Genomic DNA, 115,343 nt, shown 5'->3' with positions numbered 1-115,343 from the left:
CGCCCACCAATTCGTCGAGCACGGCCAACGCCTGCGGGCCACCCTCACCCGCCTTCAGGACATCGGAGAATCGCAGCTCGGCCGCCCGGCCGATCAGCTCGCACAGCGCCTCGGCCTCGGGGAGCAGCGCCGCCACGGTGCGCACCGGCGCCACATCGGCGGGCAGTGGGTGAATACCATAGGTGGACAACGCCATCCGCACACACATGGCGATCGTCCGGTGCGCCGCGATATCGGCGACGTCCCCCTGACGGGCCTTCACCGCACCCATCAAATCCTCACGCGCGTTCTCCAGCACCACATTCGACCAGACCACCTCCATGGCACACGCGATGAATCGCTGTGCCGGCAGCGGTGACAGGGTCGCGATGGCCCGGTCGGCGCCACCGCCCGCCAGGCCGAGCGCGGGAACCCGCGCGGACGGCGTCGGCGTATAGGGCCGCAGCGGTTTGCACATCGCCAGCGCCGGTTCGAGCGATTCACCACCGCGCAGCGCCAATCCGACGAATCCGAGCCGGACGAATTCGGCGAGTTCGGCGCCGATCTCGGCCCGGCCGAGGATATCGGCCACCGACTTGCGTGCCACCACCGTCCGCCAGGCCGCGGCAGCACGGTCGGACAGCGCGAAGACGTCCCGATCGTCGCGGACGACGTGCAGCCGTGCACCGACCGGCCAGGTCGTCACCGCATCCCTGCGTGTCAGCAGCACCCGGTCCGGATCGTCGGCCACCCCGACGACACCGAATCGCCCGGCGAGCGCGATGACCTCGCCCAGCTCGGTGGCCGTCGACACCGACCGATAGGCGGCGATGAGCGCCGCGGCGTCGTCACCGGTCCCGATCCGATCCAGCTGTGACGGTGTCCATTTCGTCTCCAGGTACGTCTCGCCTCGAGTGGCGGCCCAGGACTTCACCGCTTGCAGCAGGCCGTCGCGAGCCCATCCGCCCGACTCCTCCGTCGCCCCCATCGCGTGCAGCGCGACCGCGAACCACAGGGCGTGCCGGCTGCGCTCGGCCCACCAGCGCGCCACGATCGCCGCGAGATCCGCGACCGGCAGCACGGCTCGCAACCCGTCCAGATCCACTCCGGATCCGGCTCGCACCACCGTCGCGTTGGCGAAGCGCTGACAGCGGTTGAGCACATCCTCGTCGAGCTCACCGACACGTTGCGCGCCCGCCACCCGCTCCAGCTGGGCCCGCAACTGCGCCTCCGACCGAGTGCGCACCTCGATGCGGCGACCGTCGGCGAAGACGACCGTCGGCAGCGTCGGCATGTCCTCGGCGCCCGGCGCCACGATCAGGAAATCGATATCGGAACCCTCGTTGCCGAATCCCTCCGCCAGCGACCCCTCGAACAAGGCGGCGGAATTCGGGGGCACCGACACCGTTTCCAGTGCGGACTCCAGCAGGTGCTCGACCCGGTCGAGCGGCAGCGCGGGCGCCGCCGCCGGACTCGGCGTCGTCGTGTCGGTGGCGGGATGTTCGGTGGCGCCGTCGAGCCGGCCCTCGGTGTACAGAGCCCACATGTGCCGGCGCCGCGGCTTCCCGCTCGAGGTGCGGCGAATGAAACCGCGCGGCCCGGTGACCACGCCGATCGTGCCCGCCGGCCCGAGTTCGCCGCGAACAACGGTGCGCGCTCGGGCGATCCAGTCCCCGGGGGTGGTTTCGGCGAACAGCACGATGCCCGGCGACGCGGTGCCCGACAGCGCGACCGCGGCCAATTTACCCTTCGTGATGCCGGTTTCGCGGGCCACTTTGGATTCGATGTCCTCCATGAACACCGAGCGGCCCCGGACCTTCAGGCTGGTGCCCATCCGGCCCAGGACGAACACCTCGTCGCGATAACGGAATCCGGCGTCGCCGGAGTACAGCCGCCCGTCGACGATGCGCGTGGAGCCCTCGGTGCCGTCGGTATAGCCCTGGGCGACCGAATCGCCGATCACCACCATCTCGCCGAGCACCCCGTCGGGCAGTTCCCGCCCGTGCTCGTCGACCACGCGGACGGTGGACTCGGGGGTGGAGTATCCGAGACCGGTGATCCAGCCCGGCCCGTTCACCCACTGCCCGTCGGCGAGTGCGGCTTCGGCGATCACCCGCACCGGCATACCCGGTCGCAGTGCCGCGGTGTCCAGGCGCAGCGCGGTCAGCGGCCGATCGCGGGCCGAGGAGGTGACCATCAGGGTGGCCTCGGCGAGGCCGTATGCCAGGGTGTAGGCCCGTGCCGAAAAGCCCTGTGCGCCGGCCAGTTCGGCGAAGGCACGCAGATCGGCCACCTCCACGGGCTCGGATCCCACGGCGAGGGTGCGCCAGCCCGACAGATCCAGATCCGCGATCTCGTGCGGTGCGACCCGATGCGCGACATAGCCGAGGGCGAACGACGGTGAGGGCGAATGCTGGGCATGCGTCATCGCACGCAGCCAGCGCGCCGGATCACGCACGAACTGATCGGGCCGCATCAGATACAGATCGCCCTGATTGGCGACCGTGGTGAGGAAGGCCCCCACCAGGCCCATATCGTGGTAGAGCGGCAGCCAGGACACCATCGCCTCACCGGGTCGCCAATCGATCAGGCGACCGATCATCCGGATGTTGTTGGCCAGGTTGTGCCAGGAGACGCGGACCCCGCGCGGCGTTCCGGTCGATCCGGAGGTGAACTGCAGCAGCGCGGTCTCCGCCGCGGGCGCGAGCATCCGCGCGCCCGGCCTTCCGGACTCGGTGACCACCACCGGCTCATCGGCGCGGCCGGCCTCGGTCATCGCCTGGCGCACCAGGGATTCCAGTTCGACGGAGGTGACGACCACCCGCGGTGCCGCCTGCTGCAGAATCGCGGCGACATGCGAAATGTATTGCGCCATATCGCCGAACATCGGCGGCGCGATCGGGGTGAACACACCGCCACACGCCCACACCGCGTAGAAGGCGGCCACACAGGGGAATCCGGTGGGCATGACGACACAGGCGCCCGCGTCGCCGGTATCGCCGCCGAGCCCGCGTTCACGGAGTACGGCCGCCACCGACCAGGTCAGATCGGCCAATTCCGCGTAACTGCGGAACTGCCAGCCGTCCTCCTCGTCGGCGAGGTGCACACCGGTGCCGGTGGCGGGGTGCGCGAGCCAGCCGCGCACCAACTCCTGATCGTCGTCGACTACCCGCGTTTCATCGGACATCGTGATCCTCCCCTTCGTCGAGCACGGTGACAGTTCCGGCACCGCCGTCCACGCGCAGCGGCATACCGGTACGGACGGTCCTGGTCACGCCCGGGATCTGTACCACCGTCGGGACGCCCAGCTCGCGCGCGACGATGGCCACATGGGTCAGCGGACTGCCGCGTTCGACGACCAGTGCCGTCGCGGACGGGAGCACCGCCACCCAGCCCGGGTCGGTGCGATAGGTGACCAGTACGCCACCGGAGACATCGCGCGGCTCGTCGACCACGACCGCGGGTCCGGTGCCGATGCCACCGCCGGACGGAGTGCCGGTGAAGACCGCTCCCGCGGTGGCGGCCGGAGTGTCGGTGATCGGCACCCACCCGCCGGCGGCCAGTTCCGCGGGACCGAATCCGTCGCCCCGGGTGACGAATCGGGCGGGCGCGACCAGTCGGGCGTCGACCGCACGCTGCTGTTTGCGGGCGGCGACCACTGCCCGCAGCCCGCCGGTCTCGCCCCCTTCGTAGCAGCCGCGCAGTTGCGGCAACGTCAGGTGGAACACATCGGAGAACTCGTCGATGATGTCGCGCCGCACCAGATCTCGTCCCATGATCCGGATGGTCCGCTTCACCATGCCGAATGCCCGGGTGCGACAGAATCGCAGGCTCTCGCGATGGGCCGCGCAACGGGAAACCTTGCGCCGCAACCGTTCGTAGATCCCACGCCGCCAACCACGCAGGTGCGCGTCGAGATACTGTTGCGCGTCGTCGGCGGCGCGGTTCTGCTCCTGTGGCAGCGCGGCCAGCAGCATGACGAACAATCCCGAGGGATCCTCGCGCAGATCCGGGGTCTCCAGCTTCAGCTCGTCGAGACTACGGTATCCGTATCGGTCGATGTAGTCGTCGACCCGAGCCCGGAAATCGTCGCGGCCGGTATCCACGAGCGCGTCGTAGATCCCCTCCGGCGCAGTGGTTTCCAGCAGCGCGCGCAGTTCGGCGTCCGCGCGGACCGCCGCCGCGAGCTCCGACATCGCCCGCGCCGGTTCGGCGGATTCGACATCGGCGCCCGGGCCCGCGACCGCGTACAGGAACCACTCGGGAGCCTTCGGCAGCAGGATCCGGGTCAGCACGTACAGCGATCCGGTCAGGGTCAGCAGCATCGCGTCCAGGACCATCATCGGCCCCCAGCGATGCACCAGTTCCCGGTCGAGCTCGCGATAGCGGGCATAGGCCCGCGGCCCGGTGTCGGCACTGTCGTCGTGGGCTTCGAATTCGTCGTAGACCCGGTAGAACTCGTCGAGGAACCGCCGCATCATCGAGTCGATGTCACGGATTCGCCGGAGGTAGATCGCGGTGGTGCGCGCCCGGGCGATCGCCCGGCTCAGCGGATTGCCGAATTCGAACGGGCGCAGGGTCTTCGCGATCTCGCCGGGCAGCGGTTCGGCCACCCCCAGCGCGGCTTCGAGGACCCGCCGATTGAGCGGATAGCCGGGCGCGATACCGACCATCCGATACCAGTGCAGCAGGTTGTAGTAGACGCGGCCGTGAAAGTATCCGAGCAATACCGGAGTCCAGCTGTCGGTCTGGCGCACCTGCTCCGGCGCGACCCCCAGCGACTCCGCGTAACCGCGGTAGACGCGGCCGTAGATGTCGGCCGCGGTGGTGAAGGTCAGCGGTGAGGTGAGGCCGTTGAAACTCTCGATGATGTTGGAGTTGTCCCAGATTCGCTGCTCACCCTCGGGCACCGCTTCCCCGGCGCCGCGCAGCTGGGCTCCGACCGCGGTGGTGACCGGGCGCGCTTGCAGCACCCACAGCCGACCCTGTTCGTCGAAGGCCCACTCGATGTCCTGCGGTCCTCGTGCCGCCGCCTCGACCCGGCGGCCGAGCTCGATCACCCGGCCCACCCGGTCGGCGTCCAGGGCCGTGCGCGCACGCAGCTCGGCATCGACTTCCACAGCGGTGCAACCCTGTTCACCCTCGGCACGGTAGCGGGTCGACTTCTCCCCCAGGACCGATTCGACCACCGAGCCCGAAATCTTGTCCACCACATAGGTATCGGCGTCCACCGCACCCGACACCAGCCCCTCACCCAGGCCGTAGACCGCGCTGAGCACCATCCGGTCCGTCGCCCCGGTGCCGGGATCGCAGGTGAACAACACACCGCTGCTCTCGGCCGCCACCAGACGCTGGACGACCACCGCCGGGATCGCCGGCAGCGCCAGCCCGTGCGCGAAGCAGTAGTTGATCACCCGCGGCGCCGAGGCCGAGGCCCAGCAGGCCGTGACCGCGGACGCGATCGCCTCCGCCCCCGCCACGTTCAGAAACGAATCGAACTGCCCGGCAAACGAATACGCCGCACCGTCCTCCACCGCGGCCGACGAGCGCACCGCCACCGGGTCCCGATCCAGGCGCTGCCAGATCTCGTCCATCGCCTCGACCAGCGCGGCCGGCGGGGCGGCGGTCATGATGCTCGCCCGCAGTGTCGCGCCGCGCGCCAACGCCTCGTCGAGATCGGTGCTGCGTACGAATTCTGCTGCCGCCGAGACTATCTCGGGCGCCATCTCGTCGAACAGATCCGGCTCGACGACCAGCCAGTCCGGCACCGGCAACTCCGCGTCGCGCAACCGGCGCAATCCGGCCGCCTTCCCGCCGCCGGTGGCCGCGGTCGCGGCCGATTCGGCAAGACCCGTGTCGGATCCGTGCACCAGCTCTCCTGTCATCGTGACCGCGCGCCCGCCCGCGGTCGCATCGCAGAGTTCGTTACGGTTGATCTGAAATGTAATCGTTTCGAATTACTGTGCGTCAGGCATTCGAAATGCCGAGGTGAGCAGGCGATCACCCCGGCGTTGTCTCGATATACCGGCCGCGCTCGCCGGTGTTAACCGAATTCGGAACAAGATCGGCTAGCCGGTCGCCGGGTCCGCGGTTTACGCTACGGTGAGTCCGGCGACGATCGGTGGAGGGTGAAAATCGGCGTGAGTTGGTCATTCACACCGGACGAGTTCGCGCACATCTGGCGCGAAACCGATCTCGATCGCCATCCGTTCCCACTGCGTATCCTCGAAACTCCCCGCACCGAGGACGAGGCGACGAACCTGCGTAAGCAACTCGACACTCGGTTGCCGCTCGGCGCGGACCCCGATCTGTCCGCCTGTCTGCGTATCCTCGCCGCACCGCACACCAGGGTCGTCGCGATCGGCGGTGCGCATACGCCCGGCAGCGAGATTCGCGCGGTCGGGGCCGCGATCTACGACCACGCCGTCCTCGCCGTCCAGGAACCCGGCCGTACGCCGGGCTTCGGCGGGCCCATCCGAGTGTCCATCGGCCACACCGCCAAACTGGGCGCCCGGATCGCCGCACTGCTGCCCGACTGCCCCGCGGGCGGCGAGCCGGCCCGTTCGGCGCCCTCGAACGCGGTCCGTGACGAGGATCGCTCCCGTCCGGCACCCCAGCCCGCACCCCGGATCCGCCGCCTGCTGCTCAAGCCGCACACCGCCGAGGGACATATCCGGATCGAGGCCGGACTGGATCGGGCCACGCCGCCCGCGCCGCTGTATTACACGTGGATCGATGTCGCCGAGGACGGGCGCTATCTACTCAAGGCGGGCGACGAGGTCCACATCGTACCCGCCGATCGGCTGCAGATCGGAACGCATCTGCAGAAACGCATTCCCCGCTGAGCCGCGCCACCGGCGGCACCGCGGGCCGTGCTCCGGCGGCGCCTGGACGGCACCGACCCATTAGGCTGGTTCGTACCGACCGATCTCAGGGGTGCGCATGACGATCGAGACCAGCCAGGCCGATATCGCCGGGTTCCTGCAGGCGGCGCGCGGCGGAACCGTCACCTTCGATCCGGCCGCCGCCCGCAGCTGTGCCGAGATCTATCAGCAACAGGCCGACCGGCTGCGCGAACTGCAGCAGCGCCTGGATTCGGTCTCCCAGCTCGACGGCTTCGGCGGATTCTTCTCGGCCGAACAGTTGCAGGCCGGATTCGGGCGCAAGGCCCGCGACGCGGCCGCACTGCTCGACCACTACATCGCGGCCTCCTATCGCATGAAGGAAGCGTTCCTCACCAGTGCCGGGCTCTACGAGGAGGCCGACAGCGCGCACGCGGCCGCGCTGCGGGCGGTCTCGGCGGGAATCTCGCGATGAGCGCCGAATTCCGTTACGGCCCGGCCCCTTCCCATACCGATCCCGAATATGTGAGCGCGATGGAACATTTCGAGTCCATGACGCATGAGCAGATTCACACGGGCACCGAGAAGATCGACGCGGGTGAGATCCTGCAGGCGTCACTGATCTGGCTGGAGGGGGCCGCCACCCTCACCAGTTCGATGCCGGTCACCCGGTCCCACGCCGAACGCACCATCGATGCCGCGGGCTGGCAGGGCGCGGCCGCCGAGGCGGCGGCCGCGAGCGCGCGCAGTTTCGCCGCGTCGGTCGACGAACTGGCCGCGGTCTTCGCGGAGGTCGGCGCGCGCCTGGGCGCCGTCGCCGGAGCGGCCGAAGCGGTCAAGCTCGCGGTCCCACCACCCGGCGACAGCGGTCCGGTCGGCGCCATCGCCCGCGCCCTGGAAGCGGCCCACGTCCTCGACGCCCGGATCGCGGAGGAGGTCATGCGCCAGGAGGCCATCCTGACGATGAACATGATCTACAAACCCGCCTATTCCACCGCTGGCAGCCGAGTCCCCCGACTTCCGGCCGCACCCGATCCGGTCGATCCTGGACCACGCCCGACCGCCCCCAGGGCGAACGACCGGCCACAGTCGGCCGAACCCCCGACCGGGCCGGCACCTGCGGATACGCCACCCACCGCGCCCGAGCCACCCACGTCCACCGCCCCGAGCCCCACGCCCCCGGCACCGACGACCGCGCAACCCACACCGCCGGCGCCCACACCGAACAACCCCGGGCCGGCGCCGACGCCAGAACCACCACCGCCGACGACCACTCCCGCACCGGCGCCGAGCCAAACCCCCGGTCCCGCACCGGCTCCCGCGCCCCCCGCCACCCCGGCGCCCGCGGCACCGTCGCAACCACCGAGCCCGGGGACCCCGCCGCTCACCGACCAGGACGGCCAGCCCGGCATCACCGGCCCGATCCCGGACCACAACACCCCGACGACTCCCGATCAACCGGGTGTGTCGCCACCGGGCTGACCGGCGGATCACTCAGCGGCGTCGACTCGAACAAGACTGCGGGACAACCACACCGGCGGCCCGCGGCGCCGAGGCGAGTCCGCTCAGACCTTTACCAGGTCGTCGGCGTGGATGACCGGTCGCTGCATACCGTCCGGCAGTTCCGACGTGGAACGGCCGATCATGGATTCCAGTTCGGTGCTGTCGTATTCGACGACGCCCCGGGCCACCACCCGGCCGTCCGGAGCGAGCAGATCGACCACGTCACCACCGTGGAAACGGCCCTTCACCCCGGTGATTCCGGCGGCCAGCAGCGAGCGGCGGGAGGCGGCGACCGCCTTCACGGCCCCGGCGTCCAGATGTACGGCGCCGCGACTGTCGGCGGCATGCCGTACCCAGAACTTGCGGGCGGACAACCGCGAGGAGCGCGCGGCGAAGGCGGTACCGACCGTGGCATCCGCGAGAGCGTCCGCCGCCTCCGCGGCGGCGGCCAGCAGCACCGGCACACCGGCATCGGCGGCCAGGCGCGCCGCCGACAATTTCGACGCCATCCCGCCGGTGCCCAGCGCACCACCGCTGCCGGCGATCACGCCGTCCAGATCGGCGCTGCCGCGTACCTCGGGGATGAACGTCGCCCCGCCCTTGCGCGGGTCACCGTCGTAGAGGCCGTCGACATCCGATAGCAGCACCAGGGCGTCCGCGCCGACCAGATGCGCCACCAACGCGGCGAGCCGGTCGTTGTCACCGAAACGGATCTCGTCGGTCGCGATGGTGTCGTTCTCGTTGACCACCGCGACCGCGTGCAGCGCCCGCAGGCGGTCGAGGGTCCGCTGCGCGTTGCGGTGGTGTTCACGACGGGCGAAGTCGCCCGCGGTCAGCAGAACTTGCCCGACGACGCGACCGAAGCGCGCGAAAGAGGTGCCCCAGGCGTGGGCCAGCGCCAGCTGACCGACACTGGCCGCGGCCTGCTTGGTAGCGAGATCCCTTGGCCGAGCGGATAACCCGAGCGGCGAAATCCCGGCGCCGATCGCCCCCGAGGACACCACCACGACATCGGAGCCCGCCCGCATCCGCGCCTCGATCGCCTCGGCGAGCTTGTCCAGCCGGGCATTGTCGAGTCCGCCCTCGAGACTGGTCAGCGCCGACGAGCCGATCTTGACGACGACACTGCGCGCCGTCCGGATGGCCTGCCGCGTCGAAATCCGCTCCTGCTCAGAATCCACCTGTGTCACAACAGCACTCACTCACTAGAAACGCCACCTGGCCGTGACGCACGACTACCGGGTCTGTGGTCGCCCGCCCCCACCGGTCGATCCGGTGTGACGGGCCGTCACGGCTGGTCCTCGTCCTCCGACACCAGGCCGCGGCGCACCCGTGAGGCGTGCTTGCGCTCGGCCGCGGAGATGCGGTCGGTCTGGTCCAGGCGCGGATCGGTGCCGCGCCCGGTCATCACCATATCGACACCGGCGGAAATCTGCGGCTCCCACTCGAAGCTCACATCACCGATGGTGACCTCGGCGCCGGGTACCGCACCCTGCCGCACCAGCTCGTCCTCCACGCCGAGGCGCGCCAGGCGGTCGGCGAGATAGCCCACGGCCTCGTCGTTGTCGAATTGTGTTTGGCGCACCCAGCGTTCGGGCCGTTCGCCGCGCACGATGAAACCGCCCTCGACCTCCGGATCGGAGACGACGGTGAACGCGGACTCTCCCGCCACCACCGGCCGGATCACCGGACGCTTCGGCGCCGCCTTCGGATGGTCCTCGCGATACTGACGCACCATATCCGCCAGCGCGAATGTCAACGGCCGCAGCCCTTCCCGGCTCACCGCGGAGATGGTGAACACCGGCCAGCCACGCTCGGCGAACTCGGGGGCGACCATTTCGGCCAGCTCGGCGCCGTCGGGGATATCGGCCTTGTTGAGGATCACCACGCGCGGCCGGTCGGCCAGATCACCGAGACCGGCATCGGCCGCCAGCGCCGGGCGATAAGCCGCCAGCTCGGCCTCGAGCGCGTCCACATCGGATACGGGGTCACGCCCGGGTTCCAGTGTCGCGCAATCGACTACATGCGCCAGCACCGCACACCGCTCGAGATGACGCAGGAAATCCAGGCCCAGGCCGCGCCCATCGCTGGCGCCCGGGATCAAGCCCGGCACATCGGCCACGGTGAAAGTGGTGTCACCACTGGACACGACACCGAGATTGGGCACCAAGGTGGTGAACGGGTAATCGGCGATCTTGGGCTTGGCGGCCGACAGCACCGATACCAGCGACGACTTACCCGCCGAGGGGAATCCCACCAGACCGACATCGGCCACGGACTTCAGCTCGAGGACGAGCTCGCGCTCCTCCCCCTCCTCGCCCAGCAGCGCGAATCCGGGAGCCTTACGGGCCCGCGACACCAGCGCCGCGTTGCCGAGACCGCCCCGGCCGCCCCGGGCCGCGATGAAGCGGGTGCCGGCGCCGACCAGATCGGCCAGCACCGTGCCGTCGGCACCGATGACCACGGTGCCGTCGGGCACCCTCAGCAGCAGTTCGCCGCCCTGCTTACCGTCGCGATTACCACCCTCGCCCGGTTTGCCGTTGCCGGCCTTGGCGTGCGGATGGAAGTGGAAGTCCAGCAGGGTGTGCACATTCGGATCGACCTCGAGGATCACATCCCCGCCGTTACCGCCGTTACCGCCATCCGGTCCGCCGAGCGGCTTGTACTTCTCGCGATGCACCGAAGCGCAGCCGTGGCCGCCCTTACCGGCGCGCACGTGCAGCACCACACGATCGATGAATTTGGACATGGCTGCTGGACCTCTGATTCGGTGGACGGTGGTGGTGAGCCTCCCGAAACGGCGAACGGGCCAGGGTTTATCTGCTAAACCCTGGCCCGCTTCGAAGAGTGTGTGGAGAAGGCTCCGGCGCGGCTCAGGCCTGCGCCGGCTCCGGTACCACGATGTTGACGGTCTTGCGGCCACGCTTGGTGCCGAACTGGACCGCGCCCGCCTCGAGGGCGAACAGTGTGTCGTCACCGCCACGGCCGACGTTGACGCCGGGGTGGAAGTGGGTTCCGCGCTGGCGAACCAGGATCTCACCGGCCTTGACGGCCTGGCCGCCGAAGCGCTTCACACCGAGCCGCTGGGAATTGGAATCGCGACCGTTGCGAGAGCTGGACGCACCCTTCTTATGTGCCATGGCTGAAAACTCCTCGATTCGAAACCGGGTGGTTTCGCTAGGTCGAAATTACTTGATGCCGGTGACCTTCAGGACCGTCAGCTTCTGACGGTGGCCCTGACGCTTGTGGTAGCCGGTCTTGTTCTTGAACTTGTGGATCCGGATCTTCGGGCCCTTGGTCTGCTCGACCACTTCGGCGGACACCGAAACCTTGGCCAGCTTGTCGGCATCGGTAGTCAGCTCGGCGCCGTCAACCACCAGCACCGGCGACAGCGATACGGCCGTGCCCGGTTCACCCTCGATCTTCTCGACCTTCACCAGGTCACCGACCGCGACCTTGTACTGCTTTCCGCCGGTCTTGACGATCGCGTACGTTGCCATCGGTCGGCTGCCCTCTTTCCTCAACTAGTGCATCGGCACTCTGTTCGTACGGCCGCCGACCGGTGGACACCGGAAGCCGCCGTACGACTGGTCTGATAGTCGCCGCCGCCTCGGCGCTACGTTCCGCACCGGAGAGCTCGTCTAGAGCCGGATCTCGCGACAGCGCAGTGCTGTCACCGGGCAGCGACTGACCAAGATTACAGGACCGCCACCCCCGTCACCAAACCGGGGTTGTGTTTGTCCGGCCTCGCTCCGCACAGGTGATTCCACCCGGAACGGGTTTGCCGCGCACGAGATGAAGTCCCGGCGCACAAACCGGGGCGGTGGTGGCGCGTGAATGCCCCGCCCATGTCGAGCGGGGCATTCACTACTGTTCGATGACCGCCCGGATCAGTTCGGCGTCTCCGGGGCGCCCGCTGCCCGGCCGGCGGTGCGGCGACGGGTGCGGGTACGGGGCGTCACCTCCGGTGCGGCGATGTCGTCGAGGCTGAACTTCGGCGCGCTGTCCTGTTCGCTGTCGGAGAGCACGAATACCGAACCCTGGCTGTCCGTGGTGGACAGGGCCGCGGTGGTACGGGCCACCCGGCGACGTCCGCGCCGAGGCGCGGGTGCCGCGACCTCCGCGCTCGACGACGCGGCTGCGCTCGTCTCGGCGGCCGGCGCGGGCTGCTCCGTGTCGCGCGGCTCGTCGGTCCGCCGACCGGATTCGGCGGCGCGGTCGACGGCCGTGCCGTTGCGTCCGCGCCTGCGGGAGGTCGCACCCTTCGACCTCGCGGACGCACCGGTCTCGGCAACAGCGGCATCCGACGGTGCGGACCCGGTCTGCGCGGCCTCGGAACCGCCGGTCACCGCCGCGGTGGCTACCGGTTGCGCACTGCCCGAGGTTGCGGCCTCTGCGGCCTCCGAGTCCGCGTCCGCTTCGGTCCCCGCGACCTCGGACTCGCCCTCGACCGGCTCCTCGTCGCCGTGGTGGGCCGCCATGGCGAGCGCCACCGGATGCGCCCGCTTCGCGGCCGCCTCCTCCTCGTGATGCGAGTCCACGGGCTCGGCGACCGTCGCCGCGGGAGCCTGCTGCGGCTTGTCCTTATCGCGTTCCTTGTCCTTGCGGCGGCGACGGCCCTCGCGACGGCCCGAGCCGCCCTCTTCGGAGGGTGCGGTCTCGACCGGATAGTTGTGCACGATGATGCCGCGACCGTGGCAGTGCTCACAGGTCGTGGAGAACGCCTCGACCAGCCCCGTGCCCAGCTTCTTGCGAGTCATCTGCACGAGTCCGAGCGAGGTCACCTCCGAAACCTGATGGCGCGTACGGTCGCGACCCAGACTTTCGGTGAGCCGGCGCAGGACGAGATCCCGGTTGGACTCGAGCACCATGTCGATGAAGTCGACGACGATCATGCCGCCGATATCGCGCAACCGCATCTGCCGCACGATCTCCTCGGCGGCCTCGAGGTTGTTGCGGGTGACCGTCTCCTCCAGATTGCTACCACCGGAGCCGGTGAACTTGCCGGTGTTGACATCGATCACCGTCATCGCCTCGGTGCGGTCGATGACCAGGGTGCCGCCGGAGGGCAGCCACACCTTGCGGTCCAGAGCCTTCGCCAGTTGCTCGTCGATGCGCAGGCTACCGAAGACATCGACACCACCGCCGGCGTTGTCGTAGCGCTCGACACGGGCCAGCATGTCCGGCGCGACGGTGCGAACGTAGTTCTCCACCGTCGTCCAGGCCCGATCACCCTCGATGACCAGCTTCGAGAAGTCCTCGTTGAACAGGTCACGGACGACCTTGACCAGCAGGTCGGGCTCCTCGTACAGGGTCTTCGGCGCACCGGACCCGTGCTCGGCCTGCTTCTCGATGGTCTTCCAGGTAGCCTGCAACCGCTCGACGTCGCGAGCGAGCTCGGTCTCGCTGACCCCCTCGGACGCGGTGCGGATGATCACCCCGGCATCCTGCGGGACGATATCGCGCAGGATCTCCTTGAGCCGCTTGCGCTCGGTATCGGGCAGTTTGCGGCTGATCCCGGTCGAGGTCCCGCCCGGGACGTAGACCAGGAAACGCCCGGCCAGGCTGATCTGCGTGGTCAGCCGGGCACCCTTGTGCCCGACCGGATCCTTGCTGACCTGCACCAGCACGGTATCGCCGGGTTTGAGCGCCTGCTCGATCTTGCGTTCCTTACCGCCGAGCCCGGCGGCCTCCCAGTTCACCTCGCCGGCGTACAGCACGCCGTTGCGGCCGCGGCCGATGTCGACGAACGCCGCCTCCATGCTGGGCAGCACGTTCTGCACCTTGCCCAGGTAGACATTGCCGACCATGGACGCGGTGCCGGTGTTGGTGACGAAATGCTCGACGAGGATGTTGTCCTCGAGGACCGCGACCTGGGTGGTCGCACCGGAATGCGAGTGCTCGCCGGCGGCGGGGAAGGACTTCTCCCGGACCACCATGACCCGGTCGACCGCCTCACGACGGGCCAGGAATTCCGATTCGGTCAGGATCGGCGGGCGGCGGCGACCGGCTTCGCGGCCGTCACGGCGGCGCTGGCGCTTGGCTTCGAGCCGGGTCGAGCCGCTGATGCCCTGCACCTCGTCGACCGCGCGGCGCTTGTTGCGCGGTTCCCGCTCGTGCACGACCGTATTCGGCGGATCGTCGTCCGAGGGCTCGGATTCGTTGTCCTCTCCGGCCTTGCGGCGACGACGGCGCCGACGGCGACGGGTCGAACCGTCCGACGTCGAGGCGCCCTCGTCCTCGGTGTCCTCGGTCTGCTCGGCGCCGCTGTCCTCGGTCGAATCACCGGATTCGGCGTGCGAATCGGTGTCCTCGTCCTCGGACTCGTCGTCGGAGTCGTGATCGGCGTGCTGTTCGCCCCGGCCACGGCCCCGTCCGCGGCGACCGCGGCGGCGGCGCCGGGAACGGCCGCCGTCCTCTTGCTCGTCACGCGATTGTTCCTCGTCCCAGTCCGCGCCGGATTCGGCCTCGGCCTCGATCTCGGCCTCGGATTCGGTCTCGGACTCGGGGGCGGCGGGCGCCTTCGGCGCGGCCGGAGTCTCCTCGACCACGGGTTCGGGCGTCACGGATTCGGCGGCCTTGGCCTCACGCTCGGCCCGACGCTTACGCCGCTCCTCCTGAGCCGCCGCGGCGTCCGGCGGCAGGAACAGCGGTGCGGCCGCGATGCTCGCCGCCTCGAAGACCACCGGCTCGGGCTGGGCCGAGGACGGACGGAAGGGGCTGGTGAACAGCGAAGTGTGCGGCGCCGCGCTCTCGGCCTCGGCGGTCTCGGCGGGGGTCTCGGCGGCGGCAGCCGATTCGGGCACCGCAGCCGGCTCCGCGGCGGCTACCGGTTCCGGCACCGGGAGCGCGGCGGGCGCGGCCTCGGCGACATTCGCGGAGGATTCGCTCGCGGCCGGGGCCGGCGCGGTGGGGGCCTGCTCGGCGGGGGCCGCGGCACTCGCCGGTGGTTCGACGGCGGCCGGTTCGGTGGAGGGCTCCTGCGGTACCAGCGCGTCCCGGACGGACTCCGCGACGGTCCGGTCCAGGCTGGATTGAGCACTACGGGCTTCGGCGCCCAGTTCTGTCAGGTGAGCAAGGATACGTTTGCTGGTTGTTCCCAGGAGCTTCGCCAATGCGTGCACCCGGATTCGTTCCGGCAACTGCGGCGCCTCCCCTGCCCCGGCCACCCCATTGGAGGTGGAATCACCATTGGTCTGCGACGTTCCTTGCGGCTCTTGATCGGCCACGAAATCTCCTCGGGCCCCCGGGCGCGTCCCACTCGTACGAGAGTGACGCGGCCGACGCGGGGGCGCTGTCCGCTCGCCTCACGCCGGTGGGCGCAAGGTCTGATGGTCTCGCCCCGCGTGCCCGGTTATCACCATGTCGTACGTCGTTCGGGCTAACTGGTCACGCGGCGCCTGGCTGTTGGCTTCACATCGGAGCTCGAGCGCTCATCCAGCGTGCCGCCGGACAGCCGAGTCTTGTAACCGTCCGGGGCAGCGATGATCGGCGTCGAGCCGCGATGCCATTCGGTTGCGCTCGCCACCTGCCTCGATAGGAAGGCGTCGAGTACATCCGATGTCAGTATCCCATACCCGGCGCCACAGGTTCGCCATCGGCGTTCCCCCGGGCCGATTCCACTCCGTCCCCGGCGCCGCGTTACTACACCTGAGTAGGTATTTCTCCGTCCGGGACAGCCGCCACACCGGTGTCGACCGGCGGCTGCTGGGAACGAGCCCGCTACACGACGAGAAGGCATGAGCGCCGGACCTCCACACCCGACTCCCACAGCACGGAGCCAGTCCTACGAGCGACCGGTTCGCGGGCCGGCTCTGCGCTGAGGTGCCGTGGCGTAGGCGGTGCCTCAGCGCAGAGCCCGAGGGGCCGCGAACCCGCCGAGCGAGCGAGGCCGGAAATGACGGCTCAGAACCAGAGCGCGATTTCCCGCTTCGCGGATTCGGGTGAATCGGAGCCGTGGACGAGGTTGAACTGGGTTTCCAGGGCGTAGTCGCCGCGGATGCTGCCGGGGACGGCCTTGTCGACGGGATCGGTGCCGCCGGCGAGCTGCCGGAAGGCGGCGATGGCGCGCGGGCCCTCGAGGATGGCCGCGACGACCGGACCGGAGGTGATGAACTCGATCAGCGAGCCGTAGAACGGCTTGTCGGCGTGTTCGGCGTAGTGGGAGGCGGCGAGGTCCTCGGAAACCTGCTCGAGCTTGAGGGCCGCGATCTTCAGGCCTTTGCGTTCGATGCGGGTGATGATCTCACCAACCAGGCCACGGGCCACGCCGTCCGGCTTGATGAGTACCAACGTCTGCTCAGTCACGGCGACACTCTAACCGGCGACCTCGCGGAACTCCGAACCGAGCCGTCAGGACGAGCCCTGCATCCGCTGGCTGGGCAGTAGTCCCTGGTCGATGCGCCGTTTGACATCGGAGCGCAGCACCATGATGAAGATCCACACGGCGAGGAAGACGACACCGATGATCAGGATCGACAAGTGGATGAATCCGCCTGCCAGCACGAGGATCTGGAGACCGAGGTTGAACGGCACCGCCCAGGAACGCCGCTGCATGCCGGAGCCGGCGAACATCAGCACGGCGAGTCCCACCAGATAGGTCACCGACCACCAGCTCAGCCCGCCGCCGACGGCGCCGACAACCGGCAGCGCCAGCAGAACGGTGATGGCCTCGAGTACCAGGGCGCCGGCCATTACGCCGCGGAAGCCCTTCCACGGGTCGGTGGCGGGTGCCGGGACGCCTCCGGGCGCACCGTTCTCGCCGTCGCGCGTCTCGTTCTGGCTACCCACGTTGCCTCCTCGAAACCATGATGCCCGCCCCGCGGTCACGCAAGCTACCGCCTCCGGCCCGCGCGCTCACGCGGGGGTCTTCCCGAACAGTGAGCGCGCCGCGCCCGCGGTGACGACCGAGCCGGTGACCACGATGCCGGCGCCCGAGACCGGTTCGCCGGAGTCGCCCGCTTCCTCGGCGATCGCGGTGGCGGTCTCGACCGCGTCGGCGAGGCTGTTCGCGGTGACGACTCGTTCGTCACCGAAGCGCTGGACGGCCAGATCCGCGAGTTCGTCGACGCCGAGGGCTCGTGGCGAGCCGTTGGTGGTGACCACGATCTCGTCGAGAACGGGTTCCAGTGCGGCCAGGATTCCGGCCGCGTCCTTGTCCTGCAGCACCCCCACCACGCCGACCAGTTTCCGGAAATCGAATTCGCTGGTCAGGGTCGCGGCCAGGGCCCGGGCACCAGCCGGGTTGTGCGCGGCGTCGATGAAGATGGTGGGCGCGTTGCGCATTCGCTCCATCCGGCCCGGGCTGACCGCCGCCGCGAAGCCCGCCCGGACGGCCTCGATGTCGAGCTGCTTTTGCGCACCCGCGCCGAAGAACGCTTCCACCGCGGCCAGTGCCAGCGCCGCGTTGTGGGCCTGGTGTTCGCCGTGCAACGGCAGGAAGATCTCGTCGTACACCCCGCCGAGTCCCTGAATCTCCAGTACCTGCCCGCCGATGGCGACCCGCCGGGAGAGCAGCCGGAATTCCGAACCGGCACGGGCGACCGCGGCATCGGCGTCGACCGTCCGGCGCAGCAGCACCTCCATCGCCTCGGGTTCCTGCTCGGCGATGATCGCGACGGTGTCGCGCGGGATCAGCAGATCCTGCGGTGACTTCTTGATGATCCCGGCCTTCTCCCCGGCGATGGAGGCCAGGTCGGGGCCGAGATAGTCGGTGTGGTCCAGGCCGATCGGAGTGATCACCGCGACCTGGCCGTCGATCACGTTGGTGGCATCCCAGGTGCCGCCCATTCCGGTTTCGACGACCGCGACATCGACCGGCGCTTCGGCGAAGGCCGCGTAGGCCATCGCGACGAGCACCTCGAACTTGCTCATCCGCGGTCCGGGCCCGCCGCCGAGTGCGCCCTCGGCCGAGCGCACGTCGATCATCTCGATGTACGGCAGCAGCTCCCGGTAGAGCTCCACATAGCGCGCGGGCGTGATGGGCGCGTTGTCGATGGCGATGCGTTCGGTGGCCAGCTGCAGATGCGGGCTGGTGAACCGCCCGGTGCGCCGGTGCAGCGCGGTGAGCAGCGCATCCACCATGCGGGTGACCGAGGTCTTGCCGTTGGTTCCGGCGATGTGGATGGCCGGATAGCTCTGCTGCGGCGAGCCGAGCAGATCCATCAGCGTGGCGATGCGGGTGAGCGACGGTTCGATCTTCGTCTCGCCCCAGCGCTGGTCGAGTTCGGCTTCGACCAGCGCCATCTCGGCGAGATCCACCGGCGAGGGGCCGGTGGTCAGCGGGTCGTCGCCGGTCACTTCTTCGCCGCCGACTCCGCGATCTGCGCCAGCCGCGCGCCGATCCGCGTCACCTCGGATTCGGCGACCTCGCGCCGGGTCCGGATCTTGTCGACCACGTTCTCGGGAGCCTTGGCCAGGAATGCCTCGTTGCCGAGTTTGGCGGTGGTGGCGGCGAGGTCCTTCTGCGCGGCGGCGAGGTCCTTCTCCAACCGGCGGCGCTCGGCATCCAGGTCGACCGCGCCGGAGGTGTCCAGTTCGACGGTGACGGTGGCGCCGGACAGTCGCACCTCCACCGCGGCGGTGGCGGCGAAGTCGGCATCCGGTTCGGTGAGCCGGGCCAGGCTCGCGATCTCACCCCGCTGGCCGACGAGATCGGCGGTGTCGATGCCGTTCAGCTTGGCGGCGACCTTCTGCTTATCGGTCAGTCCCTGATCGCTGCGGAAGCGGCGAATCTCGGTGACCAGCTTCTGCAGGTCCGCGATGCGCTGTGCCGCAACGGTATCGGTGCCGACGCTGCTCGCCCGCGGCCAGTCGGCGATCACCAGCGACGCACCCGCACCACCCGCGGTGAGGGCCTGCCACAGCGATTCGGTGACGAACGGGATCGCGGGATGCAGCAGCCGCAGCACCGAATCGAGCACGTTGCCGAGCACCACCCGGGTGCTCGCGGCGCGCTCCTCGGATTCCGCGAACTGCACCTTGGCCGATTCCAGGTACCAGTCGCACAATTCGTCCCAGGCGAAGTGGTACAGCGCCTCGCAGGCCTTGCCGAATTCGTAGCGCTCGAAGGACGCGTCGACCTCGGCGCGCACCTCGTCGAGCCGGTCCAGGATCCAGCGGTCGGTATCGGTGAGGGTGGACCGCTCCGGCAGCTCACCGGGTGCCGCGCCGTTCATGAGCGCGAACTTGCTGGCGTTGAACAGCTTCGTGATGAAGTTGCGCGACGCCTGCACATGCGGCGGGCCCACGGACAGATCGCTGCCGGGCTGGGCGCCGCGGGCGAGGGTGAATCGCGTTGCGTCGGCACCGTATTCGTCGATCCACAGCAGCGGGTCGACGCCGATGCCCTTGGACTTGGAGTACTTGCGGCCGAATTCGTCGCGGATGAGGCCGTGCAGGAAGACGTCTCCGAACGGGACCTGCTCCTGTTTCGGATCCTTACCGGCCGCGATCACCGGGTCGTCGGAGACGAACATGCCGAACATCATCATCCGAGCCACCCAGAAGAACAGGATGTCGTAGCCGGTGACCAGCACGCTGGTCGGATAGAACTTGATCAGTTCCGGCGTCGCGTCGGGCCAGCCCATGGTCGAGAAGGGCCACAGTCCCGAGGAGAACCAGGTATCGAGGACGTCGGGATCCTGCACCCAGCCCTCGGGCGCCTGCTCGTCCGGGCCGACACACAGGATCTCGCCCTCGGGGCCGTACCAGATCGGGATCCGGTGGCCCCACCACAGCTGCCGCGAGATGCACCAGTCGTGCATGTTGTCGACCCAGTCGAACCAGCGCGGTTCCTGGGAGGCGGGGTAGATCTTCACCGCGCCGTTGCGCACGGCGTCACCGGCCGATTTGGCCAGCGACTCGACCTTCACCCACCACTGCATCGACAGGCGCGGTTCGATCGGCTCACCGGATCGTTCCGAATGGCCGACACTGTGCACGTACGGGCGCTTCTCGGCGACGATGCGCCCCTCTTCGGCCAGCCGCTCGCGAATCTTGACCCGCGCCTCGAACCGGTCCATTCCGTCGAATTCGGTTCCGGTGTCGGCGATCTTGCCGGTCTTGTCCATGATGGTCGGCATCGGCAGGTTGTGCCGCAGGCCGATCTCGAAGTCGTTGGGGTCGTGCGCCGGGGTGATCTTCACTGCGCCGGAACCGAATTCGGGATCGACGTAGTCGTCGGCGACGATCGGGATCTGACGGCCGGTGATCGGGTGGTAGACGGTGGTGCCGATCAGCGCGCTGTATCGCTCGTCCTCGGGGTGCACCGCCACCGCGGTATCGCCGAGCATGGTCTCCACGCGGGTGGTGGCCACGATGACGTGCGGTTCGTCGTCGTTGAGCGAGCCGTAGCGCAGCGAGACGAGTTCGCCCTCGACGTCCTCGTATTTCACCTCGACATCGGAGATCGCCGTCTCGAGCGTCGGCGACCAGTTCACCAACCGCTCGGCCCGGTAGATCAGGCCGGCGTCGTAGAGGCGCTTGAAGATGGTCTGCACCGCGCGGGACAGTCCCTCGTCCATGGTGAAACGGTCGCGACTCCAGTCCACGCCGTCTCCCAGGCGCCGCATCTGGCCCTGGATGGCGCCGCCGGATTCGCGCTTCCAGTCCCAGACCTTGTCGACGAACAGTTCGCGGCCGAAATCTTCCTTGGTCTTGCCGTCGGCGGCGAGCTGCTTCTCGACCACGTTCTGGGTGGCGATACCGGCGTGGTCCATACCGGGCAGCCACAGCACCTCGTAGCCCTGCATCCGCTTGCGGCGGGTGAGCAGGTCCATCAGGGTGTGATCGAAGGCGTGGCCCATGTGCAGATTGCCGGTGACGTTGGGCGGGGGCAGCACGATCGAATAGGGCGGCTTGTCACTGGCCGGGTCGGCGGTGAAGTAACCGGCCGCTACCCAGCGCTCGTACAAGTCGGCCTCTACCTCGCCGGGGTTCCAGCTCTTCGGTAGGGCGTCGGCACGATTTCGCGAGTTATCAGGGGCTGCGCTGGTCACCGTGCGATTCTACGGAGTTGGGTGACGAGCCTCGACACGACCCTGGTCGCGCGCCGCGCCGGCGACGCGAACGACCGGGCGGGCAGAGATGGCGGGCAGAGATGTAGGGCGGGGCTTTCGACGGATGAGGGACATCGAAAACCCCGCCCACGTCTTCGAGACTACCGCCGATACCGGCGGCATACACCAATCCATATGGAATTCTCAGCTTTCGCCCGAATCCATTGTGCAGGTGCGGGTTTGCCTCTCAGCCTGCTCGCAGATTCAACCACCGCAACACCGTCGCCCGAGCGCCCGGAACGAGTCGCTCAGGGCACCAGCACGTCCAGTGCCCCCGGTTCGACGCGGAAGGTGGCGGGCAACCGGCCGGCCGGGTCCCCGTCGGCGGTCACCGGAACCGCGGCGGTCAGGGTGATCGCACGGGCACGATAGTGCCCCACCGCCGGATGTTCGATGCGCTTACCCGCTGCCAGCGCGGGCAGCATCCGGATCATCTGCAGCCTGGACATCGCACCGACGACGGTGAGGTCGAGCAGGCCGTCGTCGACGACCGCATCGGGACAGATGAGCATTCCGCCGCCGTAGGTGCGGGTGTTGCCGACCGCCACCATCACCGCTTCGGTCTCGAACACCCGGTCGCCCGCCCCGCCCGGTTCTCCGGACAGTTCGACGCGGTACGGCACCCCGAGCGTGCCGAGCAGTTCCGGCACGGCGGCGAAGGAATAGCGCAGCGATCCCTTCGGACGGCGCATTCGATTGGCGCGCAGCGTGACTCGCGCGTCGAAACCGGTACCGGCGACGGTGGCGAAGCGCATCGGCGCCGCGGCCGCACCGGATCCGATCGCCTCGGGCCAGCCGTGCGGATGCCCCGGATCGGGAGTGGATCGGACCGAGCCCAGGTCGATGGTCCGGATCGAGCCGCCCAGCACGATATCGGCGGCGGCGCGCGGATCGTCGTCGGGCACGCCCAGCTCACGGGCCAGGTCGTTACCGGTGCCACCGGGCAGCAATCCCAGTGGCACCCCGGTTCCGGCGATGGCCTGCAGCGTGACACAGACCAGACCGTCGCCACCGGCGCACACCACCGCGTCGGGACGGTCGGCGCCCGAGATCGAATCCCGTACGAGGCGAATGGTTTCGGCCGCATCGGCACCGCGGATCTCGCGCACCCGCACATCACGCTCGGCGAAATGGGCCGCGGCCGCCGCGGCCGCCGCCAGACCGCGCCCGTGTCCGGAATGCGGATTGGTCACCAGTGCGACCGAGCGGACCGGATTCGTGCTCACGGAATCAGCTTGCCGGGATTGAGGATTCCCACCGGGTCGACCGCCTCCTTCACCGCGCGCAGGACGCGGGCGCCGAGATCACCGATCTCGTCGGTCATCCAGGGCCGGTGGTCGGCGCCGACGGCGTGGTGATGGGTGATGGTGCCCCCGTTCGCGACGATGGCATCGCCGACGGCGCGCTTGGCCTGCGCCCACTGCGCCAGCGGATCGTCGGCCTGTTTGGCGACCACGGTGAAGTAGAGCGAGGCCCCGGTGGCATAGGTGTGCGAGATATGACACATCACCAGCGCGGGAGTGCCCTGCGCGCCGAGCGTGTCGGTGAGGGCCGAGGTGACCGCCCCCTTGAGCCGCGAGACATTCGACCAGCTGGTCGCGGTCTCGAGGGTTTCGCACAGCACCCCGATATCGAGCAGGGCATCGCGCAGGTAGGGGGCGGCGAAGCGGCCGTGTTCCCATTCCCGGGCCGGTTGCTCGCCGAGGGCGGTGCCGCCGGCCGCGGTCAGGAGCGCACTCGCCTCCGCACTGCGCGCGGCCACGTGGGCGGCGGTGCCCTCGTAGGTGGTCACCGCCAGGCAGCCTGTCACCGGGGCGCCGCCGATATCGCCGGATCGAGCCAGATTCAGCCCGGTCTCGGCCTCGTCCGACAGCCGCAGCACGGTCGGCGCGGCGCCATTCTGCACGACGGTGCGCAGCGCGTCCGCGCCGGTCGCGAAATCGGGGAACGACCACGCCTGATAACCGATGGTCTCCGGGACGGGATGCACCCGCAGCGTCACCTCGGTGATGATGCCGAGGGTGCCCTCCGATCCGGAGAACAGCTCACGCAGGTCCGGACCGGCCGCCGAGGCCGGCGCGCGGCCGAGATCGACCGTACCGGCGGGCGTCGCGACCTTCAGTCGCATGATCATGTCGTCGAATCGGCCGTATCCGGCCGACGCCTGCCCCGAGGAGCGGGTGGCCGCGAAGCCGCCGATACTGGCGTATTCGAAGCTCTGCGGGAAATGACCGAGTGACAGTCCGTGCTCGGCGAGCAACCGCTCGGCCTGCGGCCCGGTGAGACCGGCACCCAGGGACGCGGTCGAGCTCACGGGGTCGACGTCGGCGATGCGATCGAGGCGGCGCAGGTCCACCGCGATCACGGTGTCGAAGCGCCCCCGTGCCGGATCGAGCCCGCCGACGACACTGGTCCCGCCGCCGAAGGGCACGACCGCGATGGCCTGTTCGGCGCAGTAGCCGAGCACCGCGAGGACCTGTTCGTGATCGGCCGGGAACACCACGGCATCGGGCGCGTCCTGAGGCCCGTCGGCGCGGCGGCGCAGCAGATCGGGCGTGCTCTTACCGCCCGCGTGCAGTAACCGGTCGCGGTGGTCGACCGAGACCTGGTCCGCACCGACCACCGCGGACAGCCCCGCTCGATGCGCGGCCGTCAACCCGGAATCCCGTAGCGGCACGTCGCCCTCATCACGACGGGCCACCGGGTCCCCGGACACTGCGAACACCTGCGCCACCAGGGTCCGAATCCGGTCCGGCAGCGGCGCATGTGCCGAGGCAATGCCCCAGGCGTCCCACACCATACTCGGGCGTTCGGGCGACTCGCCCGGCATTGCCGCGCCCGGCTGTCGGGCGGATGAATCCTGTCGCGTGTCGACCATGCGTTACAGTCTGACATAGACTGTCAAGCAGTAACGAACTGACCGATAGCGAGTTGTTGATGGACCCGATCGAATCCACCGGCCCCGACGCCGAGCTGCCCGCCATCGACCTGGCAATTCTGGCCGCCGGTCGGGACTGCGTCGAGGAATTCGGGGTACGCCGGACGACGCTCAGCGAAGTCGCCCGCCGGGCCGGCGTCAGTCGTCCCACGGTGTATCGCCGCTGGCCCGACACCCGGTCGCTGATCGCCGAACTGCTCGTGCGCGAACTGCACCAGATCGTCGAGACCAGTGTGCCCACCGAGGGCCCGGCCCGTGCCCGGCTGGTCGAGGGAATCGTCACCGGTGCGGCCGAGATTCGCTCGAACCCGCTGTTCGCCAAGATCTTCCGTATCGACACCGATCTGATGCTGACCTATGTCTTCGGCCGGCTCGGGCGTAATCAACGCCAGCTGATCCAGGTCTTCTCCAGCACGATCCGCGACGGCCAGCGCGACGGCTCGGTCCGGGCCGGCGACCCCGACCACCTGGCCACCATGCTGTTGCTGATCAGCCAGTCGACGGTGCAGTCCGCGAGCACGGTCAGCCATCTGCTCGACGACGCCGGCCTCGATGTCGAACTGGCCCGTGTGGTCGACCGCTATCTGCGTCCCGATACCGACTAGTCCGAGCCCGCGGCGGTACCGGGACCACACCGGTGCGGCCGAAACAGAAAGCGAGGCATGCGAATGCTCGACGAGACCACCCCGACACCCGGTCCCGGCCTCGGGAATTCGGCACTCGACGCCACCCGGCGCGGCCGGGAACTCCAAGCGCTCGGCGATGCGGGCCGCATCGATGTCCTGGTCGTCGGCGGCGGAGTCACCGGCACCGGGGTGGCTCTGGACGCGGCGGCCCGGGGATTGCGGACCGTCCTGGTGGAGGCCGAGGATCTGGCATTCGGCACCAGCCGGTGGAGTTCGAAGTTGGTGCACGGCGGCCTGCGGTACCTGGCGTCGGGCGGAGTCGGTATCGCCCACGAGAGCGCCGTCGAACGCGATGCCCTGCTGACCACCATCGCACCCCATCTGACCCGCGCGATCCCCCAGCTCGTCCCCACCTTCGACGGCGGCGGCCTGCCCGGGCAACTCCTGGTGCGCGCGGGCTTCCTGGCCGGAGATGTGTTGCGGCGCACCGCCGGAACCTCACCACGAGTGCTGCCGCGCTCGCGCCGGGTGGCCACCGCCGAGGCCCTGCGGCTGGCGCCGACACTGCGCCGTGCGGGATTGCGCGGCGGCATGGTCGCCTGGGACGGGCAACTGGTCGACGATGCCCGCCTGGTGGTGACGATCGCTCGCACCGCCGCGGCGCACGGCGCGACCGTGCTGACCCGGGTGCGAGCCGAACAGGTCACCGGCGACTCGGCGGTCCTGCGCGACACGCTCACCGGCGAAACCCTCACCGTGCGAGCACGTTCGGTGATCAATGCCACCGGGGTGTGGGCCGACCGGGTGGATCCGAGTATCGAGCTGCGGCCCAGTCGCGGTACCCACCTGGTGTTCGACGCCGCGGACTTCGGCGGACTCGACGCATCGCTGACCGTGCCGATCCCCGGCAGCACCAGCCGATTCGTATTCGCGTTCCCGGCCGCGCACGGCCGGGTCTATGTGGGCCTCACCGATGAGGACGCCCCCGGTCCGGTGCCCGACGAACCACAGCCCACCGAGTCCGAGATCGAGTTCCTCCTCGATACCGTCAACTCCGTGCTACGGGAACCGTTGCGGCGCGGCGATATCCGAGGCGCGTTCGCCGGGCTGCGACCGCTACTGCGGACCGCCGACGATGCCACCTCCGACATCTCCCGCGAACACGCCGTCCTGCGCTCGCCCGGCGGGCCGATCACGATCGTCGGCGGCAAGCTCACGACCTATCGGCAGATGGCCGAGGACGCGGTCGACACCGCGGTCACCGCCGCCGGATTGACCGCCGGCCCCTGCCGAACCCGGCGAATTCCTCTGGTGGGCGCGGTATCCGGCCGGGCGCGCGATCTGATCGCCGCCGCCCCGGTCCTCGTCGAGCGATACGGCGACCAGGCCACGCAGGTGCTGGCCGCGGCCCGGCGCGACCCCGCGCTGGCTCAGCCGGTCGCCCCGGGCATCGACGTACTGCGCGCCGAATTCGCCTATGCGCTCTCGCACGAGGGCGCACTCGACGAAAGCGACCTGCTCGACCGTCGGACCCGGATCGGGCTGGTGGCCGGCGATCGGGACGCGGCCACGGCGGCCGCGCGCGAAGCGGTCGCCGCGGCCCGCGCCTGATCGCTACCGCGGCCCGGGCGCACGCGCCACCGGCCGCCGCCCCGGACCGGGGGCTAATTCCACAGCCGCGCGACCTGCGCCGCCGCGGACTTGCCCTGGGCCCGACCGGCATGTGCCGCGGGGACCCGGGTGGCGGTGTCGAGCGGGTTCGCACCGAAGGCCAGCACGGCGTCGTCGTCGGGAGCGATCAGCTCCACCCGCGCACCCCGCTCGATCAACCCCGCGATCTCGGCGTCGAGCGCCGGGTCGGCGAGCGGCGCGATGATCAGCACGCGGGCGTAACCGGCCGCGAGATCGGCGTTGACACTGGTCCGGACACCGCCGTCGGTATAGCGCACGCCGTCGACGGTATGCGGCGGCCACACCAGGGGCACAGCCGAACTCGCGGTCACGGCGTCGACCAACGTCACCCCCGAGTCGGCATCGAAGATTCGCGGCTCACCGGTCTCGGCATCGACGGCGGTGATCAGCAGCCGCTGCCGGGGCCACTCGTGCACCGGCAGCCGCGATTCGATGACGGCCCGGCGCGCCGATTCGGGCACGGTCTCGGCGGTCAGCGCGAGGTTGCCGAGCCGCCGCCGGGCCACGGCCATATCACCGGCACTGTCGTCGATGATCCCGACGACCGTCTCCCACACCCGGTCGAGCGGATTGCCTTCGGGCACGATCTCCGAGCTCTGCGACCCCGGTTCGACCTGACGGGCGAACAATTCCTCCGCGGTGAGCCCGCTGGTGAGCTGTGCCGTCACATTGGCGCCCGCCGAGGTGCCGATGTACACATCGGCGGCAGTGAGATCGATTCCCGCATCGGCCAATCCGGCGATCACCCCGTTGGCCCAGGCGATACCCGCTACTCCGCCGCCACCGATCACTACTGCCCGCTCGTCCGACATCATCGCTCCCACACGTTCGTTCCACGACCCGATCGACCGGGACAACTTCGACAGTAGCCCCGGCCATTCCCGCCACGCGATGACCGGCGAGGTAATAGTTCAGGCCGGATTGCCACCGATCCGGAAGGGCACGCCGACCGGGTCGGCCACGGCGGCCAGGCGGCCGTACGGCGAATTCTCGGGCGGCATCTCGATCGAACCGCCGAGCCGCACCACGGCCTGCACCGCATCGTCGACATTCTCCACACCGAAGTACACATTCCACCCGCCGGGCGTTCCGGGCGGCAGGAATGCGGCGGCATCCATCACCCCGCCCAGCATCGGGGTGGCGGAATGGATTGTCGTATAGCGAAATTCGGGCACATCGGAAACGGTGAACGGATCGCGCCAGTCGAACACCTCGCGGTAGAACTTCAAGGCGTTGTCGTAGTCCGGTGTGTGCAGTTCGAACCAGGACGGATAGCCGACGTGGTTGCTCCAGTTCCCACCACCCGCGGTCCCGAAGGCACCGAAGCCATGGTGCACGCCGGGCTGCCACGCCCCGATCCCCGCACCCGAGGGATCGGCCAGTACCGCCATACTGCCCAGCTCTCCGACCGCCATCGGATCCACCACGACCCGGCCGCCGTGATCGGCGGCGGAGGCGGCGGTGGCATGGACATCGACGCTGGTCAGATAGACGGTCCATTGGTCGGGCGCCTGCTCGGCGCCGTCGTTACGCATCCCACCGGCGACGGCGTTGCCGTCCTTGCGGAAGGTGATGTATCCGCCGTACTCCTCGGCCTGCTCGGCCGTCCAGCCGAACAGTTCACCGTAGAAGTCGATGGATCGGTCCGGATCGGAGGTGAACAGTTCGACCCAGCACGGGTCCCCGGGTTCGAAGGTGTAGGACATGGCCGCTCCTCTCGGGCAGGTTCTGGTCTCACCTGTACGACGATGCCGGCCCACGAATCTCATCGGCCCGCCGCGCATTCGCTCCGAAATCGGAAAAGCTCAGCTCAATCAGTAGGTAGCGTTTGTGAACTAACTCTCGTACGCTGCTCACATGACCGAGTGGCATCCGACGGCGTGCATCCTGTGCGAGTGCAATTGCGGCATTCAGGTGCTACTGGGCCCCGACGGCCGGGGCTTCGACAAGATTCGCGGCGACAAACTGCACCCCTCGTCCGCGGGCTACACCTGCAACAAGGCACTGCAGCTGGATCGATATCAGAACGGCCGCACCGGCCGGTTGACCACTCCGCTGCGCCGGGAGCCCGACGGCACCTTCACCGCCATCGATTGGGACACCGCGATTTCGGAGATCGCGGCCCGGATGCGCGAGATCGGCGACACCCACGGTGGCGAATCGATCTTCTATTACGGCGGCGGCGGCCAGGGAAACCATCTCGGCGGCGCCTACGCCCCGGCCACCATGGCCGCCTACGGCATGCGCTACCGCTCCAGCGCGCTCGCGCAGGAGAAGACGGGTGAGTTCTGGGTGGGCGCGCGGATGACCGGGCACCCGGTGCGCGCCGATGTCGAACATGCCGAAGTGGCTCTGTTCGTGGGCAAGAATCCGTATCAATCCCACGGCTTCCCCCGGGCGCGCGCGGTGCTCAAGGAGATCGCGCGGGATCCGAACCGCTCGATCATCGTGCTCGATCCGGTACGGACCGAAACCGCGGAACTGGCCGATTTCCATCTGCAACTGCGGCCCGGCACCGATGTCTACCTCCTCGCCGCGATGGCGGCGATCCTGGTACGCGACGATCTGATCGCGCACGAATGGCTCGCCGCCCACACCGAGGGGCTCGGCGAAGTGGTCGATGTGCTGCGCGCGGTGCCGATCGAGCAGTACTGCGCCATCGCCGATGTCGACCTCGAACTGGTCACCGCGGCATCCCATCGTCTCGCCGCCGCCGGCTCGGTGGCCGCGCTCGAGGATCTCGGCGTCCAGATGAACCGGCACTCGACGCTGGTCAGCTATCTGGAGAAGCTGCTCTGGCTGCTCACTGCCAATCTCGGCAAATCCGGTGCGCAGTACGCGTTCTCCGGCATGGCGGCGATCGGCCACGATCGAGGTCATCCCGCCGACGCGGGGCCGCGCAGTCCAGTGGCCGGCGCACGGATCATCAGCGGACTCGTCCCGTGCAATGTGATCAGTGAGGAGATCCTGACCGACCACCCGGCGCGGTACCGGGCCATGCTGATCGAAAGCGCCAATCCCGCACACTCACTGGCGGATTCGGCGCGCATGCGCCGGGCGCTGGCCGCGCTGGAACTGGTGGTCGTGATCGATGTGGCCATGACCGAAACCGCGCGCCTGGCCGATTACGTCCTGCCCGCGCCGACCCAGTTCGAGAAGTACGAGGCCACCTTCTTCAATTTCGAGTTCCCGCGCAACGTCTTCCATCTGCGCCACCCGGTGCTGCCGGCACCCGAGGCAGTCCTGGCGGAACCCGAGATCCACGCCCGCCTGGTCGAGGCGTCCGGCGCCCTGTCCGAGGACGACTACCGGCCGTTGCGCGCCGCACTCGATCAGGGCCGCGACGCTTTCGCGATGGCCTTTCTGGGCGTGCTCGCCGATCCGGCGAAGGCGAAACTGGCGCCGATTCTGCTGTACCGCACGCTCGGGCCGACGCTGCCCGACGGGGCCGACGCCGCGGCCGTGCTGTGGGCCGCGGCCCACACCTGCGCCCGCAAGAATCCCGGTGGTGTCGAACGCGCCGGGTACGGCACCGGGACGGCCGCCGGAGAACGACTGTTCGAGGCCGTCCTCACCGGTGCGCACGGTGTCGTGATCACCGACGACGAGGTCTCCGAGACCTGGAATCGCCTGCGCGACGGCATCGTCCGCCTGCACATTCCCGAACTGCTGGAGACGCTGGCCGCCCTGCCCGAACCACCGTCGGACGATGCGTGGCCGTTCGTGCTGGCGGCCGGGGAACGCCGGGCCTTCACCGCCAATACCATCATGCGCGATCCGTCGTGGCGTAAGCGCGATGCCGCGGGCGCCCTGCGGATCAGTACGACCGATGCCCTGCGGCTGGGATTGCGATCCGGGGATCGGGTGCGGATCACAACACGCAGCGGCAGCGCGGAAGTCGCGATCGAGCCGACCGATCGTATGCGCAGCGGACATCTGTCGTTGCCCAACGGCCTGGGCCTGACCGTCCTCGATACCGACGGCGGGACTCTCACCACTGGCGCGGCCCCGAACGAGCTGACCGCATTCGACGATCGCGACGAATGGGTGGGCACACCGTGGCACAAGTATGTTCCGGCCCGGATCGATACGGTGGGGGCATGAAGCGCACCACCTTCGCCACCTGGCCCTGTTCGGTCGCCCGCACGGTCGATCTGATCGGTGACTGGTGGACACCGCTGGTGTTGCGGGAGGCGTATTACGGCACAACCCGCTTCGACGATTTCGAGCGCACCCTCGGACTGAGCCGCAACGTCCTCACCCAGCGCCTGAATCGCCTGGTCGAGGAGGACATGCTGAGCAAGGCCCCCTACCAGGACCGCCCGGTACGCCACGAGTATCTGCTGACCGACAAGGGCCGCGACTTCTTCCCGGTGCTCGCCGCGATGATGGCCTGGGGCGATCGCTGGCTCGCACCCGAGGCCGGCCCGCCGGTCGTCGTCCATCACGACGCCTGCGGGCACGACACCCGGGCCGAGGTGGTCTGCGCGCACTGCGGCGAACCGCTGCGCCACACCGAGGTATCCACTCACCTGGGCCCCGGCTTCCCGCCGCGTCATCGCGAAAATGCCCTGCGCACCGGACGATTCACATCCTGAAGTGTCCCGCCGCGGCGCCGAGCGGCGGCGCTATTCCGCGGATTCGAGTTTCGGAACCAGACGCTCCAGCAGCCCCTGCAGCAGCTGCTCGTCCTCGGGGGCCAATTCCGCCAGCGCCTTGTAGGCCCGGACCTGCGCCCCGCGGATCTGCGCGGCCAGTTCGCGCCCCGTCTCGGTGGAGACCAGATATTTGACCCGACGATCGGCGGGGTTCACGGTGCGCCGCACCAGCCCGCGCGATTCCATGCGGTCGGCGACCCCGGTGAGATTCGATGGATCACATGCCATGCGATCGGCCAGCACCCGCATGGGCAGTTCGGCCGGCGGCTCGTTGAGCGCCAGCAGCAGCTTCGCCTGCGTCAACGTGAGGCCGTGCCCCTCGGCCGCGGTGAGGAAATCCTGCAGGTAGGCCGAGACGAACCGCGAGATCAGCAATGCCAGCGGGCTCTGCGCTGTGTCCGGTGACATAGCGCCGATGGTACCGGCGCGATTGACAACGGCCATCGTCGCCTCCTTAAATACTTGAAGTCCTCAAACATATATGACTTCAATCTTTCGGAGGTGCTTTCGGTGGAGCGCAGAGGTTCGCTGCTGACCGGCGTATTGGCCTTCGCCGCCATGATCGTCACGGTCATGCAGACCCAGGCCGTGCCGATCCTGGGCCTGATCGCGACGAAACTGCAGGTCTCGACCACATCGGTGAGCTGGGTGACCACGGCGACCCTGCTGTCGGCGGCGGTGTCGACACCACTGCTCGGGCGCATCGGCGATCTGTACGGCAAGAAGCCCACACTGCTCGCGGTACTCGCGGTGGCCGCGGCCGGTTCGGTAGTGTCCGCACTGGCCGATTCGCTGAGCGTGCTCCTGGTCGGGCGAGTACTGCAGGGCGTGGCGACGGCGATCTTCCCGCTGGCCCTCGCGGTCCTGCGCGAGGAGATTCCGGCGCAGCGGCTGCACCATGCCATGGCCATCGTCAGCGGCACGCTCGGCTTCGGCGGCGGGCTCGGCCTGGTGTCGACGGGCCTGCTGACCAAGGGCGCCGACCCGGACTATCACATCGTGTTCTGGTTCACCGCGGCGCTGTCGGTGCTGGCGCTGGCCGCGGCCGCGGTGGTGGTGCCGGCGACCGGCAAGCGGCATCCGGGCAGCGTGGACCTCCCCGGGGCGTTCACCCTCGGCGCCTTCCTGATCCTGCTGCTGCTACCCATTTCCCAAGGACACGAATGGGGTTGGACCTCGGCGCGGACGATCGCCTGCTTCGCCGGGGCGATCGTGGCGGCCGCACTCTGGGTGCTGACCGAACGCCTCGTACGTACTCCGCTGGTGGATCTGGGGATGTTCACCCATCGACCCGTGCTGTTCACCAACCTGTCCGGCATGTTCATCGGTTTCGCGATGTTCATGCAGTTCATGGGCGTGTCCTATCTGGCCCAGATGCCCTCGCGGATAGCCGGTTACGGATTCGGTGCCTCGATCCTGCGGGCGTCGGTGGAGTATCTGCTGCCCGCCACGCTGTCGTCGATGCTGGCCGCGCCGATCGGCGGCATACTGGTCGGCCGTCTCGGCGGCCGGCTGACGCTGGCGCTGTCCGGCGCGGTCGGCACGGCCGGATTCGGCTGGCTGGCACTGTCCCACGACGCCACCGCCTCGGTGATCGCCGCGAGCGTCGTGATCGGTATCGCGATCAGCTTCGCCTACGCCGCCATGCCCGCACTGATCGCGGCCGGCGTCCCGCACCACCAGAGCGGAATCGCCAACGGCATCAACTCGATCTCGCGGACCGTGGGCAGTTCGCTGGCCAGCGCCATCATCACCACCCTCCTCACCGCGAAGCTGCTGCCCCATCTGCCGCTGCCGCAGGAGAGTCAGTTCACGGTCGCCTTCTGGGTCGGCGCGGCCGCCTGTGCCGCAACGATTCTCGCGGCACTGTTCGGCTTGCGACCGGAACCCCACAGCACCACAGCCGAATCCGAGGAGAAGGCCTTGACCTCGGTCGGCTGAGACGGTCACCACGCTCAACGGCAGGGCACGCGCGGCATAGGCGCCGAGAAAGAACGTCGCGGCCGAGGTCAGCTCCTCCCCTCGGCCAGCGCCGGACGTGGGCGCGCCAGCCCGACCAGACACGACACTCCGGAGACCACGGCCACATCCGGGCGCGGCCGGTGGGTGTCGATCAGCCGCCGATGACCAGGCAGGCGTAGCCGAGGGGCAGTCCGGTGCCGACGGGCAGATTCAGCGTGGCCGCCGGCATCTGCGCGGGCTGGCCGGCCTGCACGGCGGTGAGAGTGTGCGGGCCGGAGGTCGCCGGAACCCAGCCGATGAGCGCGTAGGCGCCACCCGGACGAGCCACTCCGATCGGCGCACCGTTGTCGTAGAAGGTGACCGGCGCAACCGGATCGGTGACATTCGCCTGCAGGGTGTAGCTGCAGGCGTCGCCGTAATTGGTCGCCAACCCGAAACTCATATCCGGCATGGCGCCGACCTGGGTGACCGCCGCCGCGGCGGTCTGCGGAACCGCGAGCGCGCAGATCGTCGCGGCGCCGAGCACACCTCCGGTGAGCGCGGTGCCGACGCGGCGGCCGATTCCCCGGCGGGCGGGCCGGATCGTGGTCATGTCGTCCATGGATTGTCGTCCTCGTGGTGCGGCGCGCGGACCATCGGTCATCTGGTCGGCACGATACCCCCGTAGTCTCGGCCCTGCGGCCCGAATCGAGCAGGTGGCGGGCGAGATCGGCGGCCCGGCAGCTCCAGGCCGCACGAGCAGGAGGACGATAAGGGCATGCATCGCAATCCGCCGACTCGCGATATCGACGAAGCCGACCTGGCGGTAACCCCACCCGAGGAGCAGGCGGCGGGCCTCACCGCCGTCGCGGTCGCTCTCGGGCGTGCTGTCGAGGAGATGGGCGTCGTGCGCACCGCGCGCACCCTCGCACGGGTCAATCAGCGGCACGGTTTCGACTGCCCCGGCTGCGCGTGGCCCGAGCCCTCCGGACACCGCCGCCCGGCCGAATTCTGTGAGAACGGAGCCAAGGCCGTCGCCGAGGAGGCGACCCTGCGCACCGTCACACCGGAATTCTTCGCCGCGCATTCGATCGCGGACCTCCACGACAAGACGGGCTATTGGCTGGGACAGCAGGGCCGGCTCACGCACCCGATGGTGCTGCGCCCCGGCGACACCCACTACTCCCCCATCGAATGGGCCGAGGCGTACCGGCTGATCGCGACCACGCTGCGCGGACTCGACTCCCCGGACGAGGCCGTGTTCTATACCTCCGGGCGCACCGCCAACGAGACGGCCTTCCTCTATCAGCTGCTGGTGCGCAGCTTCGGCACCAACAATCTGCCCGACTGCTCGAACATGTGCCACGAATCCTCCGGCGCCGCCCTGACCGGTTCGATCGGGATCGGCAAGGGGTCGGTCTCGATCGACGATTTCGCCGCCGCCGACCTGATCATCGTCGCCGGCCAGAATCCCGGCACCAATCATCCGCGCATGCTGTCGGCGCTCGGCACCGCGAAAGCCCAGGGCGCCAGGGTGATCGCGGTGAATCCGCTGCCGGAGACCGGACTGATCGGCTTCCGGGATCCGCAGACGGTGAAGGGTCTCACCTCCGGTATCACCATCGCCGACGATTTCCTGCAAATCCGCCTCGGCGGTGACATGGCCCTGTTCCAGGGTCTGGCGAAGCTGCTGTTCGAGGCCGAGGATCGAGCCCCCGGCACGGTGGTCGACCGGCTGTTCGTCGACACGCACACCGCCGGCTTCGCCGAATACGAAAAGCATACGCGCGCGGTCGATCTCGACGAGGTGCTGACCGCGACCGGCCTGACCCGGGAACAGCTCGAGCACACGGCGCGACTCCTGGAACGTTCGAAGGCCACCATCATCTGCTGGGCGATGGGATTGACCCAGCAGCGCCACGGTGTCGCCACCATCGAGGAGGCGACCAACCTGCTGCTGCTGCGCGGCATGATCGGCAAACCCGGCGCCGGAGTCTGCCCGGTGCGCGGGCACTCCAACGTGCAGGGCGACCGCACCATGGGGATCTGGGAGAAGATGCCCGAAACCTTCCTCGCCGCGTTGGATTCCGAATTCGGCCTCGCGGTGCCGCGCGCACACGGCTGGGATACCGTCGACTCCATCCGGGCGATGCGCGACGGGCGGGCGAAGGTATTCGTCGGCATGGGTGGCAATTTCGTCTCGGCGACCCCCGATACCGAGGTCACCGAGGCCGCCCTGCGCCGGTGCGAACTGACGGTGCAGGTGTCGACCAAACTCAACCGCAGCCACCTCGTCCACGGCCGCACCGCGCTGATCCTGCCCACTCTCGGGCGCACCGATCTCGATCTCCAGGACGGAACGAGACAGCAGGTGTCGGTCGAGGATTCGATGTCGATGGTGCATCTGTCCACCGGCCGGCTGCGACCGGTCGGCACCCAGCTGCGCAGTGAGGTCGCGATCGTCTGCGAGCTAGCGCTGGAATTGTTCGGCGCCGACCATCCGGTGCCGTGGGACCGATTCCGCCGCGACTACGACCGCATCCGGGACGCCATCGCCCGGGTAGTGCCGGGCTGTGCCGACTACAACCGTAAGGTCCGCGGCCACAACGGGTTCCAGCTTCCGCATCCGCCGCGCGACAAGCGCGAATTCCGGACCGCCTCGGGTAAGGCCAACTTCGCGGTCAACGATCTGCGGTGGCCGCGGATCCCCACGGGCCGGCTGCTGTTGCAGACATTGCGCAGCCACGACCAGTACAACACCACCATCTACGGTCTCGACGACCGCTATCGCGGTATCCACAACGCGCGCCGGGTGGTGCTCGTCCATCCGGACGATATCGCCGAATTCGGTTTCGCCGACGGCGATCCGGTGGATCTGATCTCGGAATTCGACGACGGAACCGAACGCCGGGTCACCGGATTCCGGATCGTCGGCTACCCCACCCCGCGAGGAAACGCCGCGGCTTACTATCCGGAAACCAACCCCCTGGTGCCACTCGATCACGTCGCGGAGCGATCCAATACCCCGGTCTCCAAGGCGGTCGTCATCCGGCTCGAACCGCACCGCCACATCACCGCCTGACCGCCGACCGGCTCGACGGCACCGACCAGCACTGCGAGGCAACTGTGAGCAGAGTAACCGCGCGCAGACCGACCCGGCGCATCACCGCGGCGGGCGTCATCTCCCGGCCCGACACCCTGGCGGTGGAGGAGCCCCTCGAATTGCGGATCGCGGGAACGGCGCTGACCGTGACCATGCGCACCCCGGGCCACGATATCGACCTCGCGCACGGATTCCTGTTCGGCGAGAGCATCATCGAATCGGCCGACGATATCGTCTCGGCGCGCTACTGCGCCGGAACCGACGATCAGGGACGCAACACCTACAACGTGCTCGATATCGAACTGCGCCACCCGGTCCCGATTCGCCCGCGCGGCTTCGTGACCAACAGTTCCTGCGGCCTGTGCGGCACGACCGCACTCGACCAGGTCCGCACCCGCAGCCGGTTCCCACTGCCGAGCGGATCACCCCGGATCGACTCCGCGCTCTTGGCCACCCTGCCGGACGAATTGCGCTCGCGCCAAACGGCATTCGATGCCACCGGCGGCCTGCACGCGGCCGGGCTGTTCACCGCGGACGGCACCGCGTTGATCGTGCGGGAGGACATCGGACGCCACAACGCGGTGGACAAGGTCATCGGCTGGGCTCTGCGTGAGCAGCGAGTGCCCGCCCGGGATCTGGTGCTGATCGTCAGCGGGCGCGCCTCGTTCGAACTGGTGCAGAAGGCCGTCATGGCCGGCATTCCGGTCCTCGGGGCGGTGTCGGCGCCGAGTTCGCTGGCCGTCGACCTGGCCGCCGACAACGGGCTCACCCTGGCCGGGTTCCTGCGCGGCGGCACGATGAACATCTACAGCGGCGCGGACCGGATCACTATCGACGCCTCGGCGACCACCGATCCCTGCTACCCTGCCCACTAGAACACGTTTCAATTTCTTGGGAGTTCACATGGCAGCGCAGCAGGTCCGCGAAACGGTCGAACGCTACGTGCAATTGGTGGCCACCGGCCCGACCTCGGAGATTCTGGCGCTCTATGCCCCCGAGGCCGTGGTGGAGGATCCGATCGGCAGCGACCCCCGGCACGGCCACGAGGCCATCGGCCAGCTGTACCAGGCTCTGGAGTCGATGGAGCGCAAGACCGAACTGCATGCGGCGCGCGTCGTGGGCAATCACGCCGCCGTATCGTTCACGCTGGTCGGCGAAGCCGGCGGCCACCGGATGACGCTGTCCGCGATCGATGCGATGGAATTCGACGACGACGGCAAGATCAAGAACATGCGCGCCTACTGGGGACCCGAGGATCTGCTCAGCGAAAAGATCTGATCACCTCGCGAGACCTCCGGCGACGAGCGCCCCGGCCGATGATCCGGCGGGCGATCGTCGTCGGCGCATCGGCCCCTTGTCCATCCGAATTGCCCGGCTTACCGTAAGTCGAGAACCGGCGGACGGGAGGGCGCGCCATGCGAATTTCGGTACACGGGACGGACGAGGGGGTCCGGGTGCGCATGCGCTTGGACCCGGATCGGCGCCGCTGGCTGATCACCTGGATCTCGCTGTCGCTGTTGACGATCAACGGCTTGGTCGTCGGGCTGTGGGCGGTGCTGTTCCCCGAGGCGTGGTATCGCAGCTTCCCCGGGCTGGGCGCGAACTGGGTCGCGGTGGACGGCCCGTTCAACCACCACCTGGCCGCCGATGTCGGCGCCTTCTTCCTCGGCTTCGGCGCGATGGGCCTGGCCGCGCTGTACTACCGCGACAGCCTGGTCGCGCGGGTCACCGGCATCGGCTGGCTGGTCTTCGGGGTGCCGCATCTGATCTATCACGCGGCGCACAAACCGGCGGAGATGGGCGGCGGCAATTTCGCGGTGAGCCTGATCGCCGCCGCACTGCTGCCGATCCTGGCCGCCGTCCTCATCGCGGCTGCCCCGCGCCGACGCGTTCAGCTGCGCGATCCGGCGCCGATGAATATCCGGTTCCCGCGCCGTCGTAGTAGGTGAAGGCACTCGGCAACAGCACTGGTGAGAACCCGTAGTTCAAAGTGGTAACACGACCACCGCGCCGGGCGATGAGCAAACATCGGGGAAAAGGTTCAAAGGCGAACCAGGAAGATCAACGGCGATCTTCGGCACCGGGCACGACGGGCAACCGATCGTCACCGTCTCCGTAGCACAGCCCGGGACAGGACGCACAAGTGGATAATTCCTATTGCGGGTCGGCGCCCGCGTCGACGATCTCGTTACGCGGAACCGCCGACAGCGCCATCAACGCATTCAGGAATCCGGCCCGATCGGCCGCATCGAGGCGGCCGAGAAGCAGTTCTTCCTTCGCCTGAATATCGGACTGCGCCGCCTCCGACAGTGCCCGGCCCGCCGCGGTCACCGCGAGCAGCCGGGCCCGCCGGTCGGCCGGATCGGGATAGCGCTCGATCAGACCTCGTTCCTGCAGATCGTCCAGTACCGCGATAATCCTGGTCTTATCGGCGCCGATCTCCTCCGCGAGCACCCCCTGACCACGAGCGGGCCCCCGCCCGAGCGCCAAGAGCACCGAGTAGGCCCACATGGTCAGACCATGAGCCTCCAGCACGGGCCGTTCGACCGCCATCAGTGCGCGACCGAGTGGCACCATCATCGCCGCCAGATCGGGTCGCCGGATATCTGCCATGCCGAACAAGATACGGCGTCGTCCCCGCCCCGCCGCCACCTTCCCCGCCCCCGCGGACGCGCGGATCCACCGGCGCGCGGGAGCGATACGAATTCCCTTGTGACAGCCGCTATTTCATCGCATCCGGCCAGTGCGGCGACCGCCCCAGGTGGGTGAGAATCCGAGTCAGTGGATCCACGTCCCCGGCCGCGGACAGGGCCGGCGCGAACGCCGAACCGGGCCGCAGCCGCAACTCCCCATCGGGTACCGCCTCCGCGATCCGCAGCGCGGGCTCGGCCAGTTCCGCCGCGAGTTCGTAGGGCAGCCCCAGCGACCGAGCCACATCCCAGCCGTGCACGACGTAGTCGATGAAATGAAACCCCATCGCCTGCGCCGCGGGCGCGGTGAATCCCGCCCCGAATTCCGGAAGGTCGAAATCCCGCTTCTCGACACCGTTTTCGGCGAAGGCGGCCACGACATCGGTCGCCGCCTGCCGATAGGCGTCCACCGGATCGGCAGCGGCGTCTCCCATCCGCCACAGTTCCCGATCACCGCCGCGCCCCCGGGCGGCGGCGGCGAAACCGCGATGCTGCGCCGTCATATGCGTCAGCAGTCGTGCGAGATCCCAGTCGCCGCACGGCGTCGGGCGGCTCAGGTCGGACGTCGTCACCTCGGATACGAGAGACACGCTGTAGTCGACCGCCTTGCGGTCCAATTCGGGAATATCACTCATGGACTTATCGTAAGCTTACGCACATCATATGTCTACGCTTATCTATCGTGGGTCTATGCTTCGAACAGGACTGAGATCCACATCACGTCGATCGCTCGTCACATCGCTCCCCGGTGCCTCGTCCAAGGGGTGAACCGTCCCCCGAAGGGAGAATCATGAGTGCCACCCGCATCGCCCCGCTGCCACCGCAGCAGGCCGGCCCGCTGACCCGGATCATGTACCGCTTCAGCAAACGGAAGTTCGGCGAAGTACCCGAACCGATGGCGGTCATCGCCAACCACCCGAAACTGCTGACCGCCTACGCGGTCCACGAATCGCTGGTCGATCGGGCCACCGCGGTAGTGCCCGAGGATGTCGTCGAGATCGCGGTCTACCGGGTGGCATGGACAATCGGCTGCTCCTGGTGCGTCGATTTCGGCACCATGCTCATGCGCCTGAGTCATTTGGACGTGGACAAACTGAAGGCGATCGCCGACTACGAGACCTCCGCGGCCTACACCGACGACGAACGCGCCGCCATCGCCTACGCCGACGCGATGACCGCCACTCCCACAACCGTCACCGATGAGCAGATCACCGATCTGCGAACACGTTTCGGCACCGACGGCGTCGTGGAGCTGACCTATCAGATCGCGCTGGAGAACTCCCGGGCCCGGACGTACTCGGCGCTCGGCATCACCGCGCAGGGATTCAGCACCGATTCCTGCCGGGTTCCCTGGGCCCAGGACTGACCGTCACGACCGTTGCGACACAGACGAGCGGGGGCGGGAGGTTCGAACCTCCCGCCCCGCTCGTCGGCACAGTGGATCGGCGCGCTACGCCGACTTCTCGCGGCGCTCGGCCGCCTGACGCTTGCGCGGGACGATCGTCGGAAGCACGTTGTCGTTGACGGTCTCGCCGTTGATGACGACCTTGGCCACATCGTCGCGACTGGGGATGTCGTACATCACCGGCAGCAGCACTTCCTCCATGATGGCGCGCAGCCCGCGGGCACCGGTGCCGCGCAGGATCGCCTGGTCGGCGACGGCCTCGAGAGCGTCCTTGGTGAATTCCAGATCGACGCCGTCCATTTCGAAAAGGCGCACGTACTGCTTCACCAACGCGTTCTTCGGCTCCGACAGGATGCGGACCAACGATTCCTTGTCCAGGTTCGTCACCGAGGCGACCATCGGGAGACGGCCGATGAACTCCGGAATCAGACCGAACTTGATCAGATCCTCCGGCATGACCTCGGCGAAGTGGTCGGTGGTGTCGATCTCGGCCTTCGACCGCACCTCGGCGCCGAAGCCGATACCGCGCTTGCCGACCCGATCCTGGACGATCTTCTCCAGGCCCGCGAAGGCGCCGGCCACGATGAACAGCACGTTCGTGGTGTCGATCTGGATGAACTCCTGATGCGGGTGCTTGCGCCCACCCTGCGGCGGCACGCTCGCCTGCGTGCCCTCCAGGATCTTCAGCAGGGCCTGCTGCACACCTTCACCGGAGACGTCGCGAGTGATCGACGGGTTCTCGCTCTTACGGGCGATCTTGTCGACCTCGTCGATGTAGATGATGCCGGTCTCGGCGCGCTTGACGTCGTAGTCGGCGGCCTGAATCAGCTTGAGCAGAATATTCTCGACATCCTCGCCGACATAGCCCGCCTCGGTCAGCGCGGTGGCGTCGGCGATGGCGAACGGGACATTCAGCATCTTGGCCAGCGTCTGCGCGAGGTAGGTCTTGCCGCAGCCGGTCGGACCGAGCATGAGAATGTTCGACTTCATCAACTCGACCGGCTCACCGCGGCTGTCGCGGCCCTTGTCGCCGGCCTGAATGCGCTTGTAGTGGTTGTAGACGGCCACCGCCAGCGTGCGCTTGGCCGAATCCTGGCCGATCACATACTGCTCGAGGAACTCCCGGATCTCCGCCGGTTTGGGCAGCTCGTCGAGTTTGACCTCACTCGACTCGGCCAGTTCCTCTTCGATGATCTCGTTGCAGAGGTCGATGCACTCGTCACAGATGTACACCCCCGGTCCCGCAATGAGCTTCTTGACCTGCTTTTGGCTCTTTCCGCAGAACGAGCATTTCAGCAGATCGCCGCCATCACCGATGCGCGCCATCTCGTGGGTCCCTACTTCCTTGTCCGCGTGCAACCGTCTGTCCCGGATGCCGACAAGCCGCTCCGAACAACGCTACCCCGCCGTGCTCCGATCAGTGTCCCGCGTCGATCGGACTCTCGCACTTCGGCGCCTGCCGTCCGGGTCGGTCGATCCTGCCGACACCCACTGAGCCAAGGTCCCTAGACCGACCGTACCCGGTCGACGCGACGGAGGTCGACAACTCGAGGATGTTTCTCGTGGGGAGAGTATCGCGCGGTGCGGTGACAACGGTCTCCCCGAGGCCGCCCCGGAGGCCGATGCGGGCGGTGACGACTTCGAATGTCACCGCCCGCATCGGCCTCCGGATCACTACTGCGACATCACTTCTTCTGCGCGCTCAACTTGCGGTAGTCGAACACCGTGTCGATGATCCCGTATTCCTTGGCCTCGTCGGCGGTCAGGATCTTGTCGCGATCGGTGTCCTTGCGGATCGTGTCCGCGTCCTTGCCGGTGTGGCGAGCCAACGTGGTCTCCATCAGCCGGCGCATGCGCTCGATCTCCGCGGCCTGGATCTCCAGATCGGAGACCTGGCCCTGGATTCCGCCCTCCAGCGACGGCTGGTGGATCAGTACGCGGGCATTGGGCAGGCAGGCACGCTTGCCGGGGGTACCGGCCGCCAACAGCACGGCCGCCGCCGACGCCGCCTGACCGAGGCAGACCGTCGCCACATCGGCACGCACGTACTGCATGGTGTCGTAGATGGCCATCAGCGAGGTGAACGAGCCACCGGGCGAGTTGATGTACATCGTGATGTCGCGATCGGGATCCAGCGACTCCAGCACCAGCAACTGCGCCATGATGTCGTTGGCGGAAGCGTCGTCGACCTGTACACCGAGGAAGATGATGCGCTCCTCGAACAGCTTGTTGTACGGGTTCGACTCCTTGACGCCGAAGCTCGAGTGCTCGATGAACGACGGCAGGATGTAGCGGGCCTGCGGGCTCGCCGGTGCGATACCGGACAGGCCGGCACGAGGATCGATGAGAGTCATCTTGTCTCCAAAATCAGTGTCGGTGAGCGAAGTTCGCGGGCGGGACTACTCGGCGCCGTCGGCGGTCTGGCGAGCGTGGGTGATCACCCGGTCGATGAACCCGTACTCGAGCGACTCGCTGGCGGTGAACCAGCGATCGCGGTCGGCGTCGGCGGTCACCTGCTCGACCGACTTGCCCGTGTGCAGTGCCTGCAGTTCGTTGAGCTCACGCTTGGTGTGGGCGAACTGCTCGGCCATGATCGCGATGTCGGCGGCCGAGCCACCGATACCGGCCGAGGGCTGGTGCATCATGATCCGGGTGTGCGGCAGCGCGAAGCGCTTGCCCTTGGTGCCGGCGGTCAGCAGGAACTGCCCCATCGAGGCGGCCAGGCCGAACGCGATGGTCGAGATGTCGCACTCCGCGTACTGCATCGTGTCGTAGATGGCCATACCCGCGGTCACCGAGCCACCGGGCGAGTTGATGTACAGCGAGATGTCGCGCGTCGGGTCCTCGGCCGCCAGCAGCAGGATCTGCGCGCACAGCTTGTTCGCGATGTCGTCGTCGACCTGGGTGCCGAGGAAGATGATGCGGTCGCGCAGCAGCCGCTCGTACACCGAATCACTGAGGTTGAGCCCAGCAGTCGCGGATGTCATGACCGGCCCCGACTTCAAAGGTGCCACAGCCTGGTTGATTGTCACGGATACCTGCCCTCTCTCGCCGGCACGATGCCTGCCGGCACAGCCTCTGTCCAATATGCGGTCTTCCGGGGCCTTCGTGGTTACGCAAGCTACCGCCTCCGTCCCCGACGCTCGACCGCGGCCTTGATTCGGTTGACACAAACCCTAACGAAACAAGGCGGCACCGAACTCCCGGTACCGCCCTGCTTCGCTTACAGCTGACTCATATGTCGCCGATGGCTACTCGGCGGCTGTCTCGTCCGACTCCGCCACGGCGTCGGAATCGGCCGGTTCGCCGAACATCTCGGCGGTGTCGACCACGTTGCCGTCGGTATCGGTGACCTTGGTCTTGATCACCACACCGGCGAGCGCCTTGCCGCGGCGCACGTCGGCGAAGATCGCGCCCAGCTGACCCGCCTGCTGGATCTGCTGGATGAACTGCTCCGGCGCCATGCCGTAGCGCTGCGACTGGAACAGGATCCGCTCGGTGAGCTCCTGCTGGCCGACCTCCGTGTTCTCGGCCTCGGCGATCGCGTCCAGCAGCAGCTGGGTCTTCACCGACTTCTCGGCAGCCTCCTTGGAGTCCTTGTCGAACTCCTCGCGGGTGCTGCCCTGCGCCTCGAGCGCCTCGGCGAACTTGGCCTCGTCGTGGTCGAATCCGTGCACCGCGTCGTGCAGCACGGCGTCGACCTCGGCCTGGACCGCGGCCTCGGGCAGCGGCACCTCGGTCTTGTCCAGCAGCGCCTCGAGCACCTTGTCGCGGATATCGCCGGCCTGGGCGACCTTCTTGCTCTGCTCGACCCGCTTGCGCAGATCGTCCTTGAGCTCGTCGATGGTGTCGAATTCGCTTGCCATCTGGGCGAATTCGTCATCGGCCTCGGGCAGCTCGCGCTCCTTGACCGAGTTCACCTTGACGGTGATGACCGCCTCCTTACCGGCGTGCTCGCCGGCGACCAGGGTGGAGGTGAAGTCCTTGGACTCCTCGGCCTGCAGCCCGATCAGGGCCTCGTCCAGGCCCTCGATCAGCTGACCGGAACCGACCTCGTGCGACAGGCCGGAGGTGGTCGCCTCGCTGACCTCTTCGCCGTCCACGGTGGCGGCCAGATCGATCGAGACGAAATCGCCGTCGGCGACCGCGCGCTCGACGCTCTTCAGGGTGCCGAAGCGCTGACGCAGCGACTGCAGCTGCTGCTCGATGTCCTCGTCGGCGATGCTCAGCGGGTCGACCGTGACCTCGATGGTCTCGTAGTCGGGCAGCGAGATCTCGGGACGGACGTCGACCTCGGCGGTGAACGCCAGCTCGTCACCGTCCTCGATCTTGGTGATCTCGATTTCCGGCTGCCCGAGCACCTTCACCTCGGAGGTGGTGACGGCCTCGCTGTAGCGGGCCGGCAGCGCGTCGTTGACGACCTGCTCGAGGATGGCGCCGCGACCGAGGCGGGCCTCCAGCAGCTTGGCCGGGGCCTTGCCCGGGCGGAAACCGGGAATACGCACCTGCTGGGCCAGCGCCTTGTACGCCTTGTCGAAGTCCGGCTTCAGCTCCTCGAAGGGCACCTCGACATTGATGCGGACCCGGGTCGGGCTCAGCTGCTCGACGGTGCTCTTCACGGACATGCTCCTTGTTCGTTGTTCACTGGTCTGTGTAGTCGCCGGCCGGACGGGTGGTCCGGTGACGACGATGTTCGGGTGCCGCCGTCCAGCGGCGCCGATTTCCCCCGAAATCGCATCCCGATCAGGGTATCAGCGCCGCCTCCCCGGGCTTCTGCGTGCCGTTGGGAGCCGAGCTGACACCTGCCCGGTCTTACGTTGGGTGCGAAATGGGTTCTGGACGTGCCCGGTGAGTTACCGAAGTACTCGCGAAATCAGTTGTCCGGGCCCGGACAGCCTGACAAGCCTACGATGCCCCGCCGACCTTGACCGCGTCGGTCACGAAGACGAGGGTCTCGTTCGGCTTGATGCCGTTACCGCCCTGGCCGTAGCCCTGGTCCGGCGGGATGATCAGCAGCCGGCGTCCGCCCTGCTTGATACCGATCAGGCCCTGGTCCCAGCCCGGGATGACCTCGCCGGCGCCCAGGGTCAGCGGGAAGGTCTGGTTGCGATCGAAGGAGCTGTCGAGCTTCTTCTTGTCCGACCAGGTCACCAGCGTGTAGTTCATCTCGACCGGCTGCCCGGTCGCCGCCGCCGGGCCGGTGCCCTCGACCAGATCCTTGGTGACCAGTTGCTTCGGCGGATCGCAGTTGTCCGGAATGGTGATGGTCGGGGCCTCACCGAAACCGCCGGTGACGCCGATGTCGTCGGCGGTGCATTCGCGGCCGTGGCTCGCGGTGGGTGCCGCGGCCGCCGCGCTCCCGGCCGAGGAGCGGGCCGTGCTCGTCGCGGACGAGCCGTTGTCGTCGCTGCTCCCGCACGCGGTGAGCGCGATCGCGGCCGCGGCGACCGCCGCCGAGCCGATGATCCTGGCCAATGTCTGCATGCGCGGCACCCTAATCGGTGCCCGGGCCGCCGACCTGCCCGCCCCTGCCCTCGCCGCTCGCCGAGATATCCGGCACCCCAGCTCACCCGGGGTGCGGCGCTGCGAAAAGTGCGCGGCGCCCGGTAGCCTGGCGACGAGTCTCCATCCGAAGCGGTTACCCGGACACCCCACTGTGAGGAGCGTGATCGTGACCGATCTTGCCAGTTCGGAAGATACGGCCGCCGACAATCTCGGCAGTAGCGGCGGCGCGACGATCGCGCCGCAGCCGTATCGGCTGGCCGAGGTCCCCGGGCCGCTGACACCGGACGAGCTGACCGATCTCGACGCCTGGTGGCGAGCGGCCAACTACCTGGCCGTGGGCCAGATCTACCTGATGGGCAACCCGCTGTTGCGGACGCCGCTGGCGGCCGAACAGATCAAGCCCCGACTGCTCGGGCATTTCGGCACCGTGCCCGGCCTGAATTTGGTGTGGGCCCATGCCAATCGGGCGATCCGGGCGCGCGATCTGGATGCCGTATTCGTGGCCGGTCCCGGTCACGGCGGACCCGGGCCGAATGCCTGCGCCTGGCTGGAGGGCACGTATTCGGAGCTCTACAGCCACATTCCGCGCGACGAGGCGGGGATGGGCGCGCTGTTCGCGCAGTTCTCGTTTCCCGGGGGTGTGCCCAGCCACTGCGCTCCGGAGACTCCGGGTTCCTTCCACGAGGGCGGGGAACTCGGGTATTCGCTGCTGCACGCCTACGGCGCCGTCCTCGACCACCCCGAACTGACCGTCTTCTGCGTGATCGGCGACGGCGAGGCCGAAACCGGTCCGCTGGCCGCGAGCTGGCATGCCGACAAGTTCGTCAATCCGGCGCGCGACGGCGTGGTGCTGCCGATCCTGGCGCTCAACGAATACAAGATCGCGAATCCGACCCTGCTGGCCCGCATTCCGGAGGCGGAGCTGTTGTCGCTGCTGCACGGTTACGGCTACGACCCGATCATCGTCGCCGGCCGCGATCCCGCGACCGTGCATCAGGCGATGGCGGCGGCGATGGACGCGAGCCTCGATCGCATCGCCGAGTTCCAGGCGGCGGCGCGGGGCGGCGCCGACGGGTCGCGGCCCCGGCGGCCGATGATCGTGCTGCGCACCCCGAAGGGCTGGACCTGTCCGCCGGTCGTCGACGGCGATCAGGTGGAGGGCACCTTCCGCGCTCACCAGGTCCCGCTCCCGGCGGCGCGCACCGACGACGAGCATCGGCGGGTGCTGGAACAGTGGCTGCGCTCGTATCGACCCGAGGAGCTGTTCGACGACGAGGGCCGGCCCCATCCCCAGTTGCTGCGGCAGGTGCCCGCGGGTAATCGGCGCATGAGCGCCAATCCCGTCGCCAACGGTGGCGCCACCGTCCGGGATCTGCGCCTGCCGGATTGGCGGGACTACGGCGTCGAGGTCACCGCACCGGGCGCCTCGTCCCACGAGGCCACCCGGGTACTGGGCGCCTGGCTGCGCGATGTCACCGACTCCAATCGCGACAACTTCCTGATCTTCGCCCCCGACGAACTGGCCAGCAATCGGTTGCAGGATGTGCTGACCGTGACCGGCCGCGATTGGCAGGCCGAGATCGGCACCTACGACGAGAAGCTGGACCGCGCCGGGCGAGTGATCGAGGTGCTGTCGGAACATATGTGCCAAGGCCTGCTGGAGGGCTACCTGCTCACCGGCAGGCACGGCGTATTCACCTGCTACGAGGCCTTCGTCCACATCGTCGACGCGATGTTCAACCAGCATGCGAAGTGGCTCGACGCGAGCAGCGCGGTGCCGTGGCGGCGGCCGATTCCGAGCCTGAACTATCTGCTGACCTCGCACGTCTGGCGGCAGGACCACAACGGCTTCACCCATCAGGACCCCGGCTTCCTCGATGTGGTGTTGAACAAGAAGCCGTCGATCGTGCGTGTCTACCTGCCGCCGGACGCCAATACCCTGCTGTCGACCTACGACCACTGCCTGCGCTCGCGTCACTACGTGAACGTCGTGGTGGCCGGCAAACAGCCACAGCCCGATTGGTTGTCGGTGTCGCAGGCGCGGCTGCACTGCGCGCGGGGAGCCGGGGTCTGGGAGTGGGCCGGGCACAACGACGACACCGGCACCACCCCCGATATCGTCCTCGCCTGCGCGGGTGATGTGCCGACCCTGGAGACTCTCGCCGCCGCCGCGATCGTGCGGGAACGCCTGCCGCAGTTGCGTCTTCGAGTCGTCAATGTGGTCGACCTGATGCGGCTGCTGCCGGAGGACGAACACCCGCACGGCCTGTCCGACCGCGAATTCGACACCTTGTTCACCCGCGACCGGCCGATCATCTTCGCCTTCCACGGCTATCCGTGGCTGATCCACCGGCTCACCTATCGCCGCGCCAATCACGACGGGATGCACGTGCGTGGCTACAAGGAGATGGGTACCACCACGACACCGTTCGACATGGTGATGCTCAACGATCTCGACCGGTTCCACCTGGTGATGGATGTCATCGACCGGGTGCCCGGCCTCGGTCCCCAGGCCGCCGCACTGCGCCAGGAGATGGTCGACGCCCGGACCACCGCGCGTCTGTGGACCCGCGAGCACGGCGCCGACATTCCCGAGGTCGCGGACTGGCGGTGGCCCTACAGCACCTGACGTCCATACCGGTTGACGTTCCGCTACCGCCTCCGGCCTCGGGCCGTTACGCTCGGCACGTGCTCGCCGGGACGGGGGCACGGATGAGAACGGAAACACCGCATGGATATGCGCACCACGACCACATCGTTCACCCTGGAATTCACCGGATATCTGTATGCGGTCGGATTGCGTGACGCCTTCGCCGACCTGATCGGCCGGCACGAACAGTTGCGCACGGTATATCCCCTGCCCGGTTCGAGTACCGCCCCGCGCGTGCTGTCGGCGACCGCGGCGGTGGTGCCTCGACTGGTGCCGGTACCGGTGGCCGCGGACGAGCTCCCCGAGGTGATCGCCGAGTTCCTGGACGAGGAAACCACCGCGGCGCTGTCACTGCCGGTACGAGGCAGGATGTTCCGCCCGCTCGACGGCGCCGAGGAGGCGGCCCGGCACGTTCTCGTCGTGATCCTGGGCCGCGCGGCCGTCGATCAGGCGTCGCCGACGGACCTGGCCCACGATCTCATGACCGCCTATGCCGCACGGCGGCGCAATATCGGACCGGACTGGGCCGCGGCGCGGCAGCCGCACCGCCTGTGCGTGCACGAACTGCGCGGCGTCCGGCTGGTGGAATCGACCGCCGATCCCCGCGCCGACACCTACCGCTGATCCTCACGACTCGGTGAGCACCGCGACCAGCCGATCCAGGAAGGGCCGCTGCCCCGCGGTCAGTCTGGTGCGAGCCTGCTCGAGATCCAGCCACTCGGCCCGATCGATCTCCGGAAACGACTGCGTCCGGCCCGATTTCGGCGGCCACTCCATATCGAAGGTCCCTGGAACCACCTGTGCGGGGTCCAGCTCGCCCGCGACGGCCCAGATCGTCACCTGTTTGCGGGACCGTCCACTGCCGTACTTCGCCTCCCCCAGCGCGATCCAGTCGCCCGCCGGGACCGGCAGCCCCAGTTCCTCGGTGAACTCACGGGCCGCGGCCGAGCGTGGCTGCTCGGCATCCGGCTCGTATTCCCCCTTCGGGATCGACCAGGCGCCGGCGTCCTTGCGCGCCCAGAACGGGCCGCCCATATGCCCGAGCAGCACCTGTAGCTCCGGCCGCTGCCGGAAAAGGAGAACTCCCGCGCTGAATCTCGTGGCTCCGGTCATGGTCGCAGTGTGCCGTATGGGAGCGCCACCGACGGCACGGCGTCGCACCGACACCGCCGGTTCGCGGGCTAACCGCCGATCTGCGGGCCGGTGAGGTCGTAGACCTCGGTACCGCCGAGATCGGTTGCCCGGTAGTGCTCCTGGACCCACTGGGTGATCTGGGTGGCCGCGGTCGTGCGCTCCGGGCCGCCGGGTCCCCGCCGCTGCGATCCGATGAAGTAGTGCACCCGGCCCTGTGCCACATCGGCCCGGAACCGATCGAGCGTCGGTGACGGATCGCCCCCGCCGAAACCACCGATCGGCATGACGGCATAGCCCGAATCGAGTTGCAGATCGGCGGCGCCCATCGAGCTCACTGTCGCCGCCGCCCAGGTGTAGCCGGCGCCGTTGTTCTTCAGCAGCGCCACGACCTGCTCGTCGACCTTGCCGCCCATTCCGGGCATCCCGGGCCCGGCCGAACCTCGCCCGGGCCGGTCGGAGCGCTCGGATCCCGGCTCGTGCGCATCCGGACCCCCCACGCCGGAAGTCGTCGCTGTGCCGTCCGGGCCCGCCGGTCCGGCACAGTCGCCACCCGGACCGCACATCGCCCCCGGGCCACCGGGTCCGAATCCGAACCCGCCGTTGGTTTTCGGCCCGGCGAGCACGATGCCGCCGTTGTGGGCGGTGGCGATCGTCTGCGTCGAATAGGCGACCGGCCCGGCGATCGCCACCAGGACCGCGAGCACCGCGGTCACGCTCGCCATCCGCTTCGGCCGGGGAAACAGCAGCGCGACGGTGCCGACGACACCGCAGACGCCGATCACCCATCGCAGCCACGGCACGAAGTCCGGTGTCCGATGCAACAGCACCACCGCGGTGACCGTGGTCGCCGCCGAGGCCACGGCGAGACTCAGCCGGACCCACAGCCGATGACGTTCGCGCCAGGTCAGCACCGCCCCGATCGCGGCCGCTCCGGCGATCGCCGGAGCCAGTGCCACGGTGTAGTACTGGTGGAAGATTCCCTTCATGAAGCTGAACACCAGCGCCGTCACCAGTGCCCAGCCGCCCCACAGCAGCAGTGCCGACCGCCGCGTATCCGTGCGGGGCGCCTTCCCGCACAGCACCAGCGCGGCGAGGCACAGCACCAGCGCGGCCGGGATCAGCCAGGCGATCTGACCGCCGACGGTGTCGCTGAACAGCCGGGTGATCCCCGCCGACGAGCCGAAGAAGGGCCCGCGGCCGTGTCCGCCACCCGGGCCGGGACCGCCGCCGGGCGGGCCACCGAAGCCACCGTCGGAATCCAGCCCGAGCCGCTGCAGCCCGTTGTAGCCCAGCGTCAGCTCGATGATCGAATTATGTTTCGAGCCACCGAAATACGGCCGCGACCGCGATGGCCACAGCTGCGCCACCAGCACCCACCAGCCGGCGCCGACCACCAGTGCCACACCGGCCGCCAGCAGTTGCAGCACACGCTTGCCGAGCTTCGGCGGACCGGCCAACAAGTAGGTGAGCGCCAGAGCGGGCACCACCAGCAGCACCTGCAACTGCTTGGCGAGAAAGCCCAGTCCGACGAATCCACCACACAGCACCAGCCAGCGCCACCGCCCGTCCTCGAGCGCCCGCGTCATCGCCCAGACCGCCGCGACCATCAACAGGACCAGCAGGGCGTCGGGGTTGTTGTAACGGAACATCAGCGTGGCCACCGGAGTGACCGCCAGCGCGAGACCGCCCAGCAGACCGGCCGCCGGTCCGAAGGTGCGCCGCAGGGTGGCCCACAGCAGCGCCACCGCGGCGAGCGCGATCAGCACCTGCGGGACGAGCATGCTCCAGCTGTTCATCCCGAAGAGCCGGGCCGAGATCTCCATCGGCCACAGCGAGGCCGGCGTCTTGTCGACGGTGATCGAATTGCCCCAGTCCGACGACCCGAAGAAGAACGCCTTCCAGGACTTCGCACCGGACTGCACAGCGGCCGCGTAGAACGAGTTGGCCCAGCCGTTGGCGCCGAGATTCCACAGGTAGGCGATCGCGGTGCCGATCAGCAACGCCGCGAGCCCTAAATACTCCCACGGCAGTGCCCGCGCGCCGCGTCGCCGATCCGGCGGCAGCGCGCCGTCCGCCGGTCGGTCCGGCGCGATAGCAGTTTCGGTCATGGCTGACATGATGGACGGCCTCCCCGGTGCCGGGCTGGGATGTGGCTGGGAGAACTCTGTGAAACGACCTGGCTGCCGGCGCGGTCAGTGCCGGGGGTGATGAATGTGCAGCGGCACCGCGGGGTCGTGTTCGGTCGGACTCCCGTGCCCCGGGACGATGACGCGCGCGGGCTGAGCGGCCAGTCGCTGCGCGCTGGCCAGCGTCATCGCCTCGTCGTGATTGAACACCTCGGGCAGCAGCTGCGGGCCGACGTGCTCGGCGAGCGGATGCCCGGTGACCAGCGCATCACCGGTGAAGAGCACCTGTTCCGAGGGCATCAGATACGCGGTGTGTCCCGTGGTGTGCCCGGGGCTGGGCACCTCGACGAATCCGCCGGGCAGCGCGGCCAGGACGTCGGCGCCGCCGTGGGTCGCCGTGGGCACGGTCATCCCGATGTGGCCGTAGATCGCGCGGACCGTATGCGCGACCCACCGGCGCCCACGCGGAGTGGCGAGCTGCCGGATCATCTGTGCCGGGCTGATCTGCTGGAGATATTCGCGTGTGGCGTGCCGAACCTCCTCGGCCCCGGTGTAGACCGGCATACCGGCCTGTTCGACCAGCGCCGGAACGGCACCGATGTGGTCGAGGTGCGCGTGGGTGAGCAGCACCGCGGCGATATCGGTGACGGTATGGCCGATCTCGCGCACCGATTGCAGCACGTCCTCGGTGTCGGCGGGATATCCGGCATCGATGACCGTGACGCCGGAACCGTCGCTGACCAGGGCCCAGTTGACATTGGTTCCGGTGACGACGTAGACGGAACCGGAAACCTGATCGATCTTCACGAAGTGATCCTCACTGCTGGATTCGGTGTTCGATGACGCCGATACCGTCGATTTCCAGGCGCAGCTCGCCGCCGGCCGCGAGCCAGCGGCCCAGCTCCATCCCGCTGCCGCCCGGCAGCGTGCCGGTGGACAGGAGTTCGCCGGGATAGAGCTGCTCACTACGGGAGACGTGCGCGATCGCCTCGGCGATCGGATATCGCATCCCCCGAGTGCCGGTGCGCGCCAGTGTTTCCCCGTTCACGGCCACGGTGGCCGTCAGGTTGTCGAGGCGGTCGGACACCGCCGTCGCGGCGACCGCGGTCGCCGACATCGAGGTAGCGAAATGCTTCGATCGTTGCGGCCCGAATCCCGACCGCATCTCCGCGAGCTGCCGGTCGCGAGCCGAGAAGTCGTTGACCACCACCACCGCGCCGATCGCGGCGCGGGCCTGCTCGACGGTCGCGTCGCGCAGCGGCGCGGCCAGCACCACACCCAGTTCGAGTTCGAAATCCAGTGCGCGACTGTAGGACGGGAAACCGATCGGCACTCCCGAGGGCACGATGGTCAGCGCGTTGGACATGTAGTAGATCGGCTCGCGATACCACAGCGCGTGCGGCCGGAACGGCGGAAAGGTGCGGCGGGTCAGCGTCTCGTACAGCCGGCCGATCCGGTAGCCGGCGGGCACGAACCGCCGGGCCATACCGCGCGCACCGGCGATCGCGTGCTTCTCGAACAGCATGAAATCCCGGAACGATGCCGGGCACACCGGCAAGACCTCGGCCCCGTCCGCCAGCCCCAGTGCGGCGTAGCGGGCGAGCTCGAATTCCGCGGTGAACGGGCTGGGAAGAGCGAAAGCGGCAGGGCTGCTGCCGCTTTCGAGCGTCCGCCACCCGGCCCCGGTATCGACCTGCGGGTCGATCCGGCCCGCGGCGAGGTCGAGGATTCGCCGCATCCGCGGAAATTCGAACGCATCGGGTCCGGATCCCATGTCATCTCCGTTTCTCCGACCGCACAGTATCGGTTCGCACCACACACCCGGCGCCGCGCCGCCGGGTATCAGCCGCGCCGCCGGGTAGCAAGGGCTCGTGGGCGGGGTGGCCTTTCCATCGCAGTTCGCGAGAACACCGGGATGTGAAACAGCACACTCTCGTAGACGGATGTACAGGTGCCCGGCAAGCGGCCGGGCGCCCGTCTCAGGAAAGAGGCCAGATGACGCTTCCCAAGCTCACCATCGTGCTGGTGTACTCCCAGCTGCTCGTTTCCCAGCTTGACGCGGACGACAACATCGTCGACCAGTTCGACTACATGATCGTGCCCGACGACGCGGCCGATCTCGCCCAGGGCAGATACCCCGAGAGCGCCCCGGCGAGCCGGGAACTGCTCGGCCACGTGGTCGGCGACGTCGTGGAGACCACCGTGCGAGGCGAATCGGTCCGGCTGCGGGTCCAGTCGATCCAGAACACCGCCCACTTCGGCGAGTACGTCGAATAGCATTCGCGGCGATCCATCCCGGCACACCGGCCGCTACGGACATCCGTGGCGGCCGTCGCCGTCTCCCGGCCGGATCGCCCTGCCACCCACCAGCTCCGGCGGAAAAGAAATGGCCCCGACCGGCAGCATGCTGGTCGAGGCCGAATTGTTCTGGTCGGGATGACAGGATTTGAACCTGCGACCCTCCGCTCCCAAAGCGGATGCGCTACCAAGCTGCGCTACATCCCGTTGTCGTCCAGCGGCTCCGCTGGCGCCTCCCGATGGACGGGATCCGGCGGCCGAGGATTGCGGACAATCCCCTCATCGGAGCGGGTGACGGGAATCGAACCCGCACCATCAGCTTGGAAGGCTGAGGTTCTACCATTGAACTACACCCGCAGGCATACGACATCGATGGGATCGCCACGATGTCGTCTGCGTGTAGGACTGTACCGAACTTCACTTCCGGAATGCCAATCGCACGCCCGGATTTCGCGACGGAGTTGTCATCGCCCCGACCGTGGCGGTCCGGGCAAACCCCGACGGGACGTGGAGCGATCCGACAGCAAACGGTATTCACGAGACGTTCGCGGCCGGTCGTCGCACCACGGCTCGTCGCACAGCCCGGCGGTCGGACCATTCCCACTCTCGGCAAATCGGCGAAAGCGGCCGACCGGCCCACCGGACCCGGAGGGGCCCGCGCGATCGCATCCTGGGCAGTTGCACAAGCCGGCCCGCCTCGTTGTGATCCTCATCACCGGATATCGCCGGACGGTCCGGTGTCCACCTCGCCGTCAAGGGGTCTGACCTGGGATGCGAACGAATGACGTCGTCCCGCCCAACGTCAGGGTGAACATCACCGCCAACACGCCGTGAGCGACACGCGGATGTCGAATGTAACGCCGCAGGCCGGGCGTCGATCACACTGCCGATCGCCATTCGTGAGGTATCGGAACAGGTTGCAAAACAGCGTTTTTCGGTGCCGAGTGGCTTGCTAGGATCCTTTTTGCCGGACGGGGGTATCTGGAAAGGGGGCGGTGAGCGTGCGCCGAAGGTGTACTCGACCGCGAAGCAAAGAGCGCGTTCCGGAGGGCGTGACCGGCCGGAGCGCCGACGACAACGTCTGCGCGAGGTGATCGGCGATGCCCGGCGAGCTCGACACGCAGACCGCCGCCATCGTCGCGGCCACCACCAGGGACTGGGCTCGCGCCGTCTATCCCGGTAGCGGGCTGACGGTCGCGCCCGAACACCTCGAGCAGGTGTTCACCGCCATCGTCGAGGAATTGTTGAATCTTGCACAATCGGAACCGTTCCCGGTGCCTGCCGCGCGGGCGATCGGGTACCGGCTGGCCGAAGCCCCCTTCGATCGCACCCGCATGCTCGCGCCGGCCACCCGCGCCCTCCTCGGCTTCGCACCGGGCGAATACGGTTCCCTGGTCGCCACCCGGTGGCCGTTCGTGGCCAGCCACGCCATCGACAGCTACGCCGAGGCCCTGCAGCAGCGCGCACTGGCCCAGCAGGAGCGAAATCTGACGGCGGCGGTCTCGGTCCGGGTCCAGGAGATCGCCGCACTACAGAACCGGCTGCGGCACGAGGCGACCCACGACGCGCTCACCGACCTGGCCAACCGGTCCCTGCTGCAGGAGCGGGTGCGACTGATGGCCACCGACCACACCCGCGGGGTCGGCCTGCTGCTGATCGACCTGGACGATTTCAAACAGGTCAACGACGGATACGGCCATTCCGTGGGCGATGAGGTCCTGGTGGAGATCTCGCGCCGGCTCCGCGCGGCCTGCCCGGACGAAACGGTCGTATGCCGTTACGGAGGAGACGAATTCGTGCTGGCACTGCCCGCGCGCCGCAACACTCTCGCCGAGGTCGCGATGCGCGTGCTGACCGCCCTGCACGACCCGGTGATCACCGACGCCGGCCCGGTTCCGATGTCGGCCAGCGTAGGCACCGCCTACTCCCCTGCCGGACGTCCGTGCGACTTCTCCGATCTGCTGCGCAGCGCCGACCGGGCCATGTATTCGGCGAAAACCGCGGGAAAGCGACAGTTCGCGCTCTCCGAACTCGACGATTCCGATAGCGAGCCGGGCGACTTCGACAATGCCCGGCTCGGCTACGACACAGCCGTCGCCGGCTGATTCAGCAAGTCTTTGGCAAACGATCGGCAGGTACGCTGGTCGATGTGTGGCTCCTGCTGATTCTTCTGGTCGTCGTGCTGATCGCGGTCGTCGCGATGTCGGTCGCGGGGCGTTCGAACCAACGCACGCGACAAGACACTCAACTGGCCGATGCCAAAGCCGACGCGCGTCGGCTCATCGAACGGCTCGGCGGGCAGGTCTACAACCTGACCGGTACCGATCAGGCCTCCAAACAAGCCCTCGCCGACGCGGGTGAACGACTCAACGCCGCCGGCTCCCAGATCGACCAGGCCACAACGGTCACCCAGGCCCGGCTCGCGAAGGAAACCGCGATCGAGGGCCTCTACTACGTACGCGCGGCACGCACCGCCATGAATCTCGACCCCGGCCCGCCGGTGCCCGAACTGGACGGGCAGCGCTCGGCCGGGCAGGTCACCGAAGACCGGACCGTGGACTTCGACGGCCGGCGGATCGAGGCCTCACCCGCTCCGTCACCGCAGACGCCGAACTACTACCCCGGCGGCCGGGTCGCCGGGCGTCCCGTTCCGGCGGGCTGGTACTCCGAGCCCTGGTGGAAGACCGCACTCGTCGCGGGCGCCTGGGGCGTGGGTTCGGTGCTGCTCTTCGATGCGCTGTTCGGCGGTATGCACGGAGTCGGCTACGGCGCCGCCGGATTCGAGAACGGTTACGGCACGGGCTACGACGCCGGATTCGACGCCGGACAGGACTCCGCCCAGGGTTTCGACGGCGGTGATCAAGGCGGCGACGGCGGGGGCTATGACCAAGGCGGCGGCTACGACCAAGGCGGAGGTTACGACCAGGGCGGCGGCTACGACCAAGGCGGGTTCGACGGCAACGGCTTCGGCGATTTCGGCGGCGGCGATTTCGGCGGGGGTGACTTCGGCGGATTCGACGGCGGCTTCTGACCGCCCGCCATCGTCCCGGTCAACTCAGACGGGCTGACACGTCGGGCACCAGAACAGATTGCGCCCTTCCAGGACGGCATGGGCGACGGTGGTCGCGCAGATCCGGCACGGATCGCCCGCTCGCCGATAGACATAGGTGCGCGGCTTTCCGACCGCGTACGACGGCGCTCCCCGGTCGTGTTCCGGCCGGATCACCACGATCACACCCTTGCGCACCCCCACCTTCATCAGCGCGACCAGATCCGCCCACAGCGCGTCCCATTCGGTCGCCGTGACCTCGCGTCCGGGACGCCGCGGCGAAATACCGTGCCGGAAGAGCACTTCCGCGCGATAGACATTGCCGACCCCGGCGACGACCGACTGATCCATCAACAGAGCCGCGATCGAGCGATTCGAGCGCCGGATCCGCTGGCCCGCTCGACCGGGATCCGCGGTGCGGCGCAGCGGATCCGGGCCGAGCCGCGCCGTGAGCGCGTCGACCTCCGGACCGTGCAGGACCTCACATGCGGTCGGGCCGCGCAAATCGGTGCCGTACCACGCCCGCGCCGCCTTACCGGCACCGATCATTCGCATCCGGACCTGCCCGATCGGATCACTCAGCGGTGCGGGCGATTCGGTGAAGGTGCCGTACAGGCCGAGATGGACGTGCACCGTCAGACCCGAATCGTAATGGTGCAGTAGGTGTTTGCCCCACGCCTCGGCCTTGACGAGGATGCCGCCGTCCACCAGCGCGGCGCCGTCGGCGAAACGTCCCTGCGGACTGGACACCCGTACGACGCCGCCGGCGAATCGCCGATGATGCAGCTTCGCCAGACGATGCAGCGTATGTCCCTCAGGCATCGACCGAAATCCGTCCCGTTCCTGACGGCCGAACGAGACCGGGCCCTGCGGCCCGGCCCGTCGATGCCGTCAGCTCTGCACCGCCGGCGGCTGACCGGACTTCTCGTACTCGGCGATGATGTCGATGCGACGCTGGTGGCGCTGCTCGTCCGACCACGGAGTCGCGAGGAAGGTGTCGATGATGGCGAACGCCTCCTCGGTGCTGTGCATGCGGCCGCCGATGCCCATGAGCTGCGCATTGTTGTGCTCACGAGCAAGTTTGGCGGTCTCCACGCTCCAGGCCAGCGCACAGCGGGCACCAGGCACCTTGTTCGCGGCGATCTGCTCACCGTTACCGCTGCCGCCGAATACGATGCCGAGACTGCCCGGGTCAGCGACCACACGGCGCGCGGCATCGATGCAGAAGGCCGGGTAATCGTCGACGGCGTCGTACTCGTGGGCTCCGCAGTCGACCACGTCGTGGCCGGCCTGCGTCAGATGATCCTTGACTTGGTTCTTCAGTTCGAAGCCGGCATGGTCGGCACCCAGATATACGCGCATGGCTGAGATTGTGTCAGGCGGTATCGAAGCCCCCGCACCGGGTTCCGCGCCCCCTGCGAGGGTCCGGGGATTCTCTATAGAGTTCAGCCCATGCAGTCCGACGATCACAGGACCGATCAGTCACCACAGCAGGGGCCGGGATGGAATCCGGTGACCGGTATGGCGGGGTGGGATCCGAGGCTCGGCCCTCCGGGATGGGGTCCGCAGCAACCGTTTTCGCCGCCACAGGTCCCACCGCATCAACCGACGACCGGGTTGTCCCCGTGGGGTATGCCGGCCCGGCACGCCTGGGAGATCCCACTGCTGGTGGTCGTGATCCTGGCGACCACCGCCGGATATCTCATCGCGCTGTTGTTCCTGCTGGTCGGGGCCGTCAACTACTACGTCCTGCTGTTGATTCTGGCGCCGATTCTGCTCTGGTTCGGCCGTGGCACGAACTATTCGATGCAGCGCCTCAACGCGGTGAAGATGTCGCCCACCCAATTCCCCGAGGGATACCGGATGGTGGTGGAGGCCGCGGCGCGCTTCGGCATGGCGACCGTCCCGGACGCCTATGTCCTGCTGGGCAACGGCCAGATCAACGCCTTCGCCTCCGGACACGGCTTTCGCCGCTTCGTCGTGGTCTACAGCGATCTGTTCGAGGTCGGCGGACAGGCGCGCGACCCCGACGCGCTGGCGTTCATCATCGGCCACGAGGTCGGCCACATCGCGGCGGGCCATGTGTCCTATTGGCGGCAGCTCGGCATGTTCCTGGTGCCGTTTCTGCCGATCCTCGGCAATTCGCTGATCCGCGCCCAGGAGTACACCGCGGACAACCACGGATTCTGCAACCGGTATGCCGGTGCGCCGGGTGCCATGAAGACGCTGGCCGGTGGCAAGTACCTCAACTCGCTGGTCGACTTCGACGAGATGGCCGACCGGGCGCCGCGGGAGAAGGGCTTCTTCGTCTGGATCATCAACGCGATGTCGTCCCACCCGGTGCTGACCTGGCGTATGTGGGCGCTACGCGACCGCAGCCGGCACGGGCGGATGTTCCTGCGCCCCAGCGGGCCTCCGCCACCGCGCATCACCCCGCCGCCCGCGGGATATCCGCCGGTCGCCGGCCCGCCGCAGTACCTGCCATCGCAGCCGATGCCACCGTCGGGCCCGCCGACCGAAACCGCCGGGTACACCGGTTACGGCGAATATCCGGGTCTGCCGCCGCGGTAGCCGGGCACGCGATGCGGTCGGCACCGATGCGGCGTGGAACGCGGGTCACCGCGTCCCACGCCGGGGTGTCCTAGTCGAAGACGGGTTCCTCGGTCCGGGTCCGCTTGAGCTCGAAGAAATGCGGATAGGACGCGAGCGCTACCGCACCGTCCCACACCTTTCCGGCCTCCTCACCGCGTGGGATCCGAGACAACACCGGTCCGAAGAACGCGGTGTCGTTGATGTGGATGGTCGGCGTTCCCACATCCGGACCCACCTTGTCCATTCCGGCGTGATGACTCTCGCGCAGCGCCTCGTCGTAGTCGGTGCTGGTGGCCGCTGCCGCCAGCTCGGCCGGGAGACCGACCTCGGCCAGCGCGTCGGCGATGACGGCGGTGAAAGTCTCGGCGCGGTCCTCGCGCTCGTACTCCTCCCGGCGATTGTGGATGCGGGTTCCCATCGCCGTGTAGAGCGGCGACAGCACCTTCTCACCGTGCTGGGCGGCCGCCGCGACCGCGACCCGCACCGGCCCCCAGGCCGATTTCATCATTTCCGCGTACTGCTCGGGCAGGTCCCGGCCCTCGTTGAGCACTGCCAGGCTCATCACATGGAAATGCGTCTCGATATCGCGAACCTTCTCGACCTCCAGGATCCACCGGGAGGTGATCCAGCACCACGGGCACAGCGGGTCGAACCAGAAATCGACACGATCCCCGGAACCGCCGTCGCCGGCGGTGGTCGTCTCATCGCTCACGTTTCGTCCTCTCGAACCATGCGGAGGCCGCGCGCCACCGCCCTCGCTATTGGTCAACGCCGCGATGTTGTCGATATTTCCCGATCGCCGCGCATCGCACAGTAGGGTCGGATGCGACCCTGGTTGCCGCTGCCCGGAGGTTCTTCCCATGACCACAGAATCCAGGTTCGTCGTCGTCGGTGGAGGTCTGGCCGCCGCGAAGCTGGCTGAGTCGTTGCGCGACAACGACTTCGACGGCGCACTGACCGTGATCGGCGCGGAGACGCAGCTACCCTACGAACGGCCGCCGCTGTCGAAGGAACATCTGCTCGGCAAGCAGTCGCTCGCCGACTTCACGGTGCAATCGGAGCAGTGGTATCGCGACCACGAGGTCGAACTGCTGCTCGGGACGAGCGTGTCCGCCATCGACCGCTCATCGAAAACCGTGGCGCTTCCGGATGGTTCGACCCGCCCCTACGACAAACTGGCGCTGGCGACGGGTTCACGCTCGCGGCGGCTGCCGATTCCCGGCGCCGATGCCGAGGGCGTGTACATGTTGCGGACCATCGATCAGTCCGATGCGCTGCTGGCGATGTTCGGCTCGGCCCGGCGGCTGGCGGTTGTCGGCGCCGGATGGATCGGCCTGGAGGTCACCGCCGCCGCACGGGCCGCGGGACTCGAGGTGACGATGCTCGAGGTGGGGTCGGTACCGCTGCAGGCGGCGCTCGGTGAGCCGATGGGCACGGTCTTCGGCGAACTGCATCGCGCCCACGGGGTGGATCTGCGCTGTGGTGTGAAGGCGGCCGAGATCGTCACCGTGGATGGGAAGGCCACCGGGGTCCGGCTGGCCGACGATTCGGTGGTCGATGCCGACGCGGTGCTGATCGCGGTCGGCGCGCGTCCGAATATCGAACTCGCCGCCGACGCCGGACTCGCGGTCGACGGCGGAATTCTGGTGGACGAGAGCCTGGCCAGCAGCGATCCGGATATCGTCGCGGTCGGCGATATCGCCGATCAGCAGCATCCGGTCCTCGGGCAGCGCGTGCGCGTGGAGCACTGGGCCACCGCGCTCAACCAACCGGCCGTCGCGGCGCAGACCATGCTCGGCCGGCCCGCGACCTACGATCGGCTGCCGTACTTCTTCACCGATCAGTACGACCTCGGGATGGAGTACACCGGCTTCGTCGCTCCCGGCACCACGACATCGCTGGTGGTCCGGGGCGATACGGCCGGGCGCGAATTCGTGGCGTTCTGGCTGGACCCGGGCAACCGGGTGCTGGCCGGGATGAACGTCAACGTCTGGGATGTCACCGACCGGATCAAGGAACTGATCCTGAGCGGAGAGCCGGTGGATCCGCAGGCGTTGGCCGATACCTCCGCCGCGCTCTGAACTGTCGCGGCCGCCGATCAGGACCAGGTGTTGCCGGTGATGCGCTGGTATGCGTCCATGTACTTTTCCCGCGTGACGGCTACGACGTCGGCCGGGATCTCGGGGCCGGGCGGTTCCTTGTCCCAGCCGGTCGAGGTCGCCCAGTCGCGCACGAACTGTTTGTCGAACGAGCGCTGCGTGCGCCCCGGCTCCCATTCGTCGGCGGGCCAGAACCGCGAGGAGTCCGAGGTCAGCACTTCGTCTCCGAGGGTGAGGACGTCACCGTCCCAACCGAATTCGACCTTGGTATCGGCGATGATCACACCGCGGGCCGCGGCGTGTTCGGCGCCCCGGGTGTAGATCTCGAGGGTCAGCGCCCGCAGCCGCTCCGCGACCTCGCGGCCTTCCTGATTCACGACGTCATCGAACGTGATGGGCTCGTCGTGGCCGGCGGCGGCTTTCGTGGTGGGCGTGAAGATCGGCTCGGGGAGCTTGTCCCCCTCACGCAGGCCCTCGGGCAGCACCACCCCGGATAGCGCCCCGGTACGCCGGTACTCCTGCAGGCCCGAACCCACCAGATAACCACGGGCGATGCACTCCACCTGCACCATCTTCAGCGGGCGCACCCGTACCGCGCGACCGGCGAATTCGGCCGGGACGTCGGTGGTGGAGAGCACGTGGTTGGGCACATCCGAGAAGTACCCGAACCACCAGTTCGACAGCTGGGTCAGCAGCGCGCCCTTGTCCGGGATCGGCGTCGGCAGCACCACGTCGTAGACCGAGACGCGATCGGAGGCGACCAGGATCAGCGACTCGCCGTCGGCATAGAGATCGCGCACCTTTCCGGCGTGGATGTGCTTCAACCGTCCTCCTCGTTCCGCTGTCCGCCGCACACGAACGATCAGCCTACCGAGGGCCCCGCAGCCGCCCGACGGTCGGTGGCGTGGCGTGCGGCGTTTCATCCTGGACGGGGTGCGGATGAACGGTCGCCCCGGACGGCGGGCCGCGAACGTGGCATTCTGGGCACCGCCAGCGTTGCGTCCGCAGCGTGCTCCACCGACCGGCTCGAGCGAAGGAGTCTCCTTGTCTGCACCGAACCTCACCCGCGAGCAGGCCATCGCGCGGGCCGCGACGATCAGCGTGGAGAACTATCGCGTCGAACTCGATCTCACCGGGCAGCCGACCGACCCCGCGGCCGCCGCGGGCGAAACGTTCTTCTCCCGCTCCACCGTCGGCTTCACGGCCACGCCGGGTGCGGAGACCTTCGTCGATATCGTCGCGGCAGGTGTGCGTTCGGCCGTTCTCAACGGCACCGAACTCGACGTCTCGGGCTACGACGAGTCGCGGGGCCTCACCCTGACCGATCTCGCCGAGAACAACGTCCTGGTGGTCGAAGCGGACTGCGTGTATTCCCACACCGGTGAGGGCCTGCACCGTTTCGTCGATCCGACCGACGACAAGGTGTATCTGTACTCGCAGTTCGAAACCGCCGACGCCAAGCGGATGTTCGCGTGTTTCGATCAGCCGGATCTCAAGGCGACCTACGACATCACCGTCACCGCCCCGGCCGACTGGGAGGTCATCTCCAACGGCGCCGCCACCGCCACCCGCACCATCGGCGAGAGCGTCGAGCACACCTTCGCCACCACACCGCGCATGAGCACCTATCTGGTCGCGCTCATAGCCGGCCCGTACGCGAAATGGATCGACGTCTACACCGACGACCAGTCGACCATTCCGCTCGGCATCTACTGCCGGGCCTCGCTGGCCGAATTCATGGACGCCGAAAGGCTTTTCACCGAGACCAAGCAGGGCTTCGCGTTCTATCACCGGAATTTCGGCATTCCCTACGTATTCGGCAAATACGATCAGCTCTTCGTTCCCGAATTCAACGCCGGCGCCATGGAGAACGCCGGCGCGGTGACCTTCCTCGAGGATTACGTCTTCCGCTCCAAGGTCACTCGCGCATCCTACGAGCGACGCGCGGAAACCGTGCTGCACGAGATGGCGCACATGTGGTTCGGCGATCTGGTGACCATGAAGTGGTGGGACGACCTGTGGCTGAACGAGTCGTTCGCCACCTTCGCCTCGGTGCTGTGCCAGGCGGAGGCCACCGAATACACCGCTGCCTGGACGACTTTCGCGAATGTGGAGAAATCCTGGGCCTACCGGCAGGATCAACTGCCCTCGACGCACCCCATCGCCGCCGACATTCCGGATCTGGCAGCGGTCGAGGTGAATTTCGACGGCATCACCTACGCCAAGGGCGCCTCGGTATTGAAGCAGCTGGTGGCCTATGTCGGGCTGGAGCCGTTCCTGGCCGGACTGCGCGACTATTTCGCCGCCCACGCCTTCGGCAATGCGACCTTCGACGATCTGGTCGGCGCGCTCGAGAAGTCCTCCGGGCGTGACCTTTCCAGCTGGGGTGCGCAATGGCTCAAGACCACCGGCCTGAATACGCTGCGCCCCGACTTCGAGGTCGGTGCCGACGGCACGTTCACCCGGTTCGCGGTAGTGCAGGGCGGCGCCGAACCCGGCGCCGGTGAGCACCGCGTGCACCGCCTGGCGATCGGCGTCTACGACGACCGTGACGGAAAGCTGGTGCGTACCAAGCGCGTCGAGCTCGATCTCGACGCGGCCGAACGCACCGAGGTCGCCGAACTGGTCGGTGTGGAGCGCGGGCAACTGGTACTGGTCAACGACGACGACCTCACCTACTGCTCGCTGCGGCTGGATCCGCGGTCGCTCGACACGGTGGTGGCTCGCATCGCCGACATCGCCGAATCCCTGCCCCGGACGCTGTGCTGGTCGGCCGCCTGGGAAATGACGCGACAGGCCGAGATGCGGGCCCGGGATTTCGTGGCGCTGGTGCAGAGCGGCATCGGCGCCGAGACCGAAATCGGTGTGGTGCAACGCCTCCTGATGCAGGCGCACACCGCGCTGGCGAGCTACGCCGATCCCGAGTGGGCCGATCAGACCGGCTGGCCGGCCTTCGCGGACCGTTTGCTGGAACTCGCCCGGGCCGCCGAACCGGGTTCGGATCACCAGCTGGCGTTCGTGAACGCGCTGACCGCCGCACGGCTGTCCTCCTGGCACAGCGAGGTTCTCGGCACGCTGCTGCTGGATTCCGATCCGGCCGCGGCCCAGCTGCCCGGGCTCGCGGTCGACACCGACCTGCGCTGGCGGATCGTCCAAGCGCTCGCGGCGGCGGGACAGCTCGACGCCGAAAGCGCCGAGACCCCGGTGGTCGATGCGGAACTCGATCGCGACCCCACTGCCGCCGGTCGGCGACAGGCTGCCGCTGCCGCCACCGCGCGCCCGCAGGCCGAGGTCAAGGAAAAAGCCTGGCGGACAGTGATGGAGGACGATTCGGTACCGAATATCACCGCCCGCGCGATCGTCGGCGGGTTCGCGCCGGTCGGTCAGGGCGAACTGCTGTCGCCGTATGTCCAGCGCTATTTCGACGAGATCGCCTCGGTCTGGGAACGACGCTCCAGCGAGGTCGCCCAGACCGTCGTGATCGGCCTCTACCCGCACTGGGCGATCAGCACGGAAGCGGTGGCGGTGGCCGACAAATTCCTCACCGGCGAGCACCCGCCGGCATTGCGCCGCTTGGTGATCGAAGGCAAGGCCGGTATCGAACGGTCGCTGCGGGCACGCGCCGCCGACATCGCCTGAGTTCGGCGGGCCGGTGGTGGCCAGGACCACCACCGGCCGGTACGCCGCTGCTGTCAGCAGATCTGCTCACAGCAGCGTCAGCGCCGCGGCAGCTCCGGATGGGGCACGTTGGGGGCATGGCTCACGACGAAAAGACTCCCCTGTTCAGTTGGCGCACCCGCGAACAGTTGCTCGCGCGAAGGGTTCTCGTGCTCGACGGAGGGCTCGACGACGACAACGGCACCCTGCTCATGACCCAGGTGCTGACCCTGGCCGCGGAGGATCCTGACGGCGATATCTCGCTGTGGATCCACTCTCCCGGCGGGTCGGTGCCGTCGATGCTCGCGATCCGCGATGTGATGAGGTTGGTGCCGTGCCGGGTGTCCACTCTGGCACTCGGATTGGCGTGCAGTGCGGGTCAGTTCCTCCTGTCGGCCGGGACGAAGGGGCGCCGGTACGCGCTGCCTCATGCCCGCATCCTCATGCATCAGGGGTCGGCGGGAATCGGCGGCAGCGCGGGCGAGGTGGAGGTGCAGGCCGACGATCTGCGCCACACCGTCAATACGGTGCTCGGCCTGATCGCCGAGGACACCGGCCAGCCGTTCGACCGAATCTACGAGGACTCGCTGCACGACCGCTGGTTCACCGCGACCGAGGCCCGGGAGTACGGCTTCATCGACCACATCGTCGATTCCTTCGATCAAGTGATTCCGCAGCGTCATCGCGTCGGGATCTCGGGCTGAGGCGGGAAGGACAGTCATGACCAGCTACACCATCCCCAATGTCATCGCTCAGCATCCACGCGGCGAGCGGATCATGGACGTCTACTCCCACCTGCTGACCGAGCGGATCGTCTACCTGGGCACACCGATCGATTCCGGTGTGGCGAATGCCCTCATCGCGCAGCTGCTGCACCTGGACGCCGACAGTCCGGGGCAGGAGATCAATCTGTACATCAACTGCGAGGGCGGCGATCTGTCGGCGATGCTGGCGATCTACGACACCATGCAGCACATTTCCTCGCCTGTGGCGACCACATGTGTCGGCCAGGCCATCGCGGTCGGTGCGGTGCTGCTGGCCGGTGGCGCGACCGATCGGCGCTCGATGCTGCCGCACGCCCGCGCGGTCCTGCATCAACCGGCGACCCGCGGCCAAGGCGCGATCCCCGATCTGATCCTGCAGGCCGACGAACTCGTGCGCATGCGGGCCGAGATCGAGACGATCCTGTCCCGGCACACGGGCCAAGAAGTGGCGACACTGCGCCACGACACCGATCGGGACCGGGTCTTCACCGCGCGGACGGCGGTCGATTACGGACTGGCCGACCGAGTTCTGGGCGCCCGGGACTGAGGCCGATCCGGCGAGTTCGGGAGTCCGCTCAGGCGGCGCGAGCCAGCATCGTCGGATTCACCGGCGGCCGGCCGACCAGCGGACCGACGGGCACCGGCCGGGACACCCGCCGCAGGGTTCCGGCGATCTCGGTGGTCAATTCGCCGAGCGTGGTGCCGAGCGCACCGGCCAGTGCGGCGATCATCTCGCTGGAGGGTTCCTTGCGCCCGCGTTCGATCTCGGACAGGTACTGCGGAGAGATTCCGGCCCGACCCGCCGTCTCCGACAGCGTCTCGCCCTGGTCTCGGCGCAGTTCGCGCAGCCGCTCACCGAGTACCTCGCGCCACAGCGGTTCCGCGGATGTCCGGGCGGAGCGTCGCGGGGGCGCCGGAACGCTGCGCACGAAGTCCGCCCGCGGCCGCGCCTCGGCGCTGTCGTGGGACGCCGAGGCACCGTCCCGTCCGCCCGGCAGCGAATGCAGTCTCGGATACTCGGCCATGAGGTGAGCCTACGGTCGGTGGACCGACCGGTGATCCGCTTACGCTCACAGCGTATTTCGCCCGGTGGAATCCGGTCCCGCAGACAGCCGCACCCCTTTCCGGAGATCTCCGGAAAGGGGTGCGCGGCCCTGATGTGAACCGGCGCGAGCGTGCCGATCAGTGCGTGAGTGTCAGCTCGGACGGCCGATCGCGGACGCCATCACGCGGACCGCCGATACGAGGCCGTCGATGAGCTGTCCCTGGCGCAGCGAGGACAGCGCGGCGGTGACGCCGAGCTGGCAGATCCGATCGTTGACGCGGTCGGCGACATCGCGACCGGAGCGAACCTCGACCGCATGGTCGTTGGGCGAAACGGCGATGAGCACCGAACGCGCGGCCTCGGGGGTGGTCGGGAACACCGCATCGGCGCCGACCGCGGCATCCGCGCCCAGATCGCCGATATAGACGTTGAACCGGACCTTGGTGCTGCGAGTCGCCTCGGTCAGCGTGTTGTCCATCAGCAACCGTTCACGGTCGTTGAACGGCGCCTCCTTGAACACGTCACCGGCCTCGTGCACGCCGGATACGCGGCCGCTGGGTGTCACGGCGTAGCCGTGCGGCAGGGTGGACGGGTCCACCGCGGGCCAACTAGAACTTGCCACTTGCCCGGCCTCCGATCAGATCTGCCCCGGTGGATTCGATGGCCGCATGGTGTCCATGCGACTCGTCACCGATGTGATGGCCGTAGACGGTCACCTCATCGGTCGCACTCCACAGCACCGGCGCCGCGGTCCACTTGTTCCCGAGGTCGTAGTGGACCGGCTTCTCACCGGGCAGCGGTTTGCCGAGGAACGACAATCCGGCGATCACCGCGTAGATCACCAGCGGGATGCCGAGAAAGATCAGCACTGTTTCGAGAATGCTCACGGATCAACGGTAGACGATCGCCGTTCGCGGGTCGGCGCCGAGCCACTCGTGTCACACCAACCAGGCCGCGGCACCGGGTACGAGCAGCGAGCCGTCCAGCGGCGCGCTCGCCAGCAGCAGGGTGCCCGGCGGCAGTGCGATCGGCGTCGGCGAGGTGTTGAGCACACAGATCAGCCCGCCGGGTCGGCGGAACGCCAGACACTTCTCGGGACCGCCGTACCAGTCGATCGTGTCACCGTCGAATTCGCCTCGCGTGCTGCGCAATTCGAGTGCGGTTCGATACAACGACAGTGTCGAGTCGAGGCGTTCGAGCTGCGCCTCCACGGTCCGGTCGGCCCAGGCCGCCGGAATGGGCAGCCACGAACCGGCCCCGGCGGTGAATCCGAAGGGCGGACGGTGACCTTCCCACGGCATCGGGACCCGACAGCCGTCACGCCCCCGCTCGGTGTGGCCGGATCGCTCCCAGACCGGATCCTGCAGCGCGTCCTCGGGCAGATCGTCGACATTCGGCAGTCCCAGCTCGGCGCCGTTGTAGACGAAGATCGCGCCCGGCAGCGCGAGCTCCACCAGCATCATCGCCCGCGCCCGCGCGACACCACGCTCACCGCCGCCGTAGCGGGTCACCTCTCGTTCGATGTCGTGATTGGACAGCGTCCAGGTCGGCACGGCACCGACGCGGACCACCGACTCCAGCGAATTCTCCACCGCCGCGCGAATTTTCACCGCATCGAACGGTGTCTCGGCGAGCCGGAAGTTGAAGGCCAGATGGAGTTCGTCCGGCCGCACGTATTCACCGAAGCGGGCATTGTCGTCGATCCAGACCTCGCCGATGGAGACCGCGTCGGGATATTCGTCGAGCACCTTGCGCAGGCGGCGATGGATGTCGTGCACACCCGGATTGTTGAACCGCGGATCGGTGTCGTCGTGGACGAGCAGTTTCGTCGCCGCCGTCGCGGCATCCATATCGGGCAACCCCGGCGGCTTGGCCATTCCGTGGGCCACGTCGATGCGAAAACCGTCGATCCCACGATCGAGCCAGAAACGCATGGTCTGCTCGAAATCGGCGACGACCTCGGGATTGTCCCAGTTGAGATCCGGCTGTTCGGGAGCGAACAGATGCAGATACCACTGACCGGGCGAGCCGTCGGGTTCGACGATCCGGGTCCAGGCCGGACCGCCGAAGATACTGGGCCAATTGTTGGGCGGCAGTTCGCCGTCCGGGCCCCGGCCGTCACGGAATATGTAGCGAGCCCGCGCGGAACCACCCGGCGCCCCGGCCAGTGCGGCGGCGAACCAGGGATGGCGATCGCTGGTGTGGTTGGGGACCAGATCCATCGTCACCCGGATACCGCGATCGTGCGCCTCCGCGATCACCTGATCCAGCGTGTCCAGATCGCCGAACAGGGGGTCGATATCGCGGGGATCGCTGACGTCGTAGCCGCCGTCGGCCATCGGTGACCGCATCACCGGGCAGATCCACAGGGCATCGATACCCAGCAGTTCCAGATAGCCGAGCCGGTCCCGGACTCCGCCGAGATCACCGATACCGTCGCCCGAGGAGTCGGCGAACGACCTCGGGTAGATCTGGTAGAACACCGCCGATCGCCACCATGGCGGCGTCGCTGCGCGGTCGAGTCCTGCGGCCCCCGCCGCGTCGGGCTCAGCCTGTCCCCCGGCCGATGACGCTGTCACAGTCGCCCATAGTGCCAAAATCCACGACCTCCAGCCGAGCGGGCGCGTCGCATTGGCACAAATGAGCAACTGCACAGCAGCCGCCGACGGGAGCCGGGGCCCCTCGTCGCCGGGGCGGACGTGCCGCCGCTCATCTCACAGCGGGGAATTGATCAGCGAATTCGCCGCCATCTCCAGGTAATCGAGCAGCGCACGGCGATGTTCGTCATCGAGAATCTCCGGCTCGATTTCGGCAACCGCGATGCGCATGCAGCGCAACCACGCATCCCGTTCGATCGGGCCGATACTGAAGGGCATGTGCCGCATCCGCAGCCGGGGATGTCCGCGCTCATCCGAATAGGTCCGGGGGCCGCCCCAGTACTGCTCGAGGAACATGCGCAGCCGGCGTTCCGCGGGACCGAGATCCTTTTCGGGGTACATCGGCCGCAAGATCTCGTCGGCAGCGACCTCGCGGTAGAACGCCGCCACGATCCGCCGGAACGTGTCCGCACCGCCGACCGCCTCATAGAACGATGTCGCCGTCTGTTCGCCCGAAGTCATCGACCCTCTCGATCTGCTCGCCTGCCCGGTATCCGCCACCATTGTGCCCGGCCCCGCACCGCAGGCCCACCGGTGGCGACGCCGAGAAGTCGACATCGACGTATCACCCGACGTTCAGCACCGGGTCGCCCCGGCGACGCGGAGGTCGCCGATAATCACCCGGACACCAGCATCGAACACCCCGCATGCCGACCCGCACCCCGTCGACCACCGGCGATATGTGAACCCGCGACGATTTCGGCACCGAAATCACTGTGCACACGGGCACGTTCCGTGGTCAACTGGGTGACAGTGTCTGCCGACCAGCACACGAACCGACCTAGCAGAATTCGGGGTCCCTCAATGAAGCAGCGGCACGGCGCCCGGTCACACGAGGCGAGAGCGCACCGACAACTCCAGCCCGCCGATGTCCACAATCGTGGGTCGGGGGCTACTCCGCTGCATATCCTCTCCGCTTATTCCTCTCCGGGACATCCGTCCCCTCCTCCGGAACATTCACCGGACTCTCCGGGGCTTTCGTCCCCGAGTGCGATCACCCACCGTTCCGATTCCGTCGTCGCCACCTGGGCCAAGAGCCGGGTGTTGCTGCTGAACGCCACATACGAACCGCTCACGGCGCTGCCCGCGCGCCGCGCCATCGTGCTGCTGGTCTGCGACAAGGCCGATACCGTGCATCACAATCCGGAGGGTCCCGTCGTCCACAGCGCGGGCGCCTCGGTCGCATTGCCGTCGGTGATCCGACTGCGCAACTACGTCCGGGTGCCCTACCGGGCCCGGGTCCCGATGACGCGCGCGGCACTCATGCACCGCGACCGATATCGCTGCGCCTACTGCGGCGGGAAAGCCGAAACCATCGACCACGTGATTCCGCGCAGCCGCGGGGGCGCGCATTCGTGGGAGAACTGCGTCGCCTCCTGCGCCCCGTGCAATCACCGCAAGGCCGACAAGCTCCTCAGCGAACTGGGGTGGACCCTGGGGCAACCACTCGTCTCACCGAAGGGGCCGCACTGGCGACTGCTCTCGACCACCTCGGATCTCGATCCGGTATGGCTGCAGTACCTGGGCGAAGGTGCCGCCTGACCCGGTAGTTCGTGTGCGTAAGTCACAAACGTGAGCACCGCTCTTGCGCTGTGCGCGTCCGTGATGCACACTTGTGCTCAACATCGAGAGCAATGCTCACGAAAGTGATTGGAGCACGCAATGTCGGATCTGCATGTCGTCACCGGAGCCGGGCCGGTCGGCACCACCGTCGCCGAACAACTGGCCGCGGCCGGAGCCGCTGTCCGGATTCTCACCCGATCGGGCAGCGGGCCGGTCCATCCGCTCATCGAGCGGCGCGCGGTCGATGTCAACGACCGCGATCGGCTCGCCGACGCGGTCGACGGCGCCGTGGCGGTCTACCACTGCATCCACGGGTCGCAGTACTCGGCACGGATCTGGCGGGCCGAGCTGCCGGGTGCCGAACAGACGATCCTGGATGTCGCCGGCCGCGCGGGCGCCGTCGTAGTGTTCCCCGAGAGTCTGTATGCCTACGGCCCCGTCGACCTCCCGATGACCGAAGATATGCCTCGCACCGCCGCTTTCGGCAAACCCGCGGTGCGGGTGGAACTGCTGCGCGCCCGCGAGGCCTCACCGACACCGACGGTCAGCGTGGCCGCCTCCGACTTCATCGGGCCGCATGCCCGGAATGCGCACGCCGGTGAACGAATGGTCCCGAATATCCTGGCGGGCAAGATCGTTCAGGTCTTCGGCAATGCGGACCTGCCGCACTCGTTCACCTATATGCCCGATCTCGCGGCGGCCATGATCCGGGCCGCGGCGGACCGCACCCTGTGGAACAGCTTCCTGCACGCTCCCACCGCACCCGCGGTGTCGATGCGTGAACTGGTAGCCGAACTGGCCGCCGCCGCCCAGGTCCGGACCCCGAAAGTTGTTGCGCTGCCGGGGTGGACGCTGCGCACGGCCGGGGTGGTCAGCCCACTGATGCGCGAGCTGGCGGAGATGAACTACCAGTTCGAGCGCCCGTTCGTCCTCGACTCGAGCCGCAGCGAAAAGCTGCTCGATCTCGCGCCCACGCCCCGCGACGAGGTGGCGGCGGGAACCGTGGCGTGGTGGAAAACCGTTGTGGCGAACGCTGAGTGAGCCCGGTCAGCCGGCGAGCAGTGGTCCGCTACGACGCCGGGCGACCGAACCGTAACGCGCGTCCAAGCGCAACCAGCTGCGGGTCGCGCGCACCCGTACGGTCTCACCGGGGGCGATCCGGCCGGAGTCGGCCTCCCGCCCGGAATGCGGGATGAAATCCATTGCGGTGAGCGCGAACACGACGCGCATCGGTACCTCGACCCGTTCCTCACCGCCGGTCACGGTCAGTACCGTCTGCTCCAGTAGCGACGCCGGCGGACCGTGCCCGCCGCTGTGCTCGGCGGCTACTCGGGCCCCACGTTCGGCGAGCTCGACCAGACTGCGCGCGGGCACATCGTCGATATGGGTGAAACCGGTCGCGGGTGGCAGGGCGGTCCGCCAGGCGGAGTCCATCGAATATCCGATATCGATATGCCCGTCGGGGCCGGGACCGTTCAATCCGGCCAGTGCCGCATCACCGGCGACGGTGACATCGGCGACCTCGAGATCACCGACCACCGTGCGGGCGGCCAGCACCTCGAATCCGGTGGCCGCCCAGGCGGTGACGTAGCGGTCCCCGCGCCGGTGCAGGCGGATGACCGCGGCCGGATCGAGCCGGACCGCGTGGGCGAGGAAAGTGGCGAGGTTCTCCCGCTCGGCGGGATCGGTTATACGCAGCATCGAACCGTTGTCGTGAGTCGGAATGCCGGCGCTAGTCGGCCCGCCAGATGCTCAGATAATCACGTTCCTCGCCGGTCAACCGCCGCAGCCGCTGGGTATCGATATCGAATGCGGCGATCTGGGTACTGGCGACCACGGCGGGCGGCGAGTCCAGCGCCGCACCGTTGGCCCGGACCTCGTAGCCGATCGTGAAATCGACCGCGCGCAACTGTTCGATCCACATCGCCACATCCAGCGGTGTGTCCTCGTGCCGGAGCTGACCGCGGTACCGGACGTGCAGATCGGCGAGGACACAACCGGCCCGCAGACCGGCGGTGGGACGTCCGTCCTCGAACAGCCACGGAATGCGGGCCTCTTCCAGCAGGGTCACCATGCGCGCATGGTTGATGTGCTGGAACACATCCATATCCGACCACCGGACATCGACCTTCGCGTGAAAACGTTTGGGCAGGACGGCGACGCCTCCGGCCATCGAGGCCCCGTTCACCGAGCCGACATTGGTCACGCTGTACACCTCCGATCGGAATACCGCCCACGCGCGGCCGTGCGGCCGACGCGGGCGGCGAGCAAGCTCGAAGCGTATCCCCGGCTACGCCGCCGGGACCGCTCCGGCTACCCAGTATGCAGTGTCCGACCGCAAACGCATCTCAGCGCGGCACCTCCGACTGGGCTCCGACACCACTGACCATGCTGCGGACCTGGCGGGCCGCCACCGACAGGGTCGCCAGATCGTGGGCCCCGGAAGTGAACAGCTCCGACAGCGCCGCACGAGCACGACCCAGCCGGGATTGGTTCTTCGATTCCCAGTACGCGATCTTCTCCTCCGCGGTCTCCTCGGGATCACCGGCGGACAGGACATCGAGGGTCAGCGACCGCAACGAGCCGTACATATCGTCGCGCAGTGCCAGCCTGGCCAGGGAGTGCCAGCGGTCGCCGCGCTCGAGATGACTGACCGCCTGGAGCAGCCAGTCGATCTTGAGATGCTCGTTGAGCGCGTAGTACAGCGCACCGACCTCTTCACCGCTGCGATCGGTGATGTCGGCGATATCGACGACGTCCAGCAGCGGGAACAGGTTGAGGAGCCCGAACACCTCGGTGGCGAGTTCCTCGGGCACCCCGCGGGACACGATCTGCGCGGAGGCCTCGGACAGCGTGTCGAGGTGGTGGCCGCGCAGCCAGCCCGGCACCTTGGGGGCGAGTTCACGCACCGGTCCGCTATAGCGGTGGATCTCCGCACCGACCGCCACCGGCTGCGGGCGGTTGCTCAGCAGCCACCGGGAGGCACGATCGAGGGTCCGCTTGGTCTCCAGCTCCAATTCGTCCTTCACCGCGGTGGTGACATCGGCCGCGCGAATGCGCTCCCACAGCGAATGCAGGTCGAAGATCTGGCTCGTGGCGGCGAAGGCACGCGCCACATCGGTGGCGCTCGCGCCGATCTCCTCGTTGAGCCGATGGGCGTAGGTGATGCCGCCGAGGTCGACCATCTCGTTGATCACCATCGTGGTGACGATCTCCCGGCGCAGCCGATGCCGTTTGATCTCTCCGCCGAAGCGCGAACGCAACGCCGCGGGAAAGTACTTGGGCAGCCGCGCGGCGAAGTACGCACTGTCGGGCAGATCGCTGTCGAGCAGATCCGACTTCAGCGACAGCTTCACGTGAGCGAGCAGGTTCGCCAGTTCCGGAGAGGTGAGACCGGCTCCGGCCTCGGCCCGGTGGGCCAATTCCTTGGCCGAGGGCAGCGCCTCCAGTTCCCGATCCAGTCCACGGCGGGCCTCCAGATCGGCGATCACCCGGGTGTGCACGTTGAGCATGCGCGGCGCCTCGGTGCGCGACATGCCCATCAGAAAGTTCTGGGATACGTTGTCCTGCAACACCATTGCCGATACGTCGTCGGTCATCGAAGCCAGCAGCGGGTTGCGCTCCTCGACCGGCAGCTCACCAGCGGACACGACCCCGTCGAGCAGCACCTTGATGTTGACCTCGTGGTCGGAGCAGTCGACACCGGCCGAATTGTCCAGCGCGTCGGTATTGCATTTGCCACCGAGCTTGCAGAACTCGATCCGGCCCAAGGCCGTGACGCCGAGATTGCCACCCTCACCGATGACCCGGACCCGGAGATCGCCGGCGTCCACCCGCACCGCGTCGTTGGTTTTGTCGCCGACATCGGCATGTGACTCGGTACTGGCCTTGATATAAGTACCGATACCGCCGTTCCACAGCAATTGCACGGGCGCCAGCAGAATGGCACGAATCATTTCCGGCGGCGACAGCGACACCACGTCGTCGTCGAGCCCGAGGGCCTGCCGGATCTGCGGACTGACCGGAATGGCCTTCACCGTGCGGTCCCACACCCCGCCGCCCGCGCTGATCAACGACGTGTCGTAATCAGCCCACGACGACCGCGCCAACCCGAACAAACGCTGCCGCTCCGCGAACGACGACCCCGCCACCGGATCCGGATCGATGAAAATATGCCGATGATCGAACGCCGCCACCAACCGAATATGCTCCGACAACAACATCCCGTTACCGAACACATCCCCCGACATATCACCCACACCCACCACCGAAAACTCCTGGCGCTGAGTATCGATATTCATCTCCGCGAAATGACGCTTCACACTCTCCCACGCGCCCTTCGCCGTAATCCCCATCGCCTTGTGGTCATACCCCGCGGAACCACCCGACGCGAACGCATCACCCAACCAGAACCCGTAATCCTTCGCGACGCCGTTCGCGATATCGGAGAACGTGGCCGTCCCCTTGTCGGCCGCGACCACCAGATAGGTGTCGTCACCGTCGCGACGGACGACTCGCTGCGGCGGTACCACCGCACCGCTGGTGTGATCGACGTTGTCGGTCACATCCAGTAACCCGGAGATGAAGGTGCGATAGCAGGCGATGCCCTCGGCCTGCAGTTCCTGCCGATCGGTCGACGGGTCACCGGTGGGCGCCGGGGGGCGTTTGACCACGAATCCGCCCTTCGCGCCGACCGGCACGATCACCGCGTTCTTCACCGCCTGCGCCTTCACCAGGCCCAGGATCTCGGTCCGGAAATCCTCCAGCCGATCCGACCAGCGCAGACCACCACGCGCCACCGGGCCGAACCGCAGATGCACACCCTCGACCCGCGGCGAATAGACGAAGATCTCGAACTGCGGCCGGGGTTTCGGCAACTCCGCTATCGCGTGCGGCTCGACCTTCACCGACAGATAGTCACGCGGGGCGCCGTCGGCGTCGACGATGTAGTAGTTGGTACGCAGGGTGGCCGTGACGACACCGAGGATGGCCCGCAGAATGCGGTCGGCATCCAGGCTCACGACCTCGTTGACGCACTCCCGCACCGCGTCCCGCAATTCGTCGGCGCGCTCGGCCGAGGTCGAATCCGGATCGAACATGGCCTCGAACAGTTCGACGAACAGCCGGGCCACCTCCGGTGAGGCGAGCAGGACGCGGGCGATATTCGCCTGGCTGTACGGAAAATCGGCCTGCTGCAGGTACTTCGAATAGGCCCGCAGGACCGACACCGATCGCCAGGGCAGCCCCGCGCGCAGCACCAGCTCGTTCAGCGGATCCGCTTCGGCCCGGCCGTGCCACAACGCGTCGAAGGCCTCGGTGAAGCGCTCACGCAGACCCCGTTCCTGCGCATCGAGCACTTCGAGCCGGTCGGCGGTTTCGACCAGCTCCGCGTCCATATTGCGATCCAGGGCCATTCGCAGCAGATCAGGGCGGGCCTGCAGGCCGAAATCGTAGATCCAGGCCACCCGGCCGTCGTCGAATTCGACCTCGTACGGCCGTTCGTCCACGACCTCGACACCGAGGCTCTGCAGCAGCGGCAGCACCTGGCTCAGCGAAATGCCGCCGCTCACATACAGCGTGAACCGCCACGACCCGGGTTCGGCGCCCGCACGGCGGTACAGATGCTGATCGATGGCGCTCCCGCCGAGACGCTCCAGGCGCACGATATCGGCCAGCGCGCGGGCGGGTCCGAAATCTTCTTTGTAACCGTCGGGCAGCGCGGCCGAATACCGCTGAACCACAGCGGGATCCAGCACGGTGGAGCGAGCCACCTCATCGCGGAGATAGTCGTCCCACGTCCGGCTGGCCTCGGCGAGCAGGTTCTGTATCCGCAGCCGGTTGCCTTCGGAGGTATCCACCTTGGTGCCGGGCTCGGGCAGGTACACGGTGAAATAGACACTGGCGAGCTCGCTTTCGGATACTCGCGCCGAATAGTCGATCGATACGCCGCCGAGTTCGCGCACGAGGATGTCTTGGATTTCGAGGCGAACCCGGGTGGTGTAGCGGTCGCGAGGCAGATACACCATGGCGGCCACGAACCGACCATAGGAGTCGCGTCGCAGGAACAGGCGGACCTGGCGCCGCATCCCCACGTTGAGGACCGCGCTGGCGGTGCGCCGCATCGTGTCGACGTCCGAGGAGAACAACTCGGTACGCGGGAAGGACTGGATCACCTCGAGCATGGCCTGACCGGAGAACGAATCCAGGTCGAAGCCGGACTGCTCGATCACCGAGCGCACGCGACGCGCGATCACCGGGATGTCGAGCACGTTCTGGTGCAGCGCTGCCACGGTGAAGACGCCGATGAACAGATGTTCGCCGACCACGGCCCCCGCCGCGTCGGATTCGGCGACCCCGACGAAATACGGATACACCGAACGGTGCACGGTGGCGGGGACGAGGCCCTGGGTCAACATCAGCAGCGGGCGATTGCCGCGGTCGACCGGCACACGGAAGTCGGTACCGACGTCGGGCCGCAGTACGCCCAGGCAACTCTCCGGCACCACAACGGATTTCGACTCGGCCGATGCCGCGGGATCACGCTGGAACCGGGCGTACCCGAGCACGGTGAAGTGGCCGTCGCCCATCCAGCGCAGCAGATTCGCGCAGTCGACGAGATCGGTGGCCGAATACGGCGCGGTCCCGGCATCCGCCGTGCGGGTGAGTTCACGCGCCAAGCGATCCTGAACCGCTCGCATGGCTTCGGTATCGCTGATGACCTGGCGGACGTCGGCGAGGACGTCGGGAATCTCGGTCTCGATGCGCTCGAGAACGTCGCGGCTGGTCGAGGGGTGAAGTTGAACGTGAATCCACGATTCCCGCAGTCCGGTGACGCCGTTGCTGTCCACCTCGTGCGGAGCGGCCGAATGCAACCGGCCGTCGTCGTCGCGCAGCACCTCGAAAATCGGGTGGATCACCTCGCTGACGGTGACGCCGATACGGGTCAGCGCCGAGGCCACCGATTCGACCAGCAGTCGCATATCGTCGGTGACCAGCTGCACCGCGGCCCCGAGCCCGCTGCCGTCGTCGGGGTGGTAGACCCGTACCCGAGCGGCACCCGGCGGCCGTTGCAAGCCCAGTTCGAGGTGCCTTCGAAATACCAGCGCCGAACTTCCGGTGATCGCGCAGTCCACATCGCCGGCATCGACGTGGCGGAAATAGGCCGACTCGAGCGTTGCGAGTTCTCCTCGCAGCGGCTCCGGCAAGCTCTCCGCCCACGCGTTACTGGACAATTCGGACGAGACCGTCATTTTCTTCGCCAACTCCCTCGGATTCGGTTCCGTAACAAAGTGACGCCGGAGTCGAGAGTAGCTGGGCAGCAGAGGTGCCGGGGTGGATTCCTTCTAAACCCTCGGCAACGCTCAGCTACCTCGAACGGGCCGGTTGGTGCGCCCGCAGCCGCCGGACCCACCGCCGAAGCGGTGGGCGGCGATGACGTTGCGCCCCTTCACAATTGGCACACGCCGCGGGTTGTGATCGACTGCGCGAGCCGGATTGTCAGTCGCGAGTCAGCTTACGGTGAGTGACGCGGTGCGGGCGAGCCGCCTCCGGTCCCAGCCGCTCGACCTTGTTGGCCTCGTAGGCCTCGAAGTTGCCTTCGAACCAGAACCACTTCGCCGGGTTCGAGTCGTCGCCTTCCCACGCCAGGATGTGGGTACAGGTCCGATCGAGGAACCAGCGGTCGTGGGAGATGACGACGGCGCAGCCGGGGAAGTTCTCCAGCGCGTTCTCCAATGAGCCGAGCGTCTCGACGTCGAGGTCGTTGGTGGGCTCGTCGAGCAGGATCAGGTTGCCGCCCTGCTTGAGCGTCAGGGCCAGGTTCAGGCGGTTGCGCTCACCACCGGACAGCACGCCGGCCGGCTTCTGCTGGTCCGGCCCCTTGAAGCCGAATGCGGAAACATAAGCGCGCGAGGGCATTTCCTGGTTGCCGACCTCAATGTAGTCCAGCCCGTCGGAGACCACCTGCCAGACCGTCTTCTTCGGGTCGATACCGGCACGATTCTGGTCCACGTAGCTCAACCGCACGGTGTCGCCGACCCGCACCTCACCGCTGTCGGGCTGCTCGAGGCCGACGATGGTCTTGAACAGAGTCGACTTACCCACACCGTTCGGGCCGATCACACCGACGATGCCGTTGCGCGGCAGGGTGAACGACAGATCCTTGATCAGCTGGCGGTCGCCGAAGCCCTTGTCCAGATGCTCGACCTCGACCACCACATTGCCCAGGCGCGGGCCGTGCGGAATCTGGATCTCCTCGAAGTCCAGCTTCCGCATCTTCTCCGCCTCGGCGGCCATCTCCTCGTAGCGACCGAGGCGGGCCTTGTTCTTGGCCTGGCGAGCCTTGGCACCCGAACGCACCCAGGCGAGCTCTTCCTTGAGCCGCTTCTGCAGCTTCTGGTCCTTCTTACCCTGCACCTCGAGACGTTCGGCCTTCTTCTCCAGGTAGGTGGAGTAGTTGCCCTCGTACGGGTAGGCGCGGCCGCGGTCGAGTTCGAGGATCCAGCCGGCGACATTGTCCAGGAAGTACCGATCGTGGGTGACGGCCAGCACGGCGCCCTGGTACTGGGCGAGATGCTGTTCGAGCCAGTTGACGCTCTCCGCGTCCAGGTGGTTGGTGGGCTCGTCGAGCAGCAGCAGATCGGGCTTGCTCAGCAACAGCTTGCACAGCGCCACCCGGCGGCGCTCACCACCGGAGAGGTTGGCGACAGGCTCATCCGGCGGCGGGCAGCGCAGCGCGTCCATCGCCTGCTCGAGCTGAGAGTCGACATCCCAGGCGTCGGCGTGGTCGAGATCCTCCTGCAGCTTGCCCATTTCCTCCATGAGCTCATCGGAGTAATCGGTGGCCATCAGTTCGGCGATCTCGTTGAAGCGGTCCAGCTTCACCTTGATCTCGCCGAGCCCCTCTTCCACGTTGCCGCGGACGGTCTTCTCCTCGTTCAGCGGCGGCTCCTGCTGCAGGATGCCGACCGTCGCCCCCGGCGCCAGGAATGCCTCGCCGTTGTTGGGCTGGTCCAGTCCGGCCATGATCTTCAGCACGCTCGATTTACCGGCGCCGTTCGGACCGACGACGCCGATCTTGGCGCCTGGAAGGAAGTTCAGGAACACGTCGTCGAGGACGACCTTGTCGCCATGTGCCTTGCGAACTTTCTTCATCTGGTAAATGAACTCAGCCATGTAGGAAAGCCTATCGGTGTCGGAACCAGTGGGTCGAAACGGAGGACCGCGCGAGCGGGGCCGGGGTAACCGTAGTCATCCGGCGTCGGCAGCCGTCGCGGAGACCGGCTCGACGGTAGTCGATCGCGCACCGGCGGCCGGGACAGACTCGCCAGACGATGCCGCCGACGGCTCGTCGCCCTCGTGAGACACAACGTGCAGGTCCGGTACAGAGTTCCGCGGACCACCGCGCCGCACCACCGGAGCCGAACAACGTCCCAGGTCAGGCCCTAATGCGGTGGCCCGCATCTCCAGATCGTGGCGGTGTACGCCGTCCTTGGTGCGGTACTCGTTCGTGCGCAACTGCCCGTAGGCGATGATCGGATCACCCCGGCGCAGGGAGGCGTCGACGCCCTCCACCAGCCGCCGCCAGCAGGACACGGTGAGAAAGAGCGTGCCGCTGTCCACCCACCCACCGCTCTCGCGGTCGAACCGGCGCGCGGTACTGGCCATCCGGAAGGTCGTGACCTGGTCCCCACCCGGCAGGTTGCGCCGCACCGGATGGGTGACGACGGTGCCGATAACGGCTGTGTTCGCCTCGTACATGATTGCGCCCCTTCATGGTTCGACGACTCTCCCCCGATTGCGACCGATCACGGCCGCGCCCACTCAGCCTCGCCGACCGCCGGGTACACCACCAGCGCCGAATCCGGGAATGTGGACAACTCACCGCTGTGTGAACAGCGGTCGTTCCGAAGGGCGTGTCGCCGCTAGAGGGTGCTCACATCGGTATTGGCGCCACACAGCACGATCACCGGCCGCTCCCCCGGTTCGGGTACGAAGGCACCGCTCTGCACGGCGGCCAGCGCAGTGGCGCCCGCCGCCTCGACGACCAGCCGGAATTCTCGCCAGAGGTACTCACGGGCCATCGCGATCGCGTCGTCGGCGACGAGCACCGAGCCGACGCCGTAGCGAATCGCCGTATCGAGGGCGATATCGCCGATTCTGGTGGCGCCCAGGGCATCCGCGGCGATGCTGTCGACCGGCACATCGACCGGGCGGCCGGCCGAGAGCGCCGCGTACAGCGTCGGGGCCCCTTTGGGCTCGACACCGATCACCCGCGAACGCGGGCCCAGGGCGATCGCGACACCCGCCATCAACCCGCCGCCACCGACGGCCACCAGCACCGGCGGCCGCCGCCGCACCTGCCGTTCGATCTCCAGCCCGACCACCCCGGCACCGGCCACCACCGCCGGCAGGTCGTAGGCGTGCAGTTGCTGAGCGTCGCGTTCGGCGGCCACCGCGTCGGCATGGCGCTTGGATTCGGCGTAGGTCGTCCCGTGCCACAGAACTTCCGCGCCGTAGCCCCACATCGCCGCCACCTTCGTGTGCGGCGCGGTCTCGGGCACCACCACCGTGCACGGCCGTCCCCGCAGGGCACAGGCCAGCGCGGCGGCGATTCCGGCGTTGCCACCCGATGCGATCACCACGGGGCGTCGGTCGTTCTCGGACTGCATCAGCGCGTTCAGGCTGCCGCGCAGTTTGAACGTGCCGCCGTGTTGCAGATGCTCGAGTTTGAAAGTGACCTTGACCGGTCCGTCCGGACCGGCGACCTCGGTGTGGAAGACCGGGGTGACCCGGACGTCGTTACTCAGCCGCAGCTGCGCATCTCGCACATCGGAGCGGAACAGGCGGGGCACATGGGTCGGGGCCTCGGTCACTGTCGAACCTCACCGTCGCGCTTGGCCAGTTCCGCGAACATGGCGTTGTGCGCGGCGAGTGCGGCATCGTGATCACGGTCGGCGGCACGGTCGATCCGCTTGGCCGTGCGATTGTCACTGCGGGACCACTGCATGAGCAGGGCCAGCATCACCAGCACCAGCGGGATCTCACCACTGGCCCAGGCCAGGCCGCCACCGGTGCGCTGATCGCCGAGTAGATCGGTATTCCAGCCCAGTCCCAGCGAACGATAGAACCAGTCACCCATCACGGTGGTCATACTCATCAGCGCGACCCCGAAGAAGGCGTGGAACGGCAGCGACCCGAACACCATGCCGACCTTGGTCAGCGGCTGGACCTGCCGGGGCTTGGGATCGATGCCGAGCACCACCCAGTAGAACAGGTAGCCCGAGACCAGGAAGTGCAGATTCATCGCCAGATGGGCGCCGTGTTCGCCGACCACGGCGTCGAAGATGCCGCCCAGGTACAACGCGTAGAAGCCGATGATGAAGAACGCCGTCGCGACCGCCGGCTGCGTCATGAACCGCGACACCGGATTGTGCACCGCGGCCAGCACCCATTCGCGTGGTCCGGGCGGGGCGTCCCGGCCCGCGGCCGGCAGTGCGCGCAGGGCCAGCAGCACCGGACCGCCCAGCGCGAACAGCACCGGGGCCAGCATCGACAGCAGCATGTGCTGCGCCATGTGCACGCTGAACATGGCCGGGGCGTAGCGGCCGACACCGGAGCTGGTGGCGATCAGCAGCACAGCACATCCGCACAGCCACGCCACCGTCCGGCCGACCGGCCAGGGGTCACCACGACGGCGCACCCGGCGCACACCTGCCAGATAGAGCACCGCGAGCACGATCGCCAGCGTCCCGAACATGATGTCGAATCGCCAGTCGAAGAGCAGGCGAGCGGCGTTGGGCGGACCGGCGAGGTTGTAACCGAGCTCCACCTCGGCCGGCGAAGGCACACGCTTCAGATCCGGCGGCGGCGTGCGCCCCAGCCCGACCGCCAAGCCGATGGTGGCGGCGAAGATCAGCACCTCGACCCCGGCATAACTGATCAAGGCCGAGCGACTACGGGGGTTGTCGGCCAGCGCGGGCAGGGCACGCCGGCGCTGCAGGTAGCCGATCACGCCGAGCGCGCACAGGGCGACCGTCTTCGCGATCACCAGCCGGCCGTAGGTGGTGCCGACCAATTCACTCCACGACAGCCGCACCCAGGCGTTGATCACGCCCGATATCGCCACGGTCACGAAGGCACAGGTCGCCACCAGCGAGAATCGGTGCGCCGCCAGGCCGGTGTACGTTCCGCCACGCATCGCGTAGGCCAGCAGCGCGAACAGTCCACCCGCCCACACCGCCATTCCGACCAGGTGCAGGATCAAGCTGTTGGTCGCGATATCGTGCGCGCCACCCGCCGATGAATGGCCGGTGAGCGCGACCGGGATCAGGCACAGCACCGACCAGGCGAACAGCACCGGCGTCCAGCCCCAGCGCAGCGCCAGCCGGCAACCGATCGCCAACAGGATCGCCATGATCGCGGTGGCTCGCCAGGACCCCGCGACATCCACCTTGTCGATCGCGTGCCAGAGCTGATCGGGCCGCAATACCGACCGCACCGGCTGCCCGGTGGTATCGGACAGGGTCAGCGGCACCAATAGCGCCGAGGTCACCGCCCAGGCCAAGGCCGCGACTCCGGCGCGACGCAGCGCACGATAGCCGCCGACATCCAGCAGACCGTCGCGCTGCGGCGGACAGAGAAAGGCCGCGAACAGCAGGGACCCGACCGCGACCGCGGCCGAGAAATCGGCCAGCGCCCGCACCGCGGGCAGACCGTAGGTGGTCAACGGACCCGGATCGGGAATGCCGAGCAATGTCAAAGCCTGTGCGGCGGACAGACTGACCACGATCGGCGCCACCAGCGCCGTCACCCCGACCGACAGCACGGCCAGGATCGGGAACGCCGCGGATTCCGACCGTGTGTCCTGCAGATCAGGTGCTACGGACGGGTCCTGCGGTGACGACATACTATTCAGCGTAGTTTGCCGCTCACCTCACACCCGCCCGGCCCCGAGTCGCGCCCCCGCCGGTGGGACCGAGCGCCGAAACGACGTCGGCCCGCCACCTCGGAGGTGGCGGGCCGACGCTCGTCGTGAGGTGCGATCAGCCTGCGCTGCCGCTGGCCAACGCGCTCAACATGGTCACGAGCACCGACAGAAGGTCCATTCGGGTTCTTACCTTTCGATTCAGCAGTGGGCGCCAGCATGCACGGCCAACGTTGCCGTCAGGTTATGCAAGGGTGAAGTAACCCGCACGGCGGGCTCCCGGTTGTGACGAGGCCGACAGTTTTCCAGGGTGTTGTCGGCGACCAGGACGGATCTGGACGATCGCTATAATCAACTCGCTGGACACAGTGCCCACAACCGGGCATCGTGGTCTGGTACTGCCATGCCTCCGTAGCTCAGTTGGATAGAGCAAGGGCCTTCTAATCCCTAGGTCGCAGGTTCGATTCCTGCCGGGGGCGCAACAAGTTCCGACCGTATCCACCCGGTCGGACTCCTGTCCTTATAGCCGTTATTGGTCCATTACCCAGCGCCGAAACGGGCTAAACCCGGTTTCAACGCCTGCGCGCGGTGTGCGACCGGCCCGGTCACCAGCGTGCCGGATGGGACGTCGGGACCGTCCGCAAGAACGGCATATCCATCACAGGAGATTGATATTCTTACCGGATGATCGAGGTCCGGGATGCGCGATGAGTGACGATCTGGGGGCCGCGGGGCTGCGGTTCGAGCGGGACGGGGGGATCGGCTGGTGCGTCATCGACCGGCCGCAGGCTCGCAACGCGCTGACTCCGGCCATGTACTCGGTGTCAAACGGGCGGTGCAACTGGTCAATTCGGATCCCGGACTGGCGGCGCTGATCATCACCGGCACCGGCGACGTCTTCGCACCGGGCGGCGATCTGGGCGGTCGCTCCGACCCCGGGGATGCCCTGCCGCCCGCGCTGTCCGGTCAGGATGTGTTGCCGTTTCTGGCGATTCGCGACAGTCGCGCCCCGGTGGTGTCGGCGGTGAACGGGATCTGTCAGGCGGGCGGGCTGCTGATCGCGACGCTGTCCGATATCGCGGTCGCCGGCGAGCGCGCGGTGTTCCGGGTGCCGGAGTTGTTGCGCGGCATTCCCGATGCCACCTACGCGGCGGTGCTGCCGACCCATGTGGGAGTGGCGGTCGCGCGAGATCTGCTGTTGTCGGCGCGGCGATTCGACGCGGCCGAGGCGCGGAGCCTCGGATCTCAGGGGAACATGCCGTAGGCACGCGTCGGGCGCAGGCGCACCAGCACGCGCCGATCCTCGACCATCGCCCGGCGGTAGTCGTCCCAGTCGGGATGTTCACCGCTGAGCGCGCGGTAGTAGGCGATCAACTCCTCGACGGTGGCGTCGTCCGGATTCGCGGCCACGGGGGTCAGGTCGACATCACCTTCCAGCACCGCGTAGGCCCAGAAATCCTCGCGCGTGATGTGCAGGGCCGCCCAGGGCTCACGGCTCAGGTTGAAGTATTTGGCGCGGTCGGCGGTGATGGATATCCGGATCACACCGTCGGGAGCCGCCCAATGCGTGACGTTCGACAGCTGCGGGCGCCCGTTGCGCCGGATGGTGGTCAGGACGGAACGTGGGGTGGTGCGGGCGAAGTCGAGCGCGACGTCGAGTTCCATGCCGAGTGCAACCCGGGCGGCGGGAGCACTGTTCCCGGCCGCCTACTCACCGTCGGCGGGCGGCCGCACCCGGCCCCCGGAATCGGGCAGATGCACCAGAATCAGTCCGACGCCGGCGATCAGGAAGTTCTGCAGCGCCGCCGAGGAGGCGTTCACCTCCTTGTTCGCCCACATCCGGAACCATTCCCCGCCGATCGTGAGGAAGCCGCCCGCGAACAGCAGTACCGCCATGACCCAGCCCAGGCTCGACAGCCCGGCGGCGGTCTGCGGCCGCACCCGGACGCGACGTGGATGTCCACTCAGCACCCGGCCCCAGGCCGCGGCGGCGGCGAGTAACACGATCGCGATAGCGAATTCCCAGATCACGACGAGCACGTAGGCGATGAGCGCGACATTGCCACTGGTGATCGCGCGCCAATCGGTGCCCGGATTGTGGATCGTGGCCCGCATCGACAGCACGGCCGAGACCCCGCGGCGGTTGGTGACGGTGTCGGTGCAATTGGTGACGGCGACGAACAGGTAGTAGAACCCCGTGATCGCCGACAGTACCGCGACGGCCGTCCGCCGGCTGCCCAGCACATCGAGAATCCCCGCACGCCCGATTCGCATGGTGATACCTAAACCGGTCGCCCGCACGGCGTCAACCGCGATGGGCGAAGCCAACTCTCGGCCACGGGCCGGCCCGGGACTCAGTTCGGTTCGCGAGCGGTGAAGGTGATCGGCAGGCGCAGCGGCGACCTCGCCAGCCCGGCGTGGTACTCGATCGCCGCACCGTCGGCCAGCGCGATCTCGTCCATCCGCCGCACGATCTCCTCCAGCGCGACGCGCAGATTCAACCGGGCGAGATCGGAGCCCGCGCAGCGGTGCGGACCGGCGCCGAAAGCGAAGTGGCGGTTGCGTGTTCGCGTGGGATCGAAGCGGTCCGGATCCGGGAATTCGGCCGGGTCGCGGTTGGCTGCGGCCCAGTGGATGAGCATCTTGTCACCGGATTCGATGGCGTGCCCGCACAATTCGGTCTCCCGGACCGCGGTGCGGCCCACGGAGACGAAGGGCGAATCCAGCCGCAGCAGTTCCTCGACCGCCTTCGGCATCAGTTCGGGCCGTTCGCGTAGCAGCCGTTCCCGGAGGACGACGTCCACGATCTCATCGATGCCATCGGCGCCGACCACGTCCTGTTCGGCTCCGACTTCCCGCATCCGGAGGGGCTCCGTGAGCCCAGGGACTACCTGCCCCGGCTGGAGACCTGCGATCCGACGGTGCGCCACCAGGTGCTGCGTGGCAACACCGCGGCACTGCTCGGTCTGAGCAAAGACCCGGTGCTCATGCGCTGAGCAGCAGTGCCGCAACGGCTTCCGGATCCTCATGCATGGCGTCGTGGCCGGTGGGCAGGTCGTGGACCCGCCATTCGGGATCGGCGTGCAGGCGGGTGCGCAGATCGCCGAACGGCGTGGCCTTCGCCCAGCCCGAGCAGTAGACGAACTCCCGGCGCGGAATCCGGGTGTGCGCACCGGTGAGCCGGATCCTCTGCACGAACGAGGCGAGAGGGTGAGGCCGGCGGCGGGGGTCACCACCGTCCGGCGGCCGGACGGCGTAACCGGTGCCCGCCGCACCCTCGGCGAACAGCTGCCGGTAGGCCTCGGTCGTTGCCGACCAGCACGATTCGCCGTCGCGCGGGACATACGCGTCGAGATGGACCAGGCGTGCGACCCGGCCGCGGGCGCGGTCGGCGGCAGCGGCGATCACCATCCCGCCGTAGCTGTGGCCGACCAGGGTCGCGTCGGTGAGGTGGGCACGATCGAGGAGTCGCAGGACGTCGTCGGCATGGGTGTCGAGATTGGCGGTCGCGACCGTCGCGGGGTCGTCGTCCGGGCGCAGACCGGTCAGGGTCAGGGCGTGCACGGTGTGACCATCGCGCTCGAGCAGCGGGATCACCGCCTCGAACGACCACCAGCCGTGCCAGCCCCCGGGGACGAGGACGAATGTCGCCATGCGTTGTCCTTCTCTCCGACAGCCGCGTCGAGGCCCGCTGCCCCGATGCCGCAACCAGTCTCACCGGAACGCGGTGTGGCCTGCTACCGATAAGATGCCATCCGATGCCCGTACCCAGCCAACCTCGTTCCAATACCGGTGTGACGTCACAGCTGTGGCCGTCCGGCGGGCGGCACTTCTGGCCCTCCGGCGAAACGAGTACGGTGCAGACCCACACCCGGGGACATCTGGTCTACGCGGCCACCGGCGTCCTGGCCGTGCATACCGAGCGAGGCACCTCGGTGGTACCCGCCAACCGAATCGCGTGGACCCCCGCAGGATTTCCGCACTACCACCGCGCCCACGGCGATACCGATATCCGGATCGTCTTCCTCGCCCCCGCACTCGCCCGGCTCGTACCGGATCATCCCGCCGTATTCCTGGCCTCCGATCTCGCGCGCGAGGTCCTGCTCGCTCTGACCGGCCCCCGCAACTACGACGACGCCGTACCCGGTTACAGCCGCACGGCCCGCACCCGCCTGCATCGGGTCCTCGTCGACGAACTCCGCGACGCGGACGAACAGCCGCTACAGCTACCGGAGCCGCAGGACGACCGGCTACAGGCCATCGCCCGGAGGCTGCACGAGACACCGGCGGACAATGCCACGCTGGCCGAACTCGGGAAGACGATCGGAGCCAGCACCCGTACCCTCAGCCGGCTGTTCCGCGACGAACTCGGGATGACCTTCTACGAGTGGCGCACACAACTGCGCATCTACCACGCGCTCGTACTCCTCGCCGACGGCCACGACACCACTCGAACCGCCTATGCCTGCGGCTGGTCCAACCCGAGCGGTTTCATCGCGGCGTTCACCGGCATCATCGGAACCACCCCGGGCCGCTACCGAACCGACCGCCGGACCACCGGTGCGCGTTCGCCCGGCCGCCACCGATGAATTCGTCCGGTTCGGCTCGTCCCCACTCATGTCACGGTATGCCGGACCGGAGGATGGCGCGCGATGCGGAAACTGATCGAATCCACCCATGTGAGCCTGGGCGGGGATATCGACTCCCCCGGCGAGTGGGCGATGTCGTATCTCGGTGAGCAGCATCAGCGGTACGCGACCGAACTGCTGGCCGACGCCGACGCCCTCCTGCTCGGCCGCCACACCTACGCCGGGCTGGCGCGGGCCTACACCGCCATGCCGTCGAATCCGTTCGTGGACACCATGAATCGCATTCCGAAATACGTCGCCTCGACCACACTGCGGGAGGCCGGCTGGAACGCCACGATCATCGACGGCGACGTGGCCGAATTCATCGGCGAGCTCAAGCGGCGGCCCGGCGGGAATATCGTCAAGTACGGCACCGGGCGGTTGGACGACACCCTGCTGCGCCATCGGCTGATCGACGAACTCCATCTGTTGCTGACTCCGGTCGCGGTCGCCCGCGGGCATCGGTTGTTCGCCGATATCGACTACGTGCCGGCACTGACGCTGCTCGATGTCCGGCGCCACGACAACGGGGTGGTGGTCCTGGTCTATCGGCCGGAGTAGATCGCGTCAGTCCGCTTGCCGGGCCACCTCGGTGGCGAGTAGCTCCTCCACTCGTTTGTCGTCGAATCCCAACTCGCGCAATACTTCCTTGGCGTGTTCGCCGACCCCGGGGATCGTCGCGCGCGAACCGCCGGCGACGTCGGGGCACGAGCGCCGGCCCCAGGCCCCAGCCACGAGCTCACCGTCACGGACGAAAACACCGCAGTGCATGAGCATTCCGGCCCCTAGCAGACTGGTCACCACCAGACGACGAGCCGCGTCCGGAATCCGGACCGGCGCCGAACCGGGCCGGCCCACCGACCCGGTGTGGGATTTCCAGCGCACCGCGAACTCCTCCCAGGAAATCCAGCGGCCGGCTGATATGGGTGTGCCGTCGCCGAGTCCCCGCAAGCACCGTCGCGCCGCGCGGGTCCACCACCCGCACGGCTCCCGGATCGACCTCGATCTGGCTGCCGATCGCGACCTCCGCGATCCGATCGTCCTCGATCAGCACCGCTCCGTCGCGGGGCCGTTCGGCAAGCGCGAGAGTCGAATTCTTGTTCTCGAGAATCATCCATCCGCACCCGGGTCGCGCAGCCGAATGCGCCGAATGCCGACCTGTCGTTCCCCACCGGGACCGGAGGCGCCTGCCAGGATGGTCAGCGGGACCGTCGTCCCGCCCGTGTCGCATCATCGAAGGAGCGTGATCGCATGCCCGCCGAAACCCCGGCAACCGAATCCGTGGATGCCGTCGTCATCGGTATGGGCCCCGGCGGCGAGGCCGTGGCCACCGACCTGGCCCGGGCCGGGCTCGCGGTGATCGGCGTCGAGGGCCGGCTGGTCGGCGGCGAATGCCCGTACTACGCCTGCGTCCCGACCAAGATGATGGTTCGCGCGGCCGGCACCCTCGCCGAGGCCCGCCGGGTCGGCACCCTCGCGGGAACCGCTCGGGTACAACCGGATTGGGCGCCGGTCGCACGGCGGATCCGGGACGAGGCCACCGACGACTGGGACGACCGGGTGGCGGTGGAACGTTTCGAGGCCGCCGGCGGCACCTTCGTCCGCGGCTGGGGCCGCATCACCGGTCCCGGCGAGGTCCGCGTCGACACCCCCACGGGCCCCCGCGAGATCCGGGCCCAGCGCGCGATCGTGCTCAATCCCGGCACCGCCCCGGCCGTCCCGCCGATCGACGGCCTGGCCGCGACACCGTACTGGACCAACCGGGACGCGGTGACCACGACCGAGGCGCCGGAATCGCTGATCGTGCTCGGCGGCGGTCCCGTGGGCGCCGAATTCGCGCAGATCTTCTCCCGATTCGGCGCCGAGGTCACCATGATCGTGCGCAGCCGGCTGTTGCCGCGCGCCGAACCCGAGGCCGCCGAAACCCTCGCGAAAGTCTATGCCGAAGAAGGGATTTCGGTCCGCACCGGCGTCGACGTGATCCGTGTCGATCACGACGGCAGCTATTTCACGGTGCGGCTGAGCACCGGAGATCCGGTGCGCGCCCAGCGCCTGCTGATCGCCGCGGGACGCACCACCGACCTGTCGGCGCTGGGTATCGGCGCGATCGGGCTGGACGAGCGGGCCCACGGCATCTCCGTCGACGACCGCATGCGCGCGGCCGAGGGGGTCTGGGCGATCGGCGATGTGACCGGGCACGGCGCCTTCACCCACATGTCGACGTATCAGGCGCGCCTCGCCGCCGCCGATATCCTCGGCGCACCGGCCGAACCCGCCCAGTACCACGCGGTCCCGAACGTCACCTTCACCGAGCCCGAGGTCGGCGCCGTCGGTATGACCGAGGCGCAGGCGCGCGACGCGGGACTGAATGTGTGGACCGGCCGGGCCGAGGTGCCGAGTTCGACCAGGGGCTGGATCCACGGCCCCGGCAATACCGGATTCGTCAAACTGGTCGCGGACGCCGATCGCGGCGTTCTCGTGGGCGCCACCTCGGTCGGCCCGATCGGCGGTGAGGTACTCAGCGCACTGGTCGTCGCCGTCCACGCCCGCGTCCCGGTCACCACACTGCGCGAGATGATCTACGCCTACCCGACCTTCCACCGCGCCATCGAGGCCGCGCTCGCCGATCTCGGATGAGCCACGCGCCCGGATGATCTCGCCGATCCCGCGGCGAGCACGCGGGCCGGGCAGCATAATCGGGCGCATGGCCTATGCCGACGACGTCCGGCGCATTGCGCTGGGGCTGCCCGAGTCCATCGAGGCGCCGCATTTCGACATGCCGTCGTTCCGGGTGCGCAAGGCGATCTTCGCGACGCTGCCCGATGCCGACCACGCCCATGTGATGGTGAGCGAGTCCGAGATCCGGGAGGCGGTGGCGGAGCATCCGCACTGCTGCTCGCAGCGATGGTGGGGTAAGCGGTTGGCGGCGGTCCGCGTCGAACTCGGCGCGATCGACACCGCCGTCCTGGATGAACTGCTGACCGATGCCTGGCGGCGCAAGGCCCCGCGCACCCTGGTCCGGGCCTTCGACGCGAACTCCCCCGGCACCGAATAGATCGACCCGCACCACCACTCGAGAGGTACCCATGTTGTCGTTGCAGGAGATTTCGGATCGGCTCGAAATCGAGGATCTGATGGTGCGGTACTCCCATGCCGTGGACAGCCGGCAGTGGGAACTGCTCGACGAGATCTTCACCGCCGACGCCTATGTGGACTACTCCGCGATGGGCGGCGCCTGCGGCGACCTCACCGAGATCAAACAGTTCCTGGCGACGGTCATGCCCCACTTTCCGGCCTTCCAGCATCTGATCAGCAATTCCTCGATCACGCTCGACGGCGACAGCGCCACCGCGCGCACCATGTGCCACAATCCGATGCTGGTCGGCGAGGAGGGCAACCAGAACCTCATGTTGTGCGGACTCTGGTATCTGGACACCTTCGCCCGCGTCGACGGGACCTGGCGCATCGCGCGCCGCGTCGAGGAGAAGAGCTACATGTTCCTGGCGGCCGGTCCGGGGACCGGCTCCCGGTAAACCCCCGGTTAGAACCTGTTACAGTTCGCGCGTGGGCCTCGACTTCTCCTCATCGATTCATCTCGGGGCGGCCGCGTGATCGCCGATTTCACCGAACACTGGCTGCTGTACTGCTCGATCCCGGTGGTTGCCGCGCTGATCGGCTGGACCACCAAACTCGTCGCCGTCGAAATGCTGTGCCGCCCCCTGGAATTCCGCGGCATCCGGCCCTGGTTCGGCTGGCAGGGCGTGATCCCGAAGGCCGCGCCGCGGATGGCGACCATCGCGGTGGATCTGATGTTCTCCCGGCTGATCGACCCGCAGGAGATCCTCGGCCGCATCGACGTCGCCGCGCTCACCACGACGCTGCGCGAACCGCTCGACGAGGCGGTCTCGCACACCGTGCACGAGCTGATGATGCGCTACGAACCGCGACTGTGGGTCACCATGCCGCAGTTCGCCCGCGAGGCGATGATCCGCCGCGTCCAGCGCGATGTGCCCGAGCTGATCGACGAGATCGTCACCGACCTGCGGACCAACCTCGACCAGATCATGGATCTGCGGTCCATCGCCATCGACACCCTCGTCAACGACAAGGCGCTGCTGGTGGAGATGGTGCGCCGGGTCGGCCACCAGGAACTGCGATTCATCGTGCGATCGGGATTGCTGTTCGGCACGCTGCTCGGTTTCGTGCAGATGATCACCTGGGCCTTCACTCATTCCTCATGGCTGATGCCGCTGTTCGGCGGCTTCACCGGCCTGGTCACCGACTGGCTGGCGCTGCAGATGATCTTCCGCCCGGTGCGGCCGTGGCGGATCATCGGCCGGATCGGCTGGCAGGGCCTGTTCCACAAGCGCCGTGAGCAGGTCTGCATCGACTACGGCGATCTGATCGCCACCGAGATCCTGACCCCGGCCAAGATGCTGGAGGCGGTACTGAACGGCGAGCGGTCGGACCGGCTGGCCTCGATTCTCGCCCGGCGGATGGACGAATTCATCGACACCCAGTCCGCGCCCGCGCAGCCGCTGGTGACGCTGGTGGCCGGTGACACGATCGCCCGGGTCAAGCGCGAGATCGTGCCCGAGATGCTCGCGTATATCCGAAGCGCCGCAGCCGGATTCGAGGACCATGCGATGCGGACCCTGGATCTGCGCAATCTGGTGATCGAGAAGACCCGGCAGCTGACCGACGACGAGTACGAGGGGTTGCTGCGCCCGGCCTTCAAGCAGGACGAGTGGAAACTTGTCGCCATCGGCGGTGTGCTCGGCTTCCTCGTCGGTGAGCTGCAAGTACATCTGCTGCTCAGCTGAAGTGCCCCGACCTGCGGATTCGCGGTTCCCCGCCGCGATCGGCTATTGTTTTCCTCGCACCGCCGCGAGGCGGAACGCGGATGTAGCGCAGCTGGTAGCGCATCACCTTGCCAAGGTGAGGGTCGCGGGTTCGAATCCCGTCATCCGCTCCACGAATCATCAGGCCGGTAGTGCCCGCAATCCTCCGCCTGCCCACCTCCTCCCCTCCGATGGCTACCGGCCGGGCGGGCGTTCGCCCAGCCCTTCTCAATCGGCAAAGCAGTCAACGGATTTCAGCTCGTGCGGGCTCCCAGCACCGGGTAGTCGCCCGGCGGCCCGAGGCCACGCCGCTGCCTAAAATGCTGTCCGCGTTCCGCATTCGACTCCGCCCGGCACGACCTGAGGTCGAGCCGAGCCGGGATCGGCGAGATCGCGCTGTTGCTCGTAGCACCCACCTCCGGGAGGACGCATGGACACCACGACCGAATCCGAACTGGACGATCTGTATGCGGCCATCGAGAAATCCGCGCGACTGGTGCACGTACCCTGCGCACGAGACGCCGTCCTCCCCGCCCTGACCGCTTACGGCTCGATGCTCGCACAGTCGGTGGTCTCGTTCAGAGTGGTCACCGAAGCACGTCGTTCGGGTGATCTCGACTATCGCTTCCTCACCCTGCCCAACGACATCGATCCCTACGACATCGCCCGGTCCGCCGAGCTGCTCCCGGAGACCGATCATCCGATCGGCACTCTGCTCGACCAGGTCCGCGAACAGTGTCCCGTCGACAGCTATGGGATCGACATCGGCGTGGCCGGCGGCTTCAAGAAGATCTGGCCGTTCTTTCCCGCCGACGGTATGCAGCGGGTAGCCGAGCTCGCCGCACTCCCGTCCATGCCGGCCGGTCTGGCCGAGCACGCCGAGATGTTCGCCCGGCACGGCTTGGCGGACAAGGTCGGCCTGCTCGGCATCGACTACCACGACAAGACCATGAACGTGTACTTCCCCGGACTTCCGGCCGAGCACTTCGAACCCGGCGCGATCGCCGCGCTGCACCGGGACGCCGGATTCGCGGACCCGAGCGACCAATTCCTCGCGCTCACCGCGAAAGCATTCGATATCTACGCCACGTTCAGCTGGGACTCGTCTCGGATCGAGCGCCTCTGCTTCCCGGTGATCACGCCGGACCCGACGGCACTCCCGGTGCCGATCGACCCACGTTTCGAGCAGCTCGTCGACTCGGTCCCGGTCAGCACGGCCGACCGTCGCTTCACCTACGCGGCCACCTCGTCCCCCGAGGGCGAGTCCTACAAATTCAGTTGGTTCTACCGGTGGCAACCCCGGATGCTGGACAAGATGAAGACATCCGATTCGTCACACCGCGGGTAGGGCGCGCGGCCCGTCGCGATGTGTACGAAGGTGCGGGATCGGGCCCCGCAGTGCAGCCCGATCCCGCGGTCGGCCCCCGGGTGTGGGACGACGGCCGACGGTCCGATCCCCTCAGGTGCGGCTACCGCACACCATGTCCACCGCGCGCGCCAGAATCGCGATCCCGGTGTCGATCTCCGAATCCGTGATCGTCAGCGGCGGAAGCAGTTTCACGACTTCGTCGCACGCGCCCGAGGTCTCCACCAGCAGGCCCTCCTCGAACGCGACCCGGCTCACCTTGCCCGCCTCGGACGCGTCGTCGAACACCAGTCCGTGCGCCAAACCTCTTCCCCGCGTGGACAATCCGCCTACCGACTCCGCGATCGCGGTCAGACCGCGGTGCACGCGCTCGCCCTGAGCCAGGGTCGAGCGTTCCAGGCGGTCGTCGCTCCAGTACCGCGTCAGAGCGGCCCGGGCGGTGACGAAAGCCGGATTGTTCCCACGGAAGGTGCCGTTGTGCTCGCCGGGCGCCCACTGATCGAGGTCGCGTTTCATCAGTACCAGCGCCATCGGCAGGCCGTAACCGCCGATCGACTTCGACAGCGCCACGATATCGGGAACGATGCCTGCGGTCTCGAAGGAGAAGAACGGGCCCGTACGCCCGCAGCCCATCTGCACGTCGTCGACGATCAGCAGGATGCCTCGCGCCGAGACCAGCTCCGACAGCCGGCGCAGCCACTGCGCGCCTGCGACATTGACCCCGCCCTCGCCCTGGACGGTCTCCACGATCACGGCGGCGGGTTTGTCGACACCGGAGGACGTGTCGTCGAGAATGCGCTCCGCCCACGCCCACTCGTCGATACCACCACCGAGGTAGCCGTCGTAGGGCAGCGGATGGGCATGGTTGAGCGGCACCCCCGCGCCCGCGCGCTTGGCGGCGTTGCCGGTGACGGCCAGCGCGCCCAGCGTCATCCCGTGGAAGGCGTTGGTGAAGTTCAGCACGGTGGTGCGGCCGGTGATCTTGCGGGCGAGCTTCAGCGCCGCCTCCACCGCGTTCGCGCCGGTGGGTCCGGGAAACTGAACCTTGTAGTCGAGACCCCGGGGAACCAGGACGAGATCACGCAGGGTCTCGAGAAAATCACGTTTGGCCGCCGTCGCCATGTCGAGTGAATGGGTGAGCCCGTCGCGGGAGATGTAGTCGATCAGCGCCGCTTTGAGGATCGGGTTGTTGTGCCCGTAATTGAGCGCACCGGCACCGGCGAAGAAGTCCAGATATTCGCGCCCCTGCTCATCACGCAACCAGGCGCCGCGCGCGGTGTCGAAAACCGTCGGCCACACCCGGCAGTATCCGCGCACATCCGACTCCAGCGTTTCGAAAACGGTGGTCATAGGCGGTCCTCAGGAGCGGGAGCCACCACGGCGACCCCAGAGTGAAACATGACTGTTTCTAACACTGCGGCCGAGTTCGCGGCAAGGTTTTGCGGAAATCCCCGATCGCCCGGCAACCTCCCGGCAGCCGCGCCGGTCCGCCGTCTCGCCGCACCGACCATACCCACCGCCCGGATCGCCGGCCGCGATACATCGAAAATCCCGCGACGAGCGGGTCGGATCGCCGTAGCCTGGAGTACTTGTGCGCGCACTCTCGGGGGTTTATCCACGTCTGTTCGGAGCCGGATTCCGGCGGCAGTGGAACTATCGCTCGGCCGTGTTCGCCGGGCTGACGGCCAATGTGGTGTTCGGGCTGATCCGCGGCTCGGTGATGCTGGCAGCGGTCCGCTCCGCACCCGGATTCGGCGGTTACACCGGCGCCTCTATCGGCGCCTATGTCTGGCTCTCCCAGGGCCTGCTGGGCGCCCTGCGGCTCATGGGCCCGCCGTCCGATATCGCCGAGCGGGTCCGCACCGGCGATGTGGCGGTAGATCTGCAACGCCCGATCGACATCCAAACCTTCTATCTGGCAACCGATCTCGGCAGCGCCACCTGCACGCTGATCCTGCGTGGACTGCCCTGTGTCGCGGTCGGCCTGATGACGGCCCAATTCGCACTGTCGGGCGGCGTCATGCCGTATCTACTCGGCCTCGTGAGCGTCTTCGCGGCCGTGGTGCTGTCACTGCTACTGATCCTCTCGGTCGGGCTCGCGGGATTCTGGCTCGTGGAGACGCGCGGGGTGCGCATGCTCTACCAGATCGTCGCCACCTTCTTCGGTGGGCTCTACGTCCCGGTGCACCTGTTTCCCGCACCGCTCGCATCGGCCGCTCGACTGACCCCGTTTCCCTGGATTCTGCAGGGGCCGATCGACGTGATGTCCGGCCGCGCAACGGGTTCGGCGGCGGTCGCGATCATCGCGGTCCAACTGCTCTGGATCGCACTGGCGGTAGGGCTCGGGCGGGTGCTGATCGCGGCCGGACGACGCAAACTGGAGGTGCAGGGTGGCTGATCTCGCAGCGCGCGGCGGACGATTGACACCCTATATGGCGGTGTTGCGCTCACGGATGCGCTCGCAGCGCGCCTATCCGCTGTCCTTCGCCGCCGATATGCTCTCGTCCCTGTTGATCGGGGTCGTCGAATTCGCCGAGATGTGGTTGATCTACCACAACGTGCCGACCTTGGGCGGCCTGAATTCGACCCAGATGCTGCTGCTGTTCGGGCTGTCCAATCTGTGTTTCGCGATCGCGCAGATCGGCGTAGGTCATACCGATACCCTGCCGACCTACATCCGGATGGGCACCCTCGACGCCTTCCACCTGCGCCCGCAACCCCTACTGCTGCAACTGATCACCAGTGACGTCTCGCTGCGACGACTCTCGCGGGCCGGTGTCGCGGCCGTCGTCCTGGTGATCGGTATGACCGCCAACCCCATCGCGTGGGACCCGGCCGCGGTCGCACTGCTGGCGCTCAGCATTCTCAGCGGGATCGCGATCTTCGCGGGCCTGTTCGTCTGCGCCGCCGGACTGCAGTTCCACCTCATCGACGGTTCGGAGCTGACCAACAGTTTCACCTATGGCGGATCCTTCGCCGCCCAGCAGCCCAGCTCGATATTTCCCGGGCCGATGCTGATGCTGTTCGGCTTCGCCGTGCCCGTGTCGTTCGTGGCCTATCTGCCCGCCATCGCCCTGCTGGGCATACCGGGGCCGCGCTGGCTGCCCGCACCGCTGGCCTGGTTCGGACCCGTTGCGGCACTCTGGGTTTGGGTCATGGCGTTGCTACTCTGGCGGATCGGGGTGCGGAACTATCAGGGAGGGGGCGGATGAACACCGTCGAAGTCTCGAATCTGACAAGACAATTCGTCCTGCGGCGCAAACAGCCGGGCAGTCGCCGGCGGCGGCGCGAGGTGCTGACGGCCGTGGACCGGATGAACTTCCGGATCGAATCCGGTTCCGCGGTCGGCTACATCGGAGCCAACGGCGCCGGGAAGTCGACGACCATCAAGATGCTCACCGGCATCCTCGTCCCGACCGCCGGCACCGTGCGGACCTGTGGACTCGACCCGGTCCGACGGCGCCGGGAGCTGGCCGGGCGGATCGGGGTCGTCTTCGGACAGCGATCGCAGCTGTGGTGGGATCTGCCGCTGCGCGAATCGTTCACGATCCTGGCCGCTATCCACCGCCTCCCACCGGCCGAGTCCCGGCAGCGGACGGCGGAACTGGTCGATCGGCTGGATATGGGCCACACCCTCGATACGCCGGTGCGGCAACTGTCGCTCGGACAGCGCATGCGGGCCGAGATCGCGGCCGCGCTACTGCATCGCCCCGAACTGCTGATCCTCGACGAACCCACCATCGGCCTGGATGTGCTGTCCAAACAGCGCCTGCGCGAATTCCTGTGCGCCGAACGCGCGGAACACGGCACCACGCTGCTGCTCACCACCCACGACATGGGCGATATCGAACGGCTCTGTGAGCGGGTCCTGGTGGTGGACCACGGCCGCCTGGCCTATGACGGAACCCTGCCGGGACTGGCGGCCACCGTCGGCGCACAGCGCGTACTCGTCGTGGATCTGGCCCTGCCCGTCGCCGAACTCACCGGTCTGGTGGGCGCGACCGTACTGTCCAGCGAGGGCGGCGGTATCCGGCAGCGCCTGGCGTTCGACCCCGAGACCACCACCGCCGCACAGCTTCTCGCCGCCATCTCGAATCAGGTCGAGGTTCGCGATCTGTCGGTGGAGGAACCCGATATCGAGGATGTGGTCCGGCGCATCTATTCCGCCGGACGCGGCGCTACCCCCGCGCCGGCGGGCGCGGGGGCAGCGGCCCGAGGATCGCTCCTCGCTACGGTTCTCGACTCAGCCGCCGAAGGAACCCGTGAACAAGGTGTTCAGCACTCCGCCGAGGGCGGCGCTGCCGGTGTCGAGAATTCCGCTCAGTGCGGCGCTACCGGTGTCGATGATGACCGGAATCATGCTTCTACCTCTCTGTAGGGGGCACAGGTCGTCGGTGACCGTGTCGGACGATCGACCGAAATCCACCCTGCGGGCCGGAACTGAGCGGCGGCTGGCCGGTAGCTGAGAGAGGCGTAAGAGCGACTGTGGGGAGTATCTCCGTAATGAAAGCGCCTGCGGCAGCGATGGGAAAACGACACCACCGCTTGCCATCCGGTTATTTGCTGTCGGCGGAGTACAGACTGATTTCGCCGCCCTCACCGAGAAAAGCGTTGACCAGCATCGTTCGCTCGGCCTGCATCTCGTCGGCATCCGGGGCGGCGGTGGTGATCGAAATCTGCGGAATGGCAGCCCAGTTCACGACATAACGTTCCGGCGGACCGGCCGCACCCGAGACATGGGCCAAGCGGAAAACCGAAACCGTACGACGTTCCATCAGATCTCGCACCACTTCCGCGATTCGCTCGGGATCCTCCAGGGCGAAAAGGAAGCCGAAGGTCAGCTCCGGCGAGGAGACATAGGCAGGCACAAATCCTCAGGCTAGCCAACCCGACTCGGCCGCGTGGGCGCCGCGCCGAATCGGTTGCCCGGTCGTCGCCGGATTTCATGATGTTTCGGCAACACGCGACACGGGTAGCCCCGACAGATCGACCGCGACCGATGAGGGATCTTCGCGATCGTGTGATCGCGGCGTAATGCGTATAACGATTCTCCGGCACCTTGGGGTGTTCGGCCTGTCAACCGTTGCGTGCCAACTCAGGACACGCTTTCCTGAATATGTCCCCGCATTCGGACTGTCTCTCGCATCGTCGCGGTTTTTCCGGTTTGTGCCCGGCTGAGGATTCGACCGAGTCTCCGTGAGCACTGTGGCAGAGGCCGGCGTCCGAGCCGACGGGACTACGCCGGAGCCGAGGGGAGCCCCTCCCCCTGATCCCTCCTCGGCCCTGGCGTAACCAATCCGACCGCTGAGGCGAGGGTGGGAATGCAATGGTGACCGCATACGCCGGTGACAACGACGGATCCGGCGCACTGCCTTCGGTGTCGGCACTGTTGCGGGCCTTCCGCTCCGCGACCGTGCCGCCCGGCGACCATCCGGTGCTAGAGGCCGCCCGACAACTGGTGCGCTGCCACGAGTCGCGCCGGCACGCCTACCGGGACGCGCACGCACCGCAGGTGTCCAGTGACCGGGTGGCCAGCTGCAGCCAGTTGGTCGACGATATCGATCGCGAACGCGCCGAACTCGTCGAAAGAATAAATACCTGGGTCGCGGACAATGTCGTCCACCGGGAGGGCGCGTCACTGCACACCGAAACTCTCGGTGCCGTCATCGATCGGATGGCCGGAAAATGGGTGTCGGCCCACCATGCCCTGGGAATCCCCGCGTCCAACTCACCGGTGCGGGAATTCCCCGCAACCGGACTCGCGGGTGAAGCGCATCTGCACTGGGTCCGGCTGGCCGAACTGGCCGACGGCTACAAGGATCTGATCACCGATATCGCAGAACACCGGCGCCGGCTGCCGGTGTTCTGAGTCGGTGGATGCGCTCAGTGCTCGGGATCGACGATTTCCACATCGGCGTCGATGACCGGCTGGACCGCGTTCACATTCGGCGTCGGCTCCGGCTCGTCGATCAGCACATCGGGCTCGGAGCGACCGGAATTCACCCCGGCCGCGGATTCCCGGTCGCGGCTCGCCGCGGTCGCGGCCTCCCGCATTTCGATGGCATCGGTGATCCAGTCACCGATTTCGCGTGTCACCTCGGACACGGTGCCGGTGATGATCGTTGCGATATTGCCGACGTGCCGTGCCCCGGACGACGTCAATTCCTGGATCAGATCCTTATTGCTCTCGAATTTCCCGATCATTACCCGCCAACCTCGCTCGGACGCTCGGACTCCCGCTCCCGCATCACGATAACACCAGGCTGCGACCCCTTCCCGACGACAGCCGGCGGCAGTGCGAGCTTGCAGATCTTCAGCCACACCGATCCGATCTGCTTGCTCAGCCGGCCCGTGTTGTAGGGCAGCCCGTACTTCTCGCACAGGGCGCGGACCTCGGGCGCGATCTCCGGGTACCGGTTGGCGGGCAGGTCCGGGAACAGGTGGTGCTCGATCTGGTGAGACAGGTTGCCGGACAGGATGTGGAACAGTTTGCTACCGGTGATATTGGCCGAGCCGAGCATCTGGCGCACATACCACTCGCCGCGGGTCTCGTTCTCGGTCTCCTCTTCGGTGAACGTCTGTACGCCCGAGGGGAAGTGTCCGCAGAAGATGATCGAATACGCCCAGATATTGCGCACCAGATTGGCCGTCGCGTTGCCGGCCAGGGTGGAGACGAACAGCGGTCCGCTCAGCAGCGGGAAGACGACGTAGTCCTTGAGGACCTGGCGACCGGCCTTGCGGATCTGTCCCTTGGCCAGGCGCTTGATATCGGACCACTTGCGCTGGCCCTTGACGATGTTGTCGGCCTCGAGGTCGTGCAGCATCACACCCCACTCGAACAGCAGCATCAGCGCCAGCGCGTACACCGGATTGCCCAGGTAGTACGGGTTCCACTGCTGCCCCTCGTCGATGCGCAGCACACCGTAGCCGATATCGCGGTCGCGCCCGTGGATATTGGTGTAGGTGTGGTGCATGTAGTTGTGCGAGTGCTTCCACTGATCGCCCGGGCAGACGTTATCCCATTCGAACACACGGGAATTCAGGCCGGGTTCACGCATCCAGTCCCACTGGCCGTGCATGACGTTGTGGCCGATCTCCATGTTGTCGAGGATCTTCGACAGACTCAGCGCCGCGACCCCGGCCAGCCAGAACGGCGGCAGGAAACCCAGATACATCAGTCCGCGACCGGCGACCTCGAAACCGCGCTGCGCCTTGATGATCGAATAGATGTATTCGCGGTCACGCTCTCCCAGGTCGGCGGTGATGCGGTCGCGTAGCGCGTCCAGCTCGCGGCCGATCGCCTCGACCTGATCCGGTGTCAGGATCAGCGGTCCGTTGTCGGTTTCGGTAAGTATCGTCATAGCTGTTCTCCCCTTTCAGATTTCGATGTCGACATCGCCGACCGCGGCGCTGACGCACAGCTGGATCGGCTGGTCGGGATCGTTGTCGAGTTCGCCACTGCGCAGATTGCGGGTGCAGCCGGATCGCTTGATCGCGGTGCAGGAGAAGCAGATCCCCATCCGGCAGCCGAATTCCGGGCTCAGACCGGCGGATTCGGCCTGCTCCAGCAGGCTGGCGCCGGTGTTGTCGGATCGCTTTCCGCTCGCCGAGAAGGTGGTGACGCCCTCGACGTCGGTGGTGTCGGCAGGTGCCGCGGTGAGGACGAACTCCTCGCTGTGCAGGCGATCGTCGAGTTCCTCGGCCTGGTAGATGCGGCGTACGGTCTCCATGAGGGCGGGCGGGCCGCAGACGTAGGTGTGGGCGGTGGCGAAATACGGTGCGATGCGCGCCAACTCGTCGTAGTCGAGGAATGTGGCGCCCGGCACGGTGGCGCAGGTCCACGGCGCGCCGTCGAGCCGCTCGGACCGGCCCAGTTCCGGATAGCCGAGCACGATGTCGACATTGTCGAAGCGCCGGGCGATGTCTTCGAGCACATCGCGGTGCGGCACCTCCTCGGGCGACCGCGCGTAGTGCAGGAATACGACCTCGCCCGGATATCCCTCGGCGGCCAGCGTGGACAGCATCGACAGCACGGGGGTGATCCCACTGCCGCCGCTGATCAGCACCAGCCTGTCCGGACGTTGCTCGGGGAGCCGGAACACCCCCGAGGCGGGAGCGAGGTCCACGACCATGCCGCGCTTCGCGTGCCGGTGCAGATATTGCGAGACCAGGCCGTCCGGATGCGCCTTCACGGTCAGGGTGAGGGTGCGGCGCGGGCCGGACTCCGCGTCGATCGGCGAGTAGCACCGGGTGTGCTTCACACCGTCGATCAGCACGCCGACCTGCACGAACTGTCCCGCTTCATGCCCGGACCACTGCCGGGTCGGACGCAGCGACAAGGTCACCGAGCCGGGTACCCGTCGATCCACGCCGACGATCTCGGCCCGCATATCGCGCAGGGTCAGTGTCGGGCGCACCAACTCCAGATATCGGTCGAGCGGGTGCGGTGAGGTCAAAGTCTGGACCAGATCGAGCAGTCCCACCATGGATATCCCCAGCCTTCGTCGGGATGAGCATGTACACCGAATTTCGGTGCACATCTGTACACTGAACTAGTGTGCCTGGCGGTACCGCAATTGTTCAACCTGCATCTGATGTGACCGATGCAACATCTCCATGAATGGACCGATCGTGAACGGATGTATGCTCAGCGAAATGAGCGAGCAGGCCGAAACCCGAATCGAGCGCAAGGAGCGCACGCGTCGAGCACTGCTGGAGGGCACGCTGACGCTGGCCGCCGAGCGCGGCTTCGCCGCCCTGAGTCTGCGCGAGATCGCCCGCTCGGCCGGAATCGTCCCCACCGCCTTCTATCGCCACTTCGAATCCTTGGACGAATTGGGGACCACGCTCGTCGACGAGGGGGTGCGGCAGATGCGTCTGGCGCTACGGCAACTGCGCCGCACCCCGGACGCGCGGCTGGCCGAGACGGTGCGCTTCGTGTTCGCGCAGATCGCCGGGCGCGAGGATCTCTACGGATTCCTCATTCGTGAACGACACGGCGGATCGCCCGCGTTGCGCACGGCCATCGCGGCGGAAATGCAGTTGATCACCAGAGAATTGGTCGTCGACATGTCGCGGGTGCCGGCGCTGGACGCCTGGCCGACCGATGATCTGGAACTCGCGGCCGATCTGATCGTGTCCACCGTCGCCGACCATATCGCCGATTTCGTCGCCGCTCCGCTGCGCGACCGCCCCGATCTCGTCGATCGCACCGTCGGACAGGTGCGGATGATCGCCCTGGGCATGGCCGCCTGGACGCCGCACTCCGCCTGATCGGGCGGTGGCGAGGGCAGTCCTCACCCGGTGATACAGAAGGGCACCCCTCGAACCTTTCGGCGACGCGAGGTGCCCTTCCCGTATCCGAGATAGTGCAGAGCACCGCGGGTGATGATACCCAAACAAGTGACCATTCACAGGATTCTCGGTGCATTGATTCCCCAGGTCGGGGATATGCACCACGTTGCATAGTACATCGGGTATCGGTTAACCTCACCCCATGGCCCTCGAACACGCGCTGCTGGTATCGCTGAGCGAGCGGGCCGGTTCGGGGTACGAACTGGCGCGCCGATTCGACAAATCCATCGGATTCTTCTGGAGCGCAACGCATCAGCAGATCTACCGCGTGCTCAAACGCATGGAGGAACGCGGCTGGGTCAGCGGTGAGGCGGTCGCGCAGGACGGCCGCCCCGACAAGAAGGTCTACACCGTCAGCGCGGACGGTCATGCGGAGCTCGCGCGCTGGATCTCCGAGCCCACCGACGATATCGGCCCGCTCCGCAGTGAATTGGGCGTGAAGATCCGCGCCGCCGCGCACGGCGATCTCGATGCCGTGTGCGCCGAAGTGGCGCGCCATCGCGATCAGCACGCGCAGCGGCTGGACCTGTACCGCCGGATGGAGAAGAAGGACTTTCCCGCCCCGGATCAGCTCACCGGCACCACGCTGTATCAATACCTGGTGCTGCGCGGCGGGATCCGCGTGGAGGCCGGATTCGTCGAATGGTGCGACGAGGTCCTGGCCGGCCTGCGGGGCGGAATTCCCGCAATGTCGCCGACCGATCCGGAAGCCACAGCCCCGCAACCGGATTCCGTTCCCGAAAGGTGAGCTCATGACCGCGAACTCCACCGATTCGCCGCACTCCTATCCACATCTGTTCACACCGCTGGATCTGGGCCACACCACCCTGCGCAACCGCGTGGTCATGGGTTCGATGCATACCGGCCTCGAGGACCGCGCCTGGGATACCAATCGCCTGGCCGCCTACTTCGCCGAGCGCGCCCGCGGCGGTGTGGGACTGATCATCACCGGTGGTTACGCCCCCAATCGGGAGGGCTGGCTGCTGCCGCTGGGTGCCAAACTCACCAACCGGACCGAGGCCTATCGGCATCGCGCGATCACCAAGGCCGTTCACGCCGAGGGGGGCAAGATCGCGCTGCAGATCCTGCACGCCGGACGATATGCCTATGTGCCGTTCAGTGTTTCGGCCTCCTCCATCAAGGCGCCCATCAATCCGTTCCGCCCGCGCAAACTGTCGGACAAGGGCGTGGAACGCACCGTCGACGACTATGTGCGCTGCGCGGAACTGGCGAGATTCGCCGGATACGACGGGGTCGAGATCATGGGCGGCGAGGGCTATCTGATCAATCAGTTCCTGGCGCCGCGGACCAACAAGCGCACCGATCGCTGGGGCGGTTCGGCGGAGAATCGACGCCGGTTCCCGCTGGAGATCGTGCGCCGGATCCGGGCCGCGGTCGGCACCGACTTCGTCATCGTATTCCGGCTCTCGATGGCCGAATTCGTCGAACACGGTCAAACCGAGACCGAAATCCTGGCGCTGGCAACAGAATTGGAATCCGCCGGGGTCAGCATCATCAATACCGATATCGGCTGGCACGAGGCCCGGGTACCGACCATCGTCACCTCGGTGCCGCGCGCGGCCTTCGTCGAGTTCACCGCGAAAATCACCGCGCGCGTGACCGTTCCGGTCTGCGCCTCCAACCGGATCAACATGCCGGAGACCGCCGAGGAGATCCTGACCCGCGGCGATGCCGACCTGGTCTCGCTGGCGCGTCCGCTGCTGGCCGACCCGGAATGGGCGGCCAAGGCCGCCGCCGCGCGCGACGACGAGATCAACACCTGTATCGCCTGTAATCAGGCCTGCCTGGACCACGCCTTCGTCCACAAGACGGTGTCCTGCCTGCTGAATCCGCGCGCCGGCCACGAAACCGAACTGCGGTTGCTGCCCACCCGCAGCACGCGGCGGGTAGCGGTCGTCGGCGCCGGTCCGGCCGGGTTGTCGGCGGCGGTCAACCTGGCCGAGCGCGGGCACAAGGTGGACCTGTTCGAGGCCGACGACAAGATCGGCGGTCAGTTCGATATCGCGCGCCGGATTCCGGGCAAGGAGGAATTCAACGAGACGATCCGATATTTCACCCGCAAGCTGGAACTGAGCGGCGTCCGGGTCTTCCTCGAGCGCCGGGTGAGCGCAACCGAACTGATCGAGGGCCGGTACGACCACGTGGTCGTCGCCACCGGGGTGCGGCCACGTATCCCGAACATCCCCGGAATCGACCATCCGAAGGTACTCACCTACGCCGAGCTGGTGCGGGAGGAGAAGCCGGTCGGTAAGAAGGTCGCGGTGATCGGCGCGGGCGGAATCGGTTACGACGTCAGCGAATTCCTCACCGTCGAAGGGCATCCGGCGCTGAAGCTCGACGAGTGGAAACAGGAATGGGGCGTCGACGCCGGCGATCCGGACGCGCCGGGCCAGCTGACCGCTCCGCGCCCCTCGCCCGCGCCGCGCGATGTCGTACTGCTGCAGCGTAAATCGTCACCGTTCGGCAAGAGCCTGGGCAAGACCACCGGCTGGGTGCATCGCGCCGCGGTGAAGGCCAAGGGGGTGGAGCAGATCGGCGGTGTGAACTACGAACGCATCGACGATCGCGGCCTGCACATCAGTTTCGGGGACAAACGCGCCCGGCCCACCGTCATCGAATGCGATAACGTGATCCTGTGCGCCGGACAGGAATCGGTGCGCGATCTGGTCGAACCGCTGCGACAGGCGGGGGTCGACACGCATCTGATCGGCGGCGCGGAATTGGCCGCCGAACTCGACGCGAAGCGGGCCATCGATCAGGGCACCCGGCTGGCGGCGGCACTGTAATGGCGATTCTCAGCCGACTCGGCCTTCCCGGCGATGAGACATCGTGGACGGCATTGGGTTTCGCGGTGCAGGACCGGATGCTGCGGATCGGGCAGATCTCGTGCACACTCGGCGTCGGCGCGGGCTGGGGTTTCGACGGCACCGACACCGATGCCGGGATCCTCGGGGTGCCCGAGATATTGAGCGGTACCGACGCCGAGACACCCCACCCCAACGGCGTCACCTTCGTCGATCACATCGTGTACTGGGTTCCCGATCTGGACGAGGCCATCGCGGCGCTGACCGCGGTCCTCGGGGTCGGTCCGCGGCGGCGGTTCCATCCCCGCGGACCGGAGGGACCCGAAATGGCCTTCTATCGGGTCGGCGAGGCGTTCATCGAAGTGGTATCGGCCGGTCAGCGCACACCGGGACTGGTCGGCATCGCCTTCGGAACGCCGGATCTCGATGCCACGGTTGCCGCGGTCCGGGCGGTCGGCGGCCCCATCGGCGAACCGAAACCGGCGGTCCAGGGCGGGCGGATCGCCAGCGTCTGGCACGGCCATGTCGACTGGGGTATCGCCTTCCTGGAACCCGCGCCGCGTACCCCCGGAATCCGGACCGCGACCGGCGACCGGGGCACCCGGTAGGCTCGGCCACCGTGAGCCTGCCTGCACCCACCGCCGACAATCGTGCCGTCGTCACCGGAGCGTCCTCCGGCATCGGAACCGCGCTGGCCGAGGAGCTGGCCAAGCGCGGATATTCGGTGATACTCGTCGCTCGCCGCGGCGATCTGCTCGCCCGGCTGGCACAGCGGCTGACCGACACCTACGGCGTCACCGCCGAGGTCCGCGCCGTCGACCTGTCCGATCGCGAACAGCGCGCGCCGCTGGCCGCCGAACTGGCCGAACGCGAGATCGCCATCCTCTGCAACAACGCCGGCGTCGCCACCTTCGGGGCGGTCGCCGACCTCGATGCCGATTTCGAGCGTGCGGTGATGGAACTCAACGCGGTGGCGGTCCAGGACCTGACCCTAGCGGTGCTGCCGGGCATGCTGGCCCGCGGCGGCGGCATCCTGATCACCGGGTCCGCGGCCGGCAATATGGCCATCCCGAACAATGCCACCTACGCCGCGACGAAGGCGTTCACCAACACCTTCTCCGAATCGCTGCGAGGCGAGCTGACCGGCAGCGGTGTCCATGTCACACTGCTGGCTCCCGGGCCGGTGCGCACCGACAATCCCGATCAGGAAGAAGTAGGCACCAAGATCCCCGATTTCATCTGGGTATCGGCCGCCTACACCGCCAAGATCTCCATCGACGCGCTGGCCCGCAACAAGATGCGCGTGGTTCCGGGCCTGATCAGCAAGGGTATGAGTGTGGCCGGGCAGTACGCGCCGCGGGCGCTGACCGCGCCGATCGTAGGCACCTTCTACAAGAAGCTGGCGGGCTGATCCGGACCCCGTCAGGGCGTCGTCAAGATCGCGGAAACGGTGGTCAAGACGGCGTATCGAGGCGTTCCGGGAGCAGGGTCGCGGCGTATTCCTGACAGTGGTCCCACCGCTGAATCAGGAGAACGCCGTGACGTTGCTCGAGATTTTCCCGTCCTTACGTTCGGGGATGCCGTCCCCTCGACTGGACGCCACCGTCTGGCCGAGCCGGACTCACTACGACGATCTGGGCCGCATCACGATCGACGGGGTCGCCCTCGACGATATCGCCGACCGCTACGGCACACCCACCTACGTGTTGAGCGAAACCGAGATCCGCGAACGCTGCAAGTCCTATCGCAAGATCTTTCCCGGTACCGAAATCGTCTATGCCGCCAAGGCTCTGCTCACCCGGGCGGTGGCGGAATGGGTGACCGCAGAGGGGCTCGGGGTCGACGTCTGCTCCTCCGGTGAGCTCGCGATCGCGCTGTCGGCCGGTGTCGACCCGCGCCGAATCATCCTGCACGGCAGCGGGAAACCGTTCGCCGAACTGGAATACGCGGTCGGCGTCGGAGTCGGGCGCATCGTGGTCGATTCGCCGACCGAGGTCAGCCTGCTCAGCACTCTGGTCACCCGGCCGCAGCGCGTCCTGCTCCGGATGACGCCGGATATCGACGTCCACGGCCATCCTGCCGTGCGGACCGGCGTGGCCGATCAGAAGTTCGGCTTCGCCTTGGACGGCGCGGCGACCGAGGACGCGATCCGCGACATCCTCGCGCATCCGCTGCTGGAATTGGCGGGCTTGCACTGTCATCTCGGATCCCAGATCCACGATCCGGACCACTACGGCGAGGCGGTGCGCCGGCTCGTCGCCCGCATGGCCGAGGTCCGCCGCGAGCACGGAAAACTGCTGACCGAACTGAATCTGGGCGGCGGCCATGCCGTGGCCTACCGAACCGGCGACGCCGAGCTGAATCTGTGCGAGCTGGCCGACATCATCGACGACGCCCTCGATGCGGCCTGTGCGCGTAATCGTTTCCCCCGCCCCGTCGTCACCATGGAACCCGGTCGCGGCATCGTCGCCCGCGCGGGTGTCACCGTCTATCGGGTCACCGCCGTCAAACAGGTCGAGGGAGGGCGCACGTTCGTCATCGTGGACGGCGGCATGAACGACAATCCGCGCGTGGCCCTCTACGGCGCCCGCTATACCGCCGTCGTGGCCAATCGCCACCCCACCGGCCCGGAGTTCACCGCCACCGTGGCCGGACGCTATTGCGAAGCCGGCGACATCCTCGCCACCGACGTCCGCATGCCGGCCGATCTGCACGTCGGTGAGCTGCTGGCGATTCCGGCGACCGGCGCCTACCACCACAGCCTGGCCTCGTCCTACAACGGCGTGGGCCGGCCGCCGATCGTCGCGGTCCGCCACGGCCGGATGCGCGAGGTGGTGCGCCGGGAGACGGTGCGGGACCTGCTGGCCCGCGACATCGGCTGAGCCGGCCCCTACCGGAACCGCGCGATGTTCCGGGATACCCAGTCCCGGAACGTCCGCGCCGGGAAGCCGGTGATACGGGCGACCGTGTCCCGGACCGCCAGCAACTCGTCGTTGGCGTCACCGCCGGTGACATCGAGCAGTGCGTCGGCGGTATCGGAATCCATCGCCGCGAGCATTCGTTCCCGCGCTCGGGTCCGGTCGATCTCGGTGACCGTCAGAGCGCGCCCGAGGGCCGAGGCGATGACCTGCACCTGCTCGCGCGGGGTGATCCGGGCGGGACCGGTCAGCGGGTAGGTCCGCCCGCGATGCGCGGATCCGGTCAGTGCCGCCGACGCCACGCCCGCGATGTCCCCGGGATGTATGGCGGGCAGACCGATTCCGGCGAACGGGACCTCGACCTCGCCGGTCTCGCGAATCGAATCCGCCCACCACAGCGCGTTGGACGCGAATTGTGTGGGCCGCAGGATGGTCCATGCCATCCCACTGTCGCGGACCAGTTGTTCCACGGCCGCGTTCTCGCGGGCCGGGCCCAGATGCGGATGGGTCAGCACGGTGATCGACGACACCAGCACGACGTGCGCGACGCCCGCACGTCGCGCCGCCGACAGTATGGCGGCGTCATCGCCTACCCGCGATACCAGGAACAGCGCGTCGGCACCCGCGAGCGCGGGCCGCAGTGCCGCCGCGTCCCGCAGATCGGCCCGGACCGGCTCCACGCCCTCGGGCAGTGCGGCGGTGTCCGGATCGCGGGTGGTCGCCCGCACCCGGATATCGCCGTGACCGGCCAGGCGGTTCACCAGCTCACGGCCGATATTTCCGGTGGCGCCGGTTACCAGGATCGTCGCGGGCCGGGCCTGTGCAGTGATCATGGTCGCCACGTTAAAACCCGAAGATAAGTTAAGGTCAAACGGCGCGTGGCGGAGCCCTAGCGTTTGCGGGTTCCGAACAGGCTGCGGCTGATCTCGCGGCCCGCCGCCGAGGCCGCCGAACGCAGGAAACTCTTCACCGCGGGATTGCTCATGATCCGCTCCGCCGCGGAGGAGTCCGGCTCGGGAGCCCGTCCACCGGACCGCTCGGGCTCCGGTTCCGGCTGCGCCGCAGCTACTTTCGCGGCCAGCATCTCGTAGGCGGACTCCCGGTCGACGGTCTGCCCGTACTCGGCGTACAGCGGGCTCGCCTGCGCTCGCGAACGGATCCCGTCGTCACCGATGCTGCCCATCAGCGAGCGCGGGGGGCGCAGCCGGGTCCACGCGACCGGGGTGGGTGCGCCCACCTCCGACAGCACCGTGACGATCGCCTCCCCGATTCCCAGGGAGGTGAGCGCCTTGTCGAGGTCGTAGGCGGTGGTCTCGGGATAGGTGCGCACCGTCTTCGACAGGGCCTTCTGATCGTCGGGTGTGAACGCGCGCAGAGCGTGCTGAACGCGCGCACCCAGTTGGGAGAGCACGGCATTGGGCACATCGGTGGGCAACTGGGTACAGAAGAAGACACCCACGCCCTTGGACCGGATGAGCTTCACCGTCTGCTCCACCTGCTCCAGGAACGCCTTCGAGGCGTCGTTGAAGAGCAGATGGGCTTCGTCGAAGATGAACACCAGCTTCGGTTTGTCGACATCGCCGACTTCGGGAAGCGTCTGGAACAGGTCGGCCAGCACCCACATCAGGAAAGTGGAGAACAACACCGGACGCGTGGCCTGGGACCCCAGTTCGAACAGCGTGATCACACCCTGACCGTCGGCGGTGCGCAGCAGGTCGGCGGGATCGAGTTCGGGCTCCCCGAAGAAGGTATCGCCACCGTCGGCCTCCAGATTCACCAGCGCCCGCAGGACGACCCCGGCCGTCGCGGCCGACACCCCGCCGATCCCTTTCAGCTCCTCCTTACCCTCCGGACTGGTGAGATGCTGGATCACCGACCGCAGATCCTTCAGATCCAGCAGCGCCAGGCCGCGGGTATCGGCCCAGTGGAAGATCAGGCCGAGCGTGGACTCCTGAGTTTCGTTGAGGCCCAGCACCTTACTGAGCAGCACCGGTCCGAACGAGGTGATGGTCGCGCGAATCGGCACACCGATTCCCTCGGTCCCCAGCGAGACGAATTCGGTCGGGAATCCGCGCGGCGCCCAGTCCGCGTCTCCGGTCTGAGTGGCTCGCGCCACGAGTTTGTCATCGGATTGCCCGGGTTGCGCGAGCCCGGACAGATCTCCCTTCACATCGGCCAGGACCACGGGGACTCCCGCCGCCGACAGTTGTTCGGCGATTCCCTGCAACGTCTTGGTCTTACCCGTGCCGGTGGCGCCGGCGACCAGGCCGTGGCGATTGAGCGTCCGCATCGGAATCCGCACGCGCGCAGCACTGTCGATCGCGCCGTCGACCACCACCGCGCCGAGTTCGAGCGCGGCGCCCTCGAATTCGTAGCCCGCGGCGATCTGCCGGGCCGCGGAATCGCCCGCCGAATCCCCCGCCCCGGCAGCCGATTCCGTCGTGGCCTGTTCGGCGGCGGCCTCGGCTTCGGCCGCCTCCGCTGCCGCCGCCGCTTCCGCGGCGACCCGGGCCGCCTCCTCGGCGGCCCGACGCGCCGCCGCCGCTTTCGCCGCCCTGTCTTCGGGAGTAGTCATCGCCGATCCTCCGTCGCCCTGCCCATTGCCGCCAACAACAACCGAACGCACGAGTCACGCATACAACTGCGCAAACTGTACGGCCGCGACGGCCGAATGCGGGCGCAACGGGCCGGGCGACGCCCGCAACCGGTGCGGTCGGTCCGAATCGGATCCGGCGCGCACTAAGGTTGCCGGGGTGTCAGACAAACTGATGGTGTGGATGGACTGCGAGATGACGGGCCTGCGCCTGGACAGCGACAAGCTGATCGAGGTGGCCGCACTCGTGACCGACAGCGATCTCAATATCCTCGGCGACGGCGTCGATATCGTCATTCACGCCGATGACGACGCCTTGGCGGCGATGCCCCCGGTGGTTCAGGAGATGCATGCCAAATCCGGGCTGACCGAGGAGGTGCGACGCTCCACGGTCACCATGGAGGAGGCGCAGCAGCAGGTCCTCGACTACATCCTGCGGTTCGTTCCCACGCCCGGCACCGTCCCGCTCGCGGGCAATTCGATCGCCACCGATCGCGGTTTCATCGCCCGGGACATGCCCGAATTGGACGCTCACCTGCACTATCGGATGATCGATGTGAGTTCTATCAAAGAACTGTGCCGTCGCTGGTATCCGCGCATCTACTTCGGCCAGCCGGAGAAGGGCCTGGCCCATCGCGCCCTGGCCGACATCCAGGAATCCATCCGCGAGCTGCAGTACTACCGTCGTACCGCGTTCGTCCCCGCGCCCGGTCCGTCCACCGCCGAGATCGCCACGATCGCGGCCCAGGTCAGCGCGGGTTCCGCGGACGCCGAGCAGTCCGGGACACCCGCCGATTAGGTTTCCCGGCGGGGTTCGCGCTACCATCTAGCGCGCCGGTTGTTACCGGCAATGGTGACCGTAGTTCAGTTGGTAGAGCACCAGGTTGTGATCCTGGCTGTCGCGGGTTCGAGTCCCGTCGGTCACCCTGTAGAGGCCGGGCCTTCCGATCGGAAGGCCCGGCCTCTTTCGTTTCGAGCGGCACCGAGCCTCACCACTCCGAGCCTCACCACACCGAGCCTCACCACACCGAGACCCCGAACGGCACCAAGACATTTCGATCTCTTGACGACGCCGACCCGGGCCGGCATACCAGAATCGACCCGTACGCCGTACTCCAGGAGCGAAAGCTCATATCGAGAGGACACGATGCAACCTCGAATCACCGGTAACCGTTTCCGTCGCCACCGGTCGGGTCTCGGCCGAGTCCCGTTCGGGCGCACCCTGCTGGGCCTGACCGTCACCGCCGCCGCTCTCGCGCTCGCCCCCACCGCCGCACAGGCGGATGCGGGCACGGTGTATTTCCGGTCCGGCAGCACCAACTGCGCACTACACGACAACGGCAGCTTCACCTGTGGTTTCAGCAATCCCTACAACCCGCCCGGCGTCACGATCAAGGTCGCGGGCGTGGATCTCCCGGTGCCGTTCGGAGTCGACCAGGTGTCCTACGGCCAGCCGGTGCTGCCGGCGCATCCGTCGTTCGGCCCCGCCTCGGATCACACCCTGCCCGCAGGCAATCCGGATATCTCCACGGTGGCCACCCGACAGAGCACCTGGGGCCCGACGGTCGAATACGGCGGCACCACCTGCTCGGTCGGCTTCCACGGCAGCTTCACCTGCACCTCCCACGGCCACACCTTCACCACCTGGATGAGCAACCTCGCCATGAGCTGATCAGTGGATCAGACGCGAGCCGCCCCGGCCGGAGCGGCTCGCGTCGCCGTCACCCGGCGGCGTTCCGGAAATACCGGTACCGGCCCGGGCCGCGGTGGTCACCGCCGGACCAGCACGTCCGCACCGCTGAACAGCAGATCCGGTGACCGCGGCGGATCACTCTCGGGAACCGGTCGGGCTTGCGGGCTCAACTCGGCCAGCTGGGTCAAAAAGACCTCGACCGCCGCCGTGGCCAGCTGCCGTCCCGGGCAGATGTGCGTGCCGAATCCGAATGTCAACGGCATCTTCCCCGAACCACCGAGGACGAGCGGGTCCCCGAACGCCGCGGGATCGCGATTCGCCGCCGCGAACAGGACCAGAATCTGCCCCTTGGGCAAGGTGGTACCGCTGCGCAGCACGACCCGGCGATCGGCCCGCCGTTTCCATGCCACCAACCCCGGGTCAAGCTGCAGAATCTTCGCCGCCACCCGCGGCGCCTGCACGGGATCCGCCAGCGTGTTCCACCAGGTCCGGTCCGGATCGGCCAGCAGCCGTTGCACTCCCTGCTGAATAGTGCCGCTGATGGTGTGTACCCCGGCGGCAAGCGAATTGGCCATCGCCGCGATCGCCGGTCGATCGGGAATGCCGTGCTCGCGCAGGTGTCCGGC

General features: G+C 67.8%; 103 protein-coding genes and 5 tRNA genes (2 of these 108 cut by a window edge). 49 read left to right on the top strand and 59 right to left on the bottom strand.

Annotated features, from left to right (window positions below):
- Window positions 1-3,166: the 5' portion of an AMP-binding protein gene (locus LKD76_RS08780; protein ID WP_227980526.1), read on the bottom strand. It extends 200 nt beyond the left edge of the window; only the first 3,166 of its 3,366 coding nucleotides appear in the window; the start codon lies at window positions 3,164-3,166; the stop codon falls past the left edge of the window.
- A complete protein-coding gene (locus LKD76_RS08775) occupies window positions 3,156-5,849 on the bottom strand; it encodes a phosphoenolpyruvate synthase (RefSeq protein WP_227980525.1) in 2,694 nt (897 codons plus the stop codon). The genes LKD76_RS08780 and LKD76_RS08775 overlap by 11 nt, the downstream gene beginning before the upstream one ends.
- A 270-nt stretch (window positions 5,850-6,119) precedes the next feature.
- On the opposite strand from LKD76_RS08775, the gene LKD76_RS08770 reads away from it, so the two are divergent.
- The 3 genes from LKD76_RS08770 to LKD76_RS08760 all read left to right on the top strand — a co-directional run bounded on the left by LKD76_RS08770 (window position 6,120) and on the right by LKD76_RS08760 (window position 8,303).
- On the top strand, window positions 6,120-6,824 hold the full coding sequence (locus tag LKD76_RS08770; protein ID WP_227980523.1) for an ESX secretion-associated protein EspG: 705 nt from the start codon (window positions 6,120-6,122) through the stop codon (window positions 6,822-6,824).
- Window positions 6,825-6,921: 97 nt separating this feature from the next.
- Window positions 6,922-7,296, top strand: coding sequence for a hypothetical protein (locus tag LKD76_RS08765; RefSeq protein ID WP_227980522.1), 375 nt, complete (start codon window positions 6,922-6,924; stop codon window positions 7,294-7,296).
- On the top strand, window positions 7,293-8,303 hold the full coding sequence (locus LKD76_RS08760) for a hypothetical protein (RefSeq protein ID WP_227980520.1): 1,011 nt from the start codon (window positions 7,293-7,295) through the stop codon (window positions 8,301-8,303). Before LKD76_RS08765 ends, LKD76_RS08760 begins: the two co-directional genes overlap by 4 nt.
- A gap of 83 nt (window positions 8,304-8,386) precedes the next feature.
- Here the strand turns inward: LKD76_RS08760 and proB are convergent, their stop codons facing one another.
- The 11 genes from proB to LKD76_RS08705 form a co-directional block, all read right to left on the bottom strand.
- Window positions 8,387-9,505: a glutamate 5-kinase gene (gene proB, locus LKD76_RS08755; RefSeq protein ID WP_227980519.1), complete on the bottom strand. Its 1,119-nt coding sequence runs from the start codon at window positions 9,503-9,505 to the stop codon at window positions 8,387-8,389.
- 107 nt (window positions 9,506-9,612) lie between these two features.
- The gene (obgE, locus tag LKD76_RS08750) at window positions 9,613-11,073 is read right to left on the bottom strand and encodes a GTPase ObgE (protein WP_227980518.1); all 1,461 of its coding nucleotides are present in this window, start codon (window positions 11,071-11,073) and stop codon (window positions 9,613-9,615) included.
- Window positions 11,074-11,197: 124 nt separating this feature from the next.
- Entirely contained in the window at window positions 11,198-11,464 is a 267-nt protein-coding gene (rpmA, locus tag LKD76_RS08745; RefSeq protein WP_227980517.1) for a 50S ribosomal protein L27, read from the bottom strand.
- A 48-nt stretch (window positions 11,465-11,512) separates the two neighbouring features.
- The gene (gene rplU, locus LKD76_RS08740; RefSeq protein ID WP_030512746.1) at window positions 11,513-11,824 is read right to left on the bottom strand and encodes a 50S ribosomal protein L21; all 312 of its coding nucleotides are present in this window, start codon (window positions 11,822-11,824) and stop codon (window positions 11,513-11,515) included.
- Between the two features lie 390 nt (window positions 11,825-12,214).
- Window positions 12,215-15,553, bottom strand: coding sequence for a translation initiation factor IF-2 N-terminal domain-containing protein (locus tag LKD76_RS08735; RefSeq protein WP_227980516.1), 3,339 nt, complete (start codon window positions 15,551-15,553; stop codon window positions 12,215-12,217).
- Window positions 15,554-16,229: 676 nt separating this feature from the next.
- Window positions 16,230-16,631: a nucleoside-diphosphate kinase gene (gene ndk, locus LKD76_RS08730; RefSeq protein ID WP_227980515.1), complete on the bottom strand. Its 402-nt coding sequence runs from the start codon at window positions 16,629-16,631 to the stop codon at window positions 16,230-16,232.
- Window positions 16,632-16,676: 45 nt separating this feature from the next.
- Complete coding sequence (locus LKD76_RS08725; protein ID WP_227985164.1) at window positions 16,677-17,018, bottom strand: DUF4233 domain-containing protein; 342 nt, start codon at window positions 17,016-17,018, stop codon at window positions 16,677-16,679.
- Between the two features lie 162 nt (window positions 17,019-17,180).
- Window positions 17,181-18,623, bottom strand: coding sequence for a bifunctional tetrahydrofolate synthase/dihydrofolate synthase (folC, locus tag LKD76_RS08720; protein ID WP_422615964.1), 1,443 nt, complete (start codon window positions 18,621-18,623; stop codon window positions 17,181-17,183).
- On the bottom strand, window positions 18,620-21,322 hold the full coding sequence (locus LKD76_RS08715; protein WP_227980514.1) for a valine--tRNA ligase: 2,703 nt from the start codon (window positions 21,320-21,322) through the stop codon (window positions 18,620-18,622). The genes folC and LKD76_RS08715 overlap by 4 nt, the downstream gene beginning before the upstream one ends.
- A 308-nt stretch (window positions 21,323-21,630) precedes the next feature.
- Window positions 21,631-22,608 carry a diacylglycerol/lipid kinase family protein gene (locus tag LKD76_RS08710; RefSeq protein ID WP_227980513.1) on the bottom strand — a complete coding sequence of 326 codons (978 nt, stop codon included), beginning with the start codon at window positions 22,606-22,608 and terminating at the stop codon, window positions 21,631-21,633.
- Window positions 22,605-24,182: an FAD-binding oxidoreductase gene (locus LKD76_RS08705; protein WP_227985162.1), complete on the bottom strand. Its 1,578-nt coding sequence runs from the start codon at window positions 24,180-24,182 to the stop codon at window positions 22,605-22,607. Before LKD76_RS08705 ends, LKD76_RS08710 begins: the two co-directional genes overlap by 4 nt.
- Window positions 24,183-24,319: 137 nt before the next feature.
- On the opposite strand from LKD76_RS08705, the gene LKD76_RS08700 reads away from it, so the two are divergent.
- Both LKD76_RS08700 and LKD76_RS08695 read left to right on the top strand, forming a co-directional pair.
- On the top strand, window positions 24,320-24,925 hold the full coding sequence (locus tag LKD76_RS08700; RefSeq protein ID WP_227980512.1) for a TetR/AcrR family transcriptional regulator: 606 nt from the start codon (window positions 24,320-24,322) through the stop codon (window positions 24,923-24,925).
- A gap of 57 nt (window positions 24,926-24,982) precedes the next feature.
- On the top strand, window positions 24,983-26,557 hold the full coding sequence (locus LKD76_RS08695) for a glycerol-3-phosphate dehydrogenase/oxidase (protein ID WP_227980511.1): 1,575 nt from the start codon (window positions 24,983-24,985) through the stop codon (window positions 26,555-26,557).
- 53 nt (window positions 26,558-26,610) lie between these two features.
- Here the strand turns inward: LKD76_RS08695 and LKD76_RS08690 are convergent, their stop codons facing one another.
- Both LKD76_RS08690 and LKD76_RS08685 read right to left on the bottom strand, forming a co-directional pair.
- The gene (locus LKD76_RS08690) at window positions 26,611-27,453 is read right to left on the bottom strand and encodes a patatin-like phospholipase family protein (protein WP_227980510.1); all 843 of its coding nucleotides are present in this window, start codon (window positions 27,451-27,453) and stop codon (window positions 26,611-26,613) included.
- Window positions 27,454-27,549: 96 nt separating this feature from the next.
- Window positions 27,550-28,344 (bottom strand): VOC family protein, encoded by a 795-nt coding sequence (locus LKD76_RS08685; protein WP_227980509.1) that lies wholly within the window; start codon window positions 28,342-28,344, stop codon window positions 27,550-27,552.
- A gap of 151 nt (window positions 28,345-28,495) precedes the next feature.
- Here LKD76_RS08685 and LKD76_RS08680 point away from each other — a divergent pair, with 151 nt between their 5' ends.
- Together LKD76_RS08680 and LKD76_RS08675 are read left to right on the top strand one after the other, a co-directional pair.
- Entirely contained in the window at window positions 28,496-30,742 is a 2,247-nt protein-coding gene (locus LKD76_RS08680; protein ID WP_227980508.1) for a molybdopterin-dependent oxidoreductase, read from the top strand.
- On the top strand, window positions 30,739-31,236 hold the full coding sequence (locus tag LKD76_RS08675) for a winged helix-turn-helix transcriptional regulator (protein WP_227980507.1): 498 nt from the start codon (window positions 30,739-30,741) through the stop codon (window positions 31,234-31,236). The genes LKD76_RS08680 and LKD76_RS08675 overlap by 4 nt, the downstream gene beginning before the upstream one ends.
- Window positions 31,237-31,266: 30 nt before the next feature.
- On the opposite strand, the gene LKD76_RS08670 is transcribed toward LKD76_RS08675, so the two are convergent.
- Complete coding sequence (locus LKD76_RS08670) at window positions 31,267-31,704, bottom strand: MarR family winged helix-turn-helix transcriptional regulator (protein WP_227980506.1); 438 nt, start codon at window positions 31,702-31,704, stop codon at window positions 31,267-31,269.
- Window positions 31,705-31,806: 102 nt separating this feature from the next.
- On the opposite strand from LKD76_RS08670, the gene LKD76_RS08665 reads away from it, so the two are divergent.
- Window positions 31,807-33,237 carry an MFS transporter gene (locus tag LKD76_RS08665; RefSeq protein WP_227980505.1) on the top strand — a complete coding sequence of 477 codons (1,431 nt, stop codon included), beginning with the start codon at window positions 31,807-31,809 and terminating at the stop codon, window positions 33,235-33,237.
- A 172-nt stretch (window positions 33,238-33,409) separates the two neighbouring features.
- Here LKD76_RS08665 and LKD76_RS08660 read toward each other — a convergent pair whose 3' ends face one another.
- The gene (locus tag LKD76_RS08660) at window positions 33,410-33,859 is read right to left on the bottom strand and encodes a hypothetical protein (RefSeq protein ID WP_227980504.1); all 450 of its coding nucleotides are present in this window, start codon (window positions 33,857-33,859) and stop codon (window positions 33,410-33,412) included.
- A 156-nt stretch (window positions 33,860-34,015) separates the two neighbouring features.
- Between LKD76_RS08660 and LKD76_RS08655 the strand changes: the two genes are divergently transcribed.
- The 4 genes from LKD76_RS08655 to LKD76_RS08640 all read left to right on the top strand — a co-directional run bounded on the left by LKD76_RS08655 (window position 34,016) and on the right by LKD76_RS08640 (window position 38,289).
- Window positions 34,016-36,319, top strand: coding sequence for an FdhF/YdeP family oxidoreductase (locus LKD76_RS08655; RefSeq protein ID WP_227980503.1), 2,304 nt, complete (start codon window positions 34,016-34,018; stop codon window positions 36,317-36,319).
- 44 nt (window positions 36,320-36,363) lie between these two features.
- A complete protein-coding gene (fdhD, locus tag LKD76_RS08650; protein WP_227980502.1) occupies window positions 36,364-37,215 on the top strand; it encodes a formate dehydrogenase accessory sulfurtransferase FdhD in 852 nt (283 codons plus the stop codon).
- Between the two features lie 28 nt (window positions 37,216-37,243).
- Window positions 37,244-37,618: a nuclear transport factor 2 family protein gene (locus LKD76_RS08645; protein WP_227980501.1), complete on the top strand. Its 375-nt coding sequence runs from the start codon at window positions 37,244-37,246 to the stop codon at window positions 37,616-37,618.
- Window positions 37,619-37,755: 137 nt separating this feature from the next.
- Entirely contained in the window at window positions 37,756-38,289 is a 534-nt protein-coding gene (locus LKD76_RS08640) for a hypothetical protein (RefSeq protein ID WP_227980500.1), read from the top strand.
- Window positions 38,290-38,494: 205 nt separating this feature from the next.
- Here LKD76_RS08640 and LKD76_RS08635 read toward each other — a convergent pair whose 3' ends face one another.
- Window positions 38,495-38,953 (bottom strand): MarR family winged helix-turn-helix transcriptional regulator, encoded by a 459-nt coding sequence (locus LKD76_RS08635; protein WP_227980499.1) that lies wholly within the window; start codon window positions 38,951-38,953, stop codon window positions 38,495-38,497.
- Window positions 38,954-39,062: 109 nt separating this feature from the next.
- Entirely contained in the window at window positions 39,063-39,665 is a 603-nt protein-coding gene (locus LKD76_RS08630; protein ID WP_227980498.1) for a TIGR03086 family metal-binding protein, read from the bottom strand.
- 155 nt (window positions 39,666-39,820) lie between these two features.
- On the opposite strand from LKD76_RS08630, the gene LKD76_RS08625 reads away from it, so the two are divergent.
- Window positions 39,821-40,396, top strand: a complete 576-nt coding sequence (locus tag LKD76_RS08625) for a carboxymuconolactone decarboxylase family protein (protein WP_227980497.1) — start codon at window positions 39,821-39,823, stop codon at window positions 40,394-40,396.
- Between the two features lie 84 nt (window positions 40,397-40,480).
- Here LKD76_RS08625 and clpX read toward each other — a convergent pair whose 3' ends face one another.
- The 5 genes from clpX to LKD76_RS08600 form a co-directional block, all read right to left on the bottom strand.
- Window positions 40,481-41,761 carry an ATP-dependent Clp protease ATP-binding subunit ClpX gene (gene clpX / locus LKD76_RS08620; RefSeq protein ID WP_227980496.1) on the bottom strand — a complete coding sequence of 427 codons (1,281 nt, stop codon included), beginning with the start codon at window positions 41,759-41,761 and terminating at the stop codon, window positions 40,481-40,483.
- A 359-nt stretch (window positions 41,762-42,120) separates the two neighbouring features.
- A complete protein-coding gene (locus LKD76_RS08615) occupies window positions 42,121-42,789 on the bottom strand; it encodes an ATP-dependent Clp protease proteolytic subunit (RefSeq protein WP_227980495.1) in 669 nt (222 codons plus the stop codon).
- A 45-nt stretch (window positions 42,790-42,834) separates the two neighbouring features.
- On the bottom strand, window positions 42,835-43,422 hold the full coding sequence (locus tag LKD76_RS08610; RefSeq protein ID WP_227980494.1) for an ATP-dependent Clp protease proteolytic subunit: 588 nt from the start codon (window positions 43,420-43,422) through the stop codon (window positions 42,835-42,837).
- A 264-nt stretch (window positions 43,423-43,686) separates the two neighbouring features.
- Window positions 43,687-45,054 carry a trigger factor gene (gene tig / locus LKD76_RS08605; RefSeq protein ID WP_227980493.1) on the bottom strand — a complete coding sequence of 456 codons (1,368 nt, stop codon included), beginning with the start codon at window positions 45,052-45,054 and terminating at the stop codon, window positions 43,687-43,689.
- A 286-nt stretch (window positions 45,055-45,340) separates the two neighbouring features.
- A complete protein-coding gene (locus LKD76_RS08600) occupies window positions 45,341-45,919 on the bottom strand; it encodes an FKBP-type peptidyl-prolyl cis-trans isomerase (protein WP_227980492.1) in 579 nt (192 codons plus the stop codon).
- Window positions 45,920-46,172: 253 nt separating this feature from the next.
- Here LKD76_RS08600 and LKD76_RS08595 point away from each other — a divergent pair, with 253 nt between their 5' ends.
- Both LKD76_RS08595 and LKD76_RS08590 read left to right on the top strand, forming a co-directional pair.
- Window positions 46,173-48,569, top strand: a complete 2,397-nt coding sequence (locus LKD76_RS08595) for a phosphoketolase family protein (protein WP_372465976.1) — start codon at window positions 46,173-46,175, stop codon at window positions 48,567-48,569.
- A 102-nt stretch (window positions 48,570-48,671) separates the two neighbouring features.
- On the top strand, window positions 48,672-49,214 hold the full coding sequence (locus tag LKD76_RS08590) for a condensation domain-containing protein (protein ID WP_227980490.1): 543 nt from the start codon (window positions 48,672-48,674) through the stop codon (window positions 49,212-49,214).
- A gap of 3 nt (window positions 49,215-49,217) precedes the next feature.
- Here LKD76_RS08590 and LKD76_RS08585 read toward each other — a convergent pair whose 3' ends face one another.
- The 4 genes from LKD76_RS08585 to LKD76_RS08570 all read right to left on the bottom strand — a co-directional run bounded on the left by LKD76_RS08585 (window position 49,218) and on the right by LKD76_RS08570 (window position 53,624).
- Window positions 49,218-49,703, bottom strand: coding sequence for an NUDIX hydrolase (locus LKD76_RS08585; protein WP_227980489.1), 486 nt, complete (start codon window positions 49,701-49,703; stop codon window positions 49,218-49,220).
- Between the two features lie 68 nt (window positions 49,704-49,771).
- Window positions 49,772-51,832 (bottom strand): ArnT family glycosyltransferase, encoded by a 2,061-nt coding sequence (locus LKD76_RS08580; RefSeq protein ID WP_227980488.1) that lies wholly within the window; start codon window positions 51,830-51,832, stop codon window positions 49,772-49,774.
- Between the two features lie 84 nt (window positions 51,833-51,916).
- A complete protein-coding gene (locus LKD76_RS08575; RefSeq protein WP_227980487.1) occupies window positions 51,917-52,657 on the bottom strand; it encodes an MBL fold metallo-hydrolase in 741 nt (246 codons plus the stop codon).
- A gap of 10 nt (window positions 52,658-52,667) precedes the next feature.
- Window positions 52,668-53,624: a fumarylacetoacetate hydrolase family protein gene (locus tag LKD76_RS08570; RefSeq protein ID WP_227980486.1), complete on the bottom strand. Its 957-nt coding sequence runs from the start codon at window positions 53,622-53,624 to the stop codon at window positions 52,668-52,670.
- Window positions 53,625-53,845: 221 nt separating this feature from the next.
- On the opposite strand from LKD76_RS08570, the gene LKD76_RS08565 reads away from it, so the two are divergent.
- The gene (locus LKD76_RS08565; protein ID WP_227980485.1) at window positions 53,846-54,127 is read left to right on the top strand and encodes a GreA/GreB family elongation factor; all 282 of its coding nucleotides are present in this window, start codon (window positions 53,846-53,848) and stop codon (window positions 54,125-54,127) included.
- Between the two features lie 151 nt (window positions 54,128-54,278).
- On the opposite strand, the gene LKD76_RS08560 is transcribed toward LKD76_RS08565, so the two are convergent.
- Window positions 54,279-54,355 (bottom strand) — tRNA-Pro (locus LKD76_RS08560).
- Between the two features lie 79 nt (window positions 54,356-54,434).
- A tRNA-Gly gene (locus LKD76_RS08555) sits at window positions 54,435-54,505 on the bottom strand.
- Between the two features lie 743 nt (window positions 54,506-55,248).
- Here LKD76_RS08555 and LKD76_RS08550 point away from each other — a divergent pair.
- On the top strand, window positions 55,249-56,253 hold the full coding sequence (locus tag LKD76_RS08550; protein WP_227980484.1) for a GGDEF domain-containing protein: 1,005 nt from the start codon (window positions 55,249-55,251) through the stop codon (window positions 56,251-56,253).
- A 35-nt stretch (window positions 56,254-56,288) separates the two neighbouring features.
- The gene (locus tag LKD76_RS08545) at window positions 56,289-57,179 is read left to right on the top strand and encodes a GA module-containing protein (protein ID WP_227985161.1); all 891 of its coding nucleotides are present in this window, start codon (window positions 56,289-56,291) and stop codon (window positions 57,177-57,179) included.
- A 24-nt stretch (window positions 57,180-57,203) separates the two neighbouring features.
- Here LKD76_RS08545 and LKD76_RS08540 read toward each other — a convergent pair whose 3' ends face one another.
- Complete coding sequence (locus LKD76_RS08540; protein ID WP_227980483.1) at window positions 57,204-58,019, bottom strand: Fpg/Nei family DNA glycosylase; 816 nt, start codon at window positions 58,017-58,019, stop codon at window positions 57,204-57,206.
- 69 nt (window positions 58,020-58,088) lie between these two features.
- Window positions 58,089-58,559 (bottom strand): ribose-5-phosphate isomerase, encoded by a 471-nt coding sequence (locus LKD76_RS08535; RefSeq protein ID WP_227980482.1) that lies wholly within the window; start codon window positions 58,557-58,559, stop codon window positions 58,089-58,091.
- A gap of 90 nt (window positions 58,560-58,649) precedes the next feature.
- Here LKD76_RS08535 and LKD76_RS08530 point away from each other — a divergent pair, with 90 nt between their 5' ends.
- Window positions 58,650-59,768 carry a M48 family metallopeptidase gene (locus LKD76_RS08530; protein WP_227980481.1) on the top strand — a complete coding sequence of 373 codons (1,119 nt, stop codon included), beginning with the start codon at window positions 58,650-58,652 and terminating at the stop codon, window positions 59,766-59,768.
- A gap of 70 nt (window positions 59,769-59,838) precedes the next feature.
- Here LKD76_RS08530 and LKD76_RS08525 read toward each other — a convergent pair whose 3' ends face one another.
- Window positions 59,839-60,501, bottom strand: a complete 663-nt coding sequence (locus LKD76_RS08525; RefSeq protein WP_227980480.1) for a mycothiol-dependent nitroreductase Rv2466c family protein — start codon at window positions 60,499-60,501, stop codon at window positions 59,839-59,841.
- Window positions 60,502-60,649: 148 nt separating this feature from the next.
- Here LKD76_RS08525 and LKD76_RS08520 point away from each other — a divergent pair, with 148 nt between their 5' ends.
- A complete protein-coding gene (locus LKD76_RS08520) occupies window positions 60,650-61,870 on the top strand; it encodes an NAD(P)/FAD-dependent oxidoreductase (RefSeq protein WP_227980479.1) in 1,221 nt (406 codons plus the stop codon).
- A gap of 17 nt (window positions 61,871-61,887) precedes the next feature.
- Here LKD76_RS08520 and LKD76_RS08515 read toward each other — a convergent pair whose 3' ends face one another.
- Window positions 61,888-62,712 (bottom strand): phosphoribosylaminoimidazolesuccinocarboxamide synthase, encoded by an 825-nt coding sequence (locus LKD76_RS08515; RefSeq protein ID WP_227980478.1) that lies wholly within the window; start codon window positions 62,710-62,712, stop codon window positions 61,888-61,890.
- A gap of 220 nt (window positions 62,713-62,932) precedes the next feature.
- Here LKD76_RS08515 and pepN point away from each other — a divergent pair, with 220 nt between their 5' ends.
- The 3 genes from pepN (at window position 62,933) to LKD76_RS08500 (ending at window position 66,856) form a co-directional block, all read left to right on the top strand.
- Window positions 62,933-65,527 (top strand): aminopeptidase N, encoded by a 2,595-nt coding sequence (gene pepN, locus LKD76_RS08510; protein ID WP_227980477.1) that lies wholly within the window; start codon window positions 62,933-62,935, stop codon window positions 65,525-65,527.
- Between the two features lie 116 nt (window positions 65,528-65,643).
- Entirely contained in the window at window positions 65,644-66,249 is a 606-nt protein-coding gene (locus LKD76_RS08505) for a ClpP family protease (protein WP_227980476.1), read from the top strand.
- A gap of 16 nt (window positions 66,250-66,265) precedes the next feature.
- Entirely contained in the window at window positions 66,266-66,856 is a 591-nt protein-coding gene (locus LKD76_RS08500; protein WP_227980475.1) for a ClpP family protease, read from the top strand.
- 28 nt (window positions 66,857-66,884) lie between these two features.
- Here LKD76_RS08500 and LKD76_RS08495 read toward each other — a convergent pair whose 3' ends face one another.
- From LKD76_RS08495 to LKD76_RS08475, 5 genes are all read right to left on the bottom strand, one after another.
- The gene (locus LKD76_RS08495; protein WP_227980474.1) at window positions 66,885-67,334 is read right to left on the bottom strand and encodes a helix-turn-helix domain-containing protein; all 450 of its coding nucleotides are present in this window, start codon (window positions 67,332-67,334) and stop codon (window positions 66,885-66,887) included.
- Between the two features lie 171 nt (window positions 67,335-67,505).
- Window positions 67,506-67,976: a DUF5130 domain-containing protein gene (locus LKD76_RS08490; RefSeq protein WP_227980473.1), complete on the bottom strand. Its 471-nt coding sequence runs from the start codon at window positions 67,974-67,976 to the stop codon at window positions 67,506-67,508.
- Window positions 67,963-68,241, bottom strand: a complete 279-nt coding sequence (gene ctaJ / locus LKD76_RS08485) for an aa3-type cytochrome oxidase subunit CtaJ (protein WP_227980472.1) — start codon at window positions 68,239-68,241, stop codon at window positions 67,963-67,965. Before ctaJ ends, LKD76_RS08490 begins: the two co-directional genes overlap by 14 nt.
- Before the next feature lie 51 nt (window positions 68,242-68,292).
- A complete protein-coding gene (locus tag LKD76_RS08480) occupies window positions 68,293-69,837 on the bottom strand; it encodes a glycoside hydrolase family 13 protein (protein ID WP_227985160.1) in 1,545 nt (514 codons plus the stop codon).
- Between the two features lie 231 nt (window positions 69,838-70,068).
- Entirely contained in the window at window positions 70,069-70,473 is a 405-nt protein-coding gene (locus LKD76_RS08475) for a globin (protein ID WP_227980471.1), read from the bottom strand.
- 342 nt (window positions 70,474-70,815) lie between these two features.
- On the opposite strand from LKD76_RS08475, the gene LKD76_RS08470 reads away from it, so the two are divergent.
- Both LKD76_RS08470 and LKD76_RS08465 read left to right on the top strand, forming a co-directional pair.
- Entirely contained in the window at window positions 70,816-71,553 is a 738-nt protein-coding gene (locus LKD76_RS08470) for an HNH endonuclease (protein ID WP_227980470.1), read from the top strand.
- A gap of 120 nt (window positions 71,554-71,673) precedes the next feature.
- Window positions 71,674-72,615 (top strand): NAD-dependent epimerase/dehydratase family protein, encoded by a 942-nt coding sequence (locus tag LKD76_RS08465; RefSeq protein ID WP_227980469.1) that lies wholly within the window; start codon window positions 71,674-71,676, stop codon window positions 72,613-72,615.
- Between the two features lie 6 nt (window positions 72,616-72,621).
- Here the strand turns inward: LKD76_RS08465 and LKD76_RS08460 are convergent, their stop codons facing one another.
- The 7 genes from LKD76_RS08460 to LKD76_RS08430 form a co-directional block, all read right to left on the bottom strand.
- The gene (locus LKD76_RS08460) at window positions 72,622-73,275 is read right to left on the bottom strand and encodes a DUF8185 domain-containing protein (RefSeq protein ID WP_227980468.1); all 654 of its coding nucleotides are present in this window, start codon (window positions 73,273-73,275) and stop codon (window positions 72,622-72,624) included.
- A gap of 31 nt (window positions 73,276-73,306) precedes the next feature.
- Entirely contained in the window at window positions 73,307-73,747 is a 441-nt protein-coding gene (locus tag LKD76_RS08455) for an acyl-CoA thioesterase (RefSeq protein ID WP_227985159.1), read from the bottom strand.
- 175 nt (window positions 73,748-73,922) lie between these two features.
- Window positions 73,923-78,824, bottom strand: coding sequence for an NAD-glutamate dehydrogenase (locus tag LKD76_RS08450; RefSeq protein ID WP_227980467.1), 4,902 nt, complete (start codon window positions 78,822-78,824; stop codon window positions 73,923-73,925).
- A gap of 247 nt (window positions 78,825-79,071) precedes the next feature.
- Window positions 79,072-80,748, bottom strand: a complete 1,677-nt coding sequence (gene ettA / locus LKD76_RS08445; RefSeq protein WP_227980466.1) for an energy-dependent translational throttle protein EttA — start codon at window positions 80,746-80,748, stop codon at window positions 79,072-79,074.
- Window positions 80,749-80,823: 75 nt separating this feature from the next.
- Window positions 80,824-81,333 carry a single-stranded DNA-binding protein gene (locus LKD76_RS08440; RefSeq protein ID WP_227980465.1) on the bottom strand — a complete coding sequence of 170 codons (510 nt, stop codon included), beginning with the start codon at window positions 81,331-81,333 and terminating at the stop codon, window positions 80,824-80,826.
- 164 nt (window positions 81,334-81,497) lie between these two features.
- Window positions 81,498-82,448 (bottom strand): threonine/serine dehydratase, encoded by a 951-nt coding sequence (locus tag LKD76_RS08435; protein ID WP_227980464.1) that lies wholly within the window; start codon window positions 82,446-82,448, stop codon window positions 81,498-81,500.
- Complete coding sequence (locus LKD76_RS08430) at window positions 82,445-84,481, bottom strand: bifunctional copper resistance protein CopD/cytochrome c oxidase assembly protein (protein ID WP_227980463.1); 2,037 nt, start codon at window positions 84,479-84,481, stop codon at window positions 82,445-82,447. Before LKD76_RS08430 ends, LKD76_RS08435 begins: the two co-directional genes overlap by 4 nt.
- Before the next feature lie 423 nt (window positions 84,482-84,904).
- Here LKD76_RS08430 and LKD76_RS08425 point away from each other — a divergent pair.
- Window positions 84,905-84,978, top strand: a tRNA-Arg gene (locus LKD76_RS08425).
- Window positions 84,979-85,265: 287 nt separating this feature from the next.
- The gene (locus LKD76_RS08420) at window positions 85,266-85,763 is read left to right on the top strand and encodes an enoyl-CoA hydratase/isomerase family protein (RefSeq protein ID WP_227980462.1); all 498 of its coding nucleotides are present in this window, start codon (window positions 85,266-85,268) and stop codon (window positions 85,761-85,763) included.
- Here the strand turns inward: LKD76_RS08420 and LKD76_RS08415 are convergent.
- The 3 genes from LKD76_RS08415 to LKD76_RS08405 form a co-directional block, all read right to left on the bottom strand.
- Window positions 85,745-86,164 (bottom strand): PPOX class F420-dependent oxidoreductase, encoded by a 420-nt coding sequence (locus LKD76_RS08415; RefSeq protein ID WP_227980461.1) that lies wholly within the window; start codon window positions 86,162-86,164, stop codon window positions 85,745-85,747. The genes LKD76_RS08420 and LKD76_RS08415 overlap by 19 nt on opposite strands.
- A 42-nt stretch (window positions 86,165-86,206) precedes the next feature.
- Window positions 86,207-86,773 carry a DUF2165 domain-containing protein gene (locus LKD76_RS08410; protein ID WP_227980460.1) on the bottom strand — a complete coding sequence of 189 codons (567 nt, stop codon included), beginning with the start codon at window positions 86,771-86,773 and terminating at the stop codon, window positions 86,207-86,209.
- An 80-nt stretch (window positions 86,774-86,853) separates the two neighbouring features.
- On the bottom strand, window positions 86,854-87,360 hold the full coding sequence (locus tag LKD76_RS08405; RefSeq protein ID WP_227980459.1) for a cytochrome P450: 507 nt from the start codon (window positions 87,358-87,360) through the stop codon (window positions 86,854-86,856).
- Here LKD76_RS08405 and LKD76_RS08400 point away from each other — a divergent pair.
- Window positions 87,310-87,495: an amidohydrolase family protein gene (locus LKD76_RS08400; RefSeq protein WP_227985158.1), complete on the top strand. Its 186-nt coding sequence runs from the start codon at window positions 87,310-87,312 to the stop codon at window positions 87,493-87,495. The genes LKD76_RS08405 and LKD76_RS08400 overlap by 51 nt on opposite strands.
- Here the strand turns inward: LKD76_RS08400 and LKD76_RS08395 are convergent.
- Entirely contained in the window at window positions 87,485-88,153 is a 669-nt protein-coding gene (locus tag LKD76_RS08395; protein ID WP_227980458.1) for an alpha/beta fold hydrolase, read from the bottom strand. The genes LKD76_RS08400 and LKD76_RS08395 overlap by 11 nt on opposite strands.
- 140 nt (window positions 88,154-88,293) lie before the next feature.
- On the opposite strand from LKD76_RS08395, the gene LKD76_RS08390 reads away from it, so the two are divergent.
- Window positions 88,294-89,088, top strand: a complete 795-nt coding sequence (locus LKD76_RS08390; protein ID WP_227980457.1) for a helix-turn-helix transcriptional regulator — start codon at window positions 88,294-88,296, stop codon at window positions 89,086-89,088.
- A gap of 63 nt (window positions 89,089-89,151) precedes the next feature.
- Complete coding sequence (locus LKD76_RS08385; RefSeq protein WP_227980456.1) at window positions 89,152-89,688, top strand: dihydrofolate reductase family protein; 537 nt, start codon at window positions 89,152-89,154, stop codon at window positions 89,686-89,688.
- A 6-nt stretch (window positions 89,689-89,694) separates the two neighbouring features.
- Here LKD76_RS08385 and LKD76_RS08380 read toward each other — a convergent pair whose 3' ends face one another.
- Window positions 89,695-90,012 carry a hypothetical protein gene (locus tag LKD76_RS08380; RefSeq protein ID WP_227980455.1) on the bottom strand — a complete coding sequence of 106 codons (318 nt, stop codon included), beginning with the start codon at window positions 90,010-90,012 and terminating at the stop codon, window positions 89,695-89,697.
- Window positions 90,013-90,378: 366 nt separating this feature from the next.
- Between LKD76_RS08380 and LKD76_RS08375 the strand changes: the two genes are divergently transcribed.
- The 6 genes from LKD76_RS08375 (at window position 90,379) to LKD76_RS08350 (ending at window position 95,316) form a co-directional block, all read left to right on the top strand.
- A complete protein-coding gene (locus LKD76_RS08375) occupies window positions 90,379-91,764 on the top strand; it encodes a dihydrolipoyl dehydrogenase family protein (protein ID WP_227980454.1) in 1,386 nt (461 codons plus the stop codon).
- Between the two features lie 67 nt (window positions 91,765-91,831).
- Window positions 91,832-92,182 carry an MmcQ/YjbR family DNA-binding protein gene (locus tag LKD76_RS08370; protein ID WP_227980453.1) on the top strand — a complete coding sequence of 117 codons (351 nt, stop codon included), beginning with the start codon at window positions 91,832-91,834 and terminating at the stop codon, window positions 92,180-92,182.
- 31 nt (window positions 92,183-92,213) lie between these two features.
- The gene (locus LKD76_RS08365) at window positions 92,214-92,660 is read left to right on the top strand and encodes a nuclear transport factor 2 family protein (protein WP_227980452.1); all 447 of its coding nucleotides are present in this window, start codon (window positions 92,214-92,216) and stop codon (window positions 92,658-92,660) included.
- 75 nt (window positions 92,661-92,735) lie between these two features.
- Window positions 92,736-93,950, top strand: coding sequence for a DUF445 domain-containing protein (locus LKD76_RS32130; RefSeq protein WP_227980451.1), 1,215 nt, complete (start codon window positions 92,736-92,738; stop codon window positions 93,948-93,950).
- A gap of 76 nt (window positions 93,951-94,026) precedes the next feature.
- Window positions 94,027-94,102 (top strand) — tRNA-Gly (locus LKD76_RS08355).
- A gap of 296 nt (window positions 94,103-94,398) precedes the next feature.
- Entirely contained in the window at window positions 94,399-95,316 is a 918-nt protein-coding gene (locus tag LKD76_RS08350) for an aromatic prenyltransferase (RefSeq protein WP_227980450.1), read from the top strand.
- A 111-nt stretch (window positions 95,317-95,427) separates the two neighbouring features.
- On the opposite strand, the gene ectB is transcribed toward LKD76_RS08350, so the two are convergent.
- Window positions 95,428-96,684 (bottom strand): diaminobutyrate--2-oxoglutarate transaminase, encoded by a 1,257-nt coding sequence (gene ectB / locus LKD76_RS08345; protein WP_227980449.1) that lies wholly within the window; start codon window positions 96,682-96,684, stop codon window positions 95,428-95,430.
- 241 nt (window positions 96,685-96,925) lie between these two features.
- Between ectB and LKD76_RS08340 the strand changes: the two genes are divergently transcribed.
- The 3 genes from LKD76_RS08340 to LKD76_RS08330 are packed head-to-tail and all read left to right on the top strand — an operon-like array spanning window position 96,926 to window position 99,712.
- The gene (locus tag LKD76_RS08340; RefSeq protein ID WP_227980448.1) at window positions 96,926-97,732 is read left to right on the top strand and encodes an ABC transporter permease; all 807 of its coding nucleotides are present in this window, start codon (window positions 96,926-96,928) and stop codon (window positions 97,730-97,732) included.
- The gene (locus tag LKD76_RS08335; protein ID WP_308188514.1) at window positions 97,725-98,546 is read left to right on the top strand and encodes an ABC transporter permease; all 822 of its coding nucleotides are present in this window, start codon (window positions 97,725-97,727) and stop codon (window positions 98,544-98,546) included. The genes LKD76_RS08340 and LKD76_RS08335 overlap by 8 nt, the downstream gene beginning before the upstream one ends.
- The gene (locus tag LKD76_RS08330) at window positions 98,543-99,712 is read left to right on the top strand and encodes an ABC transporter ATP-binding protein (protein WP_227980447.1); all 1,170 of its coding nucleotides are present in this window, start codon (window positions 98,543-98,545) and stop codon (window positions 99,710-99,712) included. Before LKD76_RS08335 ends, LKD76_RS08330 begins: the two co-directional genes overlap by 4 nt.
- Before the next feature lie 178 nt (window positions 99,713-99,890).
- On the opposite strand, the gene LKD76_RS08325 is transcribed toward LKD76_RS08330, so the two are convergent.
- Window positions 99,891-100,202: a hypothetical protein gene (locus LKD76_RS08325; RefSeq protein WP_227980446.1), complete on the bottom strand. Its 312-nt coding sequence runs from the start codon at window positions 100,200-100,202 to the stop codon at window positions 99,891-99,893.
- Between the two features lie 458 nt (window positions 100,203-100,660).
- Between LKD76_RS08325 and LKD76_RS08320 the strand changes: the two genes are divergently transcribed.
- The gene (locus LKD76_RS08320) at window positions 100,661-101,203 is read left to right on the top strand and encodes a DUF4254 domain-containing protein (protein ID WP_227980445.1); all 543 of its coding nucleotides are present in this window, start codon (window positions 100,661-100,663) and stop codon (window positions 101,201-101,203) included.
- A gap of 14 nt (window positions 101,204-101,217) precedes the next feature.
- On the opposite strand, the gene LKD76_RS08315 is transcribed toward LKD76_RS08320, so the two are convergent.
- Genes LKD76_RS08315 through LKD76_RS08305 form a run of 3 tightly spaced genes read right to left on the bottom strand, consistent with a single transcriptional unit; the run spans window position 101,218 to window position 103,820 of the window.
- On the bottom strand, window positions 101,218-101,538 hold the full coding sequence (locus LKD76_RS08315) for a hypothetical protein (RefSeq protein WP_227980444.1): 321 nt from the start codon (window positions 101,536-101,538) through the stop codon (window positions 101,218-101,220).
- The gene (locus tag LKD76_RS08310) at window positions 101,538-102,695 is read right to left on the bottom strand and encodes a fatty acid desaturase family protein (protein ID WP_227980443.1); all 1,158 of its coding nucleotides are present in this window, start codon (window positions 102,693-102,695) and stop codon (window positions 101,538-101,540) included. The genes LKD76_RS08315 and LKD76_RS08310 overlap by 1 nt, the downstream gene beginning before the upstream one ends.
- Before the next feature lie 15 nt (window positions 102,696-102,710).
- Window positions 102,711-103,820, bottom strand: coding sequence for a ferredoxin reductase (locus LKD76_RS08305; protein ID WP_227980442.1), 1,110 nt, complete (start codon window positions 103,818-103,820; stop codon window positions 102,711-102,713).
- A 169-nt stretch (window positions 103,821-103,989) separates the two neighbouring features.
- On the opposite strand from LKD76_RS08305, the gene LKD76_RS08300 reads away from it, so the two are divergent.
- The 6 genes from LKD76_RS08300 to lysA all read left to right on the top strand — a co-directional run bounded on the left by LKD76_RS08300 (window position 103,990) and on the right by lysA (window position 110,395).
- Window positions 103,990-104,607 carry a TetR family transcriptional regulator gene (locus LKD76_RS08300; protein WP_227980441.1) on the top strand — a complete coding sequence of 206 codons (618 nt, stop codon included), beginning with the start codon at window positions 103,990-103,992 and terminating at the stop codon, window positions 104,605-104,607.
- A 223-nt stretch (window positions 104,608-104,830) separates the two neighbouring features.
- A complete protein-coding gene (locus LKD76_RS08295; RefSeq protein ID WP_227980440.1) occupies window positions 104,831-105,436 on the top strand; it encodes a PadR family transcriptional regulator in 606 nt (201 codons plus the stop codon).
- A gap of 4 nt (window positions 105,437-105,440) precedes the next feature.
- A complete protein-coding gene (locus LKD76_RS08290; RefSeq protein ID WP_227980439.1) occupies window positions 105,441-107,495 on the top strand; it encodes an NADPH-dependent 2,4-dienoyl-CoA reductase in 2,055 nt (684 codons plus the stop codon).
- Window positions 107,495-108,121 (top strand): VOC family protein, encoded by a 627-nt coding sequence (locus LKD76_RS08285; RefSeq protein ID WP_227980438.1) that lies wholly within the window; start codon window positions 107,495-107,497, stop codon window positions 108,119-108,121. Before LKD76_RS08290 ends, LKD76_RS08285 begins: the two co-directional genes overlap by 1 nt.
- Before the next feature lie 11 nt (window positions 108,122-108,132).
- The gene (cmrA, locus tag LKD76_RS08280) at window positions 108,133-108,924 is read left to right on the top strand and encodes a mycolate reductase (protein ID WP_227980437.1); all 792 of its coding nucleotides are present in this window, start codon (window positions 108,133-108,135) and stop codon (window positions 108,922-108,924) included.
- 127 nt (window positions 108,925-109,051) lie between these two features.
- A complete protein-coding gene (lysA, locus tag LKD76_RS08275; protein WP_227980436.1) occupies window positions 109,052-110,395 on the top strand; it encodes a diaminopimelate decarboxylase in 1,344 nt (447 codons plus the stop codon).
- Window positions 110,396-110,403: 8 nt separating this feature from the next.
- Here lysA and LKD76_RS08270 read toward each other — a convergent pair whose 3' ends face one another.
- Together LKD76_RS08270 and LKD76_RS08265 are read right to left on the bottom strand one after the other, a co-directional pair.
- On the bottom strand, window positions 110,404-111,264 hold the full coding sequence (locus LKD76_RS08270; RefSeq protein ID WP_227980435.1) for an SDR family oxidoreductase: 861 nt from the start codon (window positions 111,262-111,264) through the stop codon (window positions 110,404-110,406).
- A 56-nt stretch (window positions 111,265-111,320) separates the two neighbouring features.
- Window positions 111,321-113,006, bottom strand: a complete 1,686-nt coding sequence (locus LKD76_RS08265) for a helicase HerA-like domain-containing protein (RefSeq protein WP_227980434.1) — start codon at window positions 113,004-113,006, stop codon at window positions 111,321-111,323.
- 178 nt (window positions 113,007-113,184) lie between these two features.
- Between LKD76_RS08265 and orn the strand changes: the two genes are divergently transcribed.
- From orn to LKD76_RS08250, 3 genes are all read left to right on the top strand, one after another.
- Window positions 113,185-113,823 carry an oligoribonuclease gene (gene orn, locus LKD76_RS08260; protein WP_227980433.1) on the top strand — a complete coding sequence of 213 codons (639 nt, stop codon included), beginning with the start codon at window positions 113,185-113,187 and terminating at the stop codon, window positions 113,821-113,823.
- A gap of 54 nt (window positions 113,824-113,877) precedes the next feature.
- Window positions 113,878-113,950, top strand: a tRNA-His gene (locus tag LKD76_RS08255).
- 221 nt (window positions 113,951-114,171) lie between these two features.
- Window positions 114,172-114,696, top strand: a complete 525-nt coding sequence (locus LKD76_RS08250; RefSeq protein ID WP_227980432.1) for a hypothetical protein — start codon at window positions 114,172-114,174, stop codon at window positions 114,694-114,696.
- A 98-nt stretch (window positions 114,697-114,794) separates the two neighbouring features.
- Here LKD76_RS08250 and LKD76_RS08245 read toward each other — a convergent pair whose 3' ends face one another.
- A protein-coding gene (locus LKD76_RS08245; RefSeq protein WP_227980431.1) for a cytochrome P450 family protein crosses the window boundary here: on the bottom strand, window positions 114,795-115,343 show its final stretch. The gene runs 738 nt beyond the window's last position; the window shows 549 of its 1,287 coding nt (coding positions 739-1,287); its start codon lies off the right edge, out of view; it ends in the stop codon at window positions 114,795-114,797.

The sequence above is a fragment of the Nocardia spumae genome, from assembly GCF_020733635.1.
GTDB classification, from domain to species: Bacteria; Actinomycetota; Actinomycetes; order Mycobacteriales; family Mycobacteriaceae; genus Nocardia; species Nocardia spumae.
This window is presented reverse-complemented; position numbering and strand designations above follow the sequence as displayed.

Bases quoted from the DNA above. Each gene is read 5' to 3' on its own strand.
- LKD76_RS08765 (WP_227980522.1), top strand. From the start codon at position 6,922: ATGACGATCGAGACCAGCCAGGCCGATATCGCCGGGTTCCTGCAGGCG.
- LKD76_RS08760 (WP_227980520.1), top strand. From the start codon at position 7,293: ATGAGCGCCGAATTCCGTTACGGCCCGGCCCCTTCCCATACCGATCCC.
- obgE (WP_227980518.1), bottom strand. From the start codon at position 11,073: ATGTCCAAATTCATCGATCGTGTGGTGCTGCACGTGCGCGCCGGTAAG.
- rpmA (WP_227980517.1), bottom strand. From the start codon at position 11,464: ATGGCACATAAGAAGGGTGCGTCCAGCTCTCGCAACGGTCGCGATTCC.
- rplU (WP_030512746.1), bottom strand. From the start codon at position 11,824: ATGGCAACGTACGCGATCGTCAAGACCGGCGGAAAGCAGTACAAGGTC.
- LKD76_RS08725 (WP_227985164.1), bottom strand. From the start codon at position 17,018: ATGGCCGGCGCCCTGGTACTCGAGGCCATCACCGTTCTGCTGGCGCTG.
- LKD76_RS08705 (WP_227985162.1), bottom strand. From the start codon at position 24,182: ATGGTGTGGGACGCCTGGGGCATTGCCTCGGCACATGCGCCGCTGCCG.
- LKD76_RS08700 (WP_227980512.1), top strand. From the start codon at position 24,320: ATGGACCCGATCGAATCCACCGGCCCCGACGCCGAGCTGCCCGCCATC.
- LKD76_RS08695 (WP_227980511.1), top strand. From the start codon at position 24,983: ATGCGAATGCTCGACGAGACCACCCCGACACCCGGTCCCGGCCTCGGG.
- LKD76_RS08690 (WP_227980510.1), bottom strand. From the start codon at position 27,453: ATGATGTCGGACGAGCGGGCAGTAGTGATCGGTGGCGGCGGAGTAGCG.
- LKD76_RS08685 (WP_227980509.1), bottom strand. From the start codon at position 28,344: ATGTCCTACACCTTCGAACCCGGGGACCCGTGCTGGGTCGAACTGTTC.
- LKD76_RS08680 (WP_227980508.1), top strand. From the start codon at position 28,496: ATGACCGAGTGGCATCCGACGGCGTGCATCCTGTGCGAGTGCAATTGC.
- LKD76_RS08675 (WP_227980507.1), top strand. From the start codon at position 30,739: ATGAAGCGCACCACCTTCGCCACCTGGCCCTGTTCGGTCGCCCGCACG.
- LKD76_RS08670 (WP_227980506.1), bottom strand. From the start codon at position 31,704: ATGTCACCGGACACAGCGCAGAGCCCGCTGGCATTGCTGATCTCGCGG.
- LKD76_RS08660 (WP_227980504.1), bottom strand. From the start codon at position 33,859: ATGGACGACATGACCACGATCCGGCCCGCCCGCCGGGGAATCGGCCGC.
- LKD76_RS08655 (WP_227980503.1), top strand. From the start codon at position 34,016: ATGCATCGCAATCCGCCGACTCGCGATATCGACGAAGCCGACCTGGCG.
- LKD76_RS08645 (WP_227980501.1), top strand. From the start codon at position 37,244: ATGGCAGCGCAGCAGGTCCGCGAAACGGTCGAACGCTACGTGCAATTG.
- LKD76_RS08640 (WP_227980500.1), top strand. From the start codon at position 37,756: ATGCGAATTTCGGTACACGGGACGGACGAGGGGGTCCGGGTGCGCATG.
- LKD76_RS08635 (WP_227980499.1), bottom strand. From the start codon at position 38,953: ATGGCAGATATCCGGCGACCCGATCTGGCGGCGATGATGGTGCCACTC.
- LKD76_RS08630 (WP_227980498.1), bottom strand. From the start codon at position 39,665: ATGAGTGATATTCCCGAATTGGACCGCAAGGCGGTCGACTACAGCGTG.
- LKD76_RS08625 (WP_227980497.1), top strand. From the start codon at position 39,821: ATGAGTGCCACCCGCATCGCCCCGCTGCCACCGCAGCAGGCCGGCCCG.
- clpX (WP_227980496.1), bottom strand. From the start codon at position 41,761: ATGGCGCGCATCGGTGATGGCGGCGATCTGCTGAAATGCTCGTTCTGC.
- LKD76_RS08615 (WP_227980495.1), bottom strand. From the start codon at position 42,789: ATGACTCTCATCGATCCTCGTGCCGGCCTGTCCGGTATCGCACCGGCG.
- LKD76_RS08610 (WP_227980494.1), bottom strand. From the start codon at position 43,422: ATGACATCCGCGACTGCTGGGCTCAACCTCAGTGATTCGGTGTACGAG.
- LKD76_RS08600 (WP_227980492.1), bottom strand. From the start codon at position 45,919: ATGCAGACATTGGCCAGGATCATCGGCTCGGCGGCGGTCGCCGCGGCC.
- LKD76_RS08590 (WP_227980490.1), top strand. From the start codon at position 48,672: ATGGATATGCGCACCACGACCACATCGTTCACCCTGGAATTCACCGGA.
- LKD76_RS08585 (WP_227980489.1), bottom strand. From the start codon at position 49,703: ATGACCGGAGCCACGAGATTCAGCGCGGGAGTTCTCCTTTTCCGGCAG.
- LKD76_RS08580 (WP_227980488.1), bottom strand. From the start codon at position 51,832: ATGACCGAAACTGCTATCGCGCCGGACCGACCGGCGGACGGCGCGCTG.
- LKD76_RS08570 (WP_227980486.1), bottom strand. From the start codon at position 53,624: ATGGGATCCGGACCCGATGCGTTCGAATTTCCGCGGATGCGGCGAATC.
- LKD76_RS08565 (WP_227980485.1), top strand. From the start codon at position 53,846: ATGACGCTTCCCAAGCTCACCATCGTGCTGGTGTACTCCCAGCTGCTC.
- LKD76_RS08550 (WP_227980484.1), top strand. From the start codon at position 55,249: ATGCCCGGCGAGCTCGACACGCAGACCGCCGCCATCGTCGCGGCCACC.
- LKD76_RS08540 (WP_227980483.1), bottom strand. From the start codon at position 58,019: ATGCCTGAGGGACATACGCTGCATCGTCTGGCGAAGCTGCATCATCGG.
- LKD76_RS08535 (WP_227980482.1), bottom strand. From the start codon at position 58,559: ATGCGCGTATATCTGGGTGCCGACCATGCCGGCTTCGAACTGAAGAAC.
- LKD76_RS08530 (WP_227980481.1), top strand. From the start codon at position 58,650: ATGCAGTCCGACGATCACAGGACCGATCAGTCACCACAGCAGGGGCCG.
- LKD76_RS08520 (WP_227980479.1), top strand. From the start codon at position 60,650: ATGACCACAGAATCCAGGTTCGTCGTCGTCGGTGGAGGTCTGGCCGCC.
- LKD76_RS08505 (WP_227980476.1), top strand. From the start codon at position 65,644: ATGGCTCACGACGAAAAGACTCCCCTGTTCAGTTGGCGCACCCGCGAA.
- LKD76_RS08500 (WP_227980475.1), top strand. From the start codon at position 66,266: ATGACCAGCTACACCATCCCCAATGTCATCGCTCAGCATCCACGCGGC.
- LKD76_RS08495 (WP_227980474.1), bottom strand. From the start codon at position 67,334: ATGGCCGAGTATCCGAGACTGCATTCGCTGCCGGGCGGACGGGACGGT.
- LKD76_RS08475 (WP_227980471.1), bottom strand. From the start codon at position 70,473: ATGACTTCGGGCGAACAGACGGCGACATCGTTCTATGAGGCGGTCGGC.
- LKD76_RS08470 (WP_227980470.1), top strand. From the start codon at position 70,816: ATGAAGCAGCGGCACGGCGCCCGGTCACACGAGGCGAGAGCGCACCGA.
- LKD76_RS08465 (WP_227980469.1), top strand. From the start codon at position 71,674: ATGTCGGATCTGCATGTCGTCACCGGAGCCGGGCCGGTCGGCACCACC.
- LKD76_RS08460 (WP_227980468.1), bottom strand. From the start codon at position 73,275: ATGCTGCGTATAACCGATCCCGCCGAGCGGGAGAACCTCGCCACTTTC.
- LKD76_RS08455 (WP_227985159.1), bottom strand. From the start codon at position 73,747: ATGGCCGGAGGCGTCGCCGTCCTGCCCAAACGTTTTCACGCGAAGGTC.
- LKD76_RS08450 (WP_227980467.1), bottom strand. From the start codon at position 78,824: ATGACGGTCTCGTCCGAATTGTCCAGTAACGCGTGGGCGGAGAGCTTG.
- ettA (WP_227980466.1), bottom strand. From the start codon at position 80,748: ATGGCTGAGTTCATTTACCAGATGAAGAAAGTTCGCAAGGCACATGGC.
- LKD76_RS08440 (WP_227980465.1), bottom strand. From the start codon at position 81,333: ATGTACGAGGCGAACACAGCCGTTATCGGCACCGTCGTCACCCATCCG.
- LKD76_RS08430 (WP_227980463.1), bottom strand. From the start codon at position 84,481: ATGTCGTCACCGCAGGACCCGTCCGTAGCACCTGATCTGCAGGACACA.
- LKD76_RS08415 (WP_227980461.1), bottom strand. From the start codon at position 86,164: ATGGAACTCGACGTCGCGCTCGACTTCGCCCGCACCACCCCACGTTCC.
- LKD76_RS08410 (WP_227980460.1), bottom strand. From the start codon at position 86,773: ATGCGAATCGGGCGTGCGGGGATTCTCGATGTGCTGGGCAGCCGGCGG.
- LKD76_RS08405 (WP_227980459.1), bottom strand. From the start codon at position 87,360: ATGCGGGAAGTCGGAGCCGAACAGGACGTGGTCGGCGCCGATGGCATC.
- LKD76_RS08395 (WP_227980458.1), bottom strand. From the start codon at position 88,153: ATGGCGACATTCGTCCTCGTCCCCGGGGGCTGGCACGGCTGGTGGTCG.
- LKD76_RS08385 (WP_227980456.1), top strand. From the start codon at position 89,152: ATGCGGAAACTGATCGAATCCACCCATGTGAGCCTGGGCGGGGATATC.
- LKD76_RS08375 (WP_227980454.1), top strand. From the start codon at position 90,379: ATGCCCGCCGAAACCCCGGCAACCGAATCCGTGGATGCCGTCGTCATC.
- LKD76_RS08370 (WP_227980453.1), top strand. From the start codon at position 91,832: ATGGCCTATGCCGACGACGTCCGGCGCATTGCGCTGGGGCTGCCCGAG.
- LKD76_RS08365 (WP_227980452.1), top strand. From the start codon at position 92,214: ATGTTGTCGTTGCAGGAGATTTCGGATCGGCTCGAAATCGAGGATCTG.
- LKD76_RS08350 (WP_227980450.1), top strand. From the start codon at position 94,399: ATGGACACCACGACCGAATCCGAACTGGACGATCTGTATGCGGCCATC.
- ectB (WP_227980449.1), bottom strand. From the start codon at position 96,684: ATGACCACCGTTTTCGAAACGCTGGAGTCGGATGTGCGCGGATACTGC.
- LKD76_RS08330 (WP_227980447.1), top strand. From the start codon at position 98,543: ATGAACACCGTCGAAGTCTCGAATCTGACAAGACAATTCGTCCTGCGG.
- LKD76_RS08320 (WP_227980445.1), top strand. From the start codon at position 100,661: ATGGTGACCGCATACGCCGGTGACAACGACGGATCCGGCGCACTGCCT.
- LKD76_RS08315 (WP_227980444.1), bottom strand. From the start codon at position 101,538: ATGATCGGGAAATTCGAGAGCAATAAGGATCTGATCCAGGAATTGACG.
- LKD76_RS08310 (WP_227980443.1), bottom strand. From the start codon at position 102,695: ATGACGATACTTACCGAAACCGACAACGGACCGCTGATCCTGACACCG.
- LKD76_RS08305 (WP_227980442.1), bottom strand. From the start codon at position 103,820: ATGGTGGGACTGCTCGATCTGGTCCAGACTTTGACCTCACCGCACCCG.
- LKD76_RS08300 (WP_227980441.1), top strand. From the start codon at position 103,990: ATGAGCGAGCAGGCCGAAACCCGAATCGAGCGCAAGGAGCGCACGCGT.
- LKD76_RS08295 (WP_227980440.1), top strand. From the start codon at position 104,831: ATGGCCCTCGAACACGCGCTGCTGGTATCGCTGAGCGAGCGGGCCGGT.
- LKD76_RS08290 (WP_227980439.1), top strand. From the start codon at position 105,441: ATGACCGCGAACTCCACCGATTCGCCGCACTCCTATCCACATCTGTTC.
- LKD76_RS08285 (WP_227980438.1), top strand. From the start codon at position 107,495: ATGGCGATTCTCAGCCGACTCGGCCTTCCCGGCGATGAGACATCGTGG.
- LKD76_RS08270 (WP_227980435.1), bottom strand. From the start codon at position 111,264: ATGATCACTGCACAGGCCCGGCCCGCGACGATCCTGGTAACCGGCGCC.
- LKD76_RS08265 (WP_227980434.1), bottom strand. From the start codon at position 113,006: ATGACTACTCCCGAAGACAGGGCGGCGAAAGCGGCGGCGGCGCGTCGG.
- LKD76_RS08250 (WP_227980432.1), top strand. From the start codon at position 114,172: ATGCAACCTCGAATCACCGGTAACCGTTTCCGTCGCCACCGGTCGGGT.